Annotated in this window: 90 protein-coding genes and 1 tRNA gene (1 of these 91 cut by a window edge); 47 read left to right on the top strand and 44 right to left on the bottom strand. The window is 53.0% G+C overall.

Features of this window, described 5'->3' with window-relative positions; translation table 11 throughout:
- Positions 1-406 precede the first annotated feature (406 nt).
- From RID21_RS01125 to RID21_RS01070, 12 genes are all read left to right on the top strand, one after another.
- Complete coding sequence (locus RID21_RS01125; protein ID WP_350186789.1) at positions 407-979, top strand: hypothetical protein; 573 nt, start codon at positions 407-409, stop codon at positions 977-979.
- A 1-nt stretch (position 980) separates the two neighbouring features.
- Positions 981-1,358, top strand: coding sequence for a DUF1257 domain-containing protein (locus RID21_RS01120; RefSeq protein ID WP_350186788.1), 378 nt, complete (start codon positions 981-983; stop codon positions 1,356-1,358).
- On the top strand, positions 1,345-1,539 hold the full coding sequence (locus RID21_RS01115) for a DUF2997 domain-containing protein (protein WP_350186786.1): 195 nt from the start codon (positions 1,345-1,347) through the stop codon (positions 1,537-1,539). Before RID21_RS01120 ends, RID21_RS01115 begins: the two co-directional genes overlap by 14 nt.
- A gap of 59 nt (positions 1,540-1,598) precedes the next feature.
- Complete coding sequence (locus tag RID21_RS01110; RefSeq protein ID WP_350186785.1) at positions 1,599-2,204, top strand: ATP-dependent endonuclease; 606 nt, start codon at positions 1,599-1,601, stop codon at positions 2,202-2,204.
- A gap of 45 nt (positions 2,205-2,249) precedes the next feature.
- Complete coding sequence (locus tag RID21_RS01105) at positions 2,250-3,746, top strand: Ycf46 family AAA ATPase (protein ID WP_350186784.1); 1,497 nt, start codon at positions 2,250-2,252, stop codon at positions 3,744-3,746.
- Positions 3,747-3,771: 25 nt separating this feature from the next.
- Positions 3,772-4,713 carry a hypothetical protein gene (locus tag RID21_RS01100; RefSeq protein ID WP_350186783.1) on the top strand — a complete coding sequence of 314 codons (942 nt, stop codon included), beginning with the start codon at positions 3,772-3,774 and terminating at the stop codon, positions 4,711-4,713.
- Positions 4,714-4,722: 9 nt separating this feature from the next.
- Positions 4,723-4,968 (top strand): hypothetical protein, encoded by a 246-nt coding sequence (locus tag RID21_RS01095; protein WP_350186781.1) that lies wholly within the window; start codon positions 4,723-4,725, stop codon positions 4,966-4,968.
- A 95-nt stretch (positions 4,969-5,063) separates the two neighbouring features.
- Complete coding sequence (locus tag RID21_RS01090) at positions 5,064-5,279, top strand: hypothetical protein (RefSeq protein WP_350186780.1); 216 nt, start codon at positions 5,064-5,066, stop codon at positions 5,277-5,279.
- Positions 5,280-5,484: 205 nt separating this feature from the next.
- Positions 5,485-5,709 (top strand): MoaD/ThiS family protein, encoded by a 225-nt coding sequence (locus tag RID21_RS01085; RefSeq protein WP_350186779.1) that lies wholly within the window; start codon positions 5,485-5,487, stop codon positions 5,707-5,709.
- A gap of 90 nt (positions 5,710-5,799) precedes the next feature.
- On the top strand, positions 5,800-6,816 hold the full coding sequence (locus tag RID21_RS01080; RefSeq protein ID WP_350186778.1) for a hypothetical protein: 1,017 nt from the start codon (positions 5,800-5,802) through the stop codon (positions 6,814-6,816).
- Positions 6,743-7,396, top strand: coding sequence for a hypothetical protein (locus tag RID21_RS01075; RefSeq protein WP_350186776.1), 654 nt, complete (start codon positions 6,743-6,745; stop codon positions 7,394-7,396). Before RID21_RS01080 ends, RID21_RS01075 begins: the two co-directional genes overlap by 74 nt.
- Entirely contained in the window at positions 7,393-8,055 is a 663-nt protein-coding gene (locus RID21_RS01070; protein ID WP_350186775.1) for a HesA/MoeB/ThiF family protein, read from the top strand. Before RID21_RS01075 ends, RID21_RS01070 begins: the two co-directional genes overlap by 4 nt.
- 223 nt (positions 8,056-8,278) lie before the next feature.
- Here RID21_RS01070 and RID21_RS01065 read toward each other — a convergent pair whose 3' ends face one another.
- Positions 8,279-9,595: a hypothetical protein gene (locus RID21_RS01065; RefSeq protein WP_350186774.1), complete on the bottom strand. Its 1,317-nt coding sequence runs from the start codon at positions 9,593-9,595 to the stop codon at positions 8,279-8,281.
- A 186-nt stretch (positions 9,596-9,781) separates the two neighbouring features.
- Here RID21_RS01065 and RID21_RS01060 point away from each other — a divergent pair, with 186 nt between their 5' ends.
- On the top strand, positions 9,782-10,033 hold the full coding sequence (locus RID21_RS01060; RefSeq protein ID WP_145451773.1) for a helix-turn-helix domain-containing protein: 252 nt from the start codon (positions 9,782-9,784) through the stop codon (positions 10,031-10,033).
- Positions 10,034-10,038: 5 nt separating this feature from the next.
- Positions 10,039-11,142, top strand: a complete 1,104-nt coding sequence (locus RID21_RS01055) for a site-specific integrase (RefSeq protein ID WP_350186773.1) — start codon at positions 10,039-10,041, stop codon at positions 11,140-11,142.
- 290 nt (positions 11,143-11,432) lie between these two features.
- On the opposite strand, the gene RID21_RS01050 is transcribed toward RID21_RS01055, so the two are convergent.
- From RID21_RS01050 to RID21_RS01040, 3 genes are all read right to left on the bottom strand, one after another.
- Positions 11,433-11,519 (bottom strand) — tRNA-Ser (locus RID21_RS01050).
- Between the two features lie 62 nt (positions 11,520-11,581).
- Entirely contained in the window at positions 11,582-11,824 is a 243-nt protein-coding gene (locus tag RID21_RS01045) for a hypothetical protein (protein ID WP_350186772.1), read from the bottom strand.
- A 234-nt stretch (positions 11,825-12,058) separates the two neighbouring features.
- On the bottom strand, positions 12,059-12,376 hold the full coding sequence (locus tag RID21_RS01040; RefSeq protein ID WP_350186771.1) for a BON domain-containing protein: 318 nt from the start codon (positions 12,374-12,376) through the stop codon (positions 12,059-12,061).
- Between the two features lie 364 nt (positions 12,377-12,740).
- On the opposite strand from RID21_RS01040, the gene RID21_RS01035 reads away from it, so the two are divergent.
- Positions 12,741-14,540 carry an ArnT family glycosyltransferase gene (locus RID21_RS01035; RefSeq protein ID WP_350186770.1) on the top strand — a complete coding sequence of 600 codons (1,800 nt, stop codon included), beginning with the start codon at positions 12,741-12,743 and terminating at the stop codon, positions 14,538-14,540.
- 47 nt (positions 14,541-14,587) lie between these two features.
- The gene (locus RID21_RS01030) at positions 14,588-15,931 is read left to right on the top strand and encodes a CehA/McbA family metallohydrolase domain-containing protein (protein WP_350186769.1); all 1,344 of its coding nucleotides are present in this window, start codon (positions 14,588-14,590) and stop codon (positions 15,929-15,931) included.
- Positions 15,932-15,942: 11 nt separating this feature from the next.
- Here the strand turns inward: RID21_RS01030 and RID21_RS01025 are convergent, their stop codons facing one another.
- The 3 genes from RID21_RS01025 to RID21_RS01015 form a co-directional block, all read right to left on the bottom strand.
- Entirely contained in the window at positions 15,943-17,940 is a 1,998-nt protein-coding gene (locus RID21_RS01025) for a hypothetical protein (protein WP_350186768.1), read from the bottom strand.
- A 219-nt stretch (positions 17,941-18,159) separates the two neighbouring features.
- Positions 18,160-19,617 (bottom strand): DUF1501 domain-containing protein, encoded by a 1,458-nt coding sequence (locus tag RID21_RS01020; protein ID WP_350186767.1) that lies wholly within the window; start codon positions 19,615-19,617, stop codon positions 18,160-18,162.
- Between the two features lie 223 nt (positions 19,618-19,840).
- Positions 19,841-22,513, bottom strand: a complete 2,673-nt coding sequence (locus RID21_RS01015) for an FAD-dependent oxidoreductase (RefSeq protein WP_350186766.1) — start codon at positions 22,511-22,513, stop codon at positions 19,841-19,843.
- A 365-nt stretch (positions 22,514-22,878) separates the two neighbouring features.
- On the opposite strand from RID21_RS01015, the gene RID21_RS01010 reads away from it, so the two are divergent.
- Both RID21_RS01010 and RID21_RS01005 read left to right on the top strand, forming a co-directional pair.
- On the top strand, positions 22,879-23,847 hold the full coding sequence (locus RID21_RS01010) for a DUF1559 domain-containing protein (RefSeq protein WP_350186765.1): 969 nt from the start codon (positions 22,879-22,881) through the stop codon (positions 23,845-23,847).
- Between the two features lie 71 nt (positions 23,848-23,918).
- Positions 23,919-24,374: a carboxypeptidase regulatory-like domain-containing protein gene (locus RID21_RS01005; RefSeq protein WP_350186764.1), complete on the top strand. Its 456-nt coding sequence runs from the start codon at positions 23,919-23,921 to the stop codon at positions 24,372-24,374.
- 118 nt (positions 24,375-24,492) lie between these two features.
- Here the strand turns inward: RID21_RS01005 and RID21_RS01000 are convergent, their stop codons facing one another.
- Entirely contained in the window at positions 24,493-26,247 is a 1,755-nt protein-coding gene (locus tag RID21_RS01000; RefSeq protein WP_350186763.1) for a CRTAC1 family protein, read from the bottom strand.
- A 29-nt stretch (positions 26,248-26,276) separates the two neighbouring features.
- Positions 26,277-27,452, bottom strand: coding sequence for a tetratricopeptide repeat protein (locus tag RID21_RS00995; protein WP_350186762.1), 1,176 nt, complete (start codon positions 27,450-27,452; stop codon positions 26,277-26,279).
- 333 nt (positions 27,453-27,785) lie between these two features.
- Between RID21_RS00995 and RID21_RS00990 the strand changes: the two genes are divergently transcribed.
- From RID21_RS00990 to RID21_RS00975, 4 genes are all read left to right on the top strand, one after another.
- Positions 27,786-28,721: a DUF1559 domain-containing protein gene (locus RID21_RS00990; RefSeq protein WP_350186761.1), complete on the top strand. Its 936-nt coding sequence runs from the start codon at positions 27,786-27,788 to the stop codon at positions 28,719-28,721.
- A 102-nt stretch (positions 28,722-28,823) separates the two neighbouring features.
- Entirely contained in the window at positions 28,824-29,225 is a 402-nt protein-coding gene (locus tag RID21_RS00985) for a hypothetical protein (RefSeq protein WP_350186760.1), read from the top strand.
- Between the two features lie 200 nt (positions 29,226-29,425).
- Entirely contained in the window at positions 29,426-32,014 is a 2,589-nt protein-coding gene (locus tag RID21_RS00980; protein ID WP_350186759.1) for a PSD1 and planctomycete cytochrome C domain-containing protein, read from the top strand.
- A gap of 5 nt (positions 32,015-32,019) precedes the next feature.
- Entirely contained in the window at positions 32,020-33,468 is a 1,449-nt protein-coding gene (locus RID21_RS00975; RefSeq protein ID WP_350186757.1) for a DUF1501 domain-containing protein, read from the top strand.
- Between the two features lie 22 nt (positions 33,469-33,490).
- Here the strand turns inward: RID21_RS00975 and RID21_RS00970 are convergent, their stop codons facing one another.
- On the bottom strand, positions 33,491-34,408 hold the full coding sequence (locus RID21_RS00970) for an aminotransferase class IV (protein ID WP_350186755.1): 918 nt from the start codon (positions 34,406-34,408) through the stop codon (positions 33,491-33,493).
- A 10-nt stretch (positions 34,409-34,418) separates the two neighbouring features.
- Positions 34,419-35,450, bottom strand: a complete 1,032-nt coding sequence (locus RID21_RS00965) for an FAD:protein FMN transferase (protein WP_350186754.1) — start codon at positions 35,448-35,450, stop codon at positions 34,419-34,421.
- Between the two features lie 85 nt (positions 35,451-35,535).
- Between RID21_RS00965 and RID21_RS00960 the strand changes: the two genes are divergently transcribed.
- The 5 genes from RID21_RS00960 (at position 35,536) to RID21_RS00940 (ending at position 41,211) form a co-directional block, all read left to right on the top strand.
- Positions 35,536-36,570, top strand: coding sequence for a formylglycine-generating enzyme family protein (locus RID21_RS00960; RefSeq protein ID WP_350186753.1), 1,035 nt, complete (start codon positions 35,536-35,538; stop codon positions 36,568-36,570).
- 138 nt (positions 36,571-36,708) lie between these two features.
- Positions 36,709-38,037 carry a Gfo/Idh/MocA family protein gene (locus tag RID21_RS00955; protein ID WP_350186751.1) on the top strand — a complete coding sequence of 443 codons (1,329 nt, stop codon included), beginning with the start codon at positions 36,709-36,711 and terminating at the stop codon, positions 38,035-38,037.
- A gap of 93 nt (positions 38,038-38,130) precedes the next feature.
- Positions 38,131-38,589, top strand: coding sequence for a GNAT family N-acetyltransferase (locus RID21_RS00950; protein WP_350186750.1), 459 nt, complete (start codon positions 38,131-38,133; stop codon positions 38,587-38,589).
- 72 nt (positions 38,590-38,661) lie between these two features.
- Positions 38,662-40,194 carry a hypothetical protein gene (locus tag RID21_RS00945; RefSeq protein WP_350186749.1) on the top strand — a complete coding sequence of 511 codons (1,533 nt, stop codon included), beginning with the start codon at positions 38,662-38,664 and terminating at the stop codon, positions 40,192-40,194.
- Positions 40,195-40,359: 165 nt separating this feature from the next.
- On the top strand, positions 40,360-41,211 hold the full coding sequence (locus RID21_RS00940) for an ion transporter (RefSeq protein WP_350186748.1): 852 nt from the start codon (positions 40,360-40,362) through the stop codon (positions 41,209-41,211).
- A gap of 8 nt (positions 41,212-41,219) precedes the next feature.
- Here the strand turns inward: RID21_RS00940 and RID21_RS00935 are convergent, their stop codons facing one another.
- The 16 genes from RID21_RS00935 to RID21_RS00860 all read right to left on the bottom strand — a co-directional run bounded on the left by RID21_RS00935 (position 41,220) and on the right by RID21_RS00860 (position 56,768).
- Entirely contained in the window at positions 41,220-42,575 is a 1,356-nt protein-coding gene (locus RID21_RS00935) for an MFS transporter (RefSeq protein WP_350186747.1), read from the bottom strand.
- 208 nt (positions 42,576-42,783) lie between these two features.
- Complete coding sequence (locus RID21_RS00930; RefSeq protein ID WP_350186746.1) at positions 42,784-43,683, bottom strand: hypothetical protein; 900 nt, start codon at positions 43,681-43,683, stop codon at positions 42,784-42,786.
- The gene (locus tag RID21_RS00925; RefSeq protein WP_350186745.1) at positions 43,680-44,543 is read right to left on the bottom strand and encodes a hypothetical protein; all 864 of its coding nucleotides are present in this window, start codon (positions 44,541-44,543) and stop codon (positions 43,680-43,682) included. The genes RID21_RS00930 and RID21_RS00925 overlap by 4 nt, the downstream gene beginning before the upstream one ends.
- A 3-nt stretch (positions 44,544-44,546) precedes the next feature.
- Entirely contained in the window at positions 44,547-45,275 is a 729-nt protein-coding gene (locus RID21_RS00920; RefSeq protein WP_350186744.1) for a hypothetical protein, read from the bottom strand.
- Positions 45,276-45,277: 2 nt separating this feature from the next.
- On the bottom strand, positions 45,278-46,603 hold the full coding sequence (locus RID21_RS00915) for a DUF6754 domain-containing protein (RefSeq protein ID WP_350186743.1): 1,326 nt from the start codon (positions 46,601-46,603) through the stop codon (positions 45,278-45,280).
- Positions 46,604-46,606: 3 nt separating this feature from the next.
- On the bottom strand, positions 46,607-47,740 hold the full coding sequence (locus RID21_RS00910; protein ID WP_350186741.1) for a hypothetical protein: 1,134 nt from the start codon (positions 47,738-47,740) through the stop codon (positions 46,607-46,609).
- Between the two features lie 12 nt (positions 47,741-47,752).
- Positions 47,753-49,579, bottom strand: coding sequence for a glutamate mutase L (locus RID21_RS00905; RefSeq protein ID WP_350186739.1), 1,827 nt, complete (start codon positions 49,577-49,579; stop codon positions 47,753-47,755).
- Positions 49,580-49,645: 66 nt separating this feature from the next.
- Entirely contained in the window at positions 49,646-50,044 is a 399-nt protein-coding gene (locus RID21_RS00900) for a hypothetical protein (RefSeq protein ID WP_350186738.1), read from the bottom strand.
- A gap of 255 nt (positions 50,045-50,299) precedes the next feature.
- Positions 50,300-51,073: a TatD family hydrolase gene (locus RID21_RS00895; protein WP_350186737.1), complete on the bottom strand. Its 774-nt coding sequence runs from the start codon at positions 51,071-51,073 to the stop codon at positions 50,300-50,302.
- A gap of 14 nt (positions 51,074-51,087) precedes the next feature.
- Positions 51,088-51,570, bottom strand: coding sequence for an ExbD/TolR family protein (locus tag RID21_RS00890; protein WP_145042143.1), 483 nt, complete (start codon positions 51,568-51,570; stop codon positions 51,088-51,090).
- Between the two features lie 11 nt (positions 51,571-51,581).
- The gene (locus tag RID21_RS00885) at positions 51,582-51,998 is read right to left on the bottom strand and encodes an ExbD/TolR family protein (protein ID WP_145188048.1); all 417 of its coding nucleotides are present in this window, start codon (positions 51,996-51,998) and stop codon (positions 51,582-51,584) included.
- On the bottom strand, positions 51,995-52,849 hold the full coding sequence (locus RID21_RS00880; protein ID WP_350186736.1) for a MotA/TolQ/ExbB proton channel family protein: 855 nt from the start codon (positions 52,847-52,849) through the stop codon (positions 51,995-51,997). Before RID21_RS00880 ends, RID21_RS00885 begins: the two co-directional genes overlap by 4 nt.
- A 53-nt stretch (positions 52,850-52,902) precedes the next feature.
- On the bottom strand, positions 52,903-53,943 hold the full coding sequence (locus RID21_RS00875) for a tetratricopeptide repeat protein (protein ID WP_350186734.1): 1,041 nt from the start codon (positions 53,941-53,943) through the stop codon (positions 52,903-52,905).
- A gap of 30 nt (positions 53,944-53,973) precedes the next feature.
- On the bottom strand, positions 53,974-54,537 hold the full coding sequence (gene lspA / locus RID21_RS00870; protein ID WP_350186733.1) for a signal peptidase II: 564 nt from the start codon (positions 54,535-54,537) through the stop codon (positions 53,974-53,976).
- A 68-nt stretch (positions 54,538-54,605) separates the two neighbouring features.
- Positions 54,606-55,634 (bottom strand): vWA domain-containing protein, encoded by a 1,029-nt coding sequence (locus tag RID21_RS00865; protein ID WP_350186732.1) that lies wholly within the window; start codon positions 55,632-55,634, stop codon positions 54,606-54,608.
- A 168-nt stretch (positions 55,635-55,802) separates the two neighbouring features.
- Positions 55,803-56,768: a LolA family protein gene (locus tag RID21_RS00860; protein ID WP_350186731.1), complete on the bottom strand. Its 966-nt coding sequence runs from the start codon at positions 56,766-56,768 to the stop codon at positions 55,803-55,805.
- A gap of 325 nt (positions 56,769-57,093) precedes the next feature.
- Here RID21_RS00860 and RID21_RS00855 point away from each other — a divergent pair, with 325 nt between their 5' ends.
- The 6 genes from RID21_RS00855 (at position 57,094) to RID21_RS00830 (ending at position 64,251) form a co-directional block, all read left to right on the top strand.
- Positions 57,094-58,230: a hypothetical protein gene (locus tag RID21_RS00855; protein ID WP_145046372.1), complete on the top strand. Its 1,137-nt coding sequence runs from the start codon at positions 57,094-57,096 to the stop codon at positions 58,228-58,230.
- 162 nt (positions 58,231-58,392) lie between these two features.
- Positions 58,393-59,136, top strand: coding sequence for a hypothetical protein (locus RID21_RS00850; RefSeq protein WP_350186730.1), 744 nt, complete (start codon positions 58,393-58,395; stop codon positions 59,134-59,136).
- Positions 59,137-59,203: 67 nt separating this feature from the next.
- The gene (locus tag RID21_RS00845; protein WP_350186729.1) at positions 59,204-60,460 is read left to right on the top strand and encodes an isopeptide-forming domain-containing fimbrial protein; all 1,257 of its coding nucleotides are present in this window, start codon (positions 59,204-59,206) and stop codon (positions 60,458-60,460) included.
- 473 nt (positions 60,461-60,933) lie between these two features.
- Positions 60,934-61,269 (top strand): STAS domain-containing protein, encoded by a 336-nt coding sequence (locus tag RID21_RS00840; protein ID WP_350186728.1) that lies wholly within the window; start codon positions 60,934-60,936, stop codon positions 61,267-61,269.
- A gap of 862 nt (positions 61,270-62,131) precedes the next feature.
- On the top strand, positions 62,132-63,247 hold the full coding sequence (locus RID21_RS00835) for a serine hydrolase domain-containing protein (protein ID WP_350186727.1): 1,116 nt from the start codon (positions 62,132-62,134) through the stop codon (positions 63,245-63,247).
- A gap of 194 nt (positions 63,248-63,441) precedes the next feature.
- A complete protein-coding gene (locus RID21_RS00830; RefSeq protein WP_350186725.1) occupies positions 63,442-64,251 on the top strand; it encodes a lysophospholipid acyltransferase family protein in 810 nt (269 codons plus the stop codon).
- Here RID21_RS00830 and RID21_RS00825 read toward each other — a convergent pair.
- Positions 64,211-66,997 carry a putative Ig domain-containing protein gene (locus tag RID21_RS00825; RefSeq protein WP_350186724.1) on the bottom strand — a complete coding sequence of 929 codons (2,787 nt, stop codon included), beginning with the start codon at positions 66,995-66,997 and terminating at the stop codon, positions 64,211-64,213. The two genes, RID21_RS00830 and RID21_RS00825, sit on opposite strands and share 41 nt — an antisense overlap.
- Positions 66,998-67,460: 463 nt before the next feature.
- Here RID21_RS00825 and RID21_RS00820 point away from each other — a divergent pair, with 463 nt between their 5' ends.
- The 5 genes from RID21_RS00820 to RID21_RS00800 all read left to right on the top strand — a co-directional run bounded on the left by RID21_RS00820 (position 67,461) and on the right by RID21_RS00800 (position 73,429).
- Positions 67,461-68,177, top strand: a complete 717-nt coding sequence (locus tag RID21_RS00820; RefSeq protein WP_350186723.1) for a pyridoxine 5'-phosphate synthase — start codon at positions 67,461-67,463, stop codon at positions 68,175-68,177.
- Positions 68,178-68,808: 631 nt separating this feature from the next.
- Entirely contained in the window at positions 68,809-70,221 is a 1,413-nt protein-coding gene (gene glnA, locus RID21_RS00815) for a type I glutamate--ammonia ligase (protein ID WP_350186722.1), read from the top strand.
- 356 nt (positions 70,222-70,577) lie between these two features.
- Complete coding sequence (locus RID21_RS00810; RefSeq protein ID WP_350186721.1) at positions 70,578-71,021, top strand: Hsp20/alpha crystallin family protein; 444 nt, start codon at positions 70,578-70,580, stop codon at positions 71,019-71,021.
- Positions 71,022-71,601: 580 nt separating this feature from the next.
- Positions 71,602-72,417 carry an HAD-IIA family hydrolase gene (locus tag RID21_RS00805; RefSeq protein ID WP_350186720.1) on the top strand — a complete coding sequence of 272 codons (816 nt, stop codon included), beginning with the start codon at positions 71,602-71,604 and terminating at the stop codon, positions 72,415-72,417.
- A 220-nt stretch (positions 72,418-72,637) separates the two neighbouring features.
- Positions 72,638-73,429 carry a phosphoadenylyl-sulfate reductase gene (locus RID21_RS00800; RefSeq protein WP_350186719.1) on the top strand — a complete coding sequence of 264 codons (792 nt, stop codon included), beginning with the start codon at positions 72,638-72,640 and terminating at the stop codon, positions 73,427-73,429.
- Between the two features lie 6 nt (positions 73,430-73,435).
- Here the strand turns inward: RID21_RS00800 and RID21_RS00795 are convergent, their stop codons facing one another.
- Positions 73,436-74,395, bottom strand: a complete 960-nt coding sequence (locus RID21_RS00795) for an endo alpha-1,4 polygalactosaminidase (RefSeq protein WP_350186718.1) — start codon at positions 74,393-74,395, stop codon at positions 73,436-73,438.
- Between the two features lie 112 nt (positions 74,396-74,507).
- On the opposite strand from RID21_RS00795, the gene RID21_RS00790 reads away from it, so the two are divergent.
- On the top strand, positions 74,508-76,013 hold the full coding sequence (locus tag RID21_RS00790; RefSeq protein WP_502892599.1) for a sulfatase-like hydrolase/transferase: 1,506 nt from the start codon (positions 74,508-74,510) through the stop codon (positions 76,011-76,013).
- 13 nt (positions 76,014-76,026) lie between these two features.
- On the opposite strand, the gene RID21_RS00785 is transcribed toward RID21_RS00790, so the two are convergent.
- The 6 genes from RID21_RS00785 to RID21_RS00760 all read right to left on the bottom strand — a co-directional run bounded on the left by RID21_RS00785 (position 76,027) and on the right by RID21_RS00760 (position 84,185).
- On the bottom strand, positions 76,027-78,939 hold the full coding sequence (locus tag RID21_RS00785) for an outer membrane protein assembly factor BamB family protein (RefSeq protein WP_350186717.1): 2,913 nt from the start codon (positions 78,937-78,939) through the stop codon (positions 76,027-76,029).
- A gap of 89 nt (positions 78,940-79,028) precedes the next feature.
- The gene (locus RID21_RS00780) at positions 79,029-79,703 is read right to left on the bottom strand and encodes a hypothetical protein (RefSeq protein ID WP_350186716.1); all 675 of its coding nucleotides are present in this window, start codon (positions 79,701-79,703) and stop codon (positions 79,029-79,031) included.
- Positions 79,704-79,713: 10 nt separating this feature from the next.
- The gene (gene trpS / locus RID21_RS00775; RefSeq protein WP_350186715.1) at positions 79,714-80,694 is read right to left on the bottom strand and encodes a tryptophan--tRNA ligase; all 981 of its coding nucleotides are present in this window, start codon (positions 80,692-80,694) and stop codon (positions 79,714-79,716) included.
- Positions 80,695-80,767: 73 nt separating this feature from the next.
- Positions 80,768-81,700: a dihydroorotate dehydrogenase gene (locus tag RID21_RS00770; protein WP_350186714.1), complete on the bottom strand. Its 933-nt coding sequence runs from the start codon at positions 81,698-81,700 to the stop codon at positions 80,768-80,770.
- Positions 81,701-82,674: 974 nt separating this feature from the next.
- The gene (locus tag RID21_RS00765; RefSeq protein WP_350186713.1) at positions 82,675-83,145 is read right to left on the bottom strand and encodes an HU family DNA-binding protein; all 471 of its coding nucleotides are present in this window, start codon (positions 83,143-83,145) and stop codon (positions 82,675-82,677) included.
- 608 nt (positions 83,146-83,753) lie between these two features.
- Positions 83,754-84,185, bottom strand: coding sequence for a YkgJ family cysteine cluster protein (locus tag RID21_RS00760; protein ID WP_145187987.1), 432 nt, complete (start codon positions 84,183-84,185; stop codon positions 83,754-83,756).
- 77 nt (positions 84,186-84,262) lie between these two features.
- Between RID21_RS00760 and mobA the strand changes: the two genes are divergently transcribed.
- Positions 84,263-84,913, top strand: a complete 651-nt coding sequence (gene mobA / locus RID21_RS00755; RefSeq protein ID WP_350186712.1) for a molybdenum cofactor guanylyltransferase — start codon at positions 84,263-84,265, stop codon at positions 84,911-84,913.
- Between the two features lie 21 nt (positions 84,914-84,934).
- Here the strand turns inward: mobA and RID21_RS00750 are convergent, their stop codons facing one another.
- From RID21_RS00750 to RID21_RS00735, 4 genes are all read right to left on the bottom strand, one after another.
- Positions 84,935-86,695: an ArnT family glycosyltransferase gene (locus RID21_RS00750; protein WP_350186710.1), complete on the bottom strand. Its 1,761-nt coding sequence runs from the start codon at positions 86,693-86,695 to the stop codon at positions 84,935-84,937.
- A gap of 436 nt (positions 86,696-87,131) precedes the next feature.
- Complete coding sequence (locus RID21_RS00745) at positions 87,132-87,572, bottom strand: hypothetical protein (RefSeq protein ID WP_350186709.1); 441 nt, start codon at positions 87,570-87,572, stop codon at positions 87,132-87,134.
- Between the two features lie 30 nt (positions 87,573-87,602).
- Positions 87,603-89,126, bottom strand: coding sequence for a 2-isopropylmalate synthase (locus tag RID21_RS00740; RefSeq protein ID WP_350186708.1), 1,524 nt, complete (start codon positions 89,124-89,126; stop codon positions 87,603-87,605).
- 381 nt (positions 89,127-89,507) lie between these two features.
- Complete coding sequence (locus RID21_RS00735; RefSeq protein WP_350186707.1) at positions 89,508-91,229, bottom strand: NADPH-dependent assimilatory sulfite reductase hemoprotein subunit; 1,722 nt, start codon at positions 91,227-91,229, stop codon at positions 89,508-89,510.
- Positions 91,230-91,554: 325 nt separating this feature from the next.
- Between RID21_RS00735 and RID21_RS00730 the strand changes: the two genes are divergently transcribed.
- Entirely contained in the window at positions 91,555-92,046 is a 492-nt protein-coding gene (locus RID21_RS00730) for a phosphatidylglycerophosphatase A family protein (RefSeq protein WP_350186705.1), read from the top strand.
- A gap of 68 nt (positions 92,047-92,114) precedes the next feature.
- Positions 92,115-92,993 carry a bifunctional methylenetetrahydrofolate dehydrogenase/methenyltetrahydrofolate cyclohydrolase FolD gene (folD, locus tag RID21_RS00725; protein ID WP_350186704.1) on the top strand — a complete coding sequence of 293 codons (879 nt, stop codon included), beginning with the start codon at positions 92,115-92,117 and terminating at the stop codon, positions 92,991-92,993.
- Between the two features lie 87 nt (positions 92,994-93,080).
- On the opposite strand, the gene RID21_RS00720 is transcribed toward folD, so the two are convergent.
- Positions 93,081-93,344: a hypothetical protein gene (locus RID21_RS00720; protein WP_350186702.1), complete on the bottom strand. Its 264-nt coding sequence runs from the start codon at positions 93,342-93,344 to the stop codon at positions 93,081-93,083.
- Positions 93,345-94,015: 671 nt separating this feature from the next.
- Here RID21_RS00720 and RID21_RS00715 point away from each other — a divergent pair.
- Positions 94,016-95,929, top strand: a complete 1,914-nt coding sequence (locus RID21_RS00715; RefSeq protein ID WP_350186701.1) for a hypothetical protein — start codon at positions 94,016-94,018, stop codon at positions 95,927-95,929.
- A 57-nt stretch (positions 95,930-95,986) separates the two neighbouring features.
- Here RID21_RS00715 and RID21_RS00710 read toward each other — a convergent pair whose 3' ends face one another.
- A complete protein-coding gene (locus RID21_RS00710; protein WP_350186700.1) occupies positions 95,987-97,249 on the bottom strand; it encodes a dipeptidase in 1,263 nt (420 codons plus the stop codon).
- 267 nt (positions 97,250-97,516) lie between these two features.
- Between RID21_RS00710 and RID21_RS00705 the strand changes: the two genes are divergently transcribed.
- Positions 97,517-97,759, top strand: a complete 243-nt coding sequence (locus RID21_RS00705; protein ID WP_187782167.1) for a putative signal transducing protein — start codon at positions 97,517-97,519, stop codon at positions 97,757-97,759.
- Positions 97,760-97,766: 7 nt separating this feature from the next.
- Here RID21_RS00705 and mnmM read toward each other — a convergent pair whose 3' ends face one another.
- Both mnmM and RID21_RS00695 read right to left on the bottom strand, forming a co-directional pair.
- Positions 97,767-98,336, bottom strand: coding sequence for a tRNA 5-(aminomethyl)-2-thiouridylate-methyltransferase MnmM (gene mnmM / locus RID21_RS00700; protein ID WP_350186699.1), 570 nt, complete (start codon positions 98,334-98,336; stop codon positions 97,767-97,769).
- The gene (locus tag RID21_RS00695) at positions 98,333-99,406 is read right to left on the bottom strand and encodes an NAD(P)/FAD-dependent oxidoreductase (RefSeq protein ID WP_350186697.1); all 1,074 of its coding nucleotides are present in this window, start codon (positions 99,404-99,406) and stop codon (positions 98,333-98,335) included. Before RID21_RS00695 ends, mnmM begins: the two co-directional genes overlap by 4 nt.
- 562 nt (positions 99,407-99,968) lie before the next feature.
- Here RID21_RS00695 and RID21_RS00690 point away from each other — a divergent pair.
- The 3 genes from RID21_RS00690 (at position 99,969) to RID21_RS00680 (ending at position 102,675) form a co-directional block, all read left to right on the top strand.
- On the top strand, positions 99,969-100,982 hold the full coding sequence (locus RID21_RS00690) for a DUF1559 domain-containing protein (RefSeq protein WP_350186696.1): 1,014 nt from the start codon (positions 99,969-99,971) through the stop codon (positions 100,980-100,982).
- A 99-nt stretch (positions 100,983-101,081) separates the two neighbouring features.
- A complete protein-coding gene (locus RID21_RS00685) occupies positions 101,082-101,534 on the top strand; it encodes a hypothetical protein (protein ID WP_350186695.1) in 453 nt (150 codons plus the stop codon).
- 211 nt (positions 101,535-101,745) lie between these two features.
- Positions 101,746-102,675: a hypothetical protein gene (locus RID21_RS00680; protein ID WP_350186694.1), complete on the top strand. Its 930-nt coding sequence runs from the start codon at positions 101,746-101,748 to the stop codon at positions 102,673-102,675.
- 14 nt (positions 102,676-102,689) lie between these two features.
- On the opposite strand, the gene RID21_RS00675 is transcribed toward RID21_RS00680, so the two are convergent.
- Positions 102,690-102,858 carry the end of an outer membrane protein assembly factor BamB family protein gene (locus RID21_RS00675; RefSeq protein WP_350186693.1) on the bottom strand. Its footprint extends 1,082 nt past the window's final position, so only the last 169 of its 1,251 coding nucleotides appear in the window; its start codon lies off the right edge, out of view; the stop codon is at positions 102,690-102,692.

The raw sequence follows: 102,858 nt of genomic DNA, 5'->3' as shown, positions 1-102,858 counted from the left end.
AAATCGGAATATTCGGAACAGGCCGTACAGACGGACCTGGGTACCTACGTGTGCTTTACGGTCCGGGGGGACGAGCCCTCAGCGGAAGGATCAATCACAGTTGCCGATCCCAGGCCTACCGCGAAGCGGTTTAGTTCAATATATAGGGGAAAGATTAGCTATCGTACGATGGTATTTGATCCCAAATTCAAACTCTTCATCAGTAAAAACGCCACGCATTGCACAGAATGCGTGGCGTTTTGTTTTTACACATCCCCAATCAGAAAGGAGCATTACTTGGAATACGTAGTTTTAACGTTCGTCTCTGTCGGTCTGTTGCTGGCCGTTGTCGCTTTGATCAAGGAACGGCGGTTGCGGCTGGCGCTGCAGGGAATTCTCAGACACTTGATTCATCGTTGGAGGGCAAATGGAAAAACGGATTCTACGAATCACACTGGCACTGATCCTGCTGACCGGAGCCGGCTGTAGTTCCGACGAAAACAGCCGTGTGGCCGAACTAGCCACGCGGCAACTGGATCGCCAAGCCGAGCAGAACCAGCGGATGGCGGAACTCCAGCAGGAAGTCGCCTCCGGCTCACGGGAACTGGTGGAAGCGGATGCCAGGTCCCGGCAGGAGATGGTCGTCCTGCAGCGCGAAATGCAGACCGAGCGAAACGAGATCGGACATCAGCGGGACCAGTTGGAAGCGGAACGTCGTGAAATCGCTGACAGACGAAATCGTGATCCGATCATTGCCGCTGCAATTACCAGGGTGGCCATGGTGGTCGTCAGCCTGCTGCCCCTGTTGATCTGCTGGTTGCTGCTCAGTCAGAAAATCGAACCCGCAGACGATCAACAAATGACGGAACTGCTGCTGGAAGACCTGATCTCAGCCGAACCGCGGCTGATGCCACCTGGAAACACAGATCCAGACCAACCACGGCTGCCAGATTTCCCGCAGCAACCCGATCCCCCTCATCCTACAGAAAGGAACACATGATATGTCACACATTGTCACGATCCAGACAGAGGTCCGCGATGCGGAAGCACTGGGGCTGGCCTGCCGTCGACTCGAACTGGGAGAGCCCGTTCACGAAACCGTCCCGCTGTTTAGCGGGGAAGCCACCGGTTACGCAGTTCGTCTCCCCGACTGGCGATATCCCGTCGTCTTCGACGTCGAACAGGGCCAGGTCCGCTACGACAACTTTGAAGGCCGGTGGGGTGAGCCGACTCACCTCAATAGGCTGCTGCAATCCTATGGCGTAGAAAAATGCCGTCTGGAAGCCAGACGTAAGGGACATTCCGTCCTGGAAAACCGGCTCAGCGACGGTTCCGTCAAACTCACTATTCAGATCGGAGAGGGTTATGCAAACCATTGAAATCATCATTTCAACCGACGGTCAGTCCCGGATTGAAACCCGCGGCTTTACCGGTTCCCGCTGTCGGGACGCCAGCCGGTTTCTGGAATCGGCCCTGGGAACAGTCTCCTCGGAACAGCTGACTGCCGAGTACCACCAGACGGTTCAACAGGAACCCAACCAATTTATACAGGAGAATTAGCTTTCACATCACATGACATACAGGAATTACCTGGGCGGATTGTCCAACATCCCCCACCGGTGCGTATCCTGGTCGTCGTCGAAGGGACGCACGACATCGAATTCCTGACACGCATCTCGACGCTACTCCATGCCGAGCAGCCCGCACTCCCTGATCTGGCAGCCATGGAGGGCAGCGGGGAACTCATCTTTCTCCCGATCGGCGGTTATCCCCGGGCCTGGATCAGGCGGCTGGCCCCACTTCAACTCGCAGAATTCCATCTTTATGACGGGGAGAGCCCCCCTGAAACAGAGCAGCGGGAGGAAATGGTTGCCCAGATCAACCGCCGTCCCCGTTGCAGTGCCGTGCTGACACGGAAAAGGAGCCTGGAAAACTACCTGCATCCCCGTGCCATAGAGGCCGTTGCCAACATCTCACCTGAATTCGGGGACCAAGATTGCGTGGCGTCGGAAGTGGCACAGCGGGTCTTTGATAGCCGTCATGACGACTATTGCTGGGAACGCCTCGATCGTCGACCGCGGGTCAAGCTCAGGAATCGGGCCAAGCACTGGCTCAATACCAGCGCCGTCGAGGAGATGACGGTCTCCCTGCTGCAGGAACGTGATCCGGACGGGGAAATCATCTCCTGGCTGGAAACGATCGGCCAACTGGCTGAAACCGCTTAAGCATTCTTCACACATCTTTTCCTTCAAACCAACAAGGAAACACCTATGCTACTATCCGAACGACTGGCGGAGAACGTACGCGCCTGTTTTACCGGCATCTGGGTTCAGAGCCACGAACACGACGAGGCGTTGCTGGAAATCACGCGTCTCTGTCACAGTGAAGACTGGGGCCTGCTCTCCTGGGATATTGACCGGGGTCTGCAGGGAACAGAGATCGTTGGAGACAACGACACGTCGTATCCCGATCCCCTGGCAGCCATCCACAGTCTCAATAGCCAGGCCGATCCAGACCGGCCCACGCTGCTGGTTCTCAAGAATTTCCACCGGTTCATCAATTCCCCTGAGATCATTCAGGTACTGACGCAACAGATCAGCCTGGGAAAGCAGACCCGGACCTTCGTAATCGTCCTCTCCAGCCTGGTCCAGATTCCCACGGAATTGGAAAAAATGTTCGTCTGCCTGGAACACGATCTCCCCGATCGGAGCCAGTTGGAAGAAATCGCCCGCAGCATTGCCACGGAACCCGGTGAATTGCCGGGAGGACCGGAACTGGAGCGTGTCCTGGACGCTGCCTGTGGACTGACCCGATATGAAGCCGAAGGGGCCTTCAGCCTCTCCCTGGTACGACACGGACGAATCGATGTCTCCGTCGTCCTGGAGTTGAAGGCCCAAACGCTGCTAAAAAGCGGACTGTTAACGCTCCACAGCGGATCGGAATCATTTGATGACCTAGGAGGCCTGGAATCTCTCAAGGCCTTTTGCCGATGTGCACTGCGTCCCAGATCGCAGGAATCAACCCCTGTGCGTCCTCGGGGCGTGCTGCTGTTGGGAGTCCCAGGGACCGGGAAAAGTGCCTTCGCCAAAGCCCTGGGCAGGGAGACTGGACGAGCCACTCTGACTCTCGACGTCGGTACCCTGATGGGCGCGCTGGTCGGCCAGACTGAAGAGCGAACACGACAGGCACTTCGGATCGTCGATGCCATGCAGCCAGCCGTTCTATTCATTGATGAAGTCGAAAAAGGCCTGAGCGGGGCGGCCTCGTCCGGACAGTCTGACAGTGGCGTCTCCACGCGCATGCTGGGATCGCTGCTGAGCTGGTTGAATGACCATACTTCCGATGTATTTGTGGTCTGCACTGCCAACGACATCTCAAAACTTCCTCCCGAGCTGATCCGGGCCGAACGCTTTGACGGTCTCTTCTTTCTGGATCTGCCCGGGGACTCGCAGAAGCAGATGATCTGGAAAATCTACCGGGAACAGTATGGGCTTACAGAGGACCAGAAGCAGCCCGAAGACCGGCACTGGACCGGTTCCGAAATTCGGGCCTGCTGCCGACTGGCGACCCTGCTGGATGTCCCGTTAACCCAGGCTGCTGAAAATGTGGTCCCCGTGGCTGTCACGGCCGCGGAATCAGTGGCCCGACTCAGACGTTGGGCCAGCAACCGTTGCTTGTCTGCAGAGCAACCGGGCGTCTTTGTTCATGGAGAGCGGTCGGGAGCCCGTGCACAACGAAAGCTCTCCCGCGATCCTCGCAGAAACTAAACCTGACTCTAATCAAGGAGAATCGATGACTATGGCTACTATTGAAGAAGTTGAGACCCGCCACGATCCGATCGACCGACTTCGGGTGACAATGTGTGCGACGCGGGTCAGTTTTGAATGGTTTGGTACACGGAAGTCGCTCACACGCGACCAGAAGGCCCAGGCCGCCGAATCGTTTGGGGCGGAAGGAGCGTTCCTGAGTGCCGGTAAGAAGCTGCTGGATACGGGACATCCCCGTTTTCGGGCCGTAAGTGCCGTTCGTAACCAGGTACGGAAATACTGGACCTCGGTCAGTCTGCCTTTTCCGGAATCAGGCATCCGCTTATTGCGACAGGATGCACTGAACGCTTTCCAGGAGCAGATGCATCGGTTTACGGAAGTACTGGCCGAGGCGGTCGCGGAACTGGATGAACAATACCTGTCCATGAAATCGGCGGCCCGGGAGCGACTGGGTAGTCTGTTCAACGACGACGATTATCCTGCAACGCTGGTGGGGCTGTTCGAAATCACCTGGGAATACCCCAGTATCGAACCGCCGAATTATCTCAGGCAGCTCAATCCCGAGCTCTACGAACAGGAGTGCCAGCGCGTGCAGTCACGGTTCGAAGAGGCGGTCCGGCTGGCGGAGGACGCCTTTCTGGACGAGCTGACCAAGCTGGTGTCGCATCTCACGGATCGCTTGAGCGGGCAGGCCGACGGCCGCCCGAAAGTCTTCCGGGACTCGGCCATCGGGAACCTGCATGAGTTCTTTGAACGTTTCCGATCTCTGAATGTCCGTTCCAACGAACAGCTGGATGCGCTCGTCTCACAGTGCCAGAACATTGTGGAGGGGATTCAGCCCCAGGAACTGAGAAAACGGGACACACTCCGGCAGCAGGTAGCCTCTGATCTGTCGGGCGTCCAGGCTGCCCTGGATGGTCTGCTGGTCGACCGGCCGCGGCGTCAGATAATGCGGACTCCGAAGTAAGGAGGTTGTATGCAACTCTTGATCACACCCGAGGGGCAAGTCCGCTGCATTTATGCCGAAGCCATCGACCTAGCTGCCCTCGGTCCACTGCACATCTCACGCGGCTCGTTTGTTGAACCGAATGCTACCGGGCAATGGATCGTGAATCTGTCCCCCGTCCAGGGACCGCGGCTGGGTCCGTTTACAAAACGGAGTGCGGCCCTGCAGTCAGAAGTTGACTGGCTGGATCAGCACTGGCTCTCCCCCAGCCCCTGAGATTGTAATTTCCCACAATAAGCCCTGGTCTTGCAGAATTGTCCCTGCAGGATCGGGGCTTTTTTATTGAACCCTTTGTTTTTAGGAGACATTAGATGAAACAGTCAGACTTGAATCGGGCCGTCGCCCTGGCCACCGGCGAGACAATCACCACCGTCAAACGCCTGGGCTTCTTACTGGCAGAGCCCCATGAAAGCGTTGATCCGGATTCGGAAACGTCGGGACCGCTGGTCATCGATTGGGACGAACTGGAAAACCAGCGAATGATTAAGCAGGCAGAGGGATTGAATCATGTACCGTCATTGGTGTGATTCCGATCTCAAGGGCTTTCACTGTCTCAGTCAGGCAGATGCTCCCTTCCACTCAAATCGCTTGCTGATGCTCCATAGTGGGCGGCAACGGGGACGACGTGCCGTTAAGTCTCGGCATAGAAAACGACGTCGCAAACGAAAGCCGTTTGGTTAAACCAACGATTTCTCTTTTTACATCTCCAATTCAATTCCAGAAAGGAATGCTATGAAAGTTTTGCTGATTAATAACGACGGCGGCGGATTCGCGGACTACATCGAAGTCGCCACAGGAACCACGGTCTCTCAACTGTTCGAACAACGCATGCGAGATGCGAACGCGTCGGAATACCTGATCCGGGTCAATCGTCAACCATGCCCTCCCGATCAGACGTTAGAGGACGGGGACCGGATATCTATAACTCCAACGAAAATCGAAGGTGCGAAAAACTAGCCGTTGTTGAAGTGAATTATTTTGTCTCTGACAGGCTGTCGGGACCACTTTCCCGGCAGCCTGTTTTCAATTAATGGGAGTAAACGAACTATGAAACAGAGTTCGAAAACGGTCTGGCGGATGGCCAGTCTGGTAGAGAAACAACTCAGCACACATACAAGTGAGACGAATACCGGGCTGCCGGAAGCGGCCTGGTTAAGCTGTCTGCGGTTGATCCGCATGCGACAGCAGGCCCAGGAGCGCGGCTGGTTTCGTGCGGCCGCCAAAGTGGAACGGGAACTGATCACAGAAGTACTTCAGCTAACACGGCAACTTGTGACGTTGCAGCAGGAACTGGAGTCTGCCACTGCTGAAAAGCCTGTTCCTGCAATACGTATCGTCTATGAAGACCTGCTGGCCCTGGAAGAGGAATTTGGTGATTACATCATCGATCTCAAGAATAAGACGATTTCAGTCGTCACAGAGTCAGTCATGCTGGAGGGCGTCTATCTGGGAGCGTTTGAGATTCGGCTGGAACTGGCAGCATTGAATTCAGACTCGCCCTTTCACTACACAGTGATTGCCCAAGACCCGCAGCCACCGATAACCAATGATGCGGTCACGCATCCTCATGTGCAGTATGACAATGTCTGTGAAGGAGACGCCCGCGTGCCCATCAGACGCTCCCTGAAACAGGGACGACTGCTGGATTTTTTCGTGCTGGTGAATCGCCTGTTACTCACTTACAACCCGGAAAGTCCCTATGTCGCTCTCAGCGACTGGCATAGTGCGGAATGCAGTGAATGTGCGGATGTCGTGACCACAGATGAACAGACCCATTGCACAAATTGCGAGAACCGGTTGTGCCTGCAATGTACCAATAGCTGTGCCGACTGTAACTCCTCATTTTGCCACGATTGCGTGACCCGCTGTGAAGTCTGTCGCGATAACTGCTGTGAATCCTGCCTGAAAGAGTGTGGACTCTGTCGTTCCAGCTGTTGTTCAAATTGCCTCGATCATGAAGAAAGGTGCCCGATCTGTGAAACACAGGAAGATGAAGAAACGTACGAACCGGACCAGGAAACCACGTCGCCGGAGACGGTCTCTCCTGCCGTCACTCCGCTTTAGTCCGACCGCCTGGGCCAAACTGCTGTTTTTGCGTGATTATGGTGATACGGAGGTTGGCGGCTTTGGAATCACGGCCCCGAGGGATTTGCTACTGGTCCAGGACCTGCAACTGGTGAAACAGACCTGCTCGCTGGTCCATGTGGCCTTCGACGACGAGGCGGTAGCGAATTTCTTTGACGATCAGGTCGATACTGGCCTACGCCCTGAGCAGTTTGGCCGGATCTGGATCCACACCCACCCAGGACACTGTCCAGAGCCCAGTCCGACCGATGAAGAGACGTTTGAACGCGTCTTTGGTCGATCCGACTGGGCCGTGATGTTCATCCTGGCCCGGCAGGGACAGTCTTACGCCCGTCTGCGGATGAATGTCGGCCCCGCGTTTGAATGTGAGATTCCGGTCAGGCGGGATTACTCAGAGCTCTTTCCGGGCTGTGATCCCGAATGCTGGGAAGAGGAATATTTAACGAACGTGCATCCCGAACAACACAAACCCGGCAGGCCGTTATTGGCATTGGGCGGTTTTGACTGGGATGCCGATTTTTATTTCGATGATCTTGATTTGGAAGGAGACTTGCTGTGACAAAGACAACAGTAGACCGTTTTCAGAGACAGAGTAGTCTGGTCCCCTCTGAGAAGCTTTCTCAGGTTTCGGCGACCGTGATTGGTGTGGGAGCCATTGGCCGTCAGGTGGCACTACAACTGGCGGCGATCGGAACACCGCGTATTCAACTTGTGGATTTCGATAAAGTCGAATTAACCAATATCACGACTCAAGGATATCGGACACAGGAGATGGGGCTGGCAAAAGTTGAAGCAACAGCGCAGTCGATCCGGGAACTTGATGATTCGATTCACGTGGAGACGATTCCAGATCGGTTTCGTCCGTCTGTGAATATCGGAGAGGCTATCTTCTGCTGTGTGGATTCCATATCTGCCCGTGCGGCAATCTGGCGATCTGCAAGTACGCACTGTGATTTCTGGTGTGATGGACGGATGCAGGGGGAAGTCATGCGTGTGCTCACGGTTTCAGATCCGCTGAGCGCTAAGCAGTATGCAGAGACACTGTTTCCCCAACAGGAAGCTCATCAGGGCAGCTGCACTGCCCAGGGCACCATCTACACAGCCAACATGGCGGCAGGATTGATGGTGCACAGCTTTGGACGTTGGCTGCGTGGTCTGGCGTGTAGCCGGGACATGATGCTGAACCTGCTTGCCATGGAACTGAATACTGAATGCTGAATGATGACTTATCATTAATAACATTGCGTATTTTCAGTTCCGATGAACCTTCTATTAACTCCAGTCAAAGGAAATCGCATGAAAAATGAACCAACTCCAAAATCCAACTCAGTAGCAGAAACACTCAGTCCTGCTGCCAGGGATTTCTCTCGTGTTATTGCAGCGGCACTTGTAAAGTGCTGGCAACAAGAACGTCAAGCCCAGACACCTGAAAGTGATAATATCAGTCATTCCAGCCTTCATCGTCCCTCGTATCGCCCATAGCTAGTTTAGAAATATCATTGCTAACGAGTTTGTTGTATGCATTATTGACTCCTCCAAATGGACGACAGGCTTTGCTGAAAAACTGGGTGCGTCTATCTGCCCCACGGCGATTGTCAGTCATGTCTGAATAATAGTAGAGAAGTTGATGAATGGTTCCGACAAAGTCAAAATCATCGTCCCCAGACAAGACCGACAACATTGGTGCGGTCAGAAGCGGAAGCCGTTCTTTAAGCAACAGCAAGGGAAAATCACCGAGATAATCCTGTTTCAAATAAATCATCTCATAAATCTTCCGCTCACTCTGATTCAACGGTGCTGGTAACGCATTCTGGAAGCAACGCATTTGCGCATGAATACAATTTCCGACATAGCGATAGGCCTTCCAGCCTAAATCCATCAGAGTCCAACGAACCATACCATTATTGAGTTTTCCAAAAGGACTCTTCCGCTTTGAAATCTGGGTTAGAAACGAGTTTTTGGGACCTGCAAACCAGTTATCAAATTCTTCCTGCGTATCGCCCATGTGCTCTTCTATTGCTGTCAGAATGCGATCTTCAATCCAGTGTTGGCATTCCGGATCACAGCGAACGGTATTCTGCTCGTTGTATAACGCTATTCGGACTAAGAATTCAATTCCCTCAGAATTAGTTAACTGCATGGGTGAAGTTTTTGCTGCTGCAAAAAAGCCATAGCTGATAGTCTCTTTCCGGTCCGGATTTTCGATGCCGCACTCTTTTGCCAGTAGTTTGCCTTCTGTTTGCAATCTATCAAGACTCCATGGGGCTTCTTCTCCGCCGTAGGCGACCCCGAGATACTCCGGTAGAACAGTTTTTCTTCCAGATGTCTCTCGTCCGGATCTTTTAACAGTCAAGTCTTGCGAGCTAGCGAAGTTTCTTTCTAAGTGATTATTGAGTTTCTTAATTCTCTGGAAAAAATGAAACATCAGGCGATAACTACTGCGTTCGGCTGCACTGAGATCCTGATTCCGGTTCAGTATCGAAAGCCCACCTGCAAAGAGATTGGTAAGCAATAAATCGCTCCCGGTCATGGGAAGTAATCGCCGGACGGAATCCTTTCCCTTCAAGCAAAGAAACTTCAACTCAAAATCGTCTGGTAATTGATCGCTGATTTCATCTGCAGGTCGCCACCGGCAGATTAAGGCTGAGTCTGCAGCTTTATGTGCCTTCCGCAGAATGGGACATTCCAGATCCCAGTAATCGCAGTGTTCGATCCGAACCGTCCCATATTGATCGCTCAGTGTAGTTTTTCTGACCATCGTAGCTGTAACTCCATTAAATATAGCTGCTTAGGTGGATTTTGGTGCTAATGCACTTGCTGCCAACCGGCATCTGAGTCTTGTCGAAATATTTTTCGTACGGAAATCACTATGCCAGAGGAGACCCACATTTGGTGTGACGTCTGATCCCCCGCTTTAAGAACTCCATGAAGTAGGAGATCAACGATGTCAGAGAGACGAACTCTCAAAATCACGAGGGAAGAAATCACCAAGGCTTTTTCAACTGGGGAATGGGCCGATAAGTATCCACCGATTCTCACGGTCGACCAGGCAGCGGAACTCTTTAACGTTCCCAAGGCCACCATCTATCAGTGGAAATCAGAAGGCAAGCTGACGGACTCTGCTCAGCGGGTCGGCAAGCATCTGCGTTTTCTCCGTGATCGCTTGGTTCTCAAGCTGATGAGTAAAGGAGTATAGAAATTATGAATACGAAAATTAAAAACGTCAATACGAATAATGAACGTGTAGGTGAGGTTGCATCGATATTTAACCGGAATGGTGTTTGGTACATCAATATGCAAATTCGCGGTAAACAGATGCGCAAATCTCTGAAAACTTCAAATAAGAAGGAGGCGCGTGCCAGGGCACTCGCCCTGGAGCGCGAACTGTTAAAAGGAGACACAGTAAAAACTGTTGAATCCGAACCTGTTCTGATTACTGATGCGATAGAAGCACTCATTCAAAGTTGTAAAACGGAGGAGTTGCGTCCAAAAACCATCAGTAAATACAGGCAGGTACTGAAAGACGTTGCTGAGTTTGCTGAATCACGTAATCTCTACAAACTGGAGCAGCTTGACGTTCGATTTGTGGATGCCTACCGGCAACACCGGAAACAGAAGGGGGCGAAACCCAAGACGATCTATACCGAAGTCGGAGTAATCCGTCGCCTGTTACTTTTTGCCAAAACGCGTCGTATGATCGACGAAGATCCGCTGGAAGGCTTGCGGCTCACTGAACCCAAAACAGAGCCACAACCGTTCTGGAATCTGGATCAGCTTGATATGGTTATTAAATCCAGCTCTAAGGTTCATCGTCCGGTATTTACTTTTCTGGCGGAAACCGGATTACGGATCGGAGAACTGCGGTGGCTGACCTGGGACGATGTTGACCTGAAGCAGGGACTGATACATATCCGTCCGAAGGATAACTGGACGACGAAGACCGGGAACGTACGCTCGATCCCGATCTCTGATCGCGCTTGCGAAGTTTTGCAGGCACAGCCCCGGCACAGTCGCTGGGTCTTTACGGCCAGGGCGTCCCCTAAATATCCCCAGGGGGATCATCAGGTCTCTGAACGCAGGCTGCTGGAGTCACTCAAACGAACTCTGAAAAAGCTGAAGCTGAAAGGCCACCTGCATACGTTCCGTCACAGCTTTATTTCGCGGGCCATCGTGCAGGGCATTCCTGAAGCGATTATCCGTAGCTGGGTGGGGCATGTCGATCATAAGACACTGCAACATTACACGCATATTGCTGATCAGGAGTCGCAGGCTGCGATGCAGCGATTGAATCGGCCGGACGCGTAGTTGTCTGGCATAGAGAGTTTTCGAACGAGGTGGTGACCTGCTCACACCGTTCTAAATAAAAAAGCCGGGGCTCTGGAAGTCCCAGAGTCTCCGGCTGGTTTTTAAATTGTGGCCTGATGGATCAGGCCCATTTGTACGACAGCAATGTCAAAATATTTTTCTACAGGAGGGTTCACAATGAACCGGTTTTCTAATCAGCACAAATCTAGCACAAAATCAGAATCTTCAATTCCGGTTGATCGTTTGGTCCTACAAAAAAAGGGTCAAAAGCGGTCATGTACAAAAGAAAGCGGAGAGAGGGGGATTCGAACCCCCGGTCCCGTTTCCGGGACACAGCATTTCCAGTGCTGCACAATCGGCCACTCTGCCATCTCTCCGGTTGAGTTGCGCTCGTAATGAGGCGACTCAGCTGTATTGGTTCACTTCGAAATGGGGCAGCTTATTCGTCTGCAGTTTCTGTGGAAGAGCCTGCTTTGATCGCAGCTTCCCGGTCTTCAATCTTCTTCAGAGATTTAAGCCGGTTTTTAACCTGAGTTTTCTGAGCGTTGATCTGCCGCCATTTGGGGTGTTTCTTACGCGCTTCTGCAGGAATGTTCTGTTCATCCAGAACTTTGGCATAGTCTGAAATAGCAGCTTCTGCATTCTGTAACTGACGTTCTAACTGTTCTCTGCGTAAAGACATTGTCTTCCCATGTCCCTTTTGATGTAGTATTGACCGTTTATCTCTGGAAGGGGTTCGGACCCTTACTATGCGCAAAATCATTGGCTTCCCAAGGCCGGCAGCCAATGGAACGAGAATTCTAACAAGATCAGCCCGGATTTGACAACGGTCAGGGGATGTAACCTGATGTATTGTCTCGTTTTTTGCTCAAAATGTTTTAATTGAACATGTTAGCAGGATTGCTCGAGGCCGGATTCAGGGGAGATCCAGGCTGAGAGCCGTTCGGGAGGCAGGCTCCACATTGAGGCTATTGTGGACCTGTCTGACCCCCTGGATGCGACTGACTGACTCCTGAGCCAGCTGTTTCTCATAATAGCTGCTGACAATCCCGGTCAAGTAGACCTGTTCCTGTTCGACTCGATATTGCACATTCTGACGAGAAGCCAGACTGGTTTGCGAAATGGCATTGCTGATCAGCTCATGCAACTGATGGGCGCGGTCAATGCTGATGTGTTGCGTCATGGGAGACCAATACTTTAAGGATTTTAAAAATTTCACCTTATCCTTATACATGCTTCTCATCCTGAGATTAGAAATGGGTGCAATCAGTTCATGCACTCTTTGAGTGTTCGGCTGATTGATTTTTCCCCAATCAGGAAAATGATGAGGAATGCAAGGGTTCCGTAAAGCTGGTCAGGAATCAGGATTAGAATCAGAAAAACAGGCACGAAAGGACCTGATCAGGAGGGAGATCTCCCCCACGCTCCGGTTACGTACATGTGATCACCCGACGTTCCAGGCTTTTCTGACAGTGAGGTGTTCCTGTGTTTTGTTGTCATGTACAATCAGAGGGTATCAATCAGTCAGGGGTTCTGTGGGTTTAAACATCACGATTGCCCTGCCAAGTCAGGTTCGAGATTCTGAGAAGGAAACAACCTTGGTAATCATCAGTGATCAGGAGCTTTTGCAGCGATCTGCAGAACCTGCTCATGATTTATTTCCCGTGATGCGACGTGCTTCCGTCATGTCGCCCCTGGTGGCGTTACTGGCGCTGGGGCCGGGGTTACTGGCTTTTCATTCCTACCGGATTGATGAACTGTCTGCCTGGTTTGGATTGCAGTGTCTTGGTAAGGCACATCTGCTGGGAGACAGCGGCAATGCACTGATTTCTCAGCCCCCCCTGGTCGGCTGGATCTTCACCGGACTGTTGTCGATCATCGGGCACTGGTCTTCTTCGCTGGTTCTGTTTTCCTATTTCTCCACAGCGGCCATGTTGTATGTCGCGTATCGACTGACGCGTAAAGTCTGTAATCCGCGGTATGCGCTGGTCTATTGCTTCTTACTTGCATTCCATCCGGTGGTGCTCAAGCAGATTCAACTGATAGAGGCACCTGCGTTCCCCATCCTGTTTGCCCTGCTGACGATCTGGGGCTTCATCACGCATTTGCAATCTGAATCTGGTGTGGTCTCGTACAAACTGCTCTGCGGGGGGATTTCGTTGGGGCTCTGTCTTTTATCGGGAGGAGTCCTGGCACTGGGAGTGTTACTGATGCTCGGGGTGTTTATTATCAACCCCCTGTATCTGCCCCGCGGTCGGTCCCTGGCAGATCAACAGAAGATGCCCGGGGTGAAGCAGGTATTGAGAGTCTGGAAATCACTCCTGGTTCTGGCCTTCACGGGTTTTGCCGTCGGGGGCTGGTGGGAACTGATGGCGGCTTCTCAGGTCGAAGGCTTCTGGTCCAACTGGTTTGCAGGCACCGGTCAGCCCACGATCAGCTTTTACTGGAAGGCGGAATTTTACCCGTCTTATCTGGCCCGGGATATCATTTCTTCTATGGGCTTCCTGTTGGGGTTTGCCATTTTCGGCCTGTTTCATGGTATCAAACGAGTACTGAACCCGCAGGGAGGAAATCTGCAGGAGATCGCCTGGTTGCGTCTGGTCGTAATCTGGGCATTGTGTGGTGCCTTATTCTGGTGGGGCGTACAATATCTTCCCCAGATGAATACCAGTACCCGGGCCATGTGGAAGCTGTTCTTCATCATTCCCATGATGGCCGTCGTTGCCTGGGAATTCCAACAGATCGCTCTGCGACGTGTAGGCTATCCGACTGTGCTGGCCGTATTTACGTTAGGGGTACTGGCGGTGATTTTCATCAACGCTTCGAATACGGATACTCTCAGTCCATTGATCAGCGGGCGTTTTTTGAGGCAGTTGATCATTCTGGGTTTATCGTTGGTGATGGTGCTCTGGTACAGTCATCGATTTAAGAAAGAGCATGCCCACAGGATTGTCGAGGTCGCGCTGGTGCTGGCGTTGTCTGTTTTGCATGTGGTCTATGGTGTCTTTTCAATTCCTAAACCCCACCCGGCTGGCGAACGGCTGCTGCAGTTTGAAAATCAACTGCGATTGACGGAAAATGTGGGAGACTGTTTTCTTGTCAGCAAGAGTGACCAGGTGCCTTTGGAACTGAAATTTCTGGTGTTCTATCTGTGGGGTGATATCGAACTGAAACAGATACAGGGGGCCGTGTTGCCCCAGGATCTTCAGATTCCTGATCGCAGTCATGCAGATGAACCTGGCGAGAAGCAGGTAATTATTCGTTGGGGGGCATCTCCTGTTGCGTTACGTAATATCCTGAACGCGGATTTTGTCTTAAAGCCTGTTGCACAGCCCGATGTTTACAAAAATCAGGAACTGCAGGCGGATCTCATCAGTAAAGCACCACCTGGTTTCTGAAATAGTTATCTTAATATTTTAGTGATATTTGCTTTGGAGTCAGCTACATGAAACTTCTGAATCTTTCCGCTTATTCTTCACAAGCCCGGCAGGCCGTGGCTTCCTTTTCATTCCTTATGCTGTGCCTGGCCGGATTGAGCTCGATCACCTTCGCAGCAGACCCGGTCGTACTGGAAGAGACTGAGCAGCAGAAATGGTATAAAGGTAATCTGCATACGCATTCATTATGGAGTGATGGTGATGATTACCTGGAAATGATTGCTGACTGGTATAAGTCACATGGGTATGACTTCCTGTCATTCACGGATCATAACGTGCTCTCAACCAAAGAACGCTGGACCGTTCCCGAAAAAAACAAAGGCAAAGTGCACGCGTACGAAGAATTAAAGAAACGTTTTCCCGACTGGATTGAAGAGCGAAAAAATAAAGAAGGTCAGATCGAAGTACGGATGCGGACATTCGAAGAGGTATCGGAAAAACTGGGAGAGCCGGGGAAGTTTCTGCTGATTCTGAGCGAAGAGGTAACGGACCGTTACAAGAACATGCCCGTGCATATGAATGCGACCAATGTGCATTCCCTGTTAACGCCACGCGGAGGGCAGAGCGTGTATGAGGTGATGCAGAACAATACCAACGCACTGCTGGCCCAACGTGAGCGTTCGGGTAAGTCGATGATGATTCATCTGAATCATCCGAATTTTCATTATGGCGTAACCGCTGAAGAGCTGATGAAGGTGATCGGCGAAAATTTCTTCGAAGTCTATAACGGTCATCCCGGTGTGAATAACTCGGGGGATGAATCTCATGCCGGTACTGAGCGAATCTGGGACATTATTCTTACGAAGCGGTTGGCTGAACTGGACCTGCCCATGATGTATGGCCTGGGCACCGATGACGGACATAACTATCACAAGATTCCCAGTCGCGCCAGTGAACCGGGGCGGGGTTGGGTTGTTGTGCTTTCCGAAACTCTGGAACCGGAAGCCCTGGTGAAGGCACTGGAGGCCGGGAAGTTCTATGCGTCCTCCGGCGTGAAATTGAAATCAGTCCGGCTTTCTGACAAGGGGATGCAGGTGGAAGTGGATCCCGAGGAGGGGGTAGAATACACGATCGAATTCATCGGGACACGGGAAGGCTATCCCAAACGAGGGATTCCCGTGCTGGACAGCAAGGGCGAGGAACTGCATGCCACCAAACGCTACAGCAAGAAAATTGGTGAATCGCTAAAATCGGTGAAGGGGACTTCCGCCAGCTATGATTTTGATGGAAATGAAATTTATGTGCGGGCAGTTGTGCATTCGTCAAAGCTGCATCCCAATCCATCAGAGGTGGGAGAAGTCGAGCGTGCCTGGGTGCAGCCGATTACCGGTCCTGGAGCACCGAAAAAGTAGGTTGATTGAACTTATTCAGTAGAATCTGCTGACTGCCCGCTGGCACTGGTGACAATCAGTGTCTGGCGGCTGAGCAGCTGTCCTTTGGAACTATCATAGACCGAAGTTTCGAACTGCGCGACTCCAAATGGAATCTGGTCAGTAAGCCAGAGATCCGTGCGGTAGCGCAGTTTTTTTTCTGCTTCTGTATCGGCGGCGATGGTAACCGCGACTTGTGAGGCTGCCAGTTGACAGCGATAGGCGTCTTCGCGAAGTGGTGTAAACAGGTGTCTGATCTTGCCAGGATTGTATGCCCGACGGCGTGGCATGCCATAGAAGAATCGATAGGCGGCATACTTTTCTGCGTCAGAGACATTTTCATCCGGCCATTGGAGAAATTCTTCCGGCCATTTTCCAGCATTGAACGCGGCGACATCGACGGTGTAGCGACTGGACTGAACCTGGTCACTTCCCAGATGACGGGTGACCTGAATCGTGCGCAGGTTCCGTGCTTTGCTCTGTTGGTCGTCCGATTTGACGATGCTGATTCTGAGACGGATCAACCGTCCGTCGTTGGCGGGACCGGTGAATTCGACAAATGGTTCAGGCACCTCCGGTTTTGATTCCGGAATCGATGCCAGCCAACTGGAATGGGGGCGATTGAGTGCTGGGGGACGCTGCTCATATTGAATCCAGCCAGCCTCTTTGAACCAGGAGAAAATCCAGGGAGCGCGCCAGGGGTTATGCAGCGGATGATGTGCGGAAAAGACCGAAAGCAGCAGACAAAGAACACCCACACACTGTAACCAGCGCCTGTTTGCAAGCTGATCGAGAAGCGGGATCATGCTGATCAACCAGAAGGGAGTGAGCCAGAGCATCCAGCGAAGAGCGGCACTGTTTCCACCATAGTTGTAGTTGCCGGTCCGAGTCATATAGAAACCAAAAACGATGACCGTCAAACCAAGACTGGTCCAGAGCAGGAGGCGTAGACTGTGTTGGGCAGCCTGTCTGATGCGCACCCATGAGAAGAGTGTTAAGAGGTAAATGGGCGACAGCGAAAAAATACCATGATGTCCCAGCGTGCAATGAAAGAAATAGACCAGCGGGGAATCGAGATTCTGATCCAGGCCCTGCGGATTTTTCCAGTAGCTGGGGACGCCTTTATGTTCGTAGAGATATTTCTCGGTTCCGTAATACATATAGAAGGGTTTCCAGCCGCCTGTGGCTGCATAGTTGGTGACGAAAAAACCGATCAGTGGAATCAGGGCTGCCGGAGAAAATACCAGCAGTGTCAGACGTGGATTTGCTTTGAACAGCAGGCCGAAAGTGACCAGACCAAACAGAGCCGCCGGCAGTTCGTTGCAGCAGGTAAACATGGCAAAGAAACCGGCGAGGACAAAGTAGCGTTTCTTCTGGTCTCCGTCGAGGATGATTCTCATCAGGGGATAGAGCGTAAAGACAGCGCAACTGGCGGCGATGGAATGATTGTTCAAAGTCAGCAGAAACGGAGTCAGTAATGTAGCGAAGCAGGAAGCGATGACAACAAAGAAACGTGTGAAATCGGTCTGGGCATACTTTTCGACCATGCGACAGATAAGTGCCAGCGCAATGAGCATCGGAATCAGATTCACGATTATCAAAATCAGGTGGGCTACATCATAGAGATTCTGATTCAGGTTCAGCCCGGTGATTGTTTTGATGAGCCAGTACAAGCCCGCTACCATCGTAGGAAACAGGGGCGGCTTGGATGAATAAAAATGATCCTGGTGACGGACCTTGTCGATGCTGGACCAGCCGGAACGATCGTTAATGGTATCGATCTGATAAGTGCCTTCTTCGACCAGTGACCAGACGGTGCACCAGCGAGAACGGTCATTCGCACTTTGCAGAGGGACGCTGTTCATGATCGCAGCCAGATTCTGTCCTGCAGTGACTGTCAGGAGCAGAATGTAGATACACCAGCGAAGTCTGGTGTTGTGAATGATCTGATCTGATTTGGGAAGATCTGTCGCGAGGACTGTATTGGTCATGAGCACAAAACGGTTTCTGAAAGAACTCTGTATGAATTATCAGTTCAAGTGAGGATGCTTAGCAGGAGCACAGCGGGACTGTATTCTGTTTACAGCATGCAGATTATCGCATGGCACTCGAAATGCAAACGGGGAACTGGTGTCCGTTCAGGTGGTTTTCAGAAAATCAGCGACACGCGGCAGTACAGCGAAACCGGATTGAGCCAGGAAACACGCGGATCAGAACAATTCGTGAATCGGGGCACCATTCTCGATCACGGGGATCGGGCGTCCTTTGTCATCAACGTAGTGCGTATCCAGCGGGACGCCCATGTAGCGGTAGATGGTGGCTGCCAGGTCGCCTGGACGAACTGGCCGGTGCTTGATATTACTGCCGTCATGTTCGCTGGCACCGATCACCTGGCCATGATTCAGACCTCCGCCTGCCATGCACATGGACATGACGACCGGCCAGTGGTTACGCCCATCGGTGCTGCCCTGGGTTCCCGACATGGGGGATCGACCGAACTCACCCATGGCGATCACCAGGGTATCATCCAGCCGGCCTCGCTCTTCGAGATCGAGAACAAGGGTGGTCAACAGATGGTCGAACAGCGGGAGCAGTGGCCCCAGTCCATTCTTAATTCCCCCGTACGGAGGAATGTTGTCACCGTGGTTATCCCAGGTTCCGGAAGCGGTATGATAGCTCAGGTCAAGGGTGACGAACGAACTGCCGGCTTCCACCAGCCTTCGTGCGAGCAGCGCCTGCTGACACCAGAGGTGCTTGCCGTAACGGTCCCGTGTTTCAACCGACTCTTGAGACAGGTCAAATGCCTGTTGTACCCGTTTTCCGAGGACCATGTTATAAGCACGCTGACTGTAGCTGTCGATGGCGTTCATGGATCCCGCCTGATCGATATCGCTCCGCAGGTTGTCGAATTGCAGCATCAGATCGCGTCGACTTTTCATCCGCTCAAAGGACAGACCGGGAGCGAACTGGAACATCTTTCCGCCACTCATCCCGCCAGTGTCTTTCCCTACCATGTCGTATACGGGCAGGTTGGCGGCATCGTTGGCGATGAAGGGATCGTATTGTTTACCGAGATAGCCTCCCCAGGCAATATGGGAATCGTGTTTCATGAAGGCGACGTAAGGGGGCATCCCGGGATGGTTTGATCCATGATGCTTGGCGACAATGGAAGCCATCGCGGGGTATTTGTCCCCTTTGCGATTTGTACGTGGTGTTGCCAGCAGATTGGCGGTCTGCATCACCTGGTTGGGCTGATGGCTGCTCATCTTGGGATCGACGGAGCGGATTAGAGTAAAGCGATCCATCATCGCTGCCTGTTTCGGGAGCCGATCCGTAATCGTAATACCCGGGACATTGGTCTGAGTGACACCAAACGGTCCCCGGTTCTGAATCGGACGATCCGGTTTAGGGTCCCAGGTATCAATATGGCTGGGACCGCCAGTCATCCAGAGCAGGATAATACTCTTCTTGGGGAGTGAAGATTTGCCTTCTGAGAGCAGAGAATCAGAAGCACGCAACAGGTTCGGTACAGTCAGACCTGCCAGGCCGGCCAGAGAGGCTTTGAGCATATTCCGCCGACTTTGAACAACCAGACCTTCCGGTACCAGTGGGTTGAAAGCGGTAAAAGCATGCTGAGAATGTGTGCGCGAATGTAGATTGAACTTCATTATCAATTCCACTTCCCATATCGGGGTTGCAAAGCGCGAGCGAACCTGCAGTTAGAATTTCATAAATATTTAATCTTATTTAATATATCGTCTGTCTCTGATGTGTTCAATACGATTCTCTGTCGCACCACGCAATTTCACACAAATTATGGCTCTCAAAATCTGATATTTCTGTCTGAAAGGGTTGGCAACTGATCAGAGTGGATCTTCAGATAAGCGTCTTTTATGGGGCTGGTTCGAGCACAATCCAGTTCAGACAGGTGTTTGTCGTTGAGCCAGGCTTTCCGATTTCGATTGTCAGTCGGCCATCGGAAACATCGACAGTTGTGCTCTGCTCATGAAATGCGCCGCTGACCGTTGACTGGTCTTCAATCAGCGGTTTGCCTTCTACCGTGACCCATTGCCCGACCTGTTCGTGGCCGGCATCTCCGACGCAGACCGTAACGCGATAACGGCCTCGAGGAAGTACGCATTCCCATGTGGCATGACTCCGCGTGAAAATGAATGTGTCTCGATAGGCTTCCGAAACCTGCTTTCGTTTGCGCACATTCTTACTCAGATCCTGTTGCCAACCAAAACCCCGGGACGCTTTGAAAGGCAACCCATGGTCAGCTTCAAATCCGGAGGTGGCGGGTGTCTTGTTGCCGGTAAAGTTGAATTTTCGGGCCCGGTTTGAAATGTTTTTTCCCAGCAGGCCATCCTGGTCGGCGGTCAGTTTTTCAGGTATCCATTGCAGTGGTTCGCGCGGAGTGAAAAGTGAGGGATCATCGGCATCCGCGATACCGTCCCCATCGGCGTCGTCAGGTGTAAGCCGTTGGTAGGGACGGATGGGAACTTCATGAATGGCTGACCAGAGCTGCTGGCAGAATTCTCCTCGTGAAAGGTTGTCTGGAAGAGACAGAACCAGGTTGGGCGTCTGCAGTGTTTTCATTGTTAACTCGATCGTGGCTGCGCGCCACTCGGGAGTTGCGGGTTGGTCTGGTCGGAAGTCGACTTCACGGACCTTGAGCGGGAGAGCCCCGCGGACAGCGAGACGGTTGACGGCCACAAAAGCCGGATGTGCCGGAGCCAGATCGCGGAACGGCCAGATCAATACAGCCTGGCCGGTCTCTGATTCCCCACAAAGTGCGTGCCGTACCTGTTCCAACTGTTGGCGGTTGTAGGGGATTTCGCGTGGCTGGATCTGCTCTTTCAAAGAGACAGCAGCAGTCGCGCCTGCTGCCTGACCAATGGCGATACACTGATCGTGCAGGCGAATTGCGGCACTCACAATACTGCTGTAGCCAATATTTTTCTGTGCGCCGAGCAAGCCGTCCATTTCCACCGGGACCAGACTACGCAGGGGAAACAGGCTGCGATCGCTGACCAGGCTCGTGTTCCGCCCCGGTTTCTCATAGTCGATCCAGGGGCCCCGGTTACCTTCGGATTTCAAGTACGTACGTCCGGTGCGGTGGAAGTCGTAATGGAACTGCCAGGCGAACAGCCCATCCGGATACATGACCCGGGAGAACCGTTCGCGGGCGAATTTCTTGGTCGGGCCGTCCATGTTACGGCCATCCTGCTCACGCATCATGTACATGGCTTTGAGACGCAGTGATTCGCGAATATAAGGTTTGGGGGGGAGATGGTCTGGCGTACCGAACTCTTCGCTCAAGTGGAAATGCCTGAAACTGTTGGTTTGGTCATCAGCTCGATCGTGCACGAAATTCTGCAAGTGATACAGCAGGCAGAGGGAATGCCGCTTTGCATCATCAAAAATAATCTGCCTCTGACGACGATTCATGAGCACAATGTTCTTCATGGAAGCTCCCGGTTCGGTTGCTTCCAGAGCTTCACAGACGTGGTGCGGAAGTCGCTCGAGAGGGTAGTCCTGGCCCAGCATGTAATTCAGGAGTATGCTGGTCTTATGATCTTTGCTGGTATAGCCATCCACGATTCGTCGAACTGTGAAGACAGAAAGCTGGCGGGGGGAAGCCTGGCCGGCGGGTGGCCAATGAGGGATGGAGCCCATTCTCTTCAGGGGGCGATCCCATTCCAAGTGCTTCATCTCGGCGAAACTCAGTTTGGATGTTCTTACGAAACAGCGATCATCGTAGCGTTCGGGTTTGTGAATCGGGGTATCGCCGTCCGATTCTTCTACGATCATGGCCCACGTGATCGGATTCATTTCATTAGGCGGGTAACCCTTCAAGTTCAGAGGGGCACTCGGTTCCCCATATCGCGAACGCGGGTCGGCTCCAATTTCGAAAGCGGCACCGGCAACCTGAATGGCTTCTCCCCAGTCCGAAGCGTCAATCGTCAGTCTGGCCATCACGTGCCGGTCAGGAGTTTCCGACCCGACCGGTGCAAACCAGAGCCCCGTCAGTCGGGGATGAGTTCCTCCCCGATCAATGTCTGCTTTAACTGGATAATGGCGGGTAATCAGTCGAATCTGACCACTCTGGATGTAGGGTTGGAGCAGGTCGCGAAAGATGGCTTCAGCTTCGGCGGGGCGAAATGTGGAAGGTCCATGGAACGGGCGTCCCGGCATGGGAGAGCCATATTTTTGTGTGTTGAAGGCTTCAATGCGATCCATCAGTTCCTTGAACAGACCGCTGCGGTGGAAGGAGCGTTTCATCGGATGCCAGTCAACACCCCAGCCAACTTTACCCGGGCCTTTGTTCTCGTCTACACAGGCGAGCGCCTGTTCTGTGTACTGTCCGCCCAGCCAGTCTCCGTCCAGCACGAGGGTAATAGATTTCACCCCGAGTCGAGCCGCCTGGATGGCCGCCGCCCATCCTGATTCCGTTCCGCCGACAATCAATAAATCGGTTTGCTGTTCGGCCTGTTGAGCGAACAGGGAATTTTTTGAAAAAAAACAGAGTAACCAGCAGAGGAGCGCGATCTTCTTTTTCATGAGCTGTGTTTACTTATTCAATTGATAACACTGATTTGATTTTCCCTGGCAGATGACAAAGCCTGAAAGTACGGGTTAGCTGCATCATACGACACGATTCATTGAGTTGTCATCTCTCTTCCTGATTCTGGCAGCATTTCTCGAGCCGGACCAAACTCACTGCGAACTTACGATCTGCGTGATCTTTTCGTCTGCATTCTGGTCTGGCACTGATTTTGCATGAGTAAGGCGTCGTTGACAAATCCTTGATCAATCAACCAGTTGAGCCTGAAAAAACAGCATTGACTGCAGGTTCAGTAGGCATGCAGAGACAGGGATGAGTTCATTCCAGTTCTGATTCTATTTATTTTTCAGGAGTTCTTTTAATGTCTAAGATGCAAAGGCCAAAACGGGGTTTTACCTTGATCGAATTGCTGGTGGTGATCGCCATTATCGCAATTTTGATTGCCCTTTTGTTACCTGCTGTACAGCAGGCCCGTGAGGCAGCCAGAAGATCCCAGTGTAAAAACAACTTGAAGCAGCTTGGACTGGCACTCCACAACTACCATGAAACATTTTCAGTTCTGCCACCAGCTCACATCGGACGTTGCACGACTCCCCGGCTCATGGCTACCGGTCTGACCATGTTGCTGCCTTATCTCGATCAGGCTCCTTTGTACAACATGTATAACTCCAGCGGTAGTGCCACAGCACACTCCAGTATTTCTACTGGTGGGGGTGCACTTTCCGCAGGAGATGATCCTGTGACCAACGGGAATGCTGCTGTGGTCAAAACACTGGTCACCGTCTTCCTGTGCCCATCCGATGACGGGACTTACTTCATTCCTTCCGCCACTAGCAGCTACGGTATTTCGGCTACGAATACGGGAACAGGGGGCGCTAAGACCAACTACGATTTCATTACAATCACCCCTTACAACTCCTGTGAAAACTGGACTCTGACCGCACCAACCAGTCGCTGCATGTTTGGCGACAACAGCAAGTGCCGGCTGGATGACGTCAAAGACGGAACAAGTAACACCCTGATGATGGGCGAAACCACCCGCACTGTATACAACGGCGGAACCAACGCCTGGGGGTATCGTGGACACGTGATGGTCGGTCTGAATCTGGTTTCTTACCCGATCAACCGCTTCTATTATTCATCCGCCTCACCTCCGGAACAGCCGCGTGGAAAACTGGGGAGCTGGGCATACGCCGGAAGTCTGCACACCGGTGGTGCTCACTTCCTGCTGGCAGATGGCTCGGTTCACTTTCTCAGTGAGAACATCGACACCACTACCCGTCAGAATCTGGCACGTATGTCTGATGGCAAAGTCATCGGAGAATGGTAAGGTCATCTGAAAACTCAAATTGAATTCTCAACCCTCTCAATTCATAAGTTTTTAAGAGGAAACTCCCAACGATGTTACAACGTATCAGCTTATGTCTGGCAGTCTGCAGTCTCCTGGTGGGACTGTCGGGCTGCGGCGGCGGTACTGAAGAAAAGCCGCTACCGAACACTGTGCCTGTAACAGGTGCAGTAACTATGAAGGGCAAACCACTGGTCTCAGCGACGGTTACTTTCGTCCCGCAGGGAGAGACCAAAGGAGTGGAATGCGTTGGCTTTACTGATGAAGCCGGTAAGTACCAGCTAAAACAAATCCGAGGTGGCGAAGGAGCTCCTCCGGGTAGCTATAAAGTGGTGATCAATCACTTCGTAAAGGGAGATGGTTCTCCTATCAAGATTGATGGCTCTGAGCCCCCGGCGAACCTTGGTGCGGTTGAATCACTGCCGATCCAGTACAGCAGTTTTCTAGATTCAAAACTGACTGCTCAGGTGAGTGATGCAGGAGGCGAATTCAATTTTGATCTGAAATAGTGGCGTGTGAATTCGACTCTGTTCGACAGTAATGTCGAGCTATAAAACTCAACGGCCTTCGGTTTTATTTCATCCAGGAAATAGAACCGGGGCCTTTTTTTGTTGAGTTAGCGACTTATTAGTGAATACCCTGAATCAGGGTGACCTGTGGCTCAACTGGTATCTGTTTCCAGTGTTCCGACTTCCCATCGGGCCAGACGATGGTGACGCTTTCAATCTGTTTGGCGTCTCCCGTGGGAATGATGACCCTTGAGTCGCTGGAGGATTGAAAGCTCCCCCCTGCTGGCACACAGAAGATCTGTTCGACACCATCAACAGTCGCGTTGAGTGTCACCCCGAGAGGCTCTCTCGCTGAACTGGTTCCAATGAGTTTGATGCGTACGCTGTTTCCAGTGCGGGGGCTGTCATTCTGTAAGAGAGTGGCTGGTTTCAGCTCCGGTAAGCACACCAGATCCGTATCTCCATCATTGTCCAGGTCTGCAGAAGCGACAGCGCGTCCCAGAACCTGTTCCTGAAAATAGGAGCCTGATTCCTGGGAGACATCCACAAATCGCCGCCCCTGTTGATTCAGATATATCTGTTGAGTCATTTCGTATTCATGCTCTGTCTGACCATCATTCAGATCCCAGATGTGGCCGTTGGCAATGAACAGATCAGGCCACTGGTCGAGATTGAAATCAGCGGCAATTGTTCCAAATGCGAGTTTGGGACGGGAATTCGTATCCAGCCCCAGGCGTGTATTGCTGGTCAGGAAAATACCGGAATCAATCTGCTCGTAAAAATCATTGGGGGAATTCTCGAAGTTGGTGACAAACAGGTCGAAACGCCCATTTCGGTTGTAGTCAGCACAGGCGATTCCCATCGATGATTGCGGCATGCCGTTATCCCCCACAGCGACACCCTGGACCAACGCTTCTTCCTCAAATTTGAAGTCACCTTGATTTCGAAAAAAGAAATTATCGGTCATATCGTTGGCGACAAAAATATCGAGCAGACCATCGCCATCCAGATCGACTATCTGAACGGCGAGTCCTTTTCCGGCTGCCGGTTTGGTGATTCCCGCATCCGAGGATCGATCGGCAAAACTGCCATCTCCGGTATTTTGATACAGGATGTCCGGTTCCGCAGTGCGACCAATGGGACCACAGGAAATTTTGATCCGCCTGCCATTCAAAGTGGTATAGCAGGGAGGGTCTGACTCGTCATACTGCACATAATTCGTGACGTAAAGATCGAGATCGCCGTCACCATCAAGGTCACCAAAGGCGGCACTGGTCCCCCAATGGTTGGCGTCTCCCGTTTCTGTCTGCTCTGTAATGTCTGTGAAAGTACCGTCACCGTTATTCTGCCAGAACGTATTTTTCCCATAAGCACATAGATAGAGATCCACAAAGCCATCGTTGTCAAAGTCTCCACAGGCGACCCCCATGCCGAATCCGCTTGTATTCACTCCCGCGTGGTCTGCTACGGGCGTATATTGCAGAGCTTCCCCAGGCTGGCCCGTTGCGCGATACAGTTGATTCGTTTGTCCTGCTTTGTCTGCAGGTTGATCAAAGTGAGAACCGTTGGAAAAGAACAGGTCCAGTTGCCCGTCCTGATCATAGTCAAAGCAGGCGACACCCCCTCCATTTTGCTCCACCATGTAATGTTGAGGGCTGGGATTCCCATAATAAGTAAATTCGACACCGCTGGCCCCGGTGATGTCTGTGAAGCGAAATGGACTCGACTCTGGAAGAACCGATGGTTGATCAGGAGCGTTTGCTGCAGGCGGATCGACTTCAGCCAGAGGGCCGTCGGTTGTGCCTGAAGGCTGACTGTTACAACCTTGGAAAGCCAGGAGAGTCAGTAGCAGGAGAACCGTGTTGCGAATCATTTTACTTCCAATTGAGAACAAATTCGATTTCACATCGAAGCAGCAATATTTTTCCATAACCTGGCTTGTTGTTTTTTTTCCAGGGTCTCCAGATGAGAGGCGATCCGCTGGCAATCTTCCCTGGTAGGCTTGTCCAAGGCTCCACTGGCAACAAACTTGTATAACTCCTGATAGCTCCGTGCCATTTTTTTAGTCTGTTGAAACTGTTTTTGAGCTGACTCATATTCTCCGGAAGCTTGATACAGCGTGCCGGAATGTTGCAGGTATTTGATCTCATTTGGATTGAGCTTGAGTGCCAGCTGAATTTCTTCCAGTGCCTGCGGTAGCTCATCGTTTTGAAAGTGGAGCCGACTTTTCAGAAAGTGCCAGCGATCGTCGTGCTGTAATTGCTTCTGGAGTTCATCAGGATAGGCTTTTGGGGGTTGGAGCAGTTTTTGACTTTTTCTCAGATCCCCGGTCTCCAGATAAAAGTCAGCTGCGGTGAGAATCGTTTCCAGTCTTGTCGGATTGATGGTTAGCGACTGGTCGATTAACTCACGGGCTCGATCTGTCTGACCAAGTTTCCAGTAGCAATAACCCAGCGCCAGTACGATTGAAGCCTGGCCCGGTTCTGCATCATTAATGCGTTTCAGAAGGCTGATCGATTCTTGAGCGATGGGAGGAAAATATTCGATTTGTAATAAATGGTAAAGTAAAGGATACGGATTTTGGCAGAGCGGCAATGCTTCACTCAATAGCCTTTTCGCTTCTCTCACTCTGAACTGGTTAAAATAAAGCCATTGTAATTCCGTGATTACTGATGGGGATGCAGGTGCGTTATGCAAGAACTGTTTGAGTGCTCGCTCTGCTTGCTCCATTCTGGCCGTTTTCAGATACGCTTTTGCAGAATTCATCAAGGCAGGCTGATAATACTCAGACTCTGGTAAAATACTTCCAAACTGGTTGGCTGCCTGCTCATAGTTTTTCTGCTGATAGTAACAATGGCCCAGTAGAAATGTGGCTTTTTGATTATCTGGAGCGACCTCCAGCAGATTTAAAAGCATATCTATGGCTTCCGGCTGCTGTTGGTCAGCGAGCAGATGCTCTGCAGTCTGAATAATTTCATCTGCCTGAGCTGGATCTATCTGTGAACTTTTCGGGGCGACTATCCAGATCAAAAAGACCAGGCAAAAGATAGCGATCAGTATTATAAGTCGTTTCCGCAAGAGTTGCTCTTCTGCAAATTAAGCTGGAACGGGATGAAATATCAATGATAGGGATAGCTGTATTGATAAGGTCACATTAGAAATCAACGTGCAATAATATTCCGTTTTAGGGACACTGTATGTGGATTATGGTCAGTATATAAGGGGAAATAAATATTTTCTAACAATTAATAAAATTTACAAAACTCTTGTTGCATAAATCTATATTAATGTATGAAATATTAGATACATCTCTAATATTAAAGAACTCTTAATTAAGAAACGCTAATTCCCAGCGCTCTCATACTCTGACGGAGTCATTTCTTTTTTGATACTTATAATCAGGAGCTCGTCATGTATCGTTTCATTAAACGAAAGAGTGGTTTCACTTTAATCGAATTGCTGGTGGTGATAGCCATCATTGCGATTCTGATTGCTCTGTTACTCCCCGCGGTCCAACAGGCACGAGAAGCTGCGCGTCGCAGTCAATGCAAGAATAACCTCAAACAACTCGGCCTCGCATTACACAACTACATTGATACAACTGCTGGAATCATTCCACGTGGCGTGAATCATTACAACGCAACGTCCTGTTGTTGTGAAACAGATAACGGGAACTATGCTCACACGATTCACACAATGTTGTTGCCTTATCTGGACCAGACGCCGCTTTACAACAACATTAATTTTTATGTCGATCCTCAGGACGCAGTCAATCATGAGGTCCGGCGAACCAAGGTAACTGTCTTTATCTGCCCCAGTGCCCTGGTTGTAGACGATGCGAATTACGCTCAGCATAACTATCCGACGGCCAGTGCCAATCATGGTTGGGGCTTATGCGGACGCCATGGCTCTTCAACAACGAATGGAATTTTTGCTTCGCGTTGGGGGATTGTCGATGACGCCTCCGGAGCTGTCTATGATTCACAAATGCGATTGCAGAATGTGACCGACGGCACCAGTAATACGATTACGTTCTCTGAGTTTGCCAAAGGGCTGGATTACATCCTGCCGACATCACACAAAAATAATATGGGACGCAGCTGGTATGATGCCGCTGTAGGCTGGGGAAACATTGGTTTCTCAACACGCATTGACTCCACTCCTAATAATCCGAAAGCAACTTATAGCACAACCCATAACTGGGGCACTGTAGGGAGCTATCATGAAGGTGGTGTGCACTGTGGGTTTATGGACGGGGCAGTTCGTTTCATCAGCGAAAATATCGATGGGAGACAGTGGCAGGCATTATGCACGCCCCGTGGTGGTGAGGTGGTTGAAGTCCCCTGATCATTCTGTCTGAGTCAAATTAAATCAATTGCTACACGCCTGGCATGTGTCTGGTGTGTAGCAGTTTTTCCCTGTTGATTATTGTGATGTAATAGGATTAATATGTTAAGCGCAAATGTAAAGTCTTTACGTCCAGGCATTCTGTTGATAATGATTTCTGTCATCTGTGGATGTGGAAATCAGGAAATGGTAGATGAGAGTCAATCTGTGGAGATCACCGGGGTGGTCAAACTGGATGGAAAACCTCTGACTGACGCACAAGTATCATTTCTTCCTGCTGATGGTGACGCACTCGTAGGAACAGCGATGACAATGACAGACAGCCAAGGCAAATACACCGTGGCTGTTAATGCCCCACGTGAGTATAAGGTCAATGTTGATCGGATGATGAATGGTGGACCAAATCCAAAACTGAAAGAATATCAGGGAGAGGAGACTCCCCTGAAAGCGAATGTCTCGGATGCAAATAAATCCTTCGATTTTGATTTAAAGAGTGCTCAATAAATCGATCATCTTAATTCAATTAGTTGATTCTTGTTTGAATTCGCTGCTGTTCTAATACGACAGCAGCGTTTTTTCATTATGAAAGCACAAATAGTGCCTCACATTGAGTTTTCGAATTATGGGATGTGTAACTGGCTCGTGGTGTTAAATCAGGAATGACTCAAAATATTCCTTCCTCAAATCTATTGAGAGGAGTTTTTATGAGTGAGAGATTTACGATCCGGTCGACTCGAGCGAACTGGATCGCTCTGGCTATTATCTTCTGCTTTTCCAGCAATCTCTGGACAGAGGCTCTGTGCGCGGAAACGAAAATATCATTTGCGAAGGATATCCGGCCAATCTTCAAAACCCATTGCCTGAAGTGCCATTCAGGAGCTGAGCCGGGGAGCAGCTTTTCACTCACAACCAGGCACACTACTCTGGCTGGCGGGAATTATGGGAAAGCCGTTATTCCCCAGCAGCCGGCCCGCAGCCTGTTGTTTCAGATGATCTCGGGGACTCATCCTGACAAGATAGTGATGCCTCCCGAAGGAGAGCGGTTATCGGCACGCGAGATAGCTTTAATTCGGGATTGGATCCAGCAGGGAGCAACCTGGCCTGAAAAGATTGTCTTAGACAGTGAAACAGCACCGAGCACCCAGAAGTCGCACTGGGCTTTTCAGCCGATTTCTAATCCAAAACTGCCATCTGTCAGAAAGAGTGACTGGTGTCGAAATGAAATCGATTATTTCATCCTGCATCGACTGGATCAGGAACAGATGACTCCCTCAGTAGAGGCAAACAAAACGACGCTCATCCGTCGTGTTACATTAGATCTCACCGGGCTGCCTCCCTCGCCAGAAGAGGTAACGGCTTTTTTGAAGGATAAGCGGCCAGATGCCTACGAGCGACTTGTGGATCGTCTCCTGCAGTCACCGCACTTCGGTGAGAAATGGGCTCGGCCCTGGCTCGACTTGTGTCATTACGCTGACAGTGATGGATATCTGACCGATGCCGTCCGACCGCATGCCTGGCGGTTTCGCGACTGGGTAGTCCAATCACTCAACCAGAACAAATCTTTCGATCAATTTACGATTGAGCAAATTGCCGGCGATCTGTTGCCCGAGAGTTCGACTGAAGCACACGCCGGCACCGGGTTCCTGCGCCAGACCTTGAGTAACCGTGAGGGAGGCGCCGACCTGGAAGAGTTTCGGGTCAATAAAGTAGTCGATCGTACTAAACTGGTGGGAACGATCTGGCTGGGGCTCACGCTGGACTGCTGCCGCTGCCATAACCACAAGTACGATCCGATCAGCCAGAAAGAGTTCTATCAGCTCTACGCCTTTTTTAATTCAGCCTATGAAGTCAACATTGATGCTCCCTTGAAACAGGATCAGGATCTGGTCGCGCAACAGGCGACTTATCAGCAGAAACGACAGGCACTCATCGATCCCATTCGCGAACCGCTCGAACATTTGCAGCGAGAGTGGGAGCAGAAAATGCTACATGCCTCAGAGCACCCTGCGGAAGATCATCACTGGGCCCGGGCCTGGGAAGTGATGGGTCTGGTGTGGGGCGTCAAATCCGGGGAGGGGCAACAGGAAGGCCTGGAGATCCTTAAGCTGGATCCCTCAGAGCGTTCACAGAGGCAGCGTGACGATCTGCTGGATTACTTTCTGGCTCGCGGCCATCTGGTAGACAGTGTCCGTTTTAAAGAACTCAAACTGGGTGAACTTGCTCGAAACCTGACTGCTTTACGAAACGAGTTTCCGGCGGTTTCGCGTGCTCCCGCGATGCGTGAGATGCAGACGTCGAATCAGGCGTTTGTGCATCTACGCGGTTCCCATCTTTCTCCCGGAATCCCTGTGGCACCAGGGACGCCCCGTTCCTTACCGACCTTCCAGCCCTCAGGGAAGCCGGATCGACTTGATCTGGCTCGCTGGCTGGTTTCCGACTCAAATCCGCTGACAGCCCGGGTGACTGTGAACCGTGTCTGGCAGGAATATTTCGGCCAGGGAATTGTGATATCGTCAGATGACTTCGGTACCCAGGGGGATCGTCCTTCACATCCACGACTGTTGGACCGGCTGGCACGGCGATTCCAGAAGAGTGGCTGGGATGTCAAAGCCCTGCATCGCCTGATCGTGACTTCTGCGACGTACAGACAGTCATCAAAGACACGACCGGACATGCAGGAAAAAGATCCCGCGAATCGACTTCTGAGCCATCAGGCGAATCTGAGGCTCTCTGCCGAACTCGTGCGCGATCAGGCACTCGCGGTCAGTGGTTTGCTGACTCGAGAGCTGGGTGGCCCCTGTGTGCGGCCTCCCCAGCCGGACAGCGTCGTGATGGAAGCCTTTGGTTCCAATACCTGGGATGTCAGTACGGGGAACGATCGCTATCGCAGAGGGCTTTATACGTTGATTCTCAGGACTTCGCCTTATGCTCAGTCAGTGATCTTCGATGCTCCGAATCCGAGTCAGACCTGCACCAGACGCGATCGGTCTAATACACCGCTGCAGGCTTTAACTCTGTTGAACGATCCTGTCTTTTACGAAGCAGCACAACATCTGGGACGACGTGTTACCCGGGAGAGTTCGGGGGACCTCGATCAACAGATGAGCTATGCGTTCCGTCTCTGCCTGGCACGAGAACCGCTGGAAATGGAACGGGAACGCTTGAAGGAGCTTTGTCGTAAGCAGATTGCTCAACAGCCAGCTGACAGAACGCCTGCTGAAAAACAGGACGTGGCCTGGACGCTTGTGGCGAGTGTCTTACTCAACCTGCATGAATTCATAACACGGGACTGACAGCGATGCTATCACCTGATCCCTGGCTTAATTTGAAACGACGACACTTTCTGCAGTCCACGGCTTGTGGCCTGGGGGGAATGGCGCTCAGCAGCCTGCTGGCTCGCGATGGTCTGGCAGAATCCGGTGCCCTGAATGCGGTGAATCCTCTTGCGGTTAAGACGCCGCATTTCAAACCCCGGGCCAAAAACGTGATTTTCATTTTCATGTCAGGCGGTCCAAGCCAGCTGGATCTCTTCGATCCGAAACCACAGTTACAGAAGCTGCACGGTCAGCCGGTGCCTGAGTCCTTTCTGAAAGGAATTCAGGACGCTCTGATCAAAACGACGGCCCAGGTGATGGCGTCACCTCGGAAATTCAAAAAGTATGGGGCAGCGGGACTCGATTTTTCAGATAACCTGCCACACCTGGGAACATGCGCCGATGATCTGTGTATGATTCGGACGGTTCAGACTGACGTCAGCAACCACCACCCCGCCCAGATGCTGATGAACAGCGGCTCGACCATGTTCGACCGTCCCAGTATGGGCTCCTGGGTGACCTATGGGCTGGGGAGTGAATCGGAAAACCTGCCCGGCTATGTTGTGCTGCTCTCAAATTCGGGCAAAGGTGTAGACGGCGGTTCTTCGTTATGGACCAATGGAATTCTACCTTCCACCTACCGAGGCGTGACCTTCCGCAGTCGGGGTGAGGCCATTTTGTATCTCTCCAATCCGGAAGGGGTTTCACCGGCCATGCAGCAGGCTCGAATCAATACGATTCGGGATCTGAACGCACAACGGTTCGATCAGGTTGGGGATCCGGAAATTGCATCGCGAATAGCTGCGTACGAACTGGCGTATCGTATGCAGACGGCCGCACCGGATCTGCTGGATTTCAGTGATGAGTCCAAAGCAACGCTGGACATGTACGGCATTGAAAACGAGACGACCAACTGGTTTGGCAGCAATGCACTGCTGGCCCGCCGAATGGTTGAACGTGGCGTCCGCTTTGTGCAGTTGTATCATTCGACCTGGGACGATCATTCCAATCTGGATAAGAATCTGAAGACAAATTGCGAGATGACTGATCAGCCCTGTGCGGCTCTGATCAAAGACCTCAAGCAGCGGGGTCTGCTGGATGACACACTGGTGATCTGGGGAGCGGAATTTGGCAGGACGCCAATGACCGAAGTCCGTCGAGGCTCATCGCCAGGGCGGGAAGGACGGGATCACCATCCCTTCAGCTTTACAATGCTCATGGCAGGGGGCGGCGTGAAGGCTGGAACGGTCATCGGGAAAACAGACGATCTTGGCTTCCATCCGGTTGAGCAGCCCGTGCACCTGCATAATCTGCATGCGACGATTCTCCATCAGCTGGGCTTCGACCACACAAAGCTGATCCTCAAACACAAGGGGCTGGATTACCGACTCACCGGAGTAGAAGGTGAAGTTCTTGATATGTTGCTGGCTTGAGGGGCAGTCGTCTGCTGCCAATTCAAGAGACTTTCGAGGCCTGAGCCTGCTCAATAATGTCGACGCCCACCAGATCGCTCCAGGCTGCAATCAACTGTTTTGTGATCGGCCCCACTTTACCATCACCAATTTCAAGCCCGTTAAATTTGGTTGCCGGCATGATGCAATAGGGGGTACTGGTGAAAAAGGCTTCATCCGCGGTCGTGACATCATAAGGCAGCAGCTGACATTCTTCGACCGGGATATTCAGTTTTTCTCCCAGGGTAAAGATGGACTGTCGACTGATGCCGTCCAGACAGTTGATCGTACTGGGCGTTCGAATGCGATTATTTGAAACCAGGAAGAAGTTCCCCCCTTTGTTTTCGGAAAGATAACCGTCGGTGTCGAGCAGCAGACTTTGTGCTTTGGGATCGACCAGTTTCACTTCAGATTCAGCCAGTGTGTAGATGAAGCGGCTGCGGTTCTTAATGCGGGCATCCAGCGACTGTGCGGGTTGAATACGGGTGAAAGGAGTCACTGCGTGACAGCCTGTCTGGTAGAAGTCGGCCCAGTAACTCAGATCGAGGGGCAGGGTGATGATCATCACCGTTGATGAGGAATCAGCCGGCTTTTGACCGCTGGAAGGGACCCATTGTCCCGGTGTGATGTTATGGATGATCCAGGCATCGGTTCCCGCGTCATAATTGGGTTCATTCTTCTGCCAGACTTCAAGCGTTAATTTTTCGAGTTCGTCTGGTGTCATGCCGGCGTCGAACCGCGCTGCTTTGAGACTGAGATATAAGCGGTCGATATGATCCCGCAGACGATACGGTTGATGACCGAACGTGCGCGTCGATTCCGTGACTGTCATTCCCAGGCTGATCGCACCATCAAAGATGGAGATTTTGGCTTGATCCGCGGGAACGTATTCTCCATTCAGGTAAACCAGGTTCTGTGTCATGGATGTCCTTTCAGGGGGCGGTCTGGGATGCTTCAAAGCAGGAGAAGCAGGGAGATTCATATGACTTTAACTGATCCTGTTCATGTCTCAGGATCAGGCAGGCCGTGCCCGGTTTCTGACTTAACAGTGCAATTCCTTTTTCCGGTCCCAAAACGCTAATCGCGGAAGCCAGGCTGTCGGCTGTGATTCCATCAGGGGCGATCACAGTCACGCGACTACGATCGGTCAGACCGAGGCCGGTATGGGGATTCACGATATGCGAATAGCGAGTGCTATTGATGACCACGTGCTGAAACGTGTCACCCGAAGTGGCGACTGCGCAGTCTCTCAACATGAGGTAACGATCAATTTTGGCATCCGGGGCATCTGTCGAAGAGATGCCGATCTTCCAGCCACAACTTCCAGGAGGGGGAGCCCCCAGTGACAGATCGCCGCTGGCGTCAATCATCACCCGGTCAATTCCATGTTCTTTCAAAACTCGAATCGCGACGTCTGCTGCATACCCTTTGGCGATTCCCCCGAGATCTAATCGCATGCCCGGCTTGAGGAGTTCAACGGTCTGGTTCTGTTCAGATAGTCGCATCAATTCATAACCGACCAGATCCCGGGCGGCCTGCAGTCGTTCACTGTCAGGCAACTCTTTACGTCGACGGGCTCTGCGCCAGAGGCGGACTACGGGACTGATGGTGACGTCGAACGCGCCAGCGGTCTCCTGGGAAAGTGCTTGACTTTTTTTCAGTACCTGGAACAGGTCGGGACTGACTTTGACTGGCTTTCCCGGCCCGGATAATAGACACAACTGGTTTAACTCGCTGTTGGGATCGTAATCGCTGAGGACTTTGTTAAGTTCCTTTACACGGCGAAAAGCAATTTGAGAGGCATTGTTTGCGATTGGTTTGTCCGTTGCATATAATGTGATTCTCCACTGCACTCCCATATGTACTTCCTGAAATTCATACCGATGCAGAATTTCGCTTTCCGTGCACTGTTGATTGCCTGACAATGTGGAGAGCAACAGGCATGTGTGATATAGGTAAGACATCTTCACATCCAGATCTAAAGTCTGATTTCCGCTTAAAGTTACGGAGTAAACTAATATGCTTAGCGTATGTCGTTCCAGTCTCATAATGCAAGCCAAAACTGCATTACTCGCCATTCTGTGTTGTTCGTCTTCAGTGGCGTTCGCTGCCGATCCCTCGGAAGCAAAAACAGAAAAAGAGATGAAACCCTACACGCAGAAAATTACCAACACCGATGTCAGTTTTGATATGGTGCCGATTCCCGGTGGTGAATACGTCATGGGCAGCCCTGCCGATGAAAAGAACCGGGAAGAAGATGAAGGTCCTCAGGTCAAAGTCAAAATCGAGCCTTTCTGGATGGGCAAGCATGAAGTGACCTGGAACGAATATGATATCTGGAGCTTCAATCTGGATATTCAGCGCCGTAAGCTGATGCGTCTCAAATCGGATGACAAAGAAAAAGCAGCAGATGCTGTAACCCGTCCGACCAAGCCTTATACCGACATGACCTTCGACATGGGGCACGATGGGTACCCGGCGATCTGCATGACCCAGCTGGCAGCAAAAACCTACTGCAAATGGCTGACCGAGAAAACTGGTCACTACTATCGTCTGCCTACCGAAGCGGAGTGGGAATACGCGTGCCGTGCCGGTACCACGACGGCTTACTCATTTGGTGACAACCCTGCTAAAATGGATGATTACGCCTGGCACTACGCAAACTGCAACGATACCTACCAGAAGGTCGGACAGAAAAAACCGAACCCCTTCGGTCTGTACGATATGCACGGTAACGTTTCGGAGTGGGTCCTCGATCAGTACATTCCTGATGCCTACAAGAAATGGAGTGGCAAAGGAACCGTTGAGTTCCCCGTCAGTCCTACGACTCCCGAAAAACTTTATCCGCGTGTTGTGCGTGGCGGTTCCTGGGACGATGATCCCGAAGCGCTGCGAAGTGCGAACCGGATTGCTTCCAGCTCCGACTGGAAAATTCAGGATCCCCAGATTCCACAGAGTATCTGGTACCACACCGATGCCATCTTTGTGGGCTTCCGCGTCGTACGGCCTCTGAAAGTGCCTACGGCTGAAGAACGCAAGAAATACAACCTGGATCCGGTCATTCCGGCCGATGAAGGGCGCTAAATCCCGCCAGCTGCTGATAGTTTATTGAAAACAGATGCCTTCGTCGGATTCCTGCAAACATAAAGTCCGGCGAAGGGCATATGTATCTTAGAAACGTACCACTGACCAAATCGTCCTGCAGATTAGGAAAGGCCTCTGATGACTCAATCTAACAATCAATCTTCTTCCCGACGTGACTTCCTGAAGGTAACCACAGCCACCGCTGTGGGCACCAGCATCCTCTCTACACTGGGATCGTCGGCTCATGTTTACGCTAATGGCGATGATAAAATCAAAGTTGGTCTGGTCGGTTGTGGTGGTCGTGGAACAGGGGCTGCATCTCAGGCTTTGTCGACCAAAGGCAATATTAAACTCGAAGCCATGGCTGATGCCTACCGTGATCGGATGGACAAAAGCCTCAGCAACCTGCAGAAGCAGTTCTCGGGTGAACCTGAAAAGGTCGATGTGGCCGAAGAGAAAAAGTTTGTCGGTTTTGACGCCTATCAGAAACTGCTCGACAGTGGCATTGATGTCGTGATTCTGGCAACTCCTCCGGGATTCCGCCCGATTCACTTCGAAGCAGCTGTCGAAAAAGGCAAGCACGTTTTCATGGAAAAACCGGTTGCCACGGATGTTCCCGGCGTTCGCAAAGTACTCGAAGCGGCCGAGAAAGCCAAGGAAAAGAAACTGGCCGTCGGCGTTGGTCTACAGCGTCACCACCAGGCTAATTACATTGAAACCATCAAACGTCTGAAAGATGGCGCAATTGGCGACATTACTTCCCTGCGTTGCTACTGGAACAGTGGTGGAGTCTGGGAACCTCGTCTGGCCCGTGAGGAAGCCAAGAGCGAGATGGACTACCAGATGCGTAACTGGTACTACTATAACTGGCTCTGTGGTGACCACATCAACGAGCAGCACATCCACAACATCGATGTCTGTAACTGGGTCAAAGATGCTTTCCCCGTTCAGGCTTACGGGATGGGCGGTCGTCAGGTTCGTACCGACAAGAAGTACGGTGAAATCTATGACCACTTCGCTGTTGAGTTTGTTTACGAAGACGGAACCCGGATGTACAGCCAGTGCCGTCATATCCGTAACTGCTGGAACAGCGTGACTGAGCATGCTCAGGGAACCAAAGGTTTCTGCGATATCAGTGGTGCAAAATACGAAACCACAGGCGGCTACAAGTGGCGCTACCGTGGTAAGAAAACCAATCCCTACCAGGTTGAACACGATGACCTGTTCGCTGCCATCCGTCAGGGAACTCCCTATAACGAAGCCGAATACGGTGCCAAGTCCACCATGACTTCGATCCTGGGACGTCTGGCAACTTACAGCGGTAAGCCTGTCACCTGGGACGAAGCAATGGCATCTAACGTCAGCCTGATGCCCAAAGAGTTCTCCTGGGAAGGTCAGCCGGTAACGGTCCCCGATGAGAACGGGTACTACCCGATTCCGATGCCCGGTATCACCAAAGTACTCTAAACTCTAAGAACGACACTGATCAGCCGATTCGCTTCTTTGAAGTGGATCGGCTTTTTTTAATCTACATCACACTAAGCCTGTTTTTATTCTTTCATGTCTCGACAATATCAAGTCTCCTCGTTAACGCCCGCTGATCATGAGCGGGTCCTGATTGTCTGGGAAGCCGCAGTTCGCGCGACACATCATTTTCTCTCTGAAGACGAAATCGAGGCTCTCAAACCGTTGGTCAGGCAGGCCTGCCTTGAAGGAATGCCTCTGTTTGGTGTGCGCGATTCTGAGGGAGAAGTGATTGCTTTTTCGGGAGTTGATGCTCCCAAACTGGAAGCGCTGTTTGTCCATCCGGACTGGTGTGGCAAAGGGCTGGGACGTTTACTGGTAGAGCATGCCATCCAGGAACAGGATGTCTGTCTGGTCGATGTGAACGAGCAGAATCCCGCAGCAGTTGACTTCTATCTGCATCTCGGTTTTGAGGTCGCACATCGCTCAGATGTGGATGGCTTTGGAAAGCCGTATCCTCTGCTGCACCTGAAACTGCCGGATCAGACAATCTGAAGTTTTGGATGCATTCCACATCCGCTTCTGGTATTGTGAGAGCTTCCTCATACTCAACCAGGAGCCTACACTATGTCTGCATGCGTCATCCGTTTTGCGTTGATCTGTTTACTGTCTGTGTTGTGGATAGACTTGCTACCCGCGACAGAACCGCTGTCGATCGGGACTCGACGGGAACTGTTTGTCGATGACGCACTGGTCGATCGTCTCACTGGGGAAGCAGAGATCCGATTACAGCATCCTGTGCCCCGCGAAGTGGTCTTTCGATTCGATCAACCCTGGGAGGGGAGCAGTTCCGGATATCATACGATTATCCAGGATGGAGACCTCTATCGGCTTTATTACCGCGGTACGCACATCGAGGTTTCCCAGGGACGCATCAGCACGGGCAGCCATAAGCCATACTACTGTTATGCTGAAAGTAAAGATGGAATTCACTGGACGCGTCCTGAACTGGGGATTGTCGAATTTCAGGGATCGAAGCAGAACAACATTATTCTGGAAGGTCTGGGAACGCATAACTTTGCTCCATTCAAAGATGAAAACCCGGAATGCAAACCTGAGGCACGCTTCAAAGCACTGGCGGGACTGCAGAATGAAGGAGGCCTGCATGCCTTCCAGTCTGCAGACGGGATTCACTGGAAGCGAATGCAGGAGAAACCAGTGATTACAAAAGGGGCCTTCGACTCGCAGAATCTGGCCTTTTGGGATGAGGATCATAAAACATATCGCACGTACTTTCGTGTATTTACAGGAGGAGTCACCAACTCCAAGACCTGGAAGCCAGAAGGGATCCGTGCGATTCAGACAGCGACTTCTGATGATTTTCTGAACTGGAGTGAAGGTATTGATCTGGTCTACGCTGATTCACCCGACGAGGAACTGTATACCAACCAGGTGAAGCCTTACCTGCGGGCTCCACATATTCGTATTGGTTTTCCTGCACGCTATGTTGAGCGTGGCTGGTCCGAGTCGATGCGGGCACTACCCGATCCGGAGCGTCGTCAATTGAGAGCTTCTTCGGTAGAACGCTACGGCACCGCGATCAGCGAAGGGCTGTTGATGGCCAGCCGGGATGGTGTCCATTTTAAACGCTGGAACGAAGCCTTTCTGCGACCGGGCATTGAGCGGACGGGAACCTGGCAGTACGGGCATCAGTTTATCGCAGAACATCTGGTCGAAACCGCTTCGGATCTGCCCGGTGCTCCGAATGAACTGTCACTCTATGCTGCTGAAGATTACTGGCACGGAAAAGGGGGCGCTCTCAGACGTTATTCTTTGAGAATGGATGGCTTCACTTCGGTGCACGCCTCTCTTAAGGGAGGGGAACTGATTACACAGCCCATTGTGTTTGCGGGGAAGGCACTGTCAGTCAACTTCGCGACTTCTGCGGCTGGGAGTCTGTGGGTGGAACTGCAAACTGCTGACGGAAAGCCGATTGAAGGCTTTTCCCTGGCTGATTCCGTCGAACTCTTCGGTGATACACTGGATCGCAAAGTCACCTGGAGACAGGGGGCAGACGTCAGTACGCTGGCTGGAAAACCGGTTCGTCTGCGGTTTAAACTGAAAGATGCGGACTTGTACTCGTTTCAGTTTCAGAAGTAGATCACCCAATCACTGCGATCTGATGCATCATCAGGGGCGCTGACAGGTATCAGGAGTCAGGTTGACCTGCAAGTGCCTGATCGCTCATAATCTGCAGGCAGTTCAGTCTTGATGCCCGCTGAAGTAATCCTGAAATATCCTCGTTAAAACGAACCATCACCTCTTATGAATGAGCCTCAATCTGCTCCTCGACCCAAACCGGAACACTGGCGCGATCGCTGGTACGAGATCATTTTTGAAGCGGATACGCCTGCTGGGAAACTGTTTGATGTCGTGCTGCTGGTTGCCATTCTATTAAGTGTGCTGGTCATCATGCTCGAGAGTGTTCCTACTCTGGACGAACACTATGGTCAGGAATTCGGCTATGCCGAGTGGTTTTTTACCATTCTGTTTACGATTGAATATGCGGCCCGCATCAGCTGTGCCCGGCACCCGCTGCGGTACATCGTCAGCTTTTACGGTATTGTCGACCTGCTCTCGATTCTGCCAACCTACCTGATGTTCTTCGCTCCGCTGGAAATGCAGAGTCTGGGCGTGATCCGCGCACTGCGGTTGTTACGTGCGTTCCGAATTTTCAAGCTCGCCCACATGCTGACAGAAGCCTCGGAATTGCGGCGGGCGATCTGGGCCAGCCGTTCCAAAATCACAGTCTTCCTGGCAACTGTCGTAATTGCTGTTGTGATTGAAGGGACCGCCCTGTATCTGATCGAGGGGGATCAGGACAGCGGATTTACTTCGATTCCTCAGAGCATGTATTGGGCAATCGTGACCATGACGACTGTCGGATATGGTGATATCGCGCCAGTGACGCCTCTCGGAAAGTTTCTGGCAGCGATCATCATGATTCTGGGTTACAGCCTGATCATTGTTCCAACGGGGATCGTCTCAGCAGAACTGGCCCATCCCGGTGGAAAGAAAACCCCTCACTGGGTTACGACGCAGGTCTGTCCGGAATGCATGAAGGAAGGACACGATTCCGATGCTACCTTCTGTAAGTACTGCGGCGCGCAACTCTGAAGTCTTCGCTAACTCGCGGCTTCCGGTTCTGCAGCAGGCTCCTCGTCCTTAAAGAGTGTCGGAGGATGAGCCGACCAGACGGCCAGGGCTGCCATCAGTGGGAGCGCCATGAACAGATAGAGTACCGGGTTGTAAGATCCGAAGTAATCAATCGACATGGCGACCGGCAGGGGCCCCAGGGCGGAAGCAAGGATCATCATTGACCAGGCCACGCCACGTACGGCGCCCTGATTCATGCGGCCATAATAGTTGATCCAGACGACCGTGGCTGTGCTGCGAAAGATACTCCCCGTGATCCCCAGCAGGAACGTGTAGACAACGACCATCCAGATTGCAGGCATAGTCAACACGATGAGATTCGCCAGTGCCATGCAAAGCATGGAAAAGCAGAGGATGTAGCGGCTGGGGAAGCGGTCGGTCAACCAGCCAGCCGGAAACATCAGCAGGGTGGCACACACGGCCTGAAAGGCCATCATGCGGATCGCCCAGTTTTCGGGAACTCCATGACTGCCCAGCAAAGCGATCTGGTGAAAGACCAGTCCGGTACCGACCAGAGCATGAGTGGTGATCACCGAAAGCAGTTTCCAGAAGGTCGGGTCGCGGAGAACCTGGCGGACCGTCCAGGATTCAATCGTGGCTGTGATCAGAGGACGCTTCGACTTCTCTTCTGGTTTTGGTTCCGGTTCCTGTGCCGGATCGATGCCATCCGGGTGCAGGCCGAGATCCTCGGGCCGGCTCCTGACAATAAAGATTCCCGGGAGGATCAGGCAGACGGCCACGGTCACCGCGTGGAAGATCCAGCCTGTTTTCCAGCCATACTCACTGATCAGCCAGCTATTAATAAAGGGGACTGTCATCACAGAAAAGGCGCTGCCGAAACCGGCCAGAGCTGTAGCGCGTCCCCGTTTCTTTTCGAACCATTCGCCCACCATCCAGACCGAGATCAGCGTCAGTGCGCCCTGTCCCAGGCTGCGGACAAGGCTGAATCCCAGATACAGGCTGCCCAAGGTATGGATTTGTGACATGAAGAAACAGGAGATCGCCAGACCGGTTGCCACGATCGGCAGGATGATGCGGGCACCCCAGTGATCCAGCATGCGACCGATGAAGGGGAGCAGACAGGCGCTGATAATGGTGGCGAATCCATAGGCGAGTGAGTACTGGGTTTCTGAAAGCCCGAGGCTCATCCGCATGGGATCTTTGAAAACGGCGACTGAGAAAGACTGACCAGGTGCGGATAGAAACTGGGCCAGCGCCGCGATTCCCAGAATGGACCAGCCGGGGAAAAATTTATAGGTGGGAAGGGTGATCTCTTCGAGATCACCCTTCAGTTCCACTTCTGCACAAGAGGACTGCGAATTCATTTCTAATCAGTTTCTTCCCTGGATAATTTCAGGTATCGACCCGGGGCGGGCAACCGGTGGGAACTCAAATATAGCAGATCAGGAAAGAGGCGCATAACCTTTGTCGCAGCTGCTTTTGATAAAAAACAGCTTCTTCACAGTTTTTTGTCAATCAAAACACGAAGGCGTTTACAGGCAAGACTGTATTATCCTGCATGCAACTCAGGACTTAGGAACCAATTCCCAACCAGTTGTTGAAGAGAAAGTCGAGGCGGCCACTAAGCAACGCAATTCGCCCCATCACCGTATAGGCGAAGCTGGCACCAAAAGTCACCATCAGGAACCAGACTCCGAGACGGGAGATATACTTAACAATGCCTTCATGCTCGATTGAGAAGAAGAAGTAAACCATGCAGGAGACAACGCCTACGATGACGATCGTATTGCGCAGTGATTTCGTCCAGCTCAGATAACCATCTGGCCCAAAGGCGACGAACGGCATGATCGTGTTCTGAATCTGGCCGACGAAGTCTGCTTCAAGATAACTGATGAGTCGGATGCCAGCAGTGGCACCAATGAAGAAGGCCAGCGGCCAGCGGGCGAGCCAGCTCCCTTTGGGGGAGAGCCGCATGAGCAGCATGACGCTCATCGCCAGCGGGATCAGGTACCACAAGTCAGCCTGCAGCTCACTCTCTTTAATGTCGAGAAAAAAGATTTCCTTCGCTGTTACCGGAAACAGCTTTCCGAACAGATTGGGAATAATTTCCGACCAGAAGGCCACAACCATCGCGTAGCCGGCGGAAACCCCGACAAAAACGGATTCCGTGAATTTGTAAACGGGATTATCGCCATAGAGAAACGAGAAGATAGCCAGCGTACAGAGCGCGGCCACCCAGAGTCCAGCCGTGCGTGAAAGGCTGAATTTGACATCGGGCTGGTCTTTCTCTGCCGCAGACGTGGGTTGGGCTTTGGTCCACTTGACGACTTCCTCGGATCCTTTCACAGAGGACTTCGCTTCCACGGGGACTTCGCGAACATAGACGCGTCCATGGCCGCGGCTTGCCTGCCACAGCAGAAACGCACCGCCCGCGACCATCAAGATTGTCCAGATGAGTGTAGATTGTTTCATCGATACAGTCCCTGCTTACGTTCCCAGAAGTAAATCACATTTCCCAGTATAATTAAACCGATCAGCAGGACATGCGCGACCAGTTGGGGGCCCATGCGTTTGAGCCCCTCTTTGGCTTTCGGATTATCTTTCAGAACCGGATAGGCATTGATGATGGCCTGTTCGTATTCAGCGGCGCCTTTGATAGCGGCGATCATGCCGATGAGCTGTTTGGGAATGTAAGGCAGCATGATCGGGGCCTGGACTCCGGTGCAGCCGACGACCGTCGGGATGTCGAAGGGGGCGGAGCCATAGAGCACCCATTCCTTGGAGCCCGGGTAACCGGCACTGACGTTGGCCAGCAGATCGACCTGCTGAATGTTCTTGAGGTTTTTCGTCAGCGGAATATTATCGAGGCTGTTACTGTTGATGTCGGTCGAGTAGGACTTTTTCAGATCCTCCACGACCAGCTTGATCACACCTTCGTTGCCGGTGCGAAAGCCCAGGTTGACATATTTGACGCCATATTTCCCTTTGTACGTTTCAGGGAACTCTTCTTCCAGGATATCAACCGAACGTTGAATCATGGGAACTCCCTGGGGCCAGAGCGTCATGAAGATGATGTTGTGTTTCTTTAATGCACAATGCCGGGTAAACGCGGATGCCATTGGCTGCAGTTCACCTTCACTGGCCGGGTCGTAGTCCAGAGCGAGCACGACATTCGAACCATCGGGAAGATCATCGACCGCATGGAAGACCGCCATCACTTCTTTCTGTGGCTCTTCCGGAAAGGTGGTCCCCATGATCAGCGGGATGGCGACAGCAAACAACATCAGGAGAAAGATCCAGCGGCGGTCCAGGTTTTGCAAGAAGTTCAACATGGATTAAGCCTCCTGATCCGAGCCGAGGTAAGAACGATCGACACCCAGCAGGACTTTCAGTGAAGTCGAAGCGACACCCAGGGCAATCCCGATTGTGATCGCCCGCATGCCGGGGGTGGTGAAGACGTCCATAATAATTTGCGAGAGATTTGGCAATCTGAAGTCGCTGTATTGCACTTCCGTAGAACCTAAAAAGGGCTCTTCAGGCAGCCAGCCTGTGAGCCATTCACCGGCATAGGTTCGACCTAACAGGACAATCACTGCGACGATAAGCAGGATTGTGGCTTCGGTATTTTTCGCCCGGAAAGCACGAAACGCGGCTGAGGAAATATAAAAGGCCAGCAGGGCGAACATGGTTGCCGAGAGCGGATTATAGATGTACTCGTACAGCCACCAGAAAACACTGCCTTCTTGCAGAAAATCGCCAGACCAGCTGAGTTGGGCAGCATTGACATTGGGGTGCACGCCGATTTTACACAGGCCGACCACCAGGGTGAGGATGAATGCGATCAACGTGACCGCGGAATAGCCCCACCCCGGTTGTTGTGAGGAAATCTTCTGCAACTGCATTTTGAGCAGGTTGCCGCCCCCCAGGATAAACGCGAAGGCCGCCAGGACGTTAAACCAGGCCATCGCGACATTACCCCAGTCCACAAATTTGGGGATGAAGGCAGTGCCGATCAGGACAAAGCCTGTCACCGCTGAGATAAACAGAGGAATCGTGCGTTTCATTATTAAAAACCTCCCTTACCGAGGATGTTCTCTTTGATGTAGTTCACCGTGGTTTTCAGGAAGGGCTCTTTTCCCGATGTCTGTGGCTCGAAAACGGCGAAGGTAGCGATGACGCAACCCAAAATGAGCACAATGCCTCCCACCAGTTTGCCGAAGTCCTGTCCCTTGAGGCTGCCCAGCTGTTGCGGGTCGCGAGACAGGTAGGCTGATGCAGCGAAGAATTCTTCCCCGATCAAAGTGAAGTCACAGGCTGCCACGAAGAAGGGGAGCTGAGTCGGCATCGCGGTGCCGGCGACCTGAATGGCGCCGACCGAGTTTCCGGTTTCCGCCAGAATCAGCGATTCCGCGTAGAAAGCACCCATGTAAAAACAGGCAGCCGGTTTGTCACGCACCATTTTACCGGTCACGCTGGCGACATAGCCGAACTGTTCGTCGGTGATGTAATAGATATCGTCTTCGTTATATTCATCGGGGCGACCGGCGGCGAGGTAAGCGGCTTCCACCGTGTCCCGGGCGGTCGTCATCACCAGTGAGCGTGAGGTGGGCACTTCCAGGGTGGCGCGGTAGTCGGCGGTGGTTTCTGCGACCTGGGCCAGTACGGTGATGCCGGCAACAGTCTGAATGTCGTTAATATCCTGAATCCCGGGGACAAACAGGCAGGAACGGCCCATCTCGGTGGCCCGACCGACGGCATCGGTAATCGCCTCCAGGCCGGCAATTTTGCGGACCTTGAGTTTCTTCCCCCGACGGGCCAGCTCAATGAACAGAATCACGGAGCCGCAAATCAGGACAACGAACACCGCAAACCATTGACGTTGCAGGTTGAACCATTGCAGCTGTGCGACGATAGGTCGACTGAGCTCCACGGGCGTCGATTCCAGCCCCTCCTGTCCAATGGCGATGATACGATACAGGTAGGGAATGTCGGGGGTACAGTTTGAATCTCGAAATTGCGTGACACTGTAAGTCGTCTCGCCGATCAGCTCATATTCCTGCATGCCTTTTTCGTATTGGAACGTGTATTTCTTTCCCCCTGTTTCAACAGTCAGCTCTGTCCCTGGTTCGAGTGTCTTTTTATCGCCAGTGACAACCTTACGGGAGATGACATACCTCAAAACCTTCCGCGGCTTGGTTTCTTCTTCATCATCAACTGAGAGTTTCCAGGAGACGTCGATTGCATTGCCTGCATCGCCGGGGACATCTTCTGCTGTGAATTCGGTGGGCGGGGCAGGGGGCTCGGCTCCCTGTGCCGATGTGATCAGCGAGAACAGTATCAGCAGCGGAATCATCGCCTGTTTCCTGAGTCTGGTATTCTGTGAATTTATCATGGTTTATCCTTCGATGATCTCCACATTGGCGCGGGGCACGATGACTTTCTCTCCTGAGTGGAGAATGACCTCAAGTACCCGCGACTGAGAGCCGGATTCCAGTGTTCTCAATTCGGTTGGCATATCGCCGACTTCCCCCAGCAGGCCAAAATATGGGTCGCGGATGATGCGTACCGGGACGCCGGTTTCCAGTAGACCGGAAGTGGCATTCGCTTCTTCCGAGGACGTGCTGGAAGTCATGCTGGCATCGAGGGGGATCACGATTTCGGGACGCAGCACGCCAGCGCGAATCTGGGTGGTGCCATTCACGGCGGCTTCCGCTCCTTCCCGTTCCTTGAGCAGGCTGAATGTTCGATCGGCCATGGCGATGTCGCCGAAACCTTCGGTAATGATTAAGGTGGTGCCGATATGTTCTGAACCTGTGACTGCCACACCCAGATCGTAGCCCAGGATTTCTTTGAGGTCTTCGTCGTCGATGCCACCGGAAATAATCGCTGCGGCGCCCAGTTCGATTCCGCGTTGCACGGCCGAGCCGGTCATGCGGGCACCACCAATGACGATCTTGCCCCGCATCGATTCATTGAGCAGTTCTGCCGTCAGCGGCTGGTCCTTGGTCTGGCAGGCAAACTGGATGGTTCCATAGGTTTCTCCGCCGATTCCCAGGATGCCCTGCAGGAACGTGACTTCAGATTCGATGACGACCCCCTGTTCGGGAATCACTTCTGTGACAGTTCCTGCCTGGTAAGCCCGCACCTGAATCGGCAGGGGGGCACCGCGAAGGATGACCTGCCCGGTCACATGTGAAATGGATTCAATCGTTCCGGCCGTTTTGGCCCTGGTTTCCGCTTTGAAGAAACCAAAGATCCCTTTGCTGCGTGCCAGCAGGTCGCCTACCTGGATTTCATCCCCTTCTTTGAAGAGCATGCAGGCGGGAACTTCCGCGGGGGAGACAGAGATCTGATTGGCGACGTTAATCGGCGTGACGTCGCCGGGCATGAAAGTCTGGGCGACGATCTGTTGCGCGGTCACCTGTTCTCCGACCTGCACCAGCACGTCGCCGGGGATGGGGAGAATCCGTCGGCTGGAGTGCAGCGTACGCCGTCTGACCTGTAATCCTGGTGAATAAGCCTGTGTCATAATGTTGTTTCTCTATGTGACTTCCGGGTAAAGTTTCAGTTCCTCGACCCAGCTGTTGAGCTCAGCCAGATGCCGCGATTCATCCGTGGGGACCATAAGCGGCCTGCCTCGCGCGTCCAGAATCAATCCGACCGTCCCGCCTCGTACCTTGAATTCAACCCGTTTGCCAGAACCTTCTCCGAAATCATAACCACGCCGGGGTTCGACGGTCACGGTGGCCCATTCCTCTTCTGCGAGCGGGAACAGCAACATGTCGCCGCAGAGCATCTCGCCGGATTCATTGAGTGTTTCTCCGGTGATCTGATAGCTGAAGCAGATTTTGCCGGCACGATAAAAACCGCGGGGAGCAATACACGTTCCCAGGTAAATCAGGCAGTCCCGTTCAAAGACCTGCAGGGCCGCCGCCGGATGAACCTGGGCCAGCACACCCAGGTGTGGCATCATGAAAATACTGTCCTTGGCCAGTACGGTCATGCCTTCCGGTTCAAAAGCATCAATCATCATGGCCGCCGTCTGTTGCATGTTGGGGGCATGCGAGAGTACGCCACCAGAACCGACGAGCAGATTCAGTTTCATGTTATCGACGATAGACTGACCGCTGGTCTCCTGGCTGAAGGTATCTCCCACGGTCCGCTGCTGCTGCACCCCTTTGAGTGTCGTCGCGAATTCCTTATGCTGGATGTAAGCCAGCCTGAGTGCTTCCCGGGCTACAGCCTGCTCGAACACGAGGGCTTCCCTGGTCTGGGGAATGGTTGTAGGGCGAATCATTTTGTTCTTGATGTGATTCTGTAAGGCACGCGGATCCATATTCAGATGCACCCAGCGTAGAATCATAGCGAGCGTCGCGGAAGCACAGACGTTGGAGATGGAATAGCTCATACCCAGATTGGCGCTCACAGTACGGTTGAAAGTGCCGTCAAAGACACTGAAGACATCGGTCGTGGCACCGCCGATGTCGACCCCCAGTGCGTTGATGCCCTGTCGTTCCGCGATGGTTTGCAGGATATTTCCGACAGCTCCGGGAGTGGGCATGATGGGGGCATCGGCCCAGGAGATGAGTTTGTTGTAACCCGGGGCGTGCGCCATCACATGTTCGAGGAAGAGGTCGTGAATCGCATCGCGGGCAGGAGCCAGATTTTCCAGTTCCAGCACCGGACGCACGTTGGCGACGGTTGTCAGCTTGACGTCTTCGTCGAAAGCTTCTTCGACCAGTTCGGTTGCTTCCTGGTTGCCGGCGTAGATGATGGGCATCTTATAAGTGCCACCGAAGCGGGGCTGTGGCTTGGCGGGAGCGATCAGTTCTGCCAGTTGCACCACATGTTTCTGAGTACCACCATCGGTCCCTCCTGCGAGCAGAATCATATCGGGACGCAGTTCCCGGATTCGCTGGATCTGTTCGTGAGGCAGCCGTTTGTCGTTGGAACAGATTGTGTCCATCACAATGGCACCCGCCCCCAATGCGGCTCGTTTGGCACTGGCGGCTGACATTTCCCGCACAACGCCGGCAACCATCATCTGCAGTCCACCTCCCGCACTGGAAGTCGATATATAAATGTCACAGCCGACATCTCCCTGAGCAGGGCGAATGATTTCGCCGTTTTCGTCAATCAGTTTGCGGCCCGCGAGTTCCCCAACTTCGGTTACCGCATTGACGACTCCTACGGTCACATCCGCGGCCGGCTCTTCGACGGTAGTAGGCGCTTCACCTCGGTAAGTCTGGCGGTATTCGCCATTTACTTTTTCGATCAGAATGGCTTTGGTTGTGGTACTGCCGCAGTCTGTGGCGAGAATCACATTGATTTGATCAGGATCAAGTTTTTTTTCTGTTGCGGAGTTCATTCTGTGACTCACCATCCATGTAAGCGGGAAAGCAGGGGACGCTGTGATCGCGCTGATTTGTCTCGGTCAGGAACCGTCCTCGGGACTTTGTGATGTACTGACGGGGGGCGGTTTCTGTGAAGTTGCAGCAGTTGAGCCATCGGTCGTCACCTGACTGAGGGATTCCAGACGCTGGCACATCCATTCAATTGAACCGCGTTTCTCCAGGAATTCTGCAAAGAGTTTTTGTGAGTGGGGCTCGATCAGGATGGAGAGAAACGGAGTGAAAAAGTGCAGGGCCTGCGCGCCGACGTAATTCAGGGGGCGACAGGTTTCCAGGGAGAGGATGGCGAGGGTGACCATGTCTCTGCGGACAATCTCGCGGCAGATGTGGTCGGCGACTTTCTGCTGCTCTGCAGTCGGAGCGAAATCTTCCGGTCGTTCGATCGCGAAGGCGTTCGCGAGCCACTTTTTGATCATGACCATCCTAGCCCGAATCCCGGGTTCAGCGAAACGACGGGTGGAGATACTCAGGGGAGAGCAGTCCGTTGCTGCCGTGACTTTGAACGCGTTCTTATGATACCTGTTGTGGTGATTGATTGACGCAAGTTATTTGTCTGTTTGAGCTAAGTGTAACAATAGCAGGATGAAGCTCAAATGAAAATATTCTCTCGCCAGAAAAACGGATTCTGCCTGAATCCTGATTCAGGGCGGAAGATGAGATTTGCTGGGCCGCGAGAGCTAGTTCAACTGGAAGAGTGTTCTGGCATTCTGCGTGGTGATCTCAGCCATCTCCTCGGGTGTCTTATCGTGAAGCTCTGCCAGGCAGGCACAGGTGTGTTTCACGAACGCGGGTTCGTTCCGTTTGCCCCGCTGTGGTACCGGTGCCAGATAGGGGGCATCGGTTTCAACGAGCAGGCGGTCGAGGGGAATCAGCCGCGCGGTTTCGCGCAGTTCATCGTTCTTCTTGAAGGTCAGCATCCCGGCAAAGGAGATGTACATTCCCAGTTCCAGGCAGGCAGCAGCCGTTTCCGGAGTCCCGCAGAAAGAGTGCATCAGACCTTTGAATGGGGCCTGTTCTGTTTCGCGTTGCAGCAGATCGACGACATCGACTTCTGCTTCCCGGCAGTGCACCACGAAGGGAAGATCACGTTCGCGGGAGAGCTGAATATGTTTGCTGAAGTAGTCCTGTTGCAGTTCGATGGGAGCGTAGTCCCAGTAACGATCCAGACCGGTTTCTCCGATGCCGACCACTTTGTCTGCGGTGGAGAGAGTCAGGATCCGCTCCCAGTCACCCGGTTTCATCTGGGCGACATAATTGGGTTGAATGCCTACGACCGCATAGACCTGGGGAAAGGTGGCAGCCAGATCGACGGCCCGCTGACTGCTGTCGGCTGTGGTTCCGATGGTGAGAATAGTCTGGACGCCTGCCTCCAGGGCACGTTCCACAGTTTCCTTGCGGTCAGGGTGAAAGGCTTCCTCGTCGAGGTGGGCGTGGGTATCAAACAGAATCATGGCTGGTTCGGAATTCAGTTGGGAGCGGTAATCGGTTTCTTCGGGGGAGCGACTTTGCTGGCGTCCGTGGCAAAATTGATTGACTGAAAACCAGCTGCCAGGCAGGTGTCGTAAGTGCGAATCATTTCACCCAGCGGGACATCTTCGTTGATATCGAGGATCACCGGAATTTCAGGAGCCAGTTCTGCCAGTTCGGTCAAAGTCTGTTTCAACTGGTCGAACTGAGCATACTCGCGATCATTTAATTCTACAATGGTCTGGTCATCACGGTATTTGAGTTTTAACCAGACTTCCCCCAGAGGTTTTTCCTGCGGTACCGTTTCCGTCGACTCAATACTGCCCGTGGCCAGTTCGGTGGGCAGCAGAAATTCCCGGATCTGGTTAGCCGAGGCACTGATGAAAAAAATCAGCAGCAGAAACACCACGTCGATCATCGGCGTCATTGTAGCCTGATCCTGGATATCAGAGCGACTGTGGTGATGTGAGGGTATTTTCATAATGCTGTAATTCAGTCATTCAGTACGGCAAACTGCACATTGGAGATCCCGGCGCGGGCACAACTGATCAAGACCCGCTCGACAATCCGATAAGGTATATGTCGATCGCCGCGAATTCGGATTTCTGTCTCTTTCCGTTTGTCTTCATCGAGTGAAATTAGCTGCGCGTCCAGTTCTTCCGGTGAAATATCATTCCCCCGCAGATGTAGTTTTTCATCCGGGGTGATGGTAATGATGATACGTCGAGGGGCTTCTTCCGGTTCGGTTTCGTTCTGAGACGCTTCCGGGAGTTCAACCGCTTCCAGCTTTTCATTCTGAGTTAAGTGCGTCGCAGCCAGAAAGAAGACAATCAGCAGAAAGACGATGTCAATCAGCGGAGTGATATTGAACCGAATGCCGGCCTGACGGGGACGCGTGGGAATTCTCACGTTTCCTGGCCTCCGGGCGGAGGAGCTGTCTGCTGATTGGCCATCCGTTGTGCCAGTTCCTCTTCCGCACGCTTACGGGGTTGCTTGGGAACTGGTTTGTTGCCGAGAACCGTAGCGTGTTTGAAGTCTGCGAAAACATGTTCGGCCAGCAGTGAGGACTGAGCAACCAGCTCATCGATTCGGTTCCGAAAGAAGGCGAAACTGGCCAGCGCGGGAACCGTGACACTCAGACCGAACAGGGTTGTGATCAGTGCCTTGGAGATCCCGGGGGCGAGTTCAGCCACATCGGGATTGGCTTTTGCGGTGAATTCTGAGAACGCGAGAATCATCCCCCAGACGGTACCCAGCAGCCCCAGCATCGGGGAAAGGGTGCCAATCACGGACAGGTATTCGATTTTACGATTCAGGCGGGCAGACTGCTGCATGGCGGCGTCTTCCATGGCCTTCTCGACCGCTCCGTATCCCATTTGAACCTCAGACAGACCGGCGGAAAGGATATAGGACAGGAAGCTGGGATTCGATTTGCAGACCGAGTCGGCACTGCGATATTGCTGCTGTGCGATCAGGGAGTGGACTTCTTCTGCAAGTCCAGGAGGCATCAGGGCGTTGCTGCGTATGCTGATAAGGTGTTCAACAATCAGCGCGACCATCGCGATGCTGAGTACGGCAATAATGATACCGATGGTTCCCGCATCATCTACCAGCTGACGCAGATCGACTTTTGATACTTCGGAAGCACCAGCGTCCCCAGAATCATCAGCCGCCAGGCAGAGAGCGGGTGTCAACAGGCTCAGGCAGCAGAGCAGGCAACAGAGTGCGAATCTCTTCAGTGGTGATTTACTGCGATCCATCAAAATATTCTTTTCCAGTGTGTTCGTGAATTCAAATGGTTGTTTTCCCGTGATCAGTTTTTCTGACCTGCTTCCTGCATCAGTTGATTGATCATCTGTTCGGCCATCTGTCGCGCTGTCGTTGTTGGATAACGGGCGACGGTTTCCTGGTAGAGCCGCAGGGCATTAGCTGACTGCCCCATGGCCTTGAGTGAATCGGCGGCCTTGAGACTGGCATCGGCGGACAGCTGCGGATTGGCAGCATAACCCAGGGGGACCCAGAGATACCAGGCTGCGGCCTGGCCGTGACGGTCGAGTTGAGCGTAGCCTGCACCAAGCAGATAACAGGGGCCTCCCCGGAGATGTTCCGGGATCAGTTTCAGATTCCGTTCCCAGCGCTGCAGTTCCAGCAGGCTGATGTCGCCTGCTCGCAGTCGGAGTCGCCAGAGTTGGGCGCGTGCCAGTTGCTGGATATTCCGATTGGTGCTGGTGGCCAGGGAACGCAGGGTTGCTTCCGACTGGGCCGCATAATCCGGGGCTGTCAGCAGAATGCTGGCGCCGAGCAGTTGTCTGACTTCGTTAGGATCCGTCAACCAGCCTCGTGCTGCACTACGAGCTGGAGAGAGGCTTTCGCTGATCGACCAGTCGAGGGGGATCAGTTCAAAATAGCGTGCGTCCGGCTCATGTTCGACCATCGTCTGGAAGCGAAGTGCCGCCTTCAGGATGTCCCCCTGAAACAGAGCCGCTTTAATCAGCTGAGCGAGAATCTCGCGTCGGACCCAGGTACGGTTTTCGATATTCAACGCTTCACTGAAGGACTGAGTGGCTTTGTCGTATTTGCCCTGGTGCATCTGTTCCAGACCGCGCTGGTGAGATTCCGTCTGGGGCGTATGCACCTTGACGATTTCCGAGCCGGGATAGGTGCGGACTGTACCGCTGGGCAGCAGCTTGACTTTGATTTCTGACTGGGTGAAATCGAGAATCGTGCAGGGGAGTGTTGCCTGGCCCACATGATGATCGGGGCGGACTTCGATCTTATCCTGCGCAGCGGCTGAGCTGGTGAACCCGGTCAGGGCTGCCACAGTCAGGATCATGATCAAAAAAGTACACTTCATCAATTCCGGGTTTCCAAATCTCGGGGCAGGTTACTCCGCAGCTGTGGGGGCCGCCTGATCCGGGGGAGTCGGTTGTGAATCGGAATTCTGCTGCTTCGGTTCCTTGGTAAAGAGCCAGGAGATCAGCATCAGAATCGCACCGCCGGTAATTGCCATGTCGGCTACATTAAATATGCCAGTGCGCAATGGACCGAGACCAATATTCAGAAAGTCGATAACGATTCCGTTGAGAAAGACACGATCAATCAGGTTGCCGATGCCTCCTGCCAGCAAGAGCGAGAGGGCAATAAACTGAACCAGGGGCATCTGCCAGCGGAAGATCAGCATACCGGCGACAATCAATAGAAAAGCGGCGTTAGCTACGACCAGCAGGAAGAAGCGGACCGGTTTAGAGAGACCACTGCCGACACTCAGGAAAGCCCCGGTGTTCTCGGCATATTCCATGCGGAGTGTGTTATTGAAATAGGTAATGGGGCGTTTGTTCTGCAGATTCTCGACCGCAATCTTCTTTGTGTACTGATCACAGCCTACGCAGAAGATCAGGCAGATCAGCAGCAGGGTATAGCGGGTCGCTTTAGAAACCGTGGCGGACATGCAGCAGCAACTTTCTCAGAGGTTAGATGAATCCAGAGAAGATCAGCAAAGTCAATCGTGCTGAGCTCCTAGCGTTTGATAATAAATTTACGGACGTTGTAATAGCGGTAACTGCCTCGATTCTGTCGCGCGAGCTTATCGAGGGAATTCCCCTCTTTCACCGGAAAGCCCTCGCCGAATTCGATGCAGTGAATCTTCGCTTTACCAGCATTCAGACGGCGAATTTCATTCAGATCTGCACTGGAGAGCTGGGGATGTTTCGCGTCCGTGAGAAAGAATATGACATCTGGGTGAAAACTTAAAGCTCTCTTTAAGGCGGGCAGGTGATCAGTGCCGCCATCGGGCTCGACACTCTGGATAAACTGACGCGCCAGCGTGCGGTTGATGTCCGAAGCATAGGGCATTTCGGAGTCGTTTCCGCGATGTTTCATCGCCCGGGTGGCTGTATTGTAGAAGATGATCTGGAACTGCTGATGATGATTAAGCCCGGACAGACTGGCGATGAGCTCGGAACGCGCCTTACGAATCGGGGCCCCCTGGGGAGCTGCCATACTGCCTGAGCAGTCCATGACGAACACAAATCGCTTGCCGGAATCGACTGCGTCAAAAAAGTTGACTTTTCCAGAACCCATCACAGGTGGGGCCAGGGCTGCTGCTGGCGACATTACCAGATCGCTGGTGGGATCTGAATTGGGTGAGTTCGGGAGATTTGGCGACTGCACCGGGCCTGCTCCCAGCAGCTTGGTGTTGAGTTCAGGTAATTGTGGATCCACGGGCGGTTTCTGGTCCATGACCTCCGTCACCTGTGGTTGCGCCAGCGGAGTTGGCTGGTTTTCAAGCGTTTCCTGTGGTTCCTGATCCGCGTCTTCCGGTTGATCAGCATCGGGGGACTGTTTGACGTAGATGCCCACACTGCGGAGTTCCCCTTCATCACCGCCGGTTTGTCCACTGTCACAGCGGTTGAGGCTGGAGATCAGAATCAGCAGAATCAGCGAATGAATGGCCAGTGAAGCAGCCCAACTCGGAACCACCAGCAGAGGCGAGTTTTTCTGCCAGCGGGAGGTTCGCTGTTCAAGTTCTGTTAATGCTGCCGGCATGAGGAGTGGTCCGCAGGTCTAACTGGCTTCCGGAAAGGATCAAACGCAGGTCTAAGTTCATTAAGTGTATGATATTTCAGAGTTTAATGTGAGACCAGATTGCCAGGCCTCCCTCGATTCCACCCGAAAGCGTGACAGAACGGGAGCCCGGCTACGTTTCATACGTGTTTATTGGCTTAACTGTTTAAGGTATTGATGAGTGATATCCACCGGAAACACACCATCGGGTGGTTCATACGCGAATTGCGTCGCGGCAATAGGTGCATTCAGGGTCACCTTACTGAAATTCAGGGTCACCATACTCTCCATGGTTTCCTGGTTCTTTTTCAGATAGACAATCCGGCGTGGAAACAGGGAGTCCGGATCGAGATAAATTCTGACTCCATCCGGCACATAAGCGGGTAACTGGGCCGGGGCATTGGGATCTCCCCCTTTAAACTGCGCGAGAAAGCCTTCTTTCCAGCTTCCATTCAGAACGGTCAGGGTTTTACCGCTGATGGTTCGTTCGGCGACGCTTTCAAACTGCATGTTCTTCTGAATCGCAGCTAACAGCCCGGGCAGTCCCCCCAGACCGAGTTCAGCCACCAGCAGATTTGGTTGGGAATTGGGATTCATCTGGGCCTGTTTCAGGATCGCCTGTACATCACGGCGGGTGACTCGTGAATTCCCCTTTATATTGTGTTCGGTCCAGAGAACCTGTCCATCACAGATTTCGAGCAGGGTTCCGACCGGTTTTCCGTCCTCTTTACGACTTTGGACTTCGAATTCCAGTCTGAGCTTGAGGTCTTTTCCCTGCAGATACTTCCCTTTAATGTGAAACGGCTTGGGGCCGATCTGCACCGTTTCCGTGATTTCCGCCTGAATTGAGCTGTAGGCCAGCAGTTTCTCCCGCGATTTTTTGAGGAGTGCCTCTGCATAAGCCGGATTTTTTTTCAGATTCTTTTCGCCTGAAGAATCACCATCCGGGCTTTCCGCGGGACTGCTTTCCGGATCAGCCAGGGCCAGACTCGTCTGGGGAGCTGTCGCTGTATCCTTATTAGCAGCAGCAGCTTGTGATAACTGTTCCCAGGGAAAAAAGTTGTAGAGTCCTGCCAGTAACAGGAAGCCGACCATAAAAGTTAAATTGCGTAACATGTTCTAATTGTTCGGAAAAAAACGAATTTATCAAAGAATCAGACCACTTCGGTCCGAAAACAGATGTATGAGGTCATCCATGTACCTCTAGCTGGCTGGAGTATGCAGTCAGCAGGCCGTACAGCTCAGAGTGTTGCGTTGAAATTCAGGGTCTTTGCATTTTAACGGATATTTGGGTTTGGGGTCGACCTGAAAACTGAGTCTTTTTTGAACCGTACGTCGACTGTTCCCAATTCCCAGGAATCGACGTCTGTGTTTGTGATCGGCGGTTCTTCACTTAACTAGTCGCATTATTCGTCGTGGGGTATTCGAACAAGGGGTCATGATGAAGTACTACTTCCTGGCTTTAGGTACATTGGTTGTTGTCTGTGTTGGCTGTGCAGCCGACGGACAGCAAGTTATTAAAAAGGGTGAGTATGTTGCTCCACCCGCTGCCATGATGCAGCGGCCGGGGCCAATGGTGGATGGACCCGGTCCCGGCGTATTGCCGATGCTGGCACCACCACCAGCCAGTGCATTCGCTGCACGGACATCACAGATTCGGTTTGTGGGTCCCGCTGGCATGAAAGTGGGCTGGCAGGTTGCGGAAGGTTATGCCGAAAACCAGATCACCGCTCCTGGACGTTACAACTTTAACCAGGGGGCAACCTACCGGTTAAAGCTGTCACACATTCCGGGCCGCTCAATTCCGGCACTGTATCCGTCACTGCAGGTTTATCCGTCGCATCCGACGACCGATGCCTACCTGTCACACAACAGTATTCCTCTGGAAATCACTCCGGAAGACCTGGATCAGGTTGAAAGTAACAACTTTGTTACCAAGGTCATCTACCTGCCGGATGAAAAATTCCAGGAACTGGCAATCGCCGGTGTCGAAACTCTGGTTTCTACCCGTCTTGATCCCGGTGTAGACCCTGTTGCAGAAGCAGATCGTCGCGGTACGATCATGGCTGTCCTGCGGATGGGTAACATGGATCTGGAGATGCCCTCCGGTGACGGTGGAAACGAAACAGTATCACAGGTCTCTTACGATGGTGACGCAGGAGCTCACATGGCTCCCATGCCGATCCCCGGAGATACCATTGGTGTGACTTCCGGTGTCCCGGTTCCGACCATGGTCGGAGGAATGGGAGCACCTGGTCAGCCGGCTTACAACCCGATTGCAGGCATGGGACCGACTCCCGCCTGGGGTATGCCGATGACCGGTACACCGATCGGATTGCCCGGACCTCCTCACATTCCGCTGGGGGGACCTGCCAGTCTGAAATCACACACCATTCGGAATGTCTCCAAGACAAACCTTCCGAAACCGGTTGATCACTTCCTGATCGATGTCAAACAGGATCCGGCTCCAAGCCTGCCGAAACCTGTCAAGTACATCCAGTACTCAGAAAGTCATCCGGTACACTCTCCAGGCCAGGTATCGTATCCTCGTACGATGGCTCCCGGCCCGGGATATTAAAAGACTCAGGACCCACGCAGCACTCCCTGTCGCCTGCAGGGAGTGCTGCCCCTTGTCTTTTCGATTGCACTTCTGCTCTACCTGTATCCTCTCCTGCTTCGCAACCGTCTTGATTTTTCTCCTGTCATCCTTTCGGACAACTGATTGTAGAAAATTTCTGTTATGACAAGTTTCATTCGACAAAACCGATCACGCTTATTAGCCATGCTGTTAATGACCATGATCGTTTTTGTCATGGATCTGCAGACCGCCTGGTCGCAGCAGATGGTTGGCGGACGGCAATACAATGTGGGGAACCGGTTCTACCATCCCCTCAATCAGCGCACACCTCCGGGAGTTGCCGGACAGTGGGCCGCTCTCTCCGGTCAGGTTCAGGAAGGCTATATTCAGCCGATGCGGGTTTCGCTGCCCTCCAAGGGAACCGTCACTTTCTATGTGAATGGTCCCGAGCAGACGATTCGGAAAGCATCACCTGCTCCGATTGGCTTTGCCGTCGGTTATGTCTATCGCGTCAAAATCAGCGACATGCCTGAATTTCCGGGTGTCGAGCTGTATCCGACGATTGAACTCATCGATCGCCTGCATCCACCAGCGGGACTGGCAGAACAGTATCCCGTGCCGGTGAGCATTACCGAAGAAGATATCGAACTGGTCATGTCTGGCAGAATGGTTTCCAAGGTTGTGTACCTGGAACGTCCCCAGACTGCGGTTCCAGCGACTTATCAGAAACAGCCGACACAATCGATCTCAGCGCAGAAGAATCTGATCGCCGAAGCCGATCTGTTAGGGCGTCCGATGTTGATCTTACGAATTGGCGGCCGACTGCCTTCAACGCGTGGCGAAGATCCCGCGTTTTATGGTGGTGCTCCTGTAGTCGAATTACAGGCTCCGGCTGACCAGAACTGAGAATGGTGTAAGTGAAGGAAATCCCGTGTTGAATCTGTCGTACCGAAAATTGAGAGGAGCATCGCGAGTGCAGCGTGTCTGCTCTGCGGCTGCGATGATACTGCTGAGTGTCAGTAGCGGATGTTCCAGTCTGTCTCCTGTCACAGGATCACTTCCCTGGGGCAAACAGACCGCTTCACCCATCGATCAGCAGCCTCCTGCTATTCAGCATGCCGACTTTGATGCCAATGTCGGAGCGGCGCGTCTTTCCGCGCCAGCGAAACAGCCTGCAGCTGCCTCACCGATTCAACAGGTCGCTTATCAACAACCGATGCCGGCTGCCTGTCCTCCACGTCCTGCATACTGCGAGTTTTCGCCTGCGGTTCAGCGAGATTATACACTGCCCGCCGGCAGCGATCCTGAAATGGTCAGAATGTACCCCGACGAATATCTGTTCGACGGCGGTGATCGCGAAAACCCCGTCCATTATGACGACTACAGCCGCCTGGGACTGGATACCGAAGATACCATCGTGGAATACCAGACCCACAAAGGCAATCACGAAGTCAAGAAATCAAACCGGGTCGCGGTCTACGCACCCCGTTTCGCTGCGATTCGCACCGCCAGCACTCCTCTGTCCGGAACATCAATCGATGCTCTGGCCACCACGGAAGATACCGTTAAAGGTGTCGGCATCGATGCTCGGACTGTGATCTCACAACACAAACAGCGTGAGCAGCTCGAAGGCATCCGCATGCGTTCCCGCGCCAGTGGCGTCGAAACTGAACAACAGCAGGGTGCTGTGGGACAAACGGCCCTCCTGGGCGGTCATACTAAGCTGACCAACCTCTACCAGGATACCGGCACCGAAACCACCGGACAGTTCGAACAGTCGGACGAGGCACGCATCGCTTACCAGGTTCAGGCCGCAGCCATCTGGTCGCGAGCTCAGTTCCCTGTCATCGCGATTCGCTCCCAGTCGGCTCACTCTTCAAAGAGTGCCGTCAAACCGGAAGAATACGTCGGCATCGAAGACAAACGTAAAACCGAAGGCAATCTGCAGCTCGTCAAAATGGCTGACAAGAAAAATGCCAAGCCGGGTGACGAGATCCTGTTTACCATCAAATATGAAAACGTGGGTGACTTCGATGTCGAAGGCATCAAGATCGTCGACAACCTGACACCGCGTCTGGAATACATCGAAGACAGTGCCACCTCAGACAGAGCAGGCCGGCTCATCGTCGAAGACAATCAGGAAGGCAGCCTGATCCTGACCTTCGAAGTCGATGAAACCGTCAAAGGACACACCGGAGGTGTCGTCACCTTCAAGGCTCGGGTTCGCTAAACCCGAACCGCTAACAATACCCTTAGTGGATTCCCGCGAATCCAAAGCCCGCTTGGCAATCTGTCGAGCGGGCTTTTTCTTTGGTTTCAGCGCCAACCCTCTGCTGCCGCTTATCAGGGCAAAGCGTGCGCCCACCACGGGCAGAGTGTCAACGACCCTGTGTTTCAAATTACTACAGGGTGAGGTATTTTACTGCACTCTTTTGCGACTCCTTAATTTAACAGTTACTTTAAATAAGTGGGTGGGTCTACTGTAAGATACTATTATTATTAGGCTTATGAGCACCGCTCTTTAAGCGCTGATTCGTTCACGTCTCCAGTATTCCGGTCCCCAACGATTGGCACATGAATTGCCAGAGTATGCTTGCGTCAAGCATCTGAAACGCGAAGCAGTACGCGGGACATTGTTGTTCTCTTACTTATATTTTTTTCTTCTGCTGCGTTTCCTGTCCCTTTCATAAGGATGAGTACAAGATGACGGTCCAACAGGGAGGCATACTCCAGGTTTACCATTCCGGTCCACTTTGTGTGGCAGGGTTTGGCGGGAAGGATATCCTTGATACGTTCAGCGTCAAAGATATTCGAGATGAATTGCTGGAACTGGTCAAAGAAAATCAGTGTGAAACACTGGCTCTCGACCTCACCGGCGTCACATTGATTCCGAGCGGCATGCTCGGGCTGCTGGCTTCCATGCGAGATCTCAACATCGACATCCATTTGTATAACCCCTCGGAAGATATCCGTGAGGTCCTGGAAATCACCAGGCTGAACCAGTTCATGCATCTGCATGATGTCGAAATCCCTTACTGATTTTTCTACCATTCGAAGTCATCAGCGAAGGTCAACTCCGGTTGGCCTTCGCTTTTTTCTTTTCCCCATCACTGCTGACGCGAAACGTCCCTTCCGTAACACCGACGACACATACATACCCACCTGTTGATCTGCTTCCCTGAAAATCACCTGCACGCGACTGAACAGACTGGACTTGATCGACGCTCCCCGAATCGTATTCTTGTGCAATTGTGCTTCGCGCGCGAGGCGGACGATGCGTGCACCGGAACACAACGCACTAATAACACAACAGCACCTGAATCGCCGTCGATTTTCACCTCATCTGCACTGGAATAAAAAGCACCGGTTCCCCATGTCTCGTAAAATTTCAACTCATTTCGGAGCAACTTCAGAGCATTTCGCAGCACATTCATCAGCAACTCACACGATTTCAGTGTTCCCCCATAGCACAATCTCCGCTTGACCCAGCGACGCCCATTCTCAAAATACAATCCAAGCATAACAGTCCTCAATAAAACTGATCGGCAAGGCACGAACCGCCGGTAATCAGTGCTGACGAGTAATAGAATCAGGTATCATTATTTATCCACTCACAAAAAGTAGGGGAGGACCCATGTGTCCTCCCGCCTGACGATGCTGAATCCAGTTCCGAATCTGATGGCCACCATCTGATCGGGTTACCCGGAGCAGTTGCCCCAACAATCTTACAAATCGCCACCCACCACGCGACCTGAAAACCGAACACATGATGCACAACCACACGAACTCCCTTTATGAGGGACAATTCGCAATTAACCGGATATAGTAGGCATAGTGAGTCTCCCGAACTCCGTTCGGACACACTCCCGCACCAACCCATACAGCAGGAAATAAAATCCAGATGTCCCGCATTCATCCCGCACGTTGGCAGACCGTCGAACAACTCGTCGACCAGTATTGTGAATCCGGTCAGGTTCCCGCGATCGCCTTACAGGTCATCACCGGTGAAACCACGTGCCACTATCGCCAGGGGCGTCAGTCTGTCAAAGATGACAACGGCACCCTGCGTGACGATGCGATCTTCCTGGTGGCCTCCATCACCAAACCCATCGTCGTGCTCGGCGTGCTCAAACTGCTCGAACAGGGGGAACTGCTGCTCAACGACCGCGTGAAACAATACATCCCGGAATTCGGTTGTGCCGGCAAACACGGAATTACGATCCGACATCTGATGACACACACTTCAGGTCTGCCCGACATGTTGCCCAATAACCGGGAACTGAGGGCAGCCCAGGCCCCGCTGTCCGAATTCGTCAGACAGATCTGTGAACTGACGCCCGATGAACCACCCGGCCGGATCGTGCAGTATCAAAGCACCGGCATCGCGATTCTCGGCGAACTGATCCAGCGCATCACAGGCAAGTCGGCTCCCCAGTATCTGCGGGACGAACTCTTCCAGCCGCTGGAGATGCATGACACATCCCTGGGCGTTCCACCGGAATGGTCTGAAGGAGGCGCGACTCGCCTGGAGCGCCTCGTCGAAATCCATGTGCCGCCGGAATTGAATGTGGAACCTCACTGGGACTGGAACAGTCCCTACTGGCGCGGCTTTGGTGCTCCCTGGGGCGGACTCTTCACTACCCCCACAGACCTGGGAAAGCTGGTCGGCATGCTCCAGCAGCAAGGACTGGTTCTGGATCAGCGTCTCTTCTCCGCGCAGACGATCCGCCAGGCAACCCGTGACCAGCTGCCTGAAATCCCCGGCCTCTCGGAAACCGCCCGCCAGGGGAAAGGCTGGGGACTGGGCTGGCAGATCGTCACCCGGGTCAAAAGCGATTACTACGGCGATCTCCTCTCTGACCAGGCATATGGACACGGCGGCGCAACGGGAACAGTCCTCTGGATCGATCCTCAACTCGATGCCGCCGCCATCATCCTGACGACCGAACCCCAGGAACCACACGGCCGGTACCTGGCCCGCTTGAGCAACGCCATCGTAGCCGCCATCGAAGTGTAGTTGAAGTCTTGATTCCGCTCTGACGTCAATATTTTATTCCCCGTTGTCGGTTGATCTTTGATGAACACGGCTTCGCTGATGCCACTCTGACTGCATTATTGTTGCTTTGCCGATTTTGTTCACTGTATAATCAGGCTCCTCAAACCTGATAAGGTATCTGAACTTCCCGCACACTTTTATTATTCTGATTCGCAATGAGCGCTGAAGCAGCCGGTGTTCTGACACTGGTCATTTATCTGTTGATTCTCCTGGCAGTGGTCGTCTACCAGGCGGTAAAACTGCCCGACGGCTGGCGTGCCTGGATTCTGTTCTCGATTACCCGCGTGTATGCGCCCGGGCTCTGGAAGATTAAACGCAATCAGCGCTGCCCCTTTCCCGGCGATTCCGCAGGCATCATCATTGCCAATCATCGCAGCCCCGCTGATCCGATCATTCTCTGGTACAATTCGCACCTGGGGAATCCACAGAAAAAAATGCGCTGCATCAGTTTCCTGATGGCGAGGGAGTACTACGAGCGACCAGGTCTGGTCGGCTGGATCTCGCGTGCCATGCATTCGATTCCTGTAGAACGCAATGGGAAGGATGTGGCTCCCGTTCGGGAGGCCTTGCGCAAACTCAAACAGGGTGATCTGATTGGAGTCTTTCCCGAAGGAGGCATTCAGGAAGGGCGGTCGATTAAACATGCGAATTCCGGCATCGCTTTCCTGGCGCTCCGTTCCCAGGCGCCCGTCTACCCGGTGTATATCAACAATTCACCCGGCGGTAAAAACATGGTGGAACCCTTTTATTCTCCCGCAGAGACGTCAATCACTTACGGCGAACCAATCGATCTGTCCGCGTACTACGACCTCAAGCATACGAAGGAGATCCTCGAAGAAGTGACCACGCTCATGATGTGGAAACTGGCAGAACTCGGAGACACCGAATATCTCGGTGCCCCGCGTCCCGACGAGCAGGCAGGGCTCATCCCCATGACAGAAGATCATCAGCGAAAGGCGAACTGAAATACACGTCGATCTCCTGCAGTTCCCCTGCACCTTGTTGCACTTCTGTTTCCCTCAACGGCGCAGGGAAACCAGGGACGGACTGCCAGGCACCCGCTCCCCTCATTTCGAATTCCCTGTTTTGCTGATCCAGAATTGGAGTGAGTCCGCGGTCATGTATGAATGACGGATCAATGTCTGCAGCAGTGAACGCTGAAAGACTCTGAGCAGTAGCAGCCTCCCACTGCAGCGGGGCAGTCATTGTCGGCAGTGCAGACGGCGTTGGTTCCTCAACCGTCTGAACGGGAAGGGGGGGCTGTTCCTGGGATTCAACTTTTGAGTCGAATGGTTCTTCTCCCTGCGATCCGGTAGCATCCAGTGTGACTTCTGTAGAAAATGAATGTTGTGGAACTGCTGGTTGCGTCTCAACCGTGTTGAAGGAACTGACCAGCGGAGCCACAGTCCAGGCGTGAGGATAGCTGGCAGGAAAATACAGTTCCGGATCTTCCAGCTTTCGACGACCATAATTAGCCGCCAGGACCAGCAGGTCGTGGAAATCGACTCTGCCAGACTGGTTGAAGTCCACCGCCCACGTGTAAGGCAGCGGCGAATCGGCGACATCATGCTGGTAGGCAGTCGCGAACAGAACCAGATCCTGGAAATTGATAGCCCCGTCATCGTTAACGTCATAAGGCACCGCCCAGAACTGCGTCGCGGGTATGTCACTGTTTTCCAGCTGATGCGGCGCCTGGTCGACCAGTTCGAGAGACACATTTTCCAGTGCCAGACCTGAGTCAAAAGGACCAATGGACTGCGACCCAAAATCCAGGTCAACGTGGTCGGCGACAGTCGGTGTAAAATGAATCCGGGCGAGCAGCACACTCTGATGATCGCCCACATCGATTGCCAGCGTGCTGGCACTGACACCCTGAACCAGGCCGCTGGCATCATTGATCAGGGCCGACTGATTCTGCGTAAACGCGGGTCCGAATTCCACGACCGACGCAGTCGTGTACGCCGTCGCATAGGTCAGATCAAAAGTGAACGACACTATGCCGATGTCAGTCAGGTTACTGACCTGTCCCCAGACTTCAACCTGAAACGATTCCCATTCATGCAGGTCTTCCGTGTGTGCAGGCAGTACCAGGCTTTCACCATTGGCGGCGACCAACGTCGCTGACTCCACCACACGCAACTGCAACTGAGTCCGCGGCAGCGGCGCGACCGTCAACTGGAAGAGTACGCTGTCGGTGAGGCCCGCCAGATCGGCAGCGGTGATTTCAATTTCGATACTGCCAATATCAGCGAACGCGGGGACGCCCGTGAAGACACTTGTCAGCGCGTTGAAGGTCAACCATCCCGGCAACGGATCACCGTTTGACAATGCTGCCGTGAGCGTAATTTGATCGCCGTCCGACAGGTTGGCATCCGTAAAAAAAGGACTGACATCCAGGTTGAATCCGTCCCCTTCCGTCAGACTCTGATTGGTTATCGGACTGGCCACGGGCGCGACATTCGTGTAATCGTTATCCACAATCGTGCCACTGGCAAACGTCGTCTCTCCCAGCAGATAGTCGTTGCCAGCCAGCAACTGGATGGCCAGGCTTTCATCCGGTTCATCGAGTGCATCCTCGAGTACGTCAATCACCAGCGTAGCCGTTGCTACATCGGCAGCAAATGTGATTTCCCCACTCAGACTTTGAAAGTCCAGCCCCGGTGTGGCACTGCCTGAGATCTGATATGCCACCGTCAATGGCTGATCGATCTGCGCTTCACTCCGCTGGAACACGAATTCCAGCTGGCTGCTGCTGAGTTCCTCAACGCTCAATACAGATGCTTCCAGCGTCACGGTCGGCAGATCCGGCCCATTCACATTGCCTCCCAGGAACGACAGCATTTCCAGATCGCTGGCCTGGGTTCGCAGGTCGAGTCCCTGTAAGGCGACGGGGATCTCAGGGCGATCGAACTGCACGAATTCATAACCGGCAACCAGGTCGGGTTGAAACGCTTCGGCAGGTGTCGGATCGTAGCCGCCCGGCTGCAGAGTGTTGTTATTCTGATAGAACGGGTCATAGTCGTTGGCCTTCGTCCAGTCGGTGTAAGTCACCATACCCACCTGCAGCGTTTCAGGCAGATCGGGGCGATGATAGCGACTGTTTAACACCCAGTCCTGGCCGGGAATCTGGTACAGCGTGTAAGCGGAGTCGCCAATGCGGGCAATCTGTAGCTGGATCACCGCGTTGTTGCCCATGCTCTGCAGCACGAGTGATGAATTGCTGTTGCGGGTGGTCTTGGTCTCCATCTGGAACTGACTGCCGGCATTCCCCCAACCCAGGGAAAGAAAGATATAGTTTTCACCGTTATTGGTCCCGTCGTTCTGATGCGAACCCGGGCTCCAGTCGACTGCCGGATCAGTAATGTCGCGTGGTGTGCGGATCATCAGGCCGCCGAGTGAATACTGCGATCCGTTGGGAACATCATCCAGGTCGCTGTCGCCCACATCGTCGCGGTCGGTAATATGCACTTCCGTCGTGATCACAAAATCGCCAGTGATTTCCTTGTAAACCATGGGGCCGCGATAATCCTGGTACCAGACGGTGGTGTGCGGGATCATAACCATCCGGCCCGACTGTGTTCCGTTCACATCCCAGGTTTGCAGCTGATCGCCGGCCCAGCCTTCCGTCTGATATAACCGCTGCCAGTTCGATTGAGTGGCTGCGTCCTCAAAATCGTCACTCAGTGCCGTCAGATCATCGGCTGCCAGCATTTGCCGAGATTCCAGGAACTCCGTCTGCGCCGGGATCGGAGCAGACCTCACTCTCCACCGTCGGCGAGATGCTCGAACGGACCGCCGGGTAGCATTAGCGATAATTTGTACGAGCCAGCGGGGAAAAAACTGCTTGTATTCTTGAAACCACATATGTTCTGACCTGTTGTGAAGGGACGAAAGTCTGCAGTCAGCGGGAAACAGTGCCTGCTTCCAGAAGAGATTCGTCAACAAAACAGGAATGCGACAAAAGATCAGGATTTTCTTTGAAATTGACCTGATTGCCGAAGTTTCTGCCGGGCCGATTCTGGAACTGAGAAGAAAAAGCAATAAGATAAGGGAGATTCTTGAGTGAACGCCGAGAACTTTTCTCCGGCCTCGATTGTCGAACAAAGGAATGTTCCGGGGGTTGAGTTTCTTCCCCACCTCGCCAATCTGACTTTATTTGAACAGAAAGCATGTAATGCCCGCTTTAGGTGTAAACATTGACCACGTCGCCACCGTCCGTCAGGCTCGTTTAACCTTTGAACCGGATCCCGTCTGGGCGGCCGTGCTGGCGGAACTGGGAGGCGCGGATGGCATTACACTGCACCTGCGTGAGGATCGGCGGCACATTCAGGATCACGATCTCTATACCATGAAAAAGACAGTTCAGGTGAAACTGAACCTCGAGATGGCGGCGGAAGAAGAAATGACGGTGATCGCCCTGGAAGTCCGCCCCGATCAGGTTTCCCTGGTCCCCGAAAAGCGGGAAGAGCTGACGACCGAAGGGGGCTTGGATGTGGTCGCCAATCTGGAGCGGGTTGAGCAATGTGTACACCAGCTGCAACAGGCGGGGATCGAAGTCAGCCTGTTCATCGACCCCGATGTCGAACAGATCGCCGCTGCAAAACAGGTGGGAGTACACGCTGTCGAATTGCACACCGGCCGCTACGCCGATGCGACCTCGGCCGACGAACAGCAGAAAGAATATGACGTCATTGTGAAAGCCTCCGAGTTTACCGTCGCGCAGGGACTGAAGCTGCACATGGGGCACGGATTGACGTATCGCAATGTCTCAAAGATCGCCGCCATTCCCGATGTCTGTGAGCTGAATATCGGTCACAGTATCGTCTCGCGGGCGGTGCTGGTCGGCATGGAACAGGCGGTTCGCGAGATGAAAGCACTGGTGACCGTTTAGGCGATCTTCAGGCGTCTCAAATATCTAAAGATCCTTTAGAATGCCGCTGTTCTGCGGGACCACCGCACGCCTGTATTTCGCCTGTCTGGCTAATCGTTACAGGCTGTTGATTTTATTTGATTGTCATGATTTAAGCTCTCTCGCAGGCAAGCCGGATTTCACGAGAGAAGTCGTGCCACACAGTAGATTTCTCGGTCCTGATACGTTAAGGTGAATCCCAAACTGGCAACCTGCGCCGACTGAAGTTTCCGTCAACATCAGACCCGGTCGCAAGTTGTGCCTGAGGGTTTCGGTATGGTTGCGAGCTCCTGCAATCGCTATCTGTCCAGCCGATCTACTTTGATGTCAGGAAGATAAGAAGTAGCCCGAAAAAGTGGGTCGCCAGACACTCCGTTGATGAGCAGTGGAGACCGTCTGACTCACGGCGAAAACGAGTAAAGATAAAAGCGTTCTAAGATCTGAATCGTTCTGGTTTTGCTTGAGTAGCTTTTGGATCAGTCCGCAGTGTTTTCTGTGAACTGTCGTCTTTGCTTGGACTATTTTTTGGAAATGATCGGTTTTACGCAGGACAGGGTAAGGCGGACCTCTTCACCTGCGGTATCACTCAGAATTTTAGAGGAGCAAATTTACGATGACTCCCAAGGACTTTTTTGCCTTCGCAGAAAAAAATGGCGCCAAGATGGTAGACTTAAAGTTTACCGACATCTTTGGTACCTGGCAGCATTGCTCGTACCCCCTCAGCACCTGGGACGAAGGTACTTTTGAAGATGGCGTCGGTTTCGACGGCTCTTCAATCCGTGGCTGGCAGACAATCGACAGCTCAGACATGCTGGCTGTTCCCGATCCTGCTACCGTGAAAATGGATCCCTTCTTCAAGCAGCCGACCGTCAGCGTTCTGGCTGACATCGTCGATCCGATTACCAAAGAAGATTACAACAAAGACCCCCGTGGCGTTGCCAAAAAAGGTCTGGCTTACCTGCAGCAGACCGGCCTGGCCGATGCCTGCTTCATCGGTCCCGAGCCCGAATTCTTCGTCTTCGACGACGTACGTTACCTCTCTAACCAGCGGGGAGCCATGTACGAAATCGACTCTTCTGAAGCTGCCTGGAACACAGGTCGTTCTGAAGAAGGCAACCTGGGTCACAAAGTGGGTTATAAAGGCGGTTACTTCCCCGTAGCTCCCACAGATACCTACGGCGACCTGCGTGCCGAAATGGTTGAAGAACTGCAGAAGGTCGGCATCGTTGTCGAAGCCCACCACCACGAAGTGGCAACCGCCGGTCAGTGTGAAATCGACATGGAATTCTCACCGCTGCTGCAGATGGCTGACCAGTTCATGTGGTACAAGTACATCATCAAGAACGTCGCCAAGCGGAACGGAAAAACCGTGACCTTCATGCCGAAACCGGTCTTCGACGATAACGGTTCTGGGATGCACACTCACATTTCACTCTGGAAAGATGGCAACACCCTCATGTACGGTGATGGCTATGCCGGACTGAGTGAATTCGCGATTCACGCTATCGGCGGGATCATCAAGCACGGCCGTGCTCTGATCGCGCTCTCCAACCCGACTGCCAACAGCTTCCACCGTCTGGTGCCTGGCTTCGAGGCACCCGTGACTCTGGCCATGAGCCAGCGGAACCGTTCTGCTTCCTGCCGTATCCCGATGTACTCCGGCAGCCCGAAGGCAAAGCGTGTTGAGTTCCGTTGCCCCGATCCGACCGCCAACGGTTACCTGAGCTTCACCGCTCTGATGATGGCGATGATCGACGGCGTGCAGAACAAGATCGATCCGGGTGAACCCCTCGATCGTGACATCTACGACATGACTCCGGAAGAGCTGGCTGAAACCAACGTCGCTCCCAAGAACCTGGACGAAGCTCTGATCGCTCTCGAAGAAGATCACGAGTTCCTGACAGCTGGCGACGTCTTCAGTGAAGACCTGATCAACTCCTTCATCAAGTACAAGCGGACTGAAGAGTTGGATCCGATTCGTTTACGCCCTCATCCTTATGAGTTCGATCTCTACTACAACGCGTAAGCGTTTCGTTCAGAGTACCGAAATCGGTAATATTCTCGCAGCAGGCCCCCGGGTTTGCTGCGAGTTTTTTATGCGCTGAGACACAGAGGTGCCATAATGACATGTGCTTCGGTGGTGTCGGTGGTGCCGTAATGGCATGGTTTGTGTGTGTTTCTGTAAATCTATTTTAGTTCTTATGGAAAAATTTATGATTGTAAGTGTATGGTAATAAATGAATTGTGGTGAAATATGTTGTTCTGTATGACTAATTGGCATGCTGGATGCATATTGGGGAACTGTCAATCAGCTGGTCAGTCCCACCTGTCAGGGATTACTGTTAATACAATTTCGTTTCTTATTTGATAAGGAGCAATGCCATGTTAAGCACACGCAATCACAAACTCGGATTTCCTTTTTCTGCTAACCTGCGTTCCGATCTGGATGATGCCTTCACCCAGTTCTTCGGCAAGTCATTTAACGGCTTCGAAGGCGCTTATTCGCCGCTTTCCGTCTGGGAAGAAGACAGCAAATTCCATGTCGCCCTGGATGTTCCCGGTATGACTAAAGAAGATCTGTCTCTGGATATTCAGGATGGAAACCTGGTTCTTACCGGCGAACGCAAGTCGGCCGAAAACCGGGAGCATCTCCACAACGAACGGAGCTTCGGCAAATTCAAACGGCTGGTTCGCCTGCCGGAATGGGTTGATCCGGCCTCTGTTTCCGCGACCCTCGATGCAGGTGTCCTGACTGTGGTCATGGATAAGAAAGCCGAGATGCAGCCCCGCCGGATTGAGATTCAGGATATTTCCAAATCTGAATAACCGGCTGGAGTGAAAATCTCCTTAAGAAAATGATTCGTTGCGACACCCCGATTGGCTTTACGAAGTTGATCGGGGTTTTTTGTTAATGGCAGCCACTCTTTCATCAGCGGACGACGCTTTGTGATCACACCCGTACTGTCTATTTCCTGTGCAGACCCGCTTAATTGCTAAGTGGCTCGTCCGCGGTCTGTGTGAGTTCCTAGTAAAGATTCAGCGGTTTTCTAATCAATCCTCTGAAAGGCGCAGCTGAAAAAGATGTTGTCTCACAAGGGGTTATGGCAATGGGTCTGCAGGTCGGGAATCGAGGGGCCCTCTCGAGCGGCACGGCAATTGCGAAGTCCATCAATCATGTTTGTTACGAAATGCGCTACTACTCTTCAGCAGATGCCACATAGATGAATTGTTCTGATGGTCAAATTGGAGTCGAAAAATAGAACTCAATTAGTTCTGTAAATTCACAGAGCTTTCCCCAAGACCCGATTCACACACTGACGTTTTTCAGTGAGCGCGCGCCCGGCATCTGAAGATTTCCCACGTGAGATTTGACTCACTCAAGTTCTAAATTCAAGGACCGAACACAATGTTACCAGGATATTTGATTGACATGGATGGTGTAGTTTACAGAGGGACCGAGCTGATCCCCGGTGCCACCGATTTTATCAATGAACTCAAGAAGCGCGATCTGCCGTTCATTTTCCTGACCAATAACAGCCAGCGGACCCGCCGCGACGTCGTTACCAAACTCGGCCGGATGGGAATTACCGTCGGCGAAGAGCATATCTTTACCTGTGCCATGGCCACCGCACGGTTCCTGGCGCAAAGTAAACCCCACGGAACCGCCTTCGTCATCGGCGAAGGTGGCCTGTTACATGCATTGCATCGCAACGGGTACTCGATCGTCGATCACGATCCCGACTATGTCGTCGTGGGCGAAGGTCGCATGGTCAACTTTGAAATGATTGAAGCCGCCGTCCGCATGATCGAAAACGGTGCCAAGCTGATCGCCACCAATATGGATCCCAACTGCCCGACCCAGAATGGCCTGCGTCCCGGTTGCGGGGCAATCGTCGCCATGCTGGAAGCAGCCACCAAGAAGAAGGCCTTCAGCGTGGGTAAGCCCAGCCCCGTCATGATGCGGAGTGCCCGTCAGGAACTGGGGATCTCCTCCGCTCAGACAACCATGATCGGTGACACAATGGAGACCGACATTCTGGGGGGCGTCGAAATGGGCTATCGTTCCGTGCTGGTCCTTTCTGGCGGAACAGCCCTCTCGGACCTGAGCCAGTATGCGTATCAGCCCGATCTGGTAGTCGACAGCATCGCCGATTTGAACAAAGAGGAATTCTTCCAACTGGAGAATCACCGGATTCCCGAGCGGGAACGCCTGCTGGCCTGATTTTCTGACTGTCTAACGCGGTTTTGCCGCCAAACAGGGAAAAATCGCCCTGTTTGGCGGGCAGCCGTCCAGGAGCGCATTGAGGTATTTCTGACTGTTCGCTACAATTCCTGAAATTGTCCGCTCACAGGCGGTTTTTCCCTTATTTCAGGACTTTATACTGGCATCGCTTATCTGCCTTTTCGCGTCAGTACGTGAAAAACGCAGCAGGAATACTTGAATGGCACGTCTGACTCAGGCTGATTTATCAGATCTCAACGAGTCGTTTGAAGAACGAACTCCCCTGGAGCTGATTCATTGGGCGCAGGAAATGTTTGGCACACGACTGGCAGCTTTATCATCGATGCAGCGTGCAGGTTGTGTAGTGGCCCACATGCTGAGCCAAATAAAGGCGGATATCCCGATTCTGTTCGTCGATACCGGCGTGCTGTTTCAGGAGACCCTGGATACCCGGGACCGCCTGATTGAAGAGTATAACCTGAACATCGTCACGCTGATGCCGGCCAAAACGATGCAGGAGCAGACCGAAGAACTGGGCGTTCTGTATCTGTCGGTCGAAGGTCAGGAAAAGTGCTGCGATCTGCGGAAGACGGAACCACTCATTCAGGTGGCCGATCAGTACGATGCCCTCATCGGCAGTCTCCGCCGGGCCGACGGCGGTCAACGCGCCAATGTACCTATCCTGGCGATTGACCCCGCCATGAACTGCCTGCGGGTGAATATCCTGGCCAGCCTGACCAAGGACGAGTTCCAGGCGTACCTCAAAGATAACCAGGTCATCACCAATCCGCTGCATCAGCAGGGCTACCCGACCATCGGCTGTAATCGCTGCACCACCCCCGTGATGGAAAGCGAACCGAATCGAGCCGGACGCTGGCGGCATCTCGGACCCTGGTCGCAGTACTGCGGCATCAATCCCACTGACGTCGCCGGTAAGCACGCCCCTTCGATCGAGCTGCCTCAGGATCTGGTCGACCGCATCCTGGGACGCGAAACCGACTTCATGATCTGAACCGGTTCACTTGCCCGGCGGTTGTTGTGTCAGCTCCAGGTGCAGTTTCGTCGTGGAACTGGCCCAGCCGGGAATGAATCCGTCTGCTTGACTCTTACGGAAAAAAGTGTCTTCGCTCACGCTGGTATCGCTGTATCCCAGCGTGAAGACCGTCGTGAATCCGTTCTTCTGAATGCGGATCATCTCCCGCTCTTTGCTTTCAATCCAGTCACCTGTATGCGCGAAGGCCGACTCCCAGAGCAGGCCGTCCGGATTGCCCGCATGCTGGTGCGCCAGGTCCAGAGTCAGCACGACGATCTGGCTCTTATCGCCCACAATCGCCGTTTTCCCAATCAGGTTCAAGCCCCGATTCTGCATGATAAACTTCTCAGGATCGAATCGCTTAATATCGCGAATCAGGCCGATCATCGCTGCCACGCTCTTGGCGCGACGCGGTATCGACCATTCCTTTCTGTTGAAGTACAGGTCGGCGGTGTCGACAGTGTCCAGAAACAGACCATCAATCTTCTGGGCATACATCCGCTTAATCCGCTCCATCAGAAAGCCCCTCCACTCGCCATAGCTCACATCGACATACCACGACTCAAACGTCTGGTTTTTGCCGAACACGATTTCGCTGAGAGGATACCCGTTGGGAGACCGTTTGAGATAGTTCTCAAAGTTTGCTTTTTCCAGTTGTCCCAATTCGCCAATACTCAGGTAAGCGATGACTTTCGCCTGCTTCTGGTGCGCGAAATTCACGAGGTCGGAAACCTGTTCCGGTTGCAGACCACGCATTTCAATCACGATCACCCGGCCCGGCTGAATCCGGTCCCGCATCTGTTTCAACAGGCGGGGCTCACTCCCGTAGTAGAGCTGGTAGCTGGTCGGAACAAAAGCAGGCTTGTCCGCACTTGCGACGCGGGCCGTTCCTGTCAGCAGGAGGGACAGTAGCAATAAAACAATCGAGTAGCAGCGCACGTTCATCGTCTTGATTCCTGTTTCAGGGGTTTGAGTTTTCCCGGGCGCATCTGTTATCCTGAACGGGTTACTCCCATGCTATGAACCTCGAACGTTAGATGTAAAGTGAAAACCACCTATGGCTCCTCATCCGCTCACAGCCCGTGTGCTGAAATTATCTGCTCTTGTCCTCCTGCTCTGTCTGATCGGAACGCCGCACATCACTTCGTTAGAGGCCGCAGACACACCGCCGAACATCATCATGATTGTCAGCGATGACCAGGGCTATCACGACTTGAAAAGTTTCGGCAGCCAGCAGGTCATCGCCCCCAACCTCGATCGCCTGGCAGAGGAAGGTGTCAAGCTGACCAATTTCTATGTGACCTGGCCGGCATGCACCCCCAGTCGAGGCAGTCTGCTCACCGGACGCTATCCGCAGCGCAACGGGATCTATGACATGATCCGCAACGAGGCCCCCGATTACGGCCACAAGTACAAACCGTCCGAGTATGACGTTACCTTCGAACGCATCGGCGGGATGGATGTCCGCGAACAGCTCTTGCCCGCCCTGCTGAAGCCGGCCGGTTATGTGAGTGGCATCTATGGAAAGTGGGATCTGGGCGTGCATCGTCGCTTCCTGCCGCTCGCCCGCGGCTTCGATGACTTTTACGGCTTCACCAACACCGGCATCGATTACTTCACGCACGAACGCTACGGCGTGCCTTCCATGTATCGCAATAACCAGCCCACCGAAGCAGACAAGGGCACTTATTGCACATATCTCTTCCAGCGGGAAGCAGTGCGGTTCGTGAAAGAGAATCACGATAAACCGTTCTTTCTTTACCTCCCTTTTAACGCGCCCCACAGTGCCTCAAACCTCGATCCTCGCATTCGTGGTGTTGCCCAGGCACCGAAAAAATATAAAGCCATGTATCCCGAGCTGAAGGATGACTTCGACACAAAGAAAAAAACCGGCCGTTACGAATTCCGGGAAACCGCCAAAGGCCCCGTCATTCACCAGAAACCCTCGGCTGACAAGCGTCGTCTGGAGTACGTCGCTTCCATCACCTGCATGGACGCCGCCATCGGCGAAGTGCTGGATCTGCTCGATGAATACAAAATCGCCGACAACACGATCGTGGTCTTCTTCTCCGACAACGGGGGCGGCGGTGGTGCCGATAACAGTCCCCTGAAAGGCAAGAAGGGAATGATGTTCGAAGGGGGTATTCGCGTCCCCTGCCTGATCCGTTATCCGAAAAAAATCAAGCCGGGAACGGTCAATGAAGGTCTGCTCACATCGTTAGAACTCGTCCCGACGTTCCTCAAAGAGGCAGGTATTCCCCAGCCACAAGAGGTCGTCATCGATGGATACGATATGCTGCCTACGCTGATGGGCCAGGCCGATTCACCTCGCTCAGAAATGTTCTGGCAACGTCGCGCCGACAAGGCGGCTCGCGTCGGAAACTGGAAGTGGGTTGAATCCGAAAAAGGGAACGGCCTGTTTGATCTTTCCACAGATGTCGGTGAAAAGCACGATCTCTCCCAGACGCATCCCGAGAAACTCAAACAGATGCAAGCCCGCTTTGCCAACTGGAAAAAAGAGATGGCCGAAGCCGACCCCCGGGGACCGTTCCGTGATTATTAACAGACGTTGAAAACTATTTCGTCAGCAGTTCCTGTTTCTGTTCGGGCAGGGTGACAATCTCATCCAGGGGGAGCCCCTGCCGCACCAGTTCCACACCGCAGATCAGGGCTGCTCCCGTCTGAGTCGTGAAGTCCAGTCGGGCAGACTCGGTCAGCGAAACATCTTTGAATTCCCGTACCAGGATTCGTTGTCGCGATCCGGTTTCCCCGGCGATGTCGAGGTTCTGGATCAGCGGCTGCCCATTGAGTTGAACCGAGAAGACCCGCTTTCCAGCAACCGCGAATTCCGGATCCCTGAAATAAAGTCGCAGCGTGTATTCGCCCGGCTCCAGATCATTTAAAGTGATCCGTTCCACACCCGTAATTCCGGAGGCACCCACCCAGGGCCAGCCCTGACCACCCTCGATCCAGAGGGAGTGCTCGTAGAAGGGTTTGACACTCCCAGGTTGCATCTCAAGCTTGAGTTCCGGCGAAGGTCCTCCCACGCTGGGCGTATCCAGCCAGAGTGTGCCCTTGTCGGTCATCCGGTCGCCGGGGGCACCGAAGTTGAGCCCGACCCTCTGAATGTCCTGCGCCTGACCTTTCCCCCAGACCATCCACTGCTCGTGCGTCTCAGGCAGGGAGATCAGCGACAGACCAACGGGAAGTGGATAGCTGCAGGTACAACCCTGGAAGTAATAGGGGACGTTAAGCAGACCATTCGCAGGCACAATGCTGTTCGTACAGCCCGAGCGGGGGCCGCTGATGTGAATCGTACCGCTCTCCACCCGCTTATCGTAAAAAGCGGCGGTCCCGGAACGCATCGTATAGACGTAGCTGTAATCAACGCCGCCGTCGCAACCGTAACTTTTGGGGAAAGCCCGCGGTTCGGTTTTGCCATTCAGTGGATTCGTCCGCTCGCCAATCACCGGGGGCGGGGGACTCCAGGCGTTCGTCTGATAAGGTGGCCGATACTGGTTCGGCTGCTTCTCTTCCTGGTTGAGTGTAGGCAGCTCAGTCGTCAGAACTTCTGCCTGTGTCGCATTCAGTTTGCGGCCCGTGTAGACATCGGAAAACTGGGGGTTGAGTAATTTGTAGGGGGGCCGGATTCCCGCCGGGTATCCCTGCCAGAATTTTGAATGCGAGATCATCACCCCATCCACGAACAGCGGCTGCGGTGCCCGTTTGAAATTGCCGACACTGTCGTCATACCAGAGCACGCCCACCGGCGCCTTAACCAGTTCGTCAGGGCTCGACCAGCCACCCGTGTAATTCGATGAGCCGGGAATGGCCCCCACTTTTTCAAAGACCGAGTATTCACCGACACGCGAAATTTTTACTTGAGAGAGCGACTTAAACTCCGCCGCCAGTCGACCGTGATCGCTCTCCGACGTCTTTACCAGCAATCGGCCGCCATAGGGTCTGAGTGACGGATAGAGCAGGCGAATCTGTTCTGCATACGATTTCATGCCGGCATAAACGGGTTCGGCTGTGATTATTGTCTGTGCAAAATAAGCCGGGTAGCTGAACCTATCAAGTGGTCCCGGGAGAAAAGCCAGCTGGGAACTGGTATATCCCCGCTCGTGAAATAACTGTCGCAGCTGTTTAAGCTGGCCTGGATCATTGATCAGACAAATGATCTGCAGGTCATGCCGGGTCAGTAACGTGTTGAGCAGTTCCGCATCGGGAACGCCTGCGAGGAAGACATAACCGCCGGCTTGCAGCGCGTCTCCAAACATTGCCGGTAACGGAGCCTGAGACGTTTGACCGACTGACTTCGCTTGCTTTGACAGCAGGGGAGACTCATAGGTGACCGGTGTCGTTTCTTCTGGCCCCAGACAGTAAATGCTCCCTTCTTCCGTCACCGCAAACAGGCGATCCGCGGCTGCTACCAGGCTGTGGATCACTCCTGGAACGCCGGGAATTCCGTTTTTGTATGTCAGCTTACGGTCCGCGGTCTGAATCTGCTGGCGGATTCCCCGTTTACCGTCCGGACCATAATTCTGTCCATTCTCGTGCCGGGCAGAATTCACATCCCGGTCAAACTGCAGTTCCGGCTGAGCAGCTGGAGTCTGCGGAAGTTTCGTCTCTCCCCGTCGGGCTGCTTTGCCCGCAGCCGCGAACCAGCCACCCGGGGTACGTCCCGGTTTGGGCAGTTCGAACTCGATGAGTTTGCCCGTCTGTTTATTGATCCGTGCCGGAAAAGCGGTGCCGCAGGGAACAATCAGTTCCTCCCCGGCGATGACCAGGTAACCCTGGGGGGTAATGCCACCGAAGGCTTCCGCTGCGTGGGGATGCTGTCCGTAAATGTAACCCAGCCGATCGTTGACCCATTTCACTGCCCCCGTTTCCGCATTCAGGGCATAGATGAAGACACCTTCAAACGGCCAGACACCGGCGGCGAAGTAGAGTGTATCCTCTTCGACCACCGGGCCACCGCGAACCGGCCAGACGGAGATCAGGCGGCGGTTACCCAGAATGAGTCGCTGGGAAGGAACCGCCCGGTATTTCCACCGCAGTGCACCGGTCTCAGCTGCCACCGCATAAACGCAGCCGTCATCCGAACCGAAAATCACCAGATCCTGCCAGGCGACCGGAGCCAGACGAACCGGGCCATCGGTGGTGAAACGCCAGAGTTCCTTACCGGTGGCTACATCAATGGCGGTGACGGAATCCGTTTGCGAGGAACCGTAAAACAGCCGCTGATCTTTCACGATCGGTTCATAGCCTGCGTCGAATTGCAGTCGCTCATTATTGAACGCGGGCTCAAGCGCCGGCAGCTTGTGGACCCATTGGATGAACAGTTTCTCAGGCAGCGATTGTTCGGTCTCAGCGGAACGCTGGGGATCGTGTCGCCACAGGGGCCAGTCCGCTGCGGAAGCGGAATTCATGACAAGACTCAAAACGAACAGGAAGAGGGCCAGAATACGCGAGCGTAATGGGAGCATGGGGTCGAACCTTTGTCAGGTTGGGGACAGCAGATCGCAGGAAGGCAGTCGTTTTCTTTCTATCAAAGTAGCACGACGCGGGATGAGGTTCAACTCTCTGTCGATTCCTGGTCTGTCTGAGCGGTCTCTATTGGTTCGGAGTCAGGTGTTGCAGGTTGGGTGACCTGACGGCTGGCCCAGACCGCAGCCACACAGCACAGCGTCAGTTCCACCAGCCAGAAGAGCAGGGGCCAGGGGGCATTCAGTCGCGCCACCGGGGAAATCCGATGTTCGAGATACGAGGAGATTTTGAGCAGATGCTCCTTCTTCTCCTGGCGTTCCTTCTTCGCCGCCTGGAACTGTTCCAAGACCTGGTCATACTCTTTACGGGCCTGCGGATCTTCGGGAGGTTCTCCCGTCGCGAACATCCGGTCGATGACCAGCGTCGTCTGATCCAGTTTGAACTGTCGGAGAGTCGCTGCCTGGTATCGCTGATGAGACAGATAGAGCACCAGGCCCTGTCCGGCGATGGTCAGAATCACGATCGTCAGCAAAATCCCGCGTGTCACGGTCAGTCCCGTTTTCACGGCGAGGGTCGAGAGCATCGCGCCCGCCACCAGTCCATAGACGACAGCGTAGACCAGAATCAGTTTGAGCCGTTCGGGCAGATGGACGGCCAGCAGCGAAAGTGCTGTCATCAAAATCAGGCCGATGATCAACCAGGAAAGGAAGCCCGATCTGGACCCCGGCGATTCAGATTGTACTTCTGAAGTTGGATCCGACATGCGACTCTTTTCATTTCGACAGGTGACTGGTTCCCAGGCCGCAGGCAGACTGTACCCGCTCCAGAACTTCTTTCCCTTTTTCCCGCGCTTTCCGGGCCCCTTCCGCGAGAATATCGTGGACGGTGTCCAGATCGGCGGCCAGCTGTTCGCGGCGTTCCCGGGCTTCCCCGAAGTATTCCAGAGCCGCATCGTGGACTGCCTGCTTGGCTTCACCATAACCCATGCCGCCGGCACGATAGCGGGCTGCCAGCTCTGCCTGCTGAGTTTCGTCAGCAAACAGCTGATACAGGGCAAACACGGCACAGTTGTCCGGATCTTTGGGATCTTCCAGGGCTGCGGAGTCCGTTTTGATTGACATGACTTTCTTGCGCTGTTTCTTGGGTGTTTCGAAGATCTCAATCACGTTGCCGTAACTCTTGGACATCTTCTCACCGTCCGTACCCGGTACTTTGGCCGAGGTGTCCAGCGTGCGGGAGTTCGGCAGTGTCAGGGTTTCGCCAAACAGCATGTTGAACCGCTGGGCCAGGTCGCGGGTGACTTCGATGTGCTGAATCTGATCCTGGCCCACCGGAACCAGGTCGCTGTCATACAGCAGAATATCCGCAGCCATCAGCACCGGGTAAGTAAACAGCCCGGCGTCCGCAGCGATTCCCTTGGCCTTTTTGTCTTTGTAGGCGTGACATTTTTCCAGCAGACTCATCTGGGTGATCGTCATCAGAATCCAGGTCAGGCTGGTCACTTCGGGAATGTCCGACTGGCGGAACAGAGTCGCCTGTTTGGGATCCAGTCCTAATGCCAGCAGGTCCAGGGCTGCATCAAGGGTGTTCTGTCTCAGTTGTTCGGCGTCGCGAATGGTCGTCAGGGCGTGCAGGTCGGCAATGAAGTAGAATGCCTGATCGTTGTCCTGCAGGTCAATGTACTGTTTGATGGCCCCGAAATAATTCCCCCAGTGGAAGCGGCCCGTGGGTTGAATTCCCGATAACACTCGCATGAGTTTATTCTCTTTGTCGCTTTAAAATTCGATTGTGGATGGTCAGGCTACGGTGTGTGAGACAGTGCCAAGACTATGGATACACCAGCGTGCCCACGAGTTCGCTGACCTGTGAGCAGTTTTCCGCGATCAGATTCTGTTCCAGTTCCGTAACCAGCTGAGTCGCGAGCCCTGGATTGTAGAAGTTGGCGGTTCCAATCTGGACGGCAGAGGCACCCGCGACGATGAACTCCATGACATCGTCGATATTAGAGATTCCACCCACGCCGATGATGGGAATCTCCACGGCCCGGGCCACCTGGCAGACGACGCGTAGGGCCACCGGTTTGATGGCAGGGCCACTCAGTCCGCCGAAGACGCCCCCCAGAATCGGTTTGCGGCGACGCCAGTCGATGGCGGTTCCCTGAACGGTGTTGATCAGTGAGACCGCATCCGCGCCTCCTGCTTTCGCCGCCTGAGCAATGTCGACCACGCTGGTGACGTTGGGCGTCAGCTTGGCAATCACGGGTAACTCACAGCTCTCGGTTACCTGTTTGAGCATCTGCTCGGTCAGCTCGGGCTGCGTACCGAAGTCGACGCCGCCACTGACATTGGGGCAGGAAATGTTCAGTTCCAGGGCCGTGATCTGATCCGGAAAGGCGTTCAGCCGTTCTGCCATCCGGGCCATTTCCTCGATCGAGCGGCCGGCGATGTTCACAATCAGCGCGGTTTCCAGCGATGCGAGGTAGTTGAGATGTTTCTCGAGGAAGAGATCAATGCCGTCGTTATCCAGCCCGATTGAGTTCAGCAGGCCGGCACTCGTTTCAACGGTGCGGGGGGGAGCATTTCCAATCCGCGGCTCCGTCGTGATAGTTTTGGGAATGATGCCTCCCAGTCGGGAGAAATCGAGGAAGGGTTGCATTTCACGTGCATACCCGAATGTACCAGAGGCGACCAGGATCGGGTTTTTGAGCTGGAGACGGTTCAGCGTAACTGATAACAGATCCGTTTGGGTCGGGGCGTTCATCGAGTCGTTATCCGGGACAGTCGGGGGCTGTCTCATCTATTGAAGTCTGGATTGAAATAGAGCGTGCCCCGTCAATCGCCGGGCATGAAAGTCGACTGGTATTACCAGGGCACTCAAGACGCAGATCAACGAGGATCTGCTGAGTCACATCTTAGCGTTACCGACGGGAGAGAACCAGTTAGAGCGAGGCGTAAATAGCGAACTGGTAAAAGCGAAACAGCTGCCGAAATGAGAATTACGGCAGCTGCAATGATCGTCTGAAGCGTCAACTGTTCAACGGATCCGTTTGCGCCCGGGCAAGCGGAATGACCCCGGGAGGATGCGTTAAATGACACCACCATGTGTTCGGTATGGCGTGGCCACGTCAGGCATATCCAGTCCCCAGATACGTTCCCAGATCTTTGGGATGTGCCGCATACTTTCAGACTGGAAGATTAATTGACGAGTACGGTCATCACGTGAAGATGAGTAGATAGGAACCACACATCCGACCTGAGTGAGCGATACTGCAATTAACATGCTGGCCAAAAGGAACTTACGCATTTTTTTCTCCATGATATGGTCGTGCCATATTTGCTGGTAGTGATCCCAGGCAGAGATCCCTTAATTCAATCCATTGAAATCAAGGCATCAAACCGATATCGAAGGGGTTAAAGTGCTGAAATGTGAAGGGAGGAGAGTGGAGAGATATGATTATAAATACCGCTTTTATTCTCCTCTAGATCGTTTTATCGACAACCGGATCAGGTGACTTTGGTAAAAAATGCGGATTATTCCAATTATTTTGGTAATCGGGCTGCTGAGGGCTGAAAGGGGCCTCTGGTACGTAGTAAGCGTTCACCGGGAGGTGAGAGAGGTGAGATCAGGTAGATAGAGGCATAAAAAAACCGGTCTGTTGATGTACCATCAAATCAGACCGGTTATGAGAAAACTCATACCAGTTCTTTCCACAATAAGGTCTTTAAGAAAAAGGCTTAAGGTGTATGCTGCGTACCCGACGGGTAGGAATTGTTATAGCTTCCTACTTGAGGGGACCCTGGTGTCGTACCGGGACTGGGTGGTGCCGACGGTGGTGGAGGAGTCTGCTGCGGAGGTGCTGCTGCCGCAGGTGGACTGCTCACCGGTGGTTGGGAGGCAGCGGCCGCTTTGAGCTTGGCTGCTTCTTCTTCCAGGTCGCGTACACGTTTTTCCATTTCCTTACCAGGCTTGAATGTGACGACGTACTTCTCCTCCACGTCGACGCGTTCGCCTGTTCTTGGATTTCTGGCTTTACGGGCCGCCCGCTTTTTGACTTCGAAAACGCCAAAATTGCGGAGCTCAATTCGTTTGTCGGTGACGAGTGTATCGACAATCGCATCGAACGTTTTTTGCACAATCTCTTTTGTCTTGAGTTGTGTCAGACCAATCTCTTCCGAAATCACTTTGACAATCTCTTTTTTCGTCACGACTGGGTTCTCCCAATTTTGAGAAGCCGTCGGACAGCTACGCCCTTCCGCTGGGCACTCGAGAGCCGTCTCAACTGTAATGGGTTACACGACTTAGTGTCACAATAGATTATTTCCCACAATTGAACAGTAAGTCAAGACCGATCTTTCAGTGCAGGGGTTTCGCGACTGGTTCTTGGACAGGGTGACACTGTTCAACTGTCAAAAGCCAAAACCGCATGAGCAGGGGTTTTCGACGGAAAATGAGATCTGTTAACCGACTTAAGTGTAATCTGATAAACAGGATAGGGGTAGTGATGGTTTCGGCTCAGAACCCCGGAACCAGGATTCGTAACTTCGTTATAGTCCCTATATCCAGACTGTAAGATTTTTTGACAAACTTCGAAGTTAAATGAAAAAAAGTGCCCTCTGTGAGCAGAACAAGTCGTTTTCGACGTTCCAAAGTCTTGCTCAACCGTTACTTATTGAACCGAAATAAAATCGAAATTCACCAGGCGATCGAGATTCTGACGGTATCGAAATGCATTTCAAGTCAGAGCGCTGTCATCATTAAAACAGTGCGCAGCACAAACGGAAAGTTCTCACCTGACTTACGACGCGCTGCTGTTTCACAAGTCGATTTGCTCAGAACGTTTTTGAATTTCTTCGAAGCTGACGAAGGCACCTTTACCTGCACCAGGGCAGTCGGGAGAGAGAGAGTCCCAACTTGCTTTGTCTTTCAGATTCGAATTCCAGAAAGGCCAGGTGCGACATTGCACCGGACGTGCTTCATAAATTGTGCAGCCACGTTTTTCGGGATCAAAGAAAGTGCAATCCCCGTTTGCATATTCCGTTAAGGTGCGTCGACCTGCGTAAAGCCGAGTATGCATTAACATAATTTCTCCCGTCGATTTTCCCGTTAAGTCTGCTATCGCTTTGATTTCTGCATCATCGACCCAGACCACTCCCGGCGCACCCGTGCAACAGTTTCCACATTGTGTACAGGTGAAATTCAGGCCATCGCGATACCATGGTTCCTGTTCAGAATTCTGATCACTCATGATTTCGGATCGCTTCTTGAGAGGAGAAGTTGTTAAACTGTGACTTTCATTTTTGTTTGTAAATTACTTGAGCTGAGATGTCAAACTCAAACGCGGAATTGAAGGTCGGCGGAATCGTACTCTGTGGTGGTGCCAGTTCGCGGATGAATTATCCTAAAGCCCTGCTGCCTCTGGGCCAGGAAGTGATGCTGCAGCGCGTGGTGAGAATCATCGGCTCCTGTCTCAGTCCGCTAGCGGTGATGGCCTCCCCCGATCAACGGCTTCCGACACTGCCTGCCGATGTCCCCGTTTATTTCGATCGAGAGCCGCTGGAAGGGCCTCTCGCGGCGATTGGGCAGGGACTTGAAGCATTGCACGGGAAATGCGAAGCCGTGTTTATATCGGGCTGTGATACGCCTCTGATAGAGACTGCAATGATCGAACGCCTCTGCTCCCGACTGGGAAACAACCAACTGGCGATGGTTCGCGAAGGAGACCGCCTGCACCCGCTGGCGGCCATCTATCGCGTCTCGCTGCTCGAGACGATTCAACAACTGTTGTCACAGGGAAAACGACGCCCGATTGACCTCGTTGAGCAGGTGGATTCAGTCTTTCTGGAAACGACGGAACTGCAGGAATTTGATCCGGGTTTGCGGAGCCTGCGAAATATCAATACGCGTGCTCAGTACCAGACACTGCTCAACGAACTGGAAATCACGGATTCAACAGTACTTCCGTTTTCTGACTGAGCATTCCGGCAGACAGTCGGTTTAATTGGAGGGCATGAGCCCCATGCGCGCCTGGTTGACTGCATTCTGCCAGCGGTAAACGTCTTCGGGTGTCAGCTCATATACGTTGATTGAGTATCCCAGCCGTTGTTTGGGTTCAAAAAAGCGAAAATAGCCGAGGGCATCGGTACCGAGATTGTGCCGGCTGCCATCCTCTTTACGCACCGAATAGGGGCGCCCCTGCAGCAGGCTGACACTGATCGCATACGTTCCTGGTTGCGGCTGCAGTTCCGGCGGGATCCGGTAGGCAGTTCCCAAAGTGGAAGGGGGAATCGTGCCGAAATACGCCAGTCCCAGATTGTCTGTCGGATGCTGTTCCAGATACGCTATGAGGCGATAGAAATCCTGTCCCCAGTCGATGTTGGAATCGATGAGGTGATAGCTGCCATTTTCGGGACCGCCGGAGAACTCGTTGAAGTATGCCAGGTGATCCGGTGCATAGCGGAGCGAGAAGGGGAGACTCACGCAGGCGACGATCACGGCCAGCGCCAGGGCCTTCCTTTTTTCCAGATCGAGCTGTTCCCCCAGGGGGGCGATCAACAGAAACAGAAAGGGAATCACCGGCAGGATGTACCGCAGACCGAGCTGATTATTCGACAGACTGGCAATGCCGACCAGCAGCACAACCGGGCTTAACAGCATGCCCAGAACCCGGGGAGACATGAGCTGCGTGCGCCGTTGTTGAAACCACTGCCAGGCTGACAGAAGGAACAGCAACTGGACACCGTGGGGAAGTTTATACAGCAGGGTAAAAATGTAATAGCTGCGAAAGCCGGTAAGCCGCCATTCCAGATCCAGAAACGTGGGGTGTGACTGCTGCATGATATGCCGCTGCAGGTCAAAACCGAGGAGGTAATCCTGCGGCAGCGGCAGGGGGAGGCTCTGCAACTGGGCAGGCAACTGGTTCAGAATTTTCAATTCCGAGCTCTGAAACTGATACGTGCTGGCGGACTGAAAGCTGCCCTGAAACAGGTAGCCGGCGTTCATGATCAGACCGCACATGAGCAGCAAGGCAACCCAGCGTCCGAGTATGACCTTCGCGGGAGTCTCCGTCTTGATTTCCGGGTTTTTGACTCGCAGCAGGAACCACTGCATGATCAACAGAGGCACGAGCAGAATGGCCGTATATTTCGTGATTTGGGCCAGCCCCAGTACGGCGCCGGTAATCAGCGCCCACTTCCACGATCCCGCTAACGCGAATTTCCAACCGCAATACAAGGTTGCCAGGAAGCAGCCCGCGATCGCCAGGTCCTGCGTTCCCAGAGCGGCATTCGCCAGAACGTTGGGGCTCATACTCCACAGAAAAACCGCCAGACAGGCCGCAGAGGGACCGAACAGTTCGCGGGCCCAGACTGCCAGTAGCAGTCCCGAAGCCACCGCCAGAATGAGAATCATCACGCGTCCGAGGACGTAATAGTGGTGATAATCTTCCGGATTCGCCTTGAGAAACGCGTCTCCGTAATCGGCAGGATCGGAGGAGTGCTCCGGATCGCCGGTTTGGGCCGACGTGAATAACAGGGGGAGAGTCGCCCAGTTGCGAATCAGGGGCGGGTTCAGCCGATCGTAGTCGGTCCGTCCCGTTTTCCAGGTGAGCAGGCCGACCGGCAGATGCCAGTATTCGTCGTGCGTGACACTCAGCTTTTGTGCTGAATACAGGCCGAGACAGAATTGAAACAGCAGCAGGATGCTGATGACCAGCCAGAAGCTTCTGGAGTTCTGGAGTTGCTGTTGCAGTGAAGTCATGACCGCTCAGGTTGAAACAGGAATTTCCTCGTCACTTACGATACGTTCGATGATAGCCGGAGCCAGGATCTTTCGGAAGGGAAGCGGCGCGAACGGGGATACTCACAAGGGAGCAGGCCATAAATGGTTAACCCTCCAGCCAATAAAGACGGGCGTCATCACACAGGCTGGAGGGTAACCATTATTTTCGTGTTCCCGGAAAAGTGGATGAGAGGACTCATGCTTCTCGACGGAAATGCTTAGCAGGCAGAAAGTGTATTGGCAATGTTCATGCCAATACGCGGGATTTCGTGGCGAATCTTGGAAAAGCGTTTTTCAGCGGGATTCAGGCTGTTTTTCGTAAGCGGTGACGGACAACGATTACTCTGCGGGAAACAGGCGTGTCGGTTAGTTCGACAGGCCTGTCTGTTGTGTGGGCGCTGGTCTCACGGAAGCGTCAGTGCTGTTTCTGCCAGTCGGCCAGATCGATTTCGAGATCCCGCATCAGAATCTGCTGTTCCGGGATCGGCTGATAGAAGTGCAGTTCGGCGACTTCATACTCGTTGAGGTCAAGATGCTCACGGGCGACGAGCAGCACCTGATCCGCCAGCTCGTCGATGCGGCCCTGGTTCTCATTGGGATTAAAGTCGACTGCGAGCGTCACCCGGAAGGTGAGCGGGTTGATCTCTTTTCCCTTGAGCCGTCCCCCTTCAACGCGGGGACGGGACTTCGGGAACTTCTGAGCCAGCGCCTGCTGAGTTTCGGCGAAGGGATAGGTGTTGATGGCCTGAAACACGTACAAAGATCCTGACATCACCAGCCCGAAGATCAACAGGCTGATCACAATCGTTCTGCCTTTGATGCGACGGGATGATGGTTCAGGATCGTGCATGGTCATTACTGACTCAGTTCGAATTCAGGTCGGTTTTCAGTTTTCCCCACGACCAACGGCTTTGTTGATCGCCTGCAGGTATGCTTTCGCACTGGACTCGATGATATCGGTGCTGACGCTGCGCCCGTTAAACATCTCGCCGTTAATGCGAACTTCGACACGTACCTCGCCCTGTGCGTCTTTACCGCTGGAAACACTGCCGACGTGATACTGTTCCAGTACCGCCGAGATGCCAGTAATGCGTTCCAATGCACGGAATACGGCATCGACAGGACCGTCGCCGGTAGCGGCATCACAGTGGATTTTACCGTCTTCGTCAGCGAGCTCAATCGTCGCCGTCGCGATGGTACCGGTGCCGGCGGAGGTATGGAAACGGGCGATGGACCATTTTTCCGGTGCATCGGAGACCTGGTTTTCGATCAGGGCGACAATGTCTGAGTCGTAGATCTCTTTCTTCTTATCGGCCAGAGTGATGAACTCGTTAAAGATCCGTTCGAACGTCGCGTCATCGAGGGTATGTCCCAGCGATTGAACACGATCCCGGAAAGCGTGCCGGCCGCTGTGTTTGCCGAGCACGAGGTTCGTTCCCACATAACCCACGTCTTCGGGAGACATGATTTCGTAGGTGGTCCGTTCCTGCAGCACGCCATGCTGGTGGATTCCCGCTTCGTGAGCGAAAGCGTTCTTGCCCACAATCGCTTTGTTCCGCTGGACAGCCATGCCGGTGACGGTGGAGACGAGATGGCTGATGGGGTAGAGGCGTTTTGTATTGATGTTCGTATTCACGCCATAGTAGTCGGCACGGGTTTTCAAGGCCATGACGACTTCTTCGAGAGCACAGTTACCGGCCCGTTCACCCAGGCCGTTGATCGTGCATTCGATCTGTCGCGCGCCGGCTTCGACTGCGGCCAGACTGTTGGCGACGGCGAGTCCCAGGTCGTTATGACAGTGGGTGCTGATAATCGCCTGATCGATGTTGGAGACATTCTTCTTCAACGTGGTGATCACATCATGGAAATGCGCGGGAGTCGCATAGCCGACCGTATCGGGAATGTTTACCGTCGATGCGCCCGCTTCGATGGCTCGCTCGACCACTTCACAGAGGAAGTCTTTCTCGGTCCGGGCGGCATCTTCCGGGGAGAATTCGATATCCGGACAGTAATCGCGGGCCCGTTTGACCATCTCCACCGCGGTTTCGATGATCTGTTCCTTGCTCATCTTGAGCTTGTGTTCGCGATGAATCGAACTGGTGGCTAAAAAGACGTGGATCCGGGAGTTTTTGGCTTCTTTCAACGCTTCCCAGGCCCGGTCAATGTCTTCCTTACGACAGCGGGCGAGGCCGCAGATGGTGGTCTGATCGCCGAACTGGGTGGCAATCTTACGGACCGCATCGAAATCGCCGGGCGAAGCGATGGGAAAACCGGCTTCAATGATATCGACACCCAGCGCGACCAGCTCTTTGGCCACTTTCAACTTTTCAGCGGTTGTCATACTGCAACCGGGGGACTGTTCACCGTCTCTCAAGGTGGTGTCAAAGATTTTTACTGTGTCATTGGACATTGGTTTGCTCCATGAATCGGTTGACGCCCCGCTGAGGGACGCTGTTGAGAGACCAGAATAGTACCAGTGGGGAAAATAAAAAACCCTGAGGCCGATCTGGTCTCAGGGTTTCACTGTATTTTGATTTACAATCGTACAAAGAACCTAAGACCTGGCTGGTAGCAGCAGGCTTCGTAGCAGGTTCAGGTTTAGGAGATTGTAATTTCGCATTGGTCGTTAATACTCGTAATTTCCGGTTCTCAGCAGCCTTAGAGGCTGTCTGTTGCAGATAATCTACCCGCGCGATCAGACAGGGTCAACCCGTTCCGGATTGATTTTGTCAAAATGAAAGACAGCCTGCCTGCCGGAAGGTTCATATTCAAACAGACAATTCCGACAGAATTATTTGGCTGCCAGCCCCGCTTTTTCCTGCAGGGTTTCTTTACCCATCCGATGGCAGAAATCACCAAAGGCTTCGCCGGGCTGACGTTCTTCTTTGAAGAATTCCAGCACGGGTGACAGGCGACTGGTGACTTCGTTCAGTGGAACGAGATCATCATAAATGAAGGCCAGTCGGTTCCCCAGCGAGTTTCCACCCAGGAATACCGTATACTTGCCCACTGCTTTGCCGACCAGTCCGATATCCGGAACATAAGGACGGGCACAGCCGTTGGGGCAGCCGGTCATGTTGACCGAAATCCGCTCATCCTGCAGATCCAGGCGGGCCAGTTCTTCTTCGAATTCGGTAATCAGATCAGGCATGACCCGTTCGGATTCTGTAATCGAAAGGCCACACATGGGAAGTGCCGGGCAGGCCATTGAGAAGCGACGGATGAGGGTCAGTTCCTCAGCCCGTTTCATGCCGTGATCGGCCAGGATCTGTTCGATCCCCTGCTTGTCAGCGGGATCAATATCACAGAAAATAACACTCTGCTTGGCAGTGATCCGGGCGTCCAGTTTGTAGGTTTCGAGGATCTTCCGCAGGCCGGACTTAATCCGCAGGTCGCCATCGTCTTTGATACGTCCGTTTTCGATGTTCACGCCGAGGAACAGCTTGCCATCCCCCTGCTCATGCCAGCCCATGTGATCGTCAATGCCGGTCACTTCCACGTCGCGTGGAGCGGCGATTTCAGAACCGAAGTACTCAGCAACCTTTTCGCGGAATTTCTCGATTCCCAGATCGTCCACCAGATACTTCATACGGGCCCGTTTCCGGTCTTCCCGGTTTCCGAAGTCACGCTGGACTTTCACGACCGCTTCGGCGACCGCCAGAACCTGATCGTTGGGCACAAAGCCGAGCAGCTTGCCCAGAGCGGGATAGGTGTCTTTCTTACTGGGAGTGACTCCCATTCCGCCGCCGACGTAGAAGTTGTAGCCGACGATTTCATCGCTTTCGACAATTCCCAGCAGGCCGATATCCTGGGTGAAGATGTCAACGCAGTTATCTTCCGGCAGAGCAATACCGATCTTGAACTTACGGGGCAGGTAGGTCTTGCCGTAAATCGGCTCTTCTACCGGCTGGAATTCCGCTTCGTTGGTTTTGTTGCCATCTTCGTCGGTAATCCACAGATCGAAGTAAGCCGTTGTTTTGGGACGCAGGTGTTCTGCGATGGCATACGCCATGTTCTGCATTGCGTCGAAGACCTGGTTGTTCTTGTAAGGAGCCGGGCAGGCCATCACGTTACGGTTCACGTCACCACAGGCGGCCAGGGTGGTCAGTTTGGTTTCGTTGATCCCTTTGATGGCGTCCCGCAGGTTGCCTTTGATCACGCCGTGCAGCTGGAAGCCCTGGCGCGTGGTCAGACGCACGGTTCCGTCGCCGTATTTTTCACACAGATCCAGTTCGGCCAGGAACTGATCTGAGGTGACCTTACCACCCGGCACGCGGGTTCGGATCATGCAGCTGTATGACTTGCCTTTGGGAGTTCCATCCGGATTTTTGGCTTTTCTCAGGTCACGATCGTCCTGCTGGTAGGTACCGTGATGCTTCAGGAGTTGCAGCGAATCGCCGGAAAACTGGTCGCTTTCGTTAAGCAGTTCTTCAGCAATGGTTCCGCGCAGCTGATGGCTGCCTTCTTTGAGAGATTCGAGCTTGGAAAGCTTGGGGCCTTCGGGGGATGTCATATTGATCAATCCTGATTGATGTAATCGAGGAGCCATCCCGAATCGTTCTTCACGAGAAGCGACTCAAAATGGCAGGGTAGGTTTCGTTGAGTCTTACTGGAAATTTTCGGCTGTCAGGGTACGATCAATACAGGAAATGACGGGCTGCCTTCGAGTTACGAAATGCACCCGCTTTGGAATCAACGCATTGGTTTGTGTTGGCTGTCTATATGTACCCCGGGAAAATCACTCCTGTTTAAAGTATAAACGCTTTAGATTATCTTGAATAGTGACATTTTTCCGATTACGCAACACAGAGAATCGGCTCCCTGGTCAATTACCATAAATGAGAAATTTCAAAAACGTTACGATTTTGTTCCTCGCACGGGGACTGGGTACAGGGCTGGCTCCCAAAGCTCCCGGAACATTCGGAAGTCTGCTGGGCCCGGTTCTGGTTCTGGGACTGTTCTGGCTGGAATTGTCACTACCCGTCTATCTGGTGGTCTCTCTGCTGATTTTCCTGCTCGGCGTCTATCTCTGTGAGCAGGGTTCGCGGCTTTTAGGGAAAGAAGATCCGGGAGAGATTGTCATCGATGAGATCGGGGCCTTCACCGTGGTTATGCTGCCTGTCTTTCACCGACCGTTATCTGCTGACTTTCTCTGGGTTTCCCTGATTGCCTTTCTCTGGTTCCGTCTGTATGACATCTGGAAGCCCTGGCCGGTTCGATATTTTGACCGCATCCACGGCGGCTGGGGAATCATGGCCGACGATTATGTCGCAGCCATCTACGCCGCGATTTGCCTTTACGTCACATTAATTCTTTTGGGGTGGTTTTAGATTTTCAGACGATTCGTTATGTTGTGAGCGGATGGAAATTAACCCCTCTTGAACAAGGAAATGACAGGGTGTCAGCAGAAATTATTGACGGCAAAGCACTGGCGGCGACATTTCGGGAACAGATCGCACAGGAAGTCGCAGAGCTGAAATCAGCAACGCAGGTCGTCCCGCACCTCACAGCGGTACTGGTAGGCGATGATCCGGCCAGCGCCGTTTATGTCCGTAACAAGCAGCGGGCCTGTGAAAAAGCCGGTATCGAAAGCACCTTAAAACGGCTGCCTGCCGAAACCACCGAAGCAGAACTGCTGACCCTGGTCAAAGAGCTCAACGCCGATCCCGGTGTACACGGCATCCTGGTGCAGCTGCCGCTGCCGAAGCACATTAATGAGACGGCGATCCTGGATGTGGTGAACCCGCTCAAGGATGTGGACGCGTTTCACCCCGAAAATGTCGGACTGATCGTGCAGGGCCGTCCCCGTTACCTCCCCTGTACCCCTTATGGGATTCAGCAGATGATTCTCTCCACCAAAATGGAGACTGCAGGCAAACATGCGGTCATCCTGGGGCGGAGTGAAATCGTCGGGAAGCCGATGGCCATGCTGCTCATCCAGCGGGGCATGGGAGCTGATGCCACGGTGACGATCTGCCACAGCCGCACACAGAATCTGAAAGAGATCGTGAAGTCGGCAGATATTATCATTGCCGCCATCGGTCAGCCTGAATTCGTAACCGCCGATATGGTCAAGCCGGGGGCGATTGTCATTGATGTGGGCATCAACCGCGTGGATGATAAACTGGTGGGCGATGTGGAATTTGAGGGAGTCAAAGAGGTCGCGTCTGCGATTACCCCGGTTCCAGGGGGCGTCGGACCGATGACCATTGCCATGCTGCTGAAAAATACGCTGACCGCAGCCCGCATTCTGAGTGGCAACGCATCTGCAAAGTAAACTGAGTTCAACAACCAAAACAAAAAGCTCTCCTGACAGATCAGGAGAGCTTTTTTGGTGTCGTCATCATGAATGACATGCCAGAGCTTAGGGTTTCTTTTCTTCTGGCTTGGCTTCTGGTTTGGCCTCTTCTGGCTTAGCAGCAGCTTCTTCTGGTTTCGCGGCAGCTTCTTCTGGCTTAGCGGCATCACCTTCTGGTGCAGCAGCTTCCCCTTCAGGAGCAGCAGGAGTTTCAGCAGGTGTTTCTGCGGGAGCAGGAGTTTCGCTGGGAGCTGGTGTTTCAGTTTTGCCACAACCAACAAAGAACAGGGTCAGGGCCAGCATGGTGAAAAGTGTCGACAGTGATTTCATCTCAGTTCTCCAAATTCTCGATTCAATAACAGATCCGCAGGGATGAGAGGCCTGCAGACCGGGGCCAGTTCCATGATATGAAAGAAACCCGGTAATGTGTCTCGTGCGTCAGACAGGGCCCAATCGGTCCCTGCTGTCTGTAAGAGGCCCGTTGATTCCCGTTTATTCCAAAGAAATGATGAATTTTTTAAAAACGTGAATATTTGCTTCTGGAACAGCCCTGGAACGCATGAAATTAAGAGCGATTCCTGATCCATGCACTTTGGTTGATGCCTGACGGTAGATCTGTTGCGGACAGGCAGTTATTGACTTTTACAACCCCGATTCCTATTGTGACAGATATACGGGCCATCGAGATTCGGCAGCATTCCAGCAGGATGCGAAGTCGCTGAGTCAGTTGAAAACAGTAATTTGTGCTGTCTGCGCTGCTATTAAAATTTATCTCTGCTTCCTACCCCACCTGAACACCAGAGATAATAACCATAGACGGTTACAGTCTCAGTACGTCTGTCTGGATGCTGACGGCGAGATATCTGCCTGATCAGTTTTCTCTCTCTTTATGCTTAACGGGCTCGGATGTCAGGTAGGAAACCTGTCCGCTTTTTCGCATAGAAATATTATCAGGACGATGCATGGGGGCTTTCACCTTCGTGGTCGGTCAGGTGAACTCAATGAAAAAGATATCAATCACGTTCTTAGTTCTGCTGACGATGTTATGCGTCAGCGAAGTCGATAGTTTCGCCCAACGGGGTGGTCGCGGCGGCGGAGGCGGCGGTGGTCATCGAAGTGGCGGAGGCGGTGGCGGACACCGGGGTGGATTTTCCGGAGGAGGAAGCCAGCGCGGCAGCATGTCCCGCGGCAGTAGCTCGCGAGGGAGCATTTCCCGGGGCAGCATCTCTCGTGGGAGTAGCCAGCGTAGCGGATCGTCTCGCTCAATGTCTCCCGGGCGTTCATTTTCGCGTCCGAACTCGAGTTCCTTTCGCGGTTCAGGCAGCAGTCGACAGAGTGCTCCTTCGCGATCCTTCAATCAGTCATTCGGCAGTTCTTCGGGACGCTCCAGTCATACCACCATGCGTCCCGGTCATTCCGGTTCCTCTGCTTCCGGCAGATCGCAGAATTCTCCCCGTAATTCCATTTCGCGGGGACAGCGTAGTGTGACTGGTAATCCGGGGCTGCATTCCGGCAGTCGAAACCGTTCAAGTTCTTCTGATTTCAACCGTTCTCGTTCCCGGTCATCGGTTCAGGATTTCGGATCCCGCCGGGGAAACAACATCAGCGGATTAAGCTCGGGGGGAAGTCGTCACGGCAGAACCGATCAATATTACCGGGGAGCCACCGGTTATCGTCCCGGGGGAATTCAGTCTGGCTTTGGCAGTCAGCATCGACACAGTAATCCTGGTATACGTTCCGGAGGACATCACCACGCCGGACATGGCGGTACCGGATTAAGATCAGGCCGAAACTACAATCGTGGCCGCGGTCATACTGGCTACGCCAGCAGATCCTATCATTATAATCCCGGTTACTGGTCCGGTTACCGGACAGGCTACGGATTCGGAATCGGCTATGGATACGGTTCCGGCTACAGCCGTTATCGCCGCGGTTATGGATACTATCCTTACTACCATTATCGCAGATATGGTTACCGTCCCTGGGTCTGGGCTACTTACGGTGGTCTGGTTTCCTGGTGCGGTTACAACAATCTGACCCCCGTCGTCTATAACTATTCCATCAATGACGGCTATATCTATAATGATGGGACGCCGATTGCACCTGTTACCGATTACGCATCTCAGGCCAGTCAGATCGCCGAAAGCGTGACTCCTCCTGAAGAATCAGCAGAATGGATGCCGGTCGGGTTATTCGCGATCGTTCCTCAGGGAACTCAGGATGTGAATGTCACAGTCCAGCTGGCAGTCGGCAAGAATGGTGCGATTGCCGGTACCTACTTTAATAAAGAAGGCAATATCACGCTGCCACTTCAGGGAGCCATTGATAAAACAAAACAGCGTGCGGTCTGGAAGGTGGGGGAAGAAGAAGCCGTCACCATGGAGACCGGCCTGGACAGTCTGACCAAAGATAAATCGACGGTCATCCTGTTTTTCAGTGATGGAGTTTCTGAAGTCTGGGATATGGTTCGTATCGAACAGGATGTCGCTCATCTGGCACAGCAGGAGCTTCAAAGTGACGAACTGAAATATCAGTTACTGGGAGCACACCAGTCGCTGGACGATGTCGTGGATGCTGCCTGGAAAGACTACCTGGCACTTCCTGAAGGACTGGAAGCAAAGTCCACACCTCCCGATCCGGCGGAACTGGAAGCGGTGGTCGCCAACTATCAGCAGGTCCAGGTCGATTCACAATATCACATGATTACGAATCGTCAGGAGTTTCAGAATACCTATCGTCTGCTGCAGGATTATCTCAAAGAGGTTCAGCAGCAGCAGAGTCTGGAAAAACAGGTCAAGCAGGCTGCCCCTAAGGAGCAACCTGCCCAGGTGAAGTTGCCCGCCCCACCCCCGGCTGAAGAGCCGGAACTGGTAGCACCCCGTCCTGTCATGCCGAAGCTGCCGGATTCAAAATAGGGTTTTGCTGGAAACTGATTCTTCTGCGGGTGACAGAGAACAACGGGAAGCTGACGGTCAGTCTTTTGTCTGCTGTTGCAGACGACGGGCAACCTGCTCGGCTTCCCGCATGACCCGCAGGAGGTTCAGTCCCATGATCTGTTTAATCTGCTGATCGGTATAACCCCGGTCGAGCAGAGCCTGAGTGATCAGGGGATAGGTTGAGACATCTTCCAGTTGCGCGGGAAGTGTCGAGACGCCGTCAAAGTCCGAACCAATGCCCACATGTTCCACTCCGGCGATTTTAGCAATGTGGTCTATGTGATCGACCACATCATGAATAGTGCCGGGCTGCATTTTGTGGCTGCTCTTCCAGCGATTGTATTCCCGATTGAACTCTGTTTCATCGGGATATTTCTTTTTCAGTTCTCGGCGAACGTGGAACATTTCTGTCATCTGGCGGGCTGATTCCGGAACGACGAATCCGGAGAAATAGTTGACCATCACCACGCCGCCGTTCTCTTTGACTTTGACCAGGATCTCATCGGGTACATTGCGCACATGATCCGCAACGGCTCGAGCTGAAGAATGCGAGGCGATGATGGGCGCCTGGCTGACCCGCAGCACATCATCCATAGTTGCCTGCGAGACGTGGGAAATATCGACCAGCATTCCCAGTTCGTTCATGGTACGGACAACCTCCTCGCCGAACGGGGAAAGGCCGTCATGTTTGGCTGTATCGGTTGCAGAGTCGGCCCAGTCGAGCGTATCTGAGTGCGTGAGTGTCATGTAACGGACTCCCAGACCGTAGAAAACCCGCAGCAATGAAAGTGAGTTTTCAATGGAGTGTCCCCCTTCGACACCGATCATGGAGGCGATCTTGCCCGATTTGTGTATCCGTTCAATATCGTCAGCCGTGGATGCCATTTCGAATACGTCAGGATAACGCTTGATCATCCGGTGAATCAGGTCGATCTGTTCCAGGGTGTAATGAGCGGCCCTGCGTTCCTGGCTGGTCTCAGCAGGAACATAAGCAGACCAGAACTGGGCTCCGACATTTCCCTGACGCAACCGGGGGATATCGGTATGAAACCGAGGCTGTGGTTGAGCGATGTCAGCCTGTTTAAAGGAAGAAGCCGCTTTTTCCCGCATCGTCCAGGGAAGGTCGTTGTGACCATCGACCACCAGACATTGCCGATGCAACTCACGGGCCCGGTCCGTCAGGACCACAGGTTTTCGTGCAGGGGGCTCCGCTTGAGTCGGGCAGGGAATCAGGCCACCTGTGATCAGCAGGGGAGTCAGGAAATGCAGGAAAAGACTTCGGAGTGACAGGCGGTTCATGGGGAGAGATCCCTTGTTAGATGGCGATGATAATCAGAGCACGCTTACAGAATAGCAGGCGGTGACCCTGAGATTCAATTCCATTCACCCTGCTGATAAATTCCTGGGGATCATCAGCGACCTGAAGCGTATACTGTGTATTTAATATTGATGTTAATACTGAATCAGGTTAGCCTTACAGGGTACGAGACCAATATTTGACTGACTGTGAAGCGCTCCATGATGAGTTCACTCTTCAGGGACGGTTTGTCTAAGGAACACAATACCATGAGTGATAGTCTGGAAACTGTCTATTCAACGACGAATGTGATGGAAGCGGAATTCATCAAGATGACGCTGGAAGGGGAAGGCATTCGCTGTCTGCTCGAGAATGAAAATCAGGCCGCGATGACCGGTATTTTTGAGATCAAAGTCGATGTGGTCTCTTCGAACGTAGATCGGGCCCGCCAGATCATTGACGAAATCCGTGAGTCTTCGCAATCGCACGAGGATTCCTCTGAAGAGGAATAATTCTGTCTCAGGATTCCTGCCTGGTGACAATCAACAGACGCGGTGCGGTGGGCGCAGACGAACGCGCCAGGATTGTTTCCGTTATGAATTCGCTGGCAGGCAACTGGTTCATCCATTCCATAATCGCGCTGGTTTCCATTTCGCCGCCTGGATGTCCCGGATAAGCGAGGATCGTCAGAATTCCTCCGGGACGCAGGTAATCGATCGCCGCCTCCAGCGCTTGCACAGAGGTCGCCTCCTGCGTAATCAGGCTGTGATCTCCCCCGGGCAGGTAGCCCAGGTTAAACATGATCGCCCCTGTTGCGCCCCGATGCTCGGTGGGAACGATCTCTGCCAGAAGACTGTGATCACAGCAGATGAGCTCACAATGAAAGCAGTTCACCTCCGCGAGTTGTGCGGCTGTCTGCTCCAGAGCCGACTCTTGAATGTCGATCGCATACACGTGCCCCGTGGGACCAACGGTCTGACAGAGAAAAGAGGTGTCGTGCCCGTTCCCCGCAGTGGCGTCGATGGCGGTTTCACCGGCGCGGAGAATATCAGAGATGCGTGCGTGTGCCTGGTCAGTTAAACGTGTCATGATTTTGGTTTGAGCTTACGGCTGAGGTCCAGTTGTTTTTCCGGCGTCGCATTGTCTTCCAGTACATCGGCAAAATGGGCTGCCATCCAGGGGGTTTGCAGACTGCCTTTCGAGGCAAAACCGTTGAAGAATCCGACGCACGGGTTTTCCGGATGCAGTCCCAAGACAGGCAGTCGTCCGCGAATGACCGGACGGACCGCGGCCCGATGCTCGACAACTTCAAACGGAACTTTCAGAAATTTGGTCAGGCGCTGCATGATTTCTTCCCGGCCGGCAGGCGTGGGTTCGCAGTCGAGGTGTTCCCGATCATAAGTCGAGCCGGCGCGATACAGGTCGTCCTGCCAGTGTGCGAGCCAGACTCCCCGGTTGACCACGCGTCGCTCTGTCAGGCCTGGAATTTTCAAAGTCAGGATTTCTCCTTTGACGCCCTCAAAAGGCACTTTTTCAAACCAGGGATTGTGCCGCGCCTGGATCCCCTGGCAGAAAATGATTTTGTCGGCACTCACTCCCAGGCGGTTGATCTGGACCTGGTCTGCTTCCCATGCCAGATCCTGTTGAGGATCGATGTCTGCTTTCAAAAAACCGTTTTGTTTTTGAAACCACTCTCGTGAAGCTTCCAGGTAAGTGGGAACATCCAGTTTTCCTCCGCTCTGCATTTCGAATCCCCCCTGTGACAGATCGAATTCAGCTTCGTTCGCCAGAGGCGCGGGAATCGAAACCAGTTCCGGAAAATGTGTCTGGGATCGTTGCTGGTACTGTTCCTGTTCCTGCTCTGAAGCGAACAGACGCAGCATTGGGTTCAACTCCAGGAAACGGGAACCGGTAAGCGCTTCAATTTCGCGATAGAAGCGGACGGCGGAAGGCAGGAATTCTTCCAGTCGCCAGGAGACCACCAGACGCAGTCCCGTTATGGGAGTAATCAAACCGGCTGCGATTTTCGAGGACGTGATCTCTTCACCGCGGTCGATGATCAAGGTTTGATAGCCACGTTGCTGCAGCGTCCAGCCGAGCGCTGTGCCTGCGAGTCCCTGGCCGACGATGAGATAGTCAAAATGATTGAGTGGTAACATGAAGCGCGATTCGTTGTTGAGTCACTGTTAAAAAGGAAAGAGTCGGGAAGGAATATCATCCATGATGTCATGCAGCAGAAAATTTTATCATCGAAGAAATTTTACAGTTCTGTAATACGTATCTGTATGAACATAACTCTGTATGACCCTGTCGATCTTCCTTAGAAATCCTGTTTATTATTAAGGATTCTTACTTATTTCGAAATGTCGTAACATCGAAATATCTTGTTTGACAATTTTATAAAACTACGATTAAAATCGTATCGGAGAGTGTTTATTTATTTAATTTCCATTAATAATCCGTTTAGATTATGGCATCTCCTCCCCGATTTCAGGGGTTCCACTCATTTAAATATTCCGGTAACGGAATTGAACTCAATTCTAACTACGAGCAACATCAGTTTTGAACTGGTGTCAAGCGAGCGTACTGAGCAACGATTTATACTCTCATTCAATCAGATGTCCTTTCATTTCCATCTGAGAGAGAAACGATACTGCGTGTTGTGAGAGACTGATTTTATCATCTCAATAATCACTTTCTTATTCTTAAAGGAGAGTCAGTATGGAGTTCAAGCGTTCAAAGAAGAGAGGCTTCACGTTGATTGAATTGCTGGTGGTCATCGCGATCATCGCAATTTTGATCGCCCTGCTACTACCCGCCGTTCAACAGGCGCGCGAAGCGGCCCGTCGAAGTACCTGCAAGAACAACCTCAAGCAGATCGGGTTGGCACTGCACAACTATCATGAAACACATTCGATGTTTCCCAACGATGTCTGGACGAACGATCCAGGCGGTTCCTCACCTGGAGCTCGTAACTACAGCTGGATTACTCTGATTTTACCATTCCTGGAACAGGCACCCCTGTATAATCAGATTAACTTCTCCGCGCCGATTCTCGGCCAGACAGGAACGGCAGGACCAATTCAGGCGACCAAAATCCCTGTCCTGCATTGTCCGTCGGACCAGGACCATGATCCCAGCGCCCGTGATGGTTTTGCGACCACCAACTATGCCGGATCTCAAGGCTTTGACTGGTGGCAACGTCCTAACCAGATTCACACAGGTGTCTTCACGCTGAAATCCAAGGTTCGGATTCGCGACATCACCGATGGAACCACCACCACCATTGCCGTCGGGGAAGTTCCGCAAAATGGTTTCGCCGGAGGCGGACGGACTTGTGGTGCCGGTCGTTTGCGTGATGGAGGTGGAGAAGCGGTTTACCGTATGGCGTTCGTTGCTTCAACGCATATCGTGGTCATGAACAATGCTGCCAACAATTTGTTGTTACCCGATGGTACTTCCACTGGCGAAGACGGCACATTTTATAAGACTGCTCCCTATGCCTGGGGACCGGTTTATATCGCCGCTCACTGTCTGAACTCAGACTGGCCGGGACCGGGTTCTGTGCACCAGGGAGGCGCTCACTTCCTGATGGCCGATGGTTCGGTACGATTTGTCAGTGAAAACATCGATTACCACGGTGATCACAACCAGTCAGCTGGAGCACCCAGCCTCTGGATGTCGCTCAATACGATTGCCGGCGGTCGCTTCGATAGTATCGTTGGTGAGTTTTAATCAGCCATTTTCAGTTTCCTCTCCCGGAGATCCGGGAGAGGAAATCGTGCTGATGACCCGAAGTTCATTTATCATTTTGGAATAGGAAACAAACATACGATGATGCGCTCAGCGAACGTACTGTTGGCAACCCTGATGATCTGTCTGACAGGCTGTGGAGGCGGGGATGCTTCAGGGAGCAAGCGGACAGTTCAGACCGTACCAGCTTCCGGAACTTTGACATTGGATGATCAACCGTTCGGACCGATTCACATTGATCTCTTACCACTGACCAGTGGAGAAAATGTGCGGACCGCCCGGGCGAACGTGAATGAAGATGGCACCTTTGTGCTGGGAACCTATGAGGAAGAGGATGGGGCTGCCCCCGGCAGTTACCGTGTGGTTCTCGGCAATATGGGAGAAAACCTGATGGATCCTCCACCTGCAGTCCAGGAGACCCAGGTGATGATTCCAGAAGGGGGCGGAGATTCAATCAAAATCATTTTGAAGTCTGCCAAAGGGGATGCCGCAGCTGACAGTCTGTTGAATCCCAATATCAAAAAAGCAAAGTAGCGATTTCCTTTCAGTGGAATGGAAAACGGCAGTCCTGAAAACAGGGCTGCCGTTTTTTTATGCGCGAAAGACAGCGGTAGCCAACCGGGACAGAAATAATAGACATTCTTAAATAATCGCCCGTTTAGCAAACTTTATATTTGATCACTGGTTGTGTGTTCATACAATGAGTTCACGTCGAACCGAATCTGTCTCGAATAAGGAACTCGTCATGATGCGCCGGAGAATCACATTTCTCAGTAGTTTTGCAGCGGTTTTACTCTGTTGTGTCGTTGTGCCAATCGTTGCCGAAGAAAAAGAAGAGGCGGCCAATGATTCCAAAATCGATACGATGCGGAAGTTGCTCAATGCCTGGTCGATTCGTACCAGGGAAGAACGCAGTGCGCCGCTGGCTTTCGTTCAGGAGCCGGTCATGAAATATCATGATCCCAAATATAAAGTGACCAAAGGTGCGATCTGGCGTTTAGGAACAACGGGCCGCCCCTGGGCATATATCGCTGTGGAAATGGATCACCCGGAAGGAACTGCAGGACGCGCCACTTATGAATTCCTCTCGTTGACCGAAAAACCATTTCGCATTGAAGGGCCCAGTGTGACCTGGCAACCCTGGGAGGTCGGAATTGAATTCAAACCGTTGCCCGATGCACCCGAACCGGCGGCAACCGCGGAAGAACGACTGGACCAGATGCAGCAGCTGGCAATTCGATTTTCAGCCGAGGAGATGCTGGGACGGGAACAGATCTTTCTGAATCTGCATCCTACTCCCTTCGACCAGTATCAACCGACCGATGCAGAGAATTCGGATGCCGCGGCGTTCTATTTTGAACGCGGGTTCAATCCTGAGGTCATCCTGATTCTGGAAACCGATGGCAAGACCTGGTCCTATGGCTGTGCACGACTGTCTGCAGCAGCGACGACAGTTCAACTCGACAAGCAAGAAGTCTGGACCAGTCCCAAAATGAGCGTACGTCCCAAAGAAGGACAGGTCCGTTATCAATGGACGAACGCGTACACCGCCAACCGTTTCTATTTTCGATTACCCCAGGAGCTGCGCGGCTTTCGAGCCTTTGGTCAGCCTGTTCCGGCAAATCAAAAGGTGGCACCACTACAGAAAGCAGCCGAGCCCGCTAAGGCAGAATAGAGTCTGACCAGAGTCTATTTGCCGATGCAGTAGAGCACGTCCTGCCGTTCTCCCGAGGCACGTCCGGCTGCTCGATGAAAGATCTGACTGCCGCAGATTGCTGGCGAAGCAAAACCTTCGTCGCCAAGCTGGTTTTCTGCCAGCAGTTCAAATTTCTGAGGATTCGAACGAAAGACAAACGTA

Origin of the sequence: Gimesia sp. (assembly GCF_040219335.1) — a bacterium.
GTDB lineage: Bacteria > Planctomycetota > Planctomycetia > Planctomycetales > Planctomycetaceae > Gimesia.
Note: the sequence above shows the minus strand (reverse complement) of the source record. Positions and strands in the feature narration are given on the sequence as shown.

Bases quoted from the DNA above. Each gene is read 5' to 3' on its own strand.
- RID21_RS01125 (WP_350186789.1), top strand. From the start codon at position 407: ATGGAAAAACGGATTCTACGAATCACACTGGCACTGATCCTGCTGACC.
- RID21_RS01120 (WP_350186788.1), top strand. From the start codon at position 981: ATGTCACACATTGTCACGATCCAGACAGAGGTCCGCGATGCGGAAGCA.
- RID21_RS01115 (WP_350186786.1), top strand. From the start codon at position 1,345: ATGCAAACCATTGAAATCATCATTTCAACCGACGGTCAGTCCCGGATT.
- RID21_RS01105 (WP_350186784.1), top strand. From the start codon at position 2,250: ATGCTACTATCCGAACGACTGGCGGAGAACGTACGCGCCTGTTTTACC.
- RID21_RS01100 (WP_350186783.1), top strand. From the start codon at position 3,772: ATGACTATGGCTACTATTGAAGAAGTTGAGACCCGCCACGATCCGATC.
- RID21_RS01095 (WP_350186781.1), top strand. From the start codon at position 4,723: ATGCAACTCTTGATCACACCCGAGGGGCAAGTCCGCTGCATTTATGCC.
- RID21_RS01090 (WP_350186780.1), top strand. From the start codon at position 5,064: ATGAAACAGTCAGACTTGAATCGGGCCGTCGCCCTGGCCACCGGCGAG.
- RID21_RS01085 (WP_350186779.1), top strand. From the start codon at position 5,485: ATGAAAGTTTTGCTGATTAATAACGACGGCGGCGGATTCGCGGACTAC.
- RID21_RS01080 (WP_350186778.1), top strand. From the start codon at position 5,800: ATGAAACAGAGTTCGAAAACGGTCTGGCGGATGGCCAGTCTGGTAGAG.
- RID21_RS01075 (WP_350186776.1), top strand. From the start codon at position 6,743: ATGAAGAAACGTACGAACCGGACCAGGAAACCACGTCGCCGGAGACGG.
- RID21_RS01065 (WP_350186774.1), bottom strand. From the start codon at position 9,595: ATGGTCAGAAAAACTACACTGAGCGATCAATATGGGACGGTTCGGATC.
- RID21_RS01060 (WP_145451773.1), top strand. From the start codon at position 9,782: ATGTCAGAGAGACGAACTCTCAAAATCACGAGGGAAGAAATCACCAAG.
- RID21_RS01055 (WP_350186773.1), top strand. From the start codon at position 10,039: ATGAATACGAAAATTAAAAACGTCAATACGAATAATGAACGTGTAGGT.
- RID21_RS01045 (WP_350186772.1), bottom strand. From the start codon at position 11,824: ATGTCTTTACGCAGAGAACAGTTAGAACGTCAGTTACAGAATGCAGAA.
- RID21_RS01040 (WP_350186771.1), bottom strand. From the start codon at position 12,376: ATGTATAAGGATAAGGTGAAATTTTTAAAATCCTTAAAGTATTGGTCT.
- RID21_RS01030 (WP_350186769.1), top strand. From the start codon at position 14,588: ATGAAACTTCTGAATCTTTCCGCTTATTCTTCACAAGCCCGGCAGGCC.
- RID21_RS01025 (WP_350186768.1), bottom strand. From the start codon at position 17,940: ATGACCAATACAGTCCTCGCGACAGATCTTCCCAAATCAGATCAGATC.
- RID21_RS01020 (WP_350186767.1), bottom strand. From the start codon at position 19,617: ATGAAGTTCAATCTACATTCGCGCACACATTCTCAGCATGCTTTTACC.
- RID21_RS01015 (WP_350186766.1), bottom strand. From the start codon at position 22,513: ATGAAAAAGAAGATCGCGCTCCTCTGCTGGTTACTCTGTTTTTTTTCA.
- RID21_RS01010 (WP_350186765.1), top strand. From the start codon at position 22,879: ATGTCTAAGATGCAAAGGCCAAAACGGGGTTTTACCTTGATCGAATTG.
- RID21_RS01005 (WP_350186764.1), top strand. From the start codon at position 23,919: ATGTTACAACGTATCAGCTTATGTCTGGCAGTCTGCAGTCTCCTGGTG.
- RID21_RS01000 (WP_350186763.1), bottom strand. From the start codon at position 26,247: ATGATTCGCAACACGGTTCTCCTGCTACTGACTCTCCTGGCTTTCCAA.
- RID21_RS00990 (WP_350186761.1), top strand. From the start codon at position 27,786: ATGTATCGTTTCATTAAACGAAAGAGTGGTTTCACTTTAATCGAATTG.
- RID21_RS00985 (WP_350186760.1), top strand. From the start codon at position 28,824: ATGTTAAGCGCAAATGTAAAGTCTTTACGTCCAGGCATTCTGTTGATA.
- RID21_RS00980 (WP_350186759.1), top strand. From the start codon at position 29,426: ATGAGTGAGAGATTTACGATCCGGTCGACTCGAGCGAACTGGATCGCT.
- RID21_RS00975 (WP_350186757.1), top strand. From the start codon at position 32,020: ATGCTATCACCTGATCCCTGGCTTAATTTGAAACGACGACACTTTCTG.
- RID21_RS00970 (WP_350186755.1), bottom strand. From the start codon at position 34,408: ATGACACAGAACCTGGTTTACCTGAATGGAGAATACGTTCCCGCGGAT.
- RID21_RS00965 (WP_350186754.1), bottom strand. From the start codon at position 35,450: ATGTCTTACCTATATCACACATGCCTGTTGCTCTCCACATTGTCAGGC.
- RID21_RS00960 (WP_350186753.1), top strand. From the start codon at position 35,536: ATGCAAGCCAAAACTGCATTACTCGCCATTCTGTGTTGTTCGTCTTCA.
- RID21_RS00955 (WP_350186751.1), top strand. From the start codon at position 36,709: ATGACTCAATCTAACAATCAATCTTCTTCCCGACGTGACTTCCTGAAG.
- RID21_RS00950 (WP_350186750.1), top strand. From the start codon at position 38,131: ATGTCTCGACAATATCAAGTCTCCTCGTTAACGCCCGCTGATCATGAG.
- RID21_RS00945 (WP_350186749.1), top strand. From the start codon at position 38,662: ATGTCTGCATGCGTCATCCGTTTTGCGTTGATCTGTTTACTGTCTGTG.
- RID21_RS00940 (WP_350186748.1), top strand. From the start codon at position 40,360: ATGAATGAGCCTCAATCTGCTCCTCGACCCAAACCGGAACACTGGCGC.
- RID21_RS00935 (WP_350186747.1), bottom strand. From the start codon at position 42,575: ATGAATTCGCAGTCCTCTTGTGCAGAAGTGGAACTGAAGGGTGATCTC.
- RID21_RS00930 (WP_350186746.1), bottom strand. From the start codon at position 43,683: ATGAAACAATCTACACTCATCTGGACAATCTTGATGGTCGCGGGCGGT.
- RID21_RS00925 (WP_350186745.1), bottom strand. From the start codon at position 44,543: ATGTTGAACTTCTTGCAAAACCTGGACCGCCGCTGGATCTTTCTCCTG.
- RID21_RS00920 (WP_350186744.1), bottom strand. From the start codon at position 45,275: ATGAAACGCACGATTCCTCTGTTTATCTCAGCGGTGACAGGCTTTGTC.
- RID21_RS00915 (WP_350186743.1), bottom strand. From the start codon at position 46,603: ATGATAAATTCACAGAATACCAGACTCAGGAAACAGGCGATGATTCCG.
- RID21_RS00910 (WP_350186741.1), bottom strand. From the start codon at position 47,740: ATGACACAGGCTTATTCACCAGGATTACAGGTCAGACGGCGTACGCTG.
- RID21_RS00905 (WP_350186739.1), bottom strand. From the start codon at position 49,579: ATGAACTCCGCAACAGAAAAAAAACTTGATCCTGATCAAATCAATGTG.
- RID21_RS00900 (WP_350186738.1), bottom strand. From the start codon at position 50,044: ATGGTCATGATCAAAAAGTGGCTCGCGAACGCCTTCGCGATCGAACGA.
- RID21_RS00895 (WP_350186737.1), bottom strand. From the start codon at position 51,073: ATGATTCTGTTTGATACCCACGCCCACCTCGACGAGGAAGCCTTTCAC.
- RID21_RS00890 (WP_145042143.1), bottom strand. From the start codon at position 51,570: ATGAAAATACCCTCACATCACCACAGTCGCTCTGATATCCAGGATCAG.
- RID21_RS00880 (WP_350186736.1), bottom strand. From the start codon at position 52,849: ATGGATCGCAGTAAATCACCACTGAAGAGATTCGCACTCTGTTGCCTG.
- RID21_RS00875 (WP_350186734.1), bottom strand. From the start codon at position 53,943: ATGAAGTGTACTTTTTTGATCATGATCCTGACTGTGGCAGCCCTGACC.
- lspA (WP_350186733.1), bottom strand. From the start codon at position 54,537: ATGTCCGCCACGGTTTCTAAAGCGACCCGCTATACCCTGCTGCTGATC.
- RID21_RS00865 (WP_350186732.1), bottom strand. From the start codon at position 55,634: ATGCCGGCAGCATTAACAGAACTTGAACAGCGAACCTCCCGCTGGCAG.
- RID21_RS00860 (WP_350186731.1), bottom strand. From the start codon at position 56,768: ATGTTACGCAATTTAACTTTTATGGTCGGCTTCCTGTTACTGGCAGGA.
- RID21_RS00855 (WP_145046372.1), top strand. From the start codon at position 57,094: ATGAAGTACTACTTCCTGGCTTTAGGTACATTGGTTGTTGTCTGTGTT.
- RID21_RS00850 (WP_350186730.1), top strand. From the start codon at position 58,393: ATGACAAGTTTCATTCGACAAAACCGATCACGCTTATTAGCCATGCTG.
- RID21_RS00840 (WP_350186728.1), top strand. From the start codon at position 60,934: ATGACGGTCCAACAGGGAGGCATACTCCAGGTTTACCATTCCGGTCCA.
- RID21_RS00835 (WP_350186727.1), top strand. From the start codon at position 62,132: ATGTCCCGCATTCATCCCGCACGTTGGCAGACCGTCGAACAACTCGTC.
- RID21_RS00830 (WP_350186725.1), top strand. From the start codon at position 63,442: ATGAGCGCTGAAGCAGCCGGTGTTCTGACACTGGTCATTTATCTGTTG.
- RID21_RS00825 (WP_350186724.1), bottom strand. From the start codon at position 66,997: ATGCTGGCAGCCGATGATCTGACGGCACTGAGTGACGATTTTGAGGAC.
- RID21_RS00820 (WP_350186723.1), top strand. From the start codon at position 67,461: ATGCCCGCTTTAGGTGTAAACATTGACCACGTCGCCACCGTCCGTCAG.
- glnA (WP_350186722.1), top strand. From the start codon at position 68,809: ATGACTCCCAAGGACTTTTTTGCCTTCGCAGAAAAAAATGGCGCCAAG.
- RID21_RS00810 (WP_350186721.1), top strand. From the start codon at position 70,578: ATGTTAAGCACACGCAATCACAAACTCGGATTTCCTTTTTCTGCTAAC.
- RID21_RS00805 (WP_350186720.1), top strand. From the start codon at position 71,602: ATGTTACCAGGATATTTGATTGACATGGATGGTGTAGTTTACAGAGGG.
- RID21_RS00800 (WP_350186719.1), top strand. From the start codon at position 72,638: ATGGCACGTCTGACTCAGGCTGATTTATCAGATCTCAACGAGTCGTTT.
- RID21_RS00795 (WP_350186718.1), bottom strand. From the start codon at position 74,395: ATGAACGTGCGCTGCTACTCGATTGTTTTATTGCTACTGTCCCTCCTG.
- RID21_RS00790 (WP_502892599.1), top strand. From the start codon at position 74,508: ATGGCTCCTCATCCGCTCACAGCCCGTGTGCTGAAATTATCTGCTCTT.
- RID21_RS00785 (WP_350186717.1), bottom strand. From the start codon at position 78,939: ATGCTCCCATTACGCTCGCGTATTCTGGCCCTCTTCCTGTTCGTTTTG.
- RID21_RS00780 (WP_350186716.1), bottom strand. From the start codon at position 79,703: ATGTCGGATCCAACTTCAGAAGTACAATCTGAATCGCCGGGGTCCAGA.
- trpS (WP_350186715.1), bottom strand. From the start codon at position 80,694: ATGCGAGTGTTATCGGGAATTCAACCCACGGGCCGCTTCCACTGGGGG.
- RID21_RS00770 (WP_350186714.1), bottom strand. From the start codon at position 81,700: ATGAACGCCCCGACCCAAACGGATCTGTTATCAGTTACGCTGAACCGT.
- RID21_RS00760 (WP_145187987.1), bottom strand. From the start codon at position 84,185: ATGAGTGATCAGAATTCTGAACAGGAACCATGGTATCGCGATGGCCTG.
- mobA (WP_350186712.1), top strand. From the start codon at position 84,263: ATGTCAAACTCAAACGCGGAATTGAAGGTCGGCGGAATCGTACTCTGT.
- RID21_RS00750 (WP_350186710.1), bottom strand. From the start codon at position 86,695: ATGACTTCACTGCAACAGCAACTCCAGAACTCCAGAAGCTTCTGGCTG.
- RID21_RS00745 (WP_350186709.1), bottom strand. From the start codon at position 87,572: ATGACCATGCACGATCCTGAACCATCATCCCGTCGCATCAAAGGCAGA.
- RID21_RS00740 (WP_350186708.1), bottom strand. From the start codon at position 89,126: ATGTCCAATGACACAGTAAAAATCTTTGACACCACCTTGAGAGACGGT.
- RID21_RS00735 (WP_350186707.1), bottom strand. From the start codon at position 91,229: ATGACATCCCCCGAAGGCCCCAAGCTTTCCAAGCTCGAATCTCTCAAA.
- RID21_RS00730 (WP_350186705.1), top strand. From the start codon at position 91,555: ATGAGAAATTTCAAAAACGTTACGATTTTGTTCCTCGCACGGGGACTG.
- RID21_RS00720 (WP_350186702.1), bottom strand. From the start codon at position 93,344: ATGAAATCACTGTCGACACTTTTCACCATGCTGGCCCTGACCCTGTTC.
- RID21_RS00715 (WP_350186701.1), top strand. From the start codon at position 94,016: ATGAAAAAGATATCAATCACGTTCTTAGTTCTGCTGACGATGTTATGC.
- RID21_RS00710 (WP_350186700.1), bottom strand. From the start codon at position 97,249: ATGAACCGCCTGTCACTCCGAAGTCTTTTCCTGCATTTCCTGACTCCC.
- RID21_RS00705 (WP_187782167.1), top strand. From the start codon at position 97,517: ATGAGTGATAGTCTGGAAACTGTCTATTCAACGACGAATGTGATGGAA.
- mnmM (WP_350186699.1), bottom strand. From the start codon at position 98,336: ATGACACGTTTAACTGACCAGGCACACGCACGCATCTCTGATATTCTC.
- RID21_RS00695 (WP_350186697.1), bottom strand. From the start codon at position 99,406: ATGTTACCACTCAATCATTTTGACTATCTCATCGTCGGCCAGGGACTC.
- RID21_RS00690 (WP_350186696.1), top strand. From the start codon at position 99,969: ATGGAGTTCAAGCGTTCAAAGAAGAGAGGCTTCACGTTGATTGAATTG.
- RID21_RS00685 (WP_350186695.1), top strand. From the start codon at position 101,082: ATGATGCGCTCAGCGAACGTACTGTTGGCAACCCTGATGATCTGTCTG.
- RID21_RS00680 (WP_350186694.1), top strand. From the start codon at position 101,746: ATGATGCGCCGGAGAATCACATTTCTCAGTAGTTTTGCAGCGGTTTTA.